Here is a 103652-nt window from a genome sequence, read left to right on the forward strand (position 1 = left end):
TGACGTAACCCAAGAGCTAGGCCCCGCATAGGGGCCTATTTCAGTTCTGAATCACTTTCGCTATCGTCGCTCGCGACACGCCATATCGCTTTGCAAGGGCGCTAATGCTCAGTCCGCTACCTACCCCTAGGGCTACCTGCGAACGTTGCTCCTGGGAGAGTCTGGGAGGTCTGCCGAGCTGCTTTCCCGCTTCCCTAGCCCGGGTTAGCCCTGCCTGTGTCCGCTCTACTAGCAAATCCCTTTCCATTTCCGCGACTGCTGCAAGCATAGAGATCAATAGCTTGCCTGCTGGAGACGTCAGGTCAACAGCACCCAGCTGATGCACCAATACGCGGATTCGTCGTGCCTCTAGCAAGCGAACAGTCTGTAAGACGTCTACGGAGTCGCGGCCAAGGCGGTCCAGCTTTGAAACAATTAATGTCTCGCCATCCCTGATCTTGCTCAGAAGCTCCGCGAAGGCAGGCCGCAGAGCAGCACAGGCTTTTCCACTGACAGTATCCGTAAACCAGAAGTCCAGTGCATAACCGGACTGCTCTAGCTCCAGCCTCTGGTTTTCAGATGTCTGCGCTGTAGTCGAGACCCGTCCATACCCGAAGATCGCCATCGTCCTTTTGCCCTATGTGAACTGCCAAGAAACGGTGCCACGGTAGGACGCCGTGCCAACAAAGCCAAGCCTAAATTCCTGACGGGCCTGGCCGATAGCTGGGATGGATGCCGGAAAACGGTCGATTATCGGCACCGGATTGGCACAGCCCATTGAGATGCGCTGCGTTGATTCATTTCTTAGCAAAGGGAGTTTGGCTAGTGAAAATTAGAAAGCTTGAAATTAAGAATTTTCGAGGCATCGGGGCTGCTTCAATTGAGATCGAGGACTTCACGACGTTTATCGGGCCAAACAACATCGGGAAGTCTACCATTCTGCACGCTCTTCATTTGTTGTTAGACAATAAGAAGCCTACGATCGACGACTGGCCAAATAAAACTCAATCCGATGATGTGATGGAGATTTCTTGCGAATTTCGAGATTTGGAAGAGTGGGAGAAGAAAAAGCCGGCAATCTCTGGGCTGCTGGATGGCGATAGCTTAAAGGTTAGGATGGAAGCCCGTTGGGGTGAGTCCGGTATAACATACGAGTATAGCGTTTACTGCACTACGGAAATCTATCCGTGGACCGATGTGAACTATAGTGAAGCTAAGAAGCATGAGCCGTTGAAGTCATGCTTGGCCTCTTTGGGCGTTGCTAAGGCAGATGAATACAAGCAGAGATTGCCGGAGATTGAGCAATGGTTCAGGGATAACCATCCTGAATGTGTCCAGTCTAAATTAGATTGGACGGTCAAGAGATTCCCGAATTCGCTTCAGCAAGCTGTTCCGCATGTTATGTATGTGCCGGCTTGTTTCAAAATTGAAGATGATTTGAAGGCAAATAGCAGCAGTCCGTTCGCATTTTTGTTCACCAATCGAATATTTCCGATCGTCAAGAATGATGCTGGTTACAAAGAGTATATTGATAAGGCTGCATTTCTACAGAAGAAGCTGAAAGGCCAGTCTGAGGATGGCGCTGTAATGGAAGGTCTTGGCGAGACCTTGGATAAGGTGTCTAACACGCTAAACCAAATTTTAGACTTTGATTCCAAGGTTAGACTCGCTATAGGTGAAATAGAGATAGAGCCACTATTCATGAAGGCTGCGACCTTTTTGATCGATGAGGAGTTTGAATCGAGTCTCGCTTACCAGGGAAGTGGTGTTCAAAGAGCGCTGGCATTTGCAATGTTGGAAAGTAATGCGGCTCATGCGGCGGCTGTTGAAGGGGGAGATAGGGCCGTTATCGTTCTCTATGAAGAGCCGGAGCTATACATACATCCTCATTTGATGCGTCGCCTGAAACATGCCTTGGTTGAGCGAACTAGCTCCGCTAAATGGCAAGTGGTTTGTAGCACGCACTCTCCGTTTTTGATTTCGCTAGCTGACAAGCCTAAATCTCTGAAACTGCTCAGAAAGGACGCTCAGAATAAGCGCCTGGTATATCAGCTGCCGGATGGGGTTTTCGAGAAGAGTGGCGAGTATGATGAGAGGGAGATATTGCGTGCAACGCTGGATTTCCATCCTACCGTTTGCGAGAGTTTATTTGCAAAGCGAGTAGTGCTAGTTGAAGGCGCAACTGAGGTGGCAGTGTTTCAGATGGCTGCTGACCTGTTGGAAAAGCTAGGGCTTGACTCTTCTATGGCAAAGGATACGACAATCATTGCGGCCGGAGGTAAATGGACCATTCCGGCAATCGCGAAGGTCTTGAATAGCTTGGGTATTGAGTATCGAATTATTCATGATATGGATAGAAAAGGGCTTTCAGATGCCGAGCTGGAAGAGCTTAGTCCTATAAACCCCTATAGAGCGAATAAAAAGATCGCTGATGTGGCTGCTGCGAACAAGGTCTTCGTTGTTGAAGATACTTTCGAACACGTAATATGGGACAAAGAGGTCGGCGAGGTCGCTAGCTCTAAGGACAAGCCTTACAATTCTTGGAAAAGGCTTCGCGACTACGTGGATGGCAAGCAGAACCTCACGGAAGCTAGCGTTCAGAAGCTCCGTGAGATCCTCAGTTTCGCATTTTGCGCTTAGTAATTAGTGCGGCGATAGCTATGCTGTCGCCGTCTTTACTTCAGTCGTTCCTTCCAACGTAGAGCATCGGTCACTGCAGATACGCCTAGATCTGACTGGAATCTCGCTATCTTAGGTAAAGAGAACTCCACCATTTTGACGAAGGGCAGCACGCTTTCAATAGACGAATCTTTTGTGTAGCGAGTGTCTGTAATTGTGTCGCCTCGTTCGTGGCCTGCAATTTGAGCCCTTGTGCGGGGCGGCATTCCCGTATCAAGCAAAGCTGTAATAAATGTGTGTCTGAAAGAGTGAAAGGACCGTGTGCCATCTCTCGGGATGTTTAGCTTTTGTCCGAGGAATCTCTCATTAAACCAGCTGCCGACTGGTTTGCCATAGCCCTTGATCGGATCTTTTCTCAGTTCTGGGAAAAGTCTTCTGTATCCGGACTCAGATAAGGCTTTTACATACTCCAGTAATCCCAAGTCGATAAGTGTAGGGTGAATAGGTATGTCGCGGATCGCATTTATCGTTTTAAGTGATTTCTCGGGAATTTCACTGTCGTTTCCATCAATGTCCTTCTTGTCGCTTTCATCCAGGTTAAAGGAAATGTAAGGCGTTCCGGTTGCTGTTTCTCTAAAGTCACTTAGATAGAGCTGTGCAAGCTCATTTCGTCTTCCGCCTGTGAATAAGGCAAGTAGAGGCATCCAGTAGTAGAAGGGTCGAAATTGGTGAAAGCGGTTGTGCTTGTTTTTTTCTCCAGCGCCAATTTTGAACCATGGCGCCGAGAAGATCGTTAACAACTCTTCATGCGAAAACTTTTGTCTTTGGTCCTGCTGTCTGGTATTGGCTTTCGGCTTGCTCGATATCTTGTCGGCAGGGTTTTCAAGAAAAATACGTTCACGCTTCGCCCATTTGAACATCTCTGATAGCTTGCTGATATAGGTGAAAACCGAGGTCGACGATAGAAGTGGCTCTCGGTTGGTTTCAGCGAGATTTTGCAACTCGATTGGGTTGTTTGTGCCGTGTCTTCTCGCTGCGTTATATCTGTTAGCCGGCATCCTTCTTAGCTGAGTCTCGTAGTCCCTAATTAGCTCTCGGTCCACCTCGCTAAGTTTGGGATCGCCCATCAAGTCGACAAAGGTGTTGCACATTCCATGCATCTTCGTTCTTTGCTCAGCGCTCCAGTTGCTATCCTTTGCGGCAAGAAAGCTTTCAACAAGCCAGCTGGATTTTCTCTGCCAAAATCGCGGGTTGATGAAGTCTGATCCAATCTCTTGTTTGGGTTCACCGGTTTGACTAGTCGGCGTGTGGGAGAGCAATCTGTTTTGAGCTTTGATTTCGGTGCTTAAGCCAGTCAGTTTGTCCGCATGGAGCTGCATGATAAGCACAGAGCTGCCGTCCACCTTTATCCCAGGAAGGTCAACAAAAAATGCCATTTTTTTCCGTTGCCTTCCGAAAAGGCGAAACACGGTCTCTTCGGCGTAACCGGTTTCAAGGATGCTGAAGACTGTGTTTCTAGGATGGAAAGGGCTCATATAGCCCGTGTGGTGATGTTCATTTCCAGCGGCGAATGCACTGTCCAAAACGAAGCCGCCGCTGGGTTCTCTTTCGAGATCAGTGAAGTCATTAACCAAGTAGCCAGGTATAGAGTTCGCAGCGATTGCTATCGGTATGTTGTTGTTTACTATCCCGCTTAAGATGAGCTTTTGTGAAACACCTTTTAAATCACTCAGCTCTTGAACGCTGACCAAGCCTGTCCGGCTCAAAGAACTATCTTCAGAAGAATTCACTGTGTTTTCCCACTGCAAAGCGATGACCAACGCTAACCATTCTGTTCTCACGCGGTTAGCGAATTGGAGAGCATCGCGCCGGCATGATGTTTGAGAAGACAGGTGGATTTCACGCTGTCCGGTTGGCAGGACGCAAGCTTTCGGGACTGTCAGTCGAACGACATAGATGCCATTGGGGCGCCGATAGACATTTGAGCGCTGGTGCATCGGGGTTAGCCTTTTGTAGGAGGCTACGCTGCACTTCGCTCTTTAGGCGCGAAAAGTCCTATGTATTCAAGGACTTGCGCAAGAGTTGGAGCGGGCGAAGGGAATCGAACCCTCGTCATGAGCTTGGGAAGCTCAGGTAATGCCATTATACGACGCCCGCGTGGGGTGCCTTTGTACCAGAAGCCTGCCTCCGGGTGAAGAGGCGGGAGTCGTCTGGTCGTTTCGTGGTCCAATCAGCAGGACCGCACGCTGCGGTGATCGGGGACCTTTGTCCCCCAGAGGAGGAGGGCGCGCATGTCTCGTAACCCGGGCACCATCCAGGGGGTGATTCCCCCCTACATTCTTGGCCGCATCATCGATCATGGCGACGAACACCAGCGTTCCTGCGCCCTGACCACCCTGAGTCATGTCCAGAGCCTGCTGCACAATCCCGGTCGCCCCGGGGTGCGCCAGGCCCCGGTCGGGGCCCTGCCGCGCACCGATGACGCCAGTCCGCAGCGCAGCATCTTCGATGCCGGCAATGCCATGCAGCTGCCCGGGCGGCTGGTGCGCCAGGAGGGGCAGCCGCCGCTGAGCGACGTAGCGGTGGACGAGGCCTATGATTACCTGGGCGCCACCTTCAAATTCTTCAACGAGGTCTTCGGCCGCAACTCCATCGATGGCCAGGGCCTGCCGCTCGCCGGCACCGTTCACTATGGCCAGGAATACCAGAACGCCTTCTGGAACGGCGAGCAAATGGTGTTCGGCGACGGTGACGGCGAGATATTCAACCGTTTCACCATCGCCCTCGACGTCATCGCCCACGAACTGGTGCATGGCGTCACCGAGAGCGAGGCGGGGCTGGTGTACTTCAACCAGTCCGGTGCGCTCAACGAGTCGGTGTCCGATGTCTTCGGCATCCTGGTCAAGCAGTATGAGCTCAAGCAGACCGCCGCCGAGGCGGACTGGATCATCGGCGCCGGGCTGCTCACCCAAAAGATCAACGGCAAGGGCCTGAGGTCCATGGCCGAGCCGGGCACCGCCTACGACGATCCGACCCTGGGCAAGGACCCCCAGCCCGGGCATATGCGCGACTACATCGAGACCCGCGAAGACAACGGCGGCGTCCACCTCAACTCGGGCATTCCCAATCGGGCCTTCTACCTGGCGGCGCTGGCCCTGGGTGGTCATGCCTGGGAAAAGGCCGGACCGATCTGGTACGACACCCTCTGCGACAGCCGCCTGGCCAATGATGCGGATTTCGCCGCCTTCGCCCGCTTGACCGTCTCCAACGCCGGTCGCCGCTTCGGTGCCGAGTCGGCCGAGGTCCGCGCCGTCGAGGAAGCCTGGGCCGGCGTAGGCGTCACCCTTAGCTAGAGGAACAGGGCAATGCGCGAACTTCCCCCGCTGGGCAAGGACACCGTGGTACGGCTCTCGCGCCAGGGCGGCTTCGCGCCTCTGCATGCGCTGAGCAAGCCGCGGGAGATCGAATTCGGCCAATACGACAGCGCCCAACGCGGGCGCATCTGCTCGGTGTTGGAACGCTGTCTGCCGGAATCCGGCGAACCGACCCAGGTCGGGCGTGGCGATCAGCGCTACTTTAAGGTGGAGCTGCGCTTTCGCCCGCAACCCGCCGAGCAGGAAGACGAACTGACCCTGCTGATCCCCGAGGACCGGGCGCCCAGCGAACTGGTGCGGCTCTGGGACAAGGGGCTGGTGGAGTAACCAGAATCAACGGGCGGAAGCGGCGAGGCGTTGAGGGTGTCCTCAAAAGCTCTGGCTGCCTTTGTCTCTTGCCTGCTGGTTACTGGTGATAGCTAGCACTAGGCGAGTCATACCATTTTTGGGTAAAAAGCGCTTGTTGACCCTTTTTTAGTTACATCACGAAAATGACCCCAAAGCAGGTAAAAACCGCCAGAACGCTCGCAGTGGTAATGGGCGACTTGGTGCACAGCGAGCACGCCGCCGATATTGCGCAGTTACACAAGGCCTTCAATGAAGCGGTAGTGCAGCACAACAGGCGTTATGCCGACGTCTTGGCGTCACCGCTGACCATCACCCTTGGAGACGAATTTCAGGGTCTGGTGACCTCCTTGAATGCCGGCGCTCGGCTGTTGCGTGACATCAGGCTGGATCTCCTGCAGCGCGATATCGACTGCCGCTTCGTCCTGGGGCTGGCCCGGATAGAAACGGCGGTGAATCCGCAACAGGCCTGGAACATGATGGGGCCGGGCCTTAGCCGCAGTCGGCACAAGCTCAATGAAAAGCGTGCGCTCTGCCGCTATGGTTTCTCGCTGCCACAGGAGCCACTGCTGGAGATCGCCCTCGATGCGCTAGGGGTTGGCTTGACGGTTATCGAGAAGGGTTGGACGCAACGTCAGTTGAGCGATATCACGGCACTCTTGAATGGACAGTCGCCAGCGGAGCTGGCAGAGCAGCGTCAGGTATCGGTCCATAGCATCTACAAGGTACGTACCTCCGGTCACTTTGACGCCTATAGCCAACAGTGGAACGCCGTGCTGGAGGTACTGACAGATCTGGATCGCAGGGAGGCTGAACAGTGAACGGGTTGCTGCAAGGATTGCATGCACTGGCCTATACGCTCTTGGCCTTGGTCCTGTTGACCGAGCTCGGCAATGCCCTGTGTCGCAGGATGCTCATCCGCATGCGACGACCAGGGGTGTCAGACTCATCCGCCGATGGCGCCTTTTCCGCGGGACGCCTCATCGGTTGGCTCGAGCGCCTGGTGTTGGCTGCGGGACTGCTGAGCAACAGCTGGGAAATCCTCGCGGCGGTGATAGCGCTCAAGACCGTTGCTCGCTTCAAGGAGCTGGATCAGCGGGACTTTGCCGAATACTTTCTGGTCGGTTCGCTGTTCAGCATTCTCTGGGCCATTGTGGTCACCGGGGCCTGGATGCTCTATGACCAGCATTGGGGAATCGGTATGAGAGCCACCCTCATGGATTGGCTCAGCGCTTCTTCTCTACCGCCTTTGATCGAAACAGCAAAGGTCGGCGGCTGACCTCAGGGCACCGACCAGACCTCACCCGGTGCCAGCGTCCTGAATGCCTCGTCCGCCAGCCCATGCAGTGTCCGGGCATGGGACAGATCGCGGGGCGGGGCGAACTGACCTTCGTCGCTCAGTGGAAAGGTGCCGAAGTGGATGCCCAGACTGCTGGCAGCGCCCAGCGCCTGATGGGCGCGTACGGCATCGTCGGGGTTGAGGTGGCTGTCCTGCATGAACCAGCGGGGTTCATAGGCGCCAATGGGCAGCGCGGCGAAACGCGGTGCGCCGAGGCGTTCGCGGATCTGCGCGAAGTGCGGGCCCCAGCCGGTATCGCCAGCGAAATAGACCGGCCCGCTCGGCGCTTCCAGCACGAAGCCACCCCACAGCCGGCGATTGGTGTCGAAGCGACTGCGCGCCGACCAGTGCTGGCCCGGCACCAGGTGCAGGCGTATGCCGTCCTTGAGCGGCAGACTCTGCCACCAGTCCAGTTCGCTGACCGTGACGAAGCCGGTCTCGCGGCGGATCAGCTCGGCATTGCCCAGGGGCGTCACCACCGGTGTCAGGGGCGCGCGCTCGGCCAGGCGCCTCAGGGTCGCCAGATCCATATGATCGTAGTGACTGTGGCTGACAAAGATCAGATCCAGCGGCGGCAGGTCGTCCAGGGCCACGCCGGGCGCGTGATGGCGCCGGGGCCCGATGAAGCTGAAGGGACTGACCCGCGCCGACCACACCGGATCGGCGAGGATGTTGAGGCCCTGGTGCTGGATCAACAGGGTGGCGTGGTTGACGAAGGTCACCCGCAACTCACCGCCCTCGACCCGCGTCGCCGGCCGTGTCGGCACGGCTGGGCCGTCCTGCCAGGTCCACTCGGGACGGGTGCGGGTGAACTGCCATTTCAGCAGCGTCCAGAGACTCTTGTCCTCGCGTGGCGCCAGGTTGTGGAAGCGCGCGCCGTCGAAGTGATCGGAGCGCGGACCCTCGTAGGCGGACGAAGCGCAGCCGGCCAGGGTGAGCAGGTGGATCAGCCACAGCGGACGAAAGATGCGCATGGGACCTCGGACGAATAGACTGGGCCATTCAGATTACCCTAACCGCCGTCGATCCCCATGTCGCGAAATACCCGTTCCACCCCCGGTCAGCGTCCCCGTCGCCAGGCAAAGGCGCCGCCGGTCACGCCGCGGCTGCTGCTGCTCAACAAGCCCTTCGATGTGCTCACCCAATTCGCCGACGCTGACGGCCGCGCGACCCTGAAGGCCTTCGTCGCGGTGCCAGGGGTCTATCCCGCCGGTCGTCTGGATCGCGACAGCGAAGGCCTGCTCCTGCTGACCAACGATGGCCAGTTGCAGGCGCGCATCGCCGATCCCCGGCACAAGCTGCCCAAGACCTACTGGGCCCAGGTGGAGGGCACACCTGGAGAAGAGCAGCTGCAGCGCCTGCGCCAGGGCGTCGAACTCAATGACGGCCTCACGCTGCCGGCCGAAGCCCGCCTGTTAGCCGAGCCACCGGTGCTCTGGGAGCGCGATCCGCCGGTGCGCTTTCGCAAGAGCGTGCCAACCGCCTGGATCGAGCTGACTATCCGCGAAGGCCGCAATCGCCAGGTGCGGCGCATGACCGCCGCAGTGGGTCTGCCGACCCTGCGCCTGGTGCGGGTACGCATCGGTCCCTGGGCGCTGGACGACCTGGCACCGGGGCAATGGCGCGAGGTACCGGCGCAGCTCTAGCGCCGCACCTCAGTCCTGCCGCTGGCTGGCGGTCTCCTGCAGATCACCGGCGATGTCGGCGAGGCGGCGGCTGACGTCCTTGAGTACCTGCGGATCGATTTCGCGCGCTGGCTGACCTGGTTCGGTCAGCAACTGACTGGCCAGCAGGGCGCTGAGGGCGCCGACTTCGTTGGCCTGGTGGCGCAGGTCGTGGGTGTGCTGCACGGCGGCCTCGCGCAGGAGATTGGTGCTGAGGGTCAGGCGGCCCAGTTCGTCATCGCGCCCGCCGGGCAGCCGTTCGCCGAAACGTCCGCGGGCCAGCAGACCCAGTTGCCGGGCGCAGGCCACCAGTGGATCCACCAGTCGACGCTCCACCAGCCGTACCCCGAGGAACAGCAGGCCGCCGCCACAGAGCAGCAGGGCCAGGCCGGCGAGCAGGATGTCGCGCTGGGCCTCGGCGCGGATGGCGGCGATCTGCGCGGCGGTGCGGCCATGCAGGTCGTCTACCAGGGCGGCGAAGCCCTCGGCGGTCTCCCGGTCGATACCCCGAACCTCGGCATCGCCGCGGCGCGGATCGCGGTCATGAGCCAGATAGGCGGCATGGCCGGCGCGATAGCGCTCGCCCAGACGCCCGTGCTGGGCGCGCAGCGCCTGGAGCCGCGGTTGCAATTCGGGGTCGACGCGGGTGGCCAGCTGTTGCAGGCGCTGGTCGACCTCCGCCTCGCGGGTCAGAAAGGCCTGCCAATAGCGCTCTGCGGTCGCGGCATCGCCACCGCGCAGGAGAAAGTTCTTCCACTCCTGCACCTGGATCTTGAAGGTCAGGTGGGTGTCGTCGATCTCCACCAGCCGCTCCAGCGGCCCTTCGATCAGGTGCTGGTAGCGGTGCAGCTCGCGGGAGAGCAGGCCGAAGCCGGCCAGGGCGATCAGCAGCATCAGCAGCAGACTGCCGCCAAACAGGAGCAGGCTCTGACTACGGAGCGAGCGGGCGAAGGGCATAGGGACTCTCGACAGAAAACGCAGAGCCGCAGCTTAGGGCGCTCGCCCGGCGAAGACCAGCCTCAGGTCGAGACCAGCAACTGCGCCGCGACGGCGAACATCACCAGCGCCACCAGCAGATCGATCAGCCGCCACACCCCCGGGCGGGCCAGATAGGGCGCGGCCCAGGCAGCGCCCAGGGCGAGACCGAAGAACCACAGCATGGAGGCCGTGGCCGCGCCGAAGACATAGGCCAGGGGCGCGGCCTGTTGGCTGCCCAGGGAGCCTACTAGCAGCACTGTGTCCAGATAGACATGGGGGTTGAGCAGGGAGACGGCGGCGGCGGCGAGCAGCGCCTGGCGCCGGCTGCGCGGACTCGTGGTCTCCAGACTGCCCATTGCCGCCGGCTTCCAGGCCCGCCGCAGCGCCTGGGCGCCATACCAGATGAGAAAGGCCGCGCCGCCCCAGCGCAGGATGACCACCAATAGCGGGCTGTGCTGGATCAGCGCGGCCAGCCCCAGCACGCCAGCGGCCACCAGGATGACATCGCAGGTCAGGCAGAAGGCGGCAATGGCCAGATGGTGCTCGCGGCGCAATCCCTGGGCCAGCAGATAGGTGTTCTGGGCGCCCAGCGCCATGATGAGACTGGCCATGGTCAAGAGGCCGGTGAAGTAGCTGTTCATGGCGGGGGCTTGCCTTGTCATCCTGGAATGGCTGCCACCTTGCCGGGTCTGGGTGTATAAGAAAAACCAATATTCCTTATGCAGCATTAGCCAGATCGATGATCGACTATTAATTGCTGGAAGCCCTGGCGGTGGTGGTGGAAGAGGGCGGCTTCGAGCGGGCGGCGCGGCGGTTGGGCCTGTCGCAATCGGCGGTGTCCCAACGCATCAAGCTGCTCGAAGCCCGGGTCGGCCAGGCGGTGCTGGTCCGGGAAACGCCGCCCCAGCCGACGGCGCCGGGTCTGCGCCTGCTGCGCCATATCCAGCAGGTGCGGCTGCTGGAGGCCGATCTGGGCAGCGCGGTGCCGGGGTTGGCCGAGGAGGCGCCACAGCGACTGCGCATCGCCCTCAATGCCGACAGCCTAGCCAACTGGTGGCCGCTGGCGGTCGGTCCCTGGGTCAGGGCGCAGGGTGTACTGCTGGATCTGGTGGTGGAGGATCAGGATGTGGTGCTCAGGCGCATGCGCGCCGGCGAAGTGGCCGCCTGTCTCTGCGCCAACGGCCAGCCATTGGCCGGGGCGCGGGTCAGCGCCCTGGGTGCCATGCGCTACCGGGCCCTGGCCAGCCCGGAATTCCGCACGCGGCAATTGGCCGGGTTGCCTGATCCCCAGGCCCTGGCGCGGGCGCCCGCCATCGTCTTCGGCCCGGATGACCGCTTACAGCATCGCTATCTGGAGCAGCTCGGCGTCACCCAGCCCTTCGACTACCACCTCTGTCCTTCCGCCGAGGGCTTCCTGCAGATGACCCTGGGCGGTATCGGCTGGGGGCTCCTGCCGGATATCCAAAGCGCGGCCGCCCAGGCGTGCGGCGAGCTGGTGGATCTGGCGCCCGGCCAATGGGTGGACGTCCCCCTGTTCTGGCACCACTGGCGCAACGGTGGCGCCGCCTTGCAGGCCCTGACCCGGCACCTTGAACAGGTTGCCGGTCAGTGGCTGGTGCGCGATTAGCGGCGGCTGTCGAAAGCTTTGGTTACACTGGCCGATGGGTCGCCGCGGGCGACCGCGGATAGCTTCGGGAATCCCAGCGACATGCGTATCTTGATCACGGGCGCCAGCGAGGCGCTCGGTGCGGGCCTGGCCTGCGATCTGCTCGACCGCGGCCAACTGGTGCGGGTGCACGGCCGTCCCGGTGCGACCCTGGATGCCCTGGTCGAGCGTGGCGCCGATTATCATCCCGCCTTGCTCGACCAGGCCGTGCAGGTGCTGGCGCTGTGCGACGACATCGACGCCATCGCCCACTGCACCGACGTGGCCGGCGTGCCGAGCGCGGCCGATCTGGACCACGGCCAGGTGCTGATCGAAGCCGCCCTGCAGCAGCAGGTCGCGCAATTCGTCTATGTGTCGTCCGCCCGTGTCTATGAACGGGGTGGCGAGGCGCTCAAGGAAGACCAGGTGCCGGCCAAGCCCAAGGGCCGTGAGGCCCAGCGCCGTCTGCAACTGGAGCGCCTGGCCCTGGCCGCCGGTGAATTCGGCCCTCAGGTCACGGTGTTGCGGCCGGCCCAGGTGCTCGGCCTGGCCGATCGCGACTGGGCGCGCGGGCTGCTGGAGCAGGCCAAGGCCAAGCAACTGGGGCGCCGCGGCAACGGCCTCAATCGCTGGGACTTCACCAGTGCCGGCAATCTGCGCCAGGCGCTGGTGACGCTGCTGCTGGAGCAGCCGGCGGCGGCTAGTGGCAAGGTGTTCAACCTCAGCGACGGCCAGCCGCTGGTGTGCTGGGATGCGGTCAACTTCCTGCTGCGGCGCTTCGAGCTGCCTGCGGTGACCGAGGCGAAGACCCTGAGTCCACGCGCGCTCTATGCGCGGCTGCGTACCCTGCGCCAGGAAGCTCGCTGGCCCGACTTGCTCGACAGTCCCTTCACCCTCGACATCCGCGCCGCCCAGGAGGCCTTCGGCTTTCGTCCGCAGGCCGCCTCCTGGACAGCATTGGAGGAATATCGTCCAACTCGGCGTCAGCCGCGCAGCGGGCCGGTGTAGCGGCGAGTGGCCGCGAGAAATTCCTGGCTGACATAGGTCGAGCCTGCCATCTCCCCCATGGACGGCAGAGGGGTCACCACCGGCACCAAGCCGCTCAGCCTCGCCAGGCGCTCGCCGAGTTCACGGGTCTCAGGATCGTCCGAGGCCTGGCTGGCCGCCAGCATTCGCGGAACCGCCTCGGCTTCGTCGAAGCGAATCACCATGCCTTGCTCCTGCCGCAGTCGACGACGCAGTGCGCCGAGGCAATCGAAGAACGCCTTGTTGTATTCCATGCTCACCTCCCGTTTGGCTTGAGGTTGGTCGTGACGCAAATCACGTACCAGGAGCGCTGGCGCCAGGAACAGCGGGCTTGGTAGGGCTACCGCGGCTGATTCTGCGTCGTGATGGCGCAGTGATGTCGACGCAGACTGCGTTTCGGTGCACGATCCCGCAACGAAAGCCTCGGCCGACTGCCCCGCGTCGGCCGTGACGACCGTTATACTGGCCGCCATTCCGTCTTTTCGCCTCTGCTCACAGGTCTGCCATGCGCAACGATCTTCTCGATGAAATGGACAACGTCCCGAGCCTGACACCGGAGCGCGATGACCGTCGCCCCGTTGGTCGCCGGCCGGTCGAGGCCGACGAGGTCTATCACGAGCCTGCCGCCGTTCATGCCCGCCCGGTCCGGCGCGGCCCCTCCACGGCGCCGCTGTGGGTGCTGGTCGCCGCCCTGACCCTGGCCCTGGCCGGCGTCGCCTGGTGGAGTCACCAGCAACTGGTGCTGATGCAGGAGCAGGTAGTGGCCACCCAGGAGAACTTCGCGCGCATCAGCGAGGATGCCCAAGGCCGGCTGCGTGACATCTCCGGCAAGCTGGTGGAAAGCGAATCCTCCGGCACCACCAGCCGCGAGGCCTTGCTGCTGCAGGTCAAGACGCTGCAGACCAAGGTCGCCGAACTCACGCGTCAGCAGCAGGGGGTGAGCGACAACCAGCAGGCCCAGGACAATCGCCTGCAGAATCTGTCCACCGCCGTGCAGACGGTACAGACCGGCAGTGGCGAGGTGGACACCCGGCTGAAGGCCCTGGCCGAGGAACAGGCGGCGCTGAAGAATGGCCTGGCGCAGACCGGCAGCCTGGCCGAGCAGGTCGCCAGCCTGACCGCGCAGAACAAGGCGCTGCAGGCGGACATCGCCGCCTTGAAGAAACCCAGTGCCCAGAGTCAGGCCCTGGGCGAGATGCAGCAGGACCTGCTGGTGCTGCGCAGCGAGCTGGACGCCCGCCCGGTCGGACCGGACAGCAAGGAATTCGACGCCTTCCGCCTGCAGACCACCCGCAACATCACCACCCTGCAGACCCAGGTGCAGAATCTGCAGCAGCAGATCAGCGCCGGGGCGCGTTGATCGGATCGATCTCGCTACGCTGCCATTCCTGCGGCCAGAGCTCGCCGTCGAGCTGATCGAGCCGGCGCTGCAGGACCTTCTGCTTGAACACTTCGAGGATCTCCACCAGCACCTCGTCCAGGGCATTGTCCTGGGCGCCGCTGGGCAGACTCTGATCGAAGCCGTGATCGGCCAGGCGACTGGCCAGGGCGCGGAAGTCGCGGGTGCGCAGACTGGCCGCCGCCTCCCGTACCAGGCCGTTGACGATATCGGTGAGCACCCCGTCCAGGGTGTCGGCCAGGCGCTCGCCCATGGGCAACCGCTTGAGGCGGGCCAGGTCGGGGTTCTCGTCCAGGGCACGTTGCACCACGTCGCCTACCAGCCGTTCCAGGGTGGCGCGATTCTGGCTGTAGCCCTGTTCCACCATCGCCTGGATGCGCAGCGCCATGCCGTCGATCAGCCGCTGCTTGCGCGGACGGATGACCCGGTCGATCACGCTCTGGGAGAAGTCGTCGCGGGTATTCAGCTCGTCCTGCAGCTCACCGCAGATCTTGATCATCACCCGATCCGACAGGTCCTCCATGAGCAGCTGGTAGTAGTGGTTGAACAGCCGATAGGGCCGCCAGCCGCGCATGTCGATCAGTCCCAGGCGTTGCAGGCGCAGGAGCAGCGAGACGATGCGCAGCGCCCGCAGCAGCCGGAAGCCACCCAGGGGAATGCAGCCGAGCACGTCGTACCAGTGGATGAAGGGATAGTGGTACCAGCGCGCATGGCGGCGCTCGACCACCGCCACCAGCCAGCCCAGCAGTACGTCGGCGATGAAGAAGGCGACAAACACCAGGTCGATGCGGGTGAAGTGGGCGTGGATGCGTTCGCCGTAGAAGGCGTGGAAACCGGGCAGCACGGCGGCCAGGGCCTGGTTGAGTGGCCCCAGGGCATAGAGGCTGTCGAACAGGATCAGCGCCAGGTTCACGCAGACCAGGATCAGGATGAGGCCGTCCCAGAGAGCCAGCAGCCCCTCGTGGCGACGCGCGGGTGGCGCGGCGGGCGTGGCCGGCGCGCTCATGGCCGCGCGGCCTGCCAGAGCACCTCGCTCACCCCCTGGCGCCGGGCGACGATGCGCGCGGCGACGAACAGCAGATCGGACAGGCGATTGAGATAGGGCAGACCCTGGCCTTCCAGGGGTTCCACCGCATGTAGGCTGCGGCAGCGCCGCTCGGCGCTACGGGCCAGGGCGCGGCAGACATGGGCCTGGGCCACGGCGCGGGAACCGCCGGGCAGGATGAAATTCTCCAGCGGCCCCAGCTCGGCGTTCCAGCGATCGATGGCGCCTTCCAGGCGTTCGATCTCCACCGGCTGCAGGGCGCGATAGCTGGGCATGGCCAGTTCGCCGCCGAGGTCGAACAACCGGTGCTGGCAGGGCGCTAGGGCCTCGCTCACCTCGGCCAGGCGAGGGTCCTCCGCCAGCTCGGCGAGCAACAGGCCCAGGGCGCTGTTGAGTTCGTCCACCGCACCGATGGCCTCGATGCGCGGATGGTCCTTGGGCACCCGGCTGCCGTCGGCGAGCCCGGTATCGCCGGCGTCGCCCTGGCGGGTGTAGATCTCGGTGAGGCGAAAACCCATGGCGTGGCTCCTGGCTGGGTCCTAGACGGATTCGAAATCGGCCTGGACGAGGGGCAGGCGCAGGGTGAAGCAGGTCCCTACGCCGGGCGTGGAGTGCACCTCCATCTGCCCCTTGTGGTTATTGGTGATGATGAAGTACGACACCGACAGGCCCAGGCCGGTGCCCTGGCCCACCTCCTTGGTGGTGAAGAAGGGCTCGAAGATGCGTTTGCAGATGTCTTCGGGGATGCCGATGCCATTGTCTTCCACCTGGATCTCCGCCCAGCCGCCGCGTAGCTTGGTGCGCAAGGTGATGCGACCGTATTCGCCTTCTTCCTCGTCGTCGCGCAGATGGATGGCCTGGGCGGCGTTCTTCAGCAGATTGAGCAGCACCTGTTCCAGCTCGTTGGCGATCACCGGCACCGGTCCCAGGGCCGGGTCGAATTCGCGGAGGATCGACAGCGTGCGGAAGTCGAAGCCCTCGGCCAGGTCGAAGTCGTTGCCGGCGATCTCGATGGCCTGGTCGATCAGCGGCGGCAGCTCGCTGGCTTCCATCTTGCGATTGCTGCGGCGGCTGAAGGCGAGCATGTGGCTGACGATCTTGGCCGCGCGACTGCCGGCCTGGTGGATGCCGTCCAGCAGGCGCGGGATCTGCCGACTCTCCAGGTAGCAATTCACCGCATTGAGCTCGACGCCGGATTCGGCCGCCTGCTCGAGATTCTTCGGCAACTCCGGCGACAGGCGCCGGCGGATGTTCTGCACATTGTGCAGGATGGCGCCCAAGGGATTGTTGATCTCGTGGGCCATGCCGGCCGCCAGGCCACCCACCGAGAGCATCTTTTCCGACTGCACCATCATCTCTTCCATGTTCAGGCGCTGGGTGATGTCGTCGATACGGATCACCACGCCGCGCCCGGCGCCACCCATCAGCGGGTAGAAGGTCAGGGTGTAGTGACGTGGGGTGTCGGTCAGCGCCCAGGTCACTCGCTCCACCTTTTCCACCCGCAGCAATTCGGCGGTGCGACTCAGTTGCGGCAGGAACGGCTTGAGCGAGGGAAAGGCGAGAAACACCGGCTGGTTCAGGGCTTCGTCCAACTGGGTGCCGGAGAGGTGGGTGGCTTCCTGGTTCCACTGGGTGACGTAGAACTGCTCGTCCACCGCGATCAGCGCCGAGGGCATGGAGTCGATGATGCTGTTGAGGTAGTTCTGGAAGCCGGTGAGCTTCTTCTCGATCTTGCCGCGGACCTGCACTTCCAGTTCCAGTTTGCGGTTGGAGCGGCGGGTTTCCTCGGCCAGACTCTGGGCCTGCAGCACCGCGTACTGGGCATCGTCGCGAGCGCGCTTGAGCTGTTGCTCGCGACCCTGGATGCGGCCGAGCATGGTGTTGAGGGACTCCGCCAGACGGCCCAGCTCGTCCTCGCTACCCTTGCTGGCGCGTAGCGAATAGTTTTCCTCGCGGGTCACCTGGCGCGAGAGTTCTTCCAATTCGCGGATCGGCAGGGTGATGAGTCGCTTGATCTGCCGGGCCACCACCAGCCAGAGCAGGATGCTGAAGGTCAGGATCGCCAGGCTGGCAGTCAGGGTGCCGCGATAGAAGGCGCCTGGCAGTTCGCTGCTGGCCACCAGCAGCAGGTGTCCCGGCGCGCCCTCGGGACGCGGCAGCTCCACCAGCAGATTGGTGCGGAATTCCCGCAGACGCCAGGTCTGCAGCTCTTCGAAGCGCGCCGGCACCTGCAGCCGATCGCCGTTGTGCAACTCGGCCAGGCGCTGACCCTGGCTGTCGTAGACCGCGGCCAGGCGCAGCGGCGCATAGCCGTCCAGTTGCCGCAACTGCACCTCGGCCGCCGCTGGCGAGGCCAGCACCTCACGGCTGAGCACCGGACTGGCGAACAGCCGGCCCAGGGTCTGCAGCGCCTGGGGCGCCACGCTTTCTTGGGAGATCCAGTAGGCGGCGCTGATAAAGGTCACATTGGCCACCACCAGCACCGCGACCATCATCACCAGCAGGGCGGCCAGCAACTTGCGGCCGACCGGGAGATTCTTCAGGCGTTTGGCGAGGATCATGGCGCAGCCGTGGCAACAAGGAAGCGGGCAGGGTAGCCCGCAGCTAGTCCTCGGGCAATCCGCGCTCCGCGAGCCGGGTCTGCAGGCGCTGCTGCAGCTCGGTCAGGTGCGGCACCGCGAGGTGCAGCCGTCCGGCGATCGGCAGGGCATGGCCGAGCAGGTAACTCACCTCGGTACGCTGGCCGCGCTCCACGTCCTGCAGCATCGAGGAGCGGTTGTGGGCGGTGGCGGCGATCACCGCCTCGACCTCCTGCTGCAGTCCCTGGGCCGCCGGGGCGAGTCCCATGGCTTCCAGCAGAGCGGTGAGTTCGTCGCAGAGCGCCGCCACCTCCGACAGATGCTGGCGCAGTTCGCCGTTACGGCAGCCATGCAGCACGGTCAACGGATTGATGGCGCAGTTGATCGCCAGCTTGCGCCATAGCCGGGCGTCGATGTCGTCGGTCCAGCGCACCGGAAAGCCCAGCTCGGTGAGGGTATTCAGCCAGGCCGGCGGGTTATGGCTGCCGAGCTGGTCGCCGATCCAGATCTGCCCGGCGCCGGCCGCCACCACATGGAAGTCGGTCTCGCGATAGGCACCCTCGGTGGTGCTGGCTCTCAGGCAGCGCGCTCGCGGTACCCGAGCGGCCACCGCGTCCTGGCTCCCCAGGCCGTTCTGCAGCAGCAGGATCTCGGCTTCCGGCTCCAGGCGCGCGGCGACGCTGGCGATGGCCTCTTCGGCGTCGTAGCTCTTGCAGGCCAGGATCAGTCGGCGGATCGGATTGCCGGCTTCGGGCGTCTCGGCGGGCAGCGGATAGAGGCTGGTGGTGTCGCCTTCGCTGAGGCGCAGTCCGCCACCCGCGCGGTACTGCGCCAGGCGCGTGCGATCGCGCAGGATCAGCCGGACCGGCTCGCCCCCGCGAAACAACCGCGCCGCCCAGAGTCCGCCGAGACTGCCGGCGCCCAGTACGTGCCAGCTCACAGCTGTGACTCCAGTGTCGATTCCTTGCGCATGGTCGGATTCCTGAGGAAGAGGGCCAGTCGTTATAATGGTCGGTCAGGCTGCAGCGTCAAGGCTGCCCCATCGCAACCGAGGAGAAAATCCATGCCTTCCTTCGACGTCGTATCGGAGCTGGACAAGCACGAAGTCACCAACGCCGTGGACAACGCCATGAAGGAGCTCGAGCGCCGGTACGACCTGCGCGGCAAGGGCAGCTTCGAGGCCAAGGACCTTACCGTCACCCTGACCGCCGATGCCGATTTCCAGCTCGAACAGATGCTGGAGATCCTCAAGGTCAACCTGGCCAAGCGCAAGATCGACGTCCAGTGCCTGGAGGTCAAGGATGCCTACGCCTCCGGCAAGACCGTGAAACAGGAAACCACCCTGCGCGAGGGCATCGACAAGGAGCTGGCGAAGAAGATCGTCGCCCTGATCAAGGACAGCAAGATCAAGGTCCAGGCCGCCATCCAGGGCGAGCAGGTGCGCGTCACCGGCAAGAAGCGCGACGAATTGCAGGAGGTCATCGCCCTGCTGCGTGGCCAATCCCTGGGCATGCCGCTGCAGTTCGACAACTTCCGCGACTGAGCCTGTCTTCGGAACCTCTCGGTCTACCGTCCGTCGCACATAGGGCGCCGCCATTCAGGTCGCGCCCGACTTTTTCTTGTGCGTGGAGAGGTAGACGATGGATTTGAGTGCCCAGACCGATCACCTGCTGACGGCCTTCATGGCCTGGCTACCGGTCATTCTGCAGTATTGCGGCAACGTGGTGCTGGCCCTGATCACCCTGTGGATCGGCTGGTGGGTCATCAATCGCCTGACCGGGCGCCTGGCCGCGCTGTTCACCGCGCGGCACATGGACCAGGCCCTGGAAACCTTCGTGGTGACCCTGGTCAACATCGGTCTGAAGGTCATGCTGGTGATCAGCGTCGCCTCCATGATCGGCATCGCCACCACCTCCTTCGTCGCCGCTCTCGGCGCGGCCAGCCTGGCCATTGGCCTGTCGCTGCAGGGCAGCCTGGCCAACTTCGCCGGCGGGGTGCTGATCCTGCTGTTCCGGCCGTTCAAGATCGGCGACTACATCGAGGCCCAGGGCGTGCAGGGCACCGTGGATTCGATCCAGATCTTTCACACCGTGCTGCGTACCGGCGACAACCGCACCATCACCGTGCCCAACGGCAACCTGTCCAACGGCATCATCACCAACCAGTCGCGCCAGCCAACCCGACAGATCGTCTTCGACGTCAAGGTCGGCTACGACGCCGATCTGCAGAAGGCCAAGCAGGTGCTGGCCGATATGGCCAAGGATCCGCGGGTGCTGGAAACGCCGCCGCCCGCCATCGTGGTGGCCGGGCTGGGCGACACCTTCATCACCGTGTCGCTGCGCTGCTGGACCGCCAACAGTGACTTCTGGGGCACCCAGTTCACCTTCAACGAGCAGATCCGTGATCGGCTGCGTGCCGAGGGCATCGACATCGCGCTGCCCAGCCGGGTGGTCAAGGTGCTCGACGACAAGGGTGACGAACGCGCTGCGGCCGCGGCGCGCGGCGAAGCCTGAAGCGGGATGGGGCGGCCGCCGGCTGCCTCAGTGACCGCCGCTGGAGGAACCGCTCGGCACCGCGGTCCGCCGCTGGCGCAGCCAGAGCACCGCGATCAGTAGCAGCGTCGGCACCCCCATCAGGGCGGTCAGCGAGAAGAACGAGCTGTAGCCGACGTGCTCCACCATGGCCCCCGAATAGCCACCCAGCAGGCGTGGCAACAGCAGCATCAGCGAGCTGAGCATGGCGTACTGGGTGGCCGAGAATCTGAGGTTGGTCAGGCTCGACAGATAGGCGACAAAGGCCGAGGTGGCCATGCCGCCACTGACGTTGTCGGCGCAGATGGTGGCGATCAGCAGCGGCACGTTGGCGCCGGTGGAGGCGATCACCACGAACAGCAGGTTGGTCAGCGCCGAGGCGGCGCCGCCGAGGAAGAGGATCGGCAGGATCCCCACCCGGGTGATCAGCACGCCGCCCAGGCCCGCGCCGAACAGGGTCATGAACACCCCGAAGATCTTGCTGACCCCGGCGATGGTTTCCTTGCTGTAGCCCACGTCGATATAGAAGACGCTGGCCATCACCCCCATGACCGTGTCGGACAGCCGATAGGTGGAGATCAGACCGAGCAGCAGCAGCGCCTGCCACTGGTAGCGCTGGATGAATTCGGTGATGGGCGTGAGCACCGGTGCCATCAGCCGACGCCCGGGCGCGGTCAGGCACAGCCAGACGATCAGGCCGTACATCAGGCCGCGCGGCCAGTAGCCGCCGGCCAGGGCCGACAGGCCGCCGGTGGCGGCCACGATCAGCACGATCAGCAGGATCACCGAGACCATCTGGTGGACGAAATCGAAGCGCGGCAGCTCCTCGGCATTGGCCGCGTCGCGCAGTCGCAGAGGTTCGCGCATGCGCCGCATGAGGTCGCTCAGCGGCTTGGAGCAATAGCGACCCCAGGGCGACAGGCAACCGACGATGAACAGGCTGTAAAGCAAGGCGCGCGGCCAGGCCTGGGCGATGGCCGCATTGATGGCGGCGGGGATGGAGATCAGCATCACCAGCAGCAGGGCGACCGCCACCAGCTGGTGATTGAAGCCGAAGCGCGATTCCGCCATGGCCATGGGCGCCACCGGCTCGGGTTCGCGGATCAGCACGCTGGTGACCAGGCCGGGCAGCACCAGCAGAGCGAACAGCATGTAGGTGGTGGCCCAGGCGCTCTGGCTGTAGTCGAGCTTGGACGAGCCCAGTTCCTCGGCGAGAAACAGCGCGCCAGCGCTGGCCAGCAGGGCGGCGATGCGATAGCCGGTCATATAGCAGGCGGCGAGGGCGGCCTGGCGATCATCGTCGGCGATCTCCAGGCGATAGGCGTCCACGGCGATGTCCTGGGTGGCCGAGGCGAAGGCCACCAGCACCGCCAGGGCGATCAACTGCTCCAGGTGCTGCTGTGGATTGCACAGCGCCATGCCGATCAGGCCCAGGCCCACCAGGATCTGCGACAGCACCAGCCAGGAGCGTCGGCGGCCGAGCTTGCCGATCAGGGGCAGCTTCCAGAGGTCCAGCATGGGCGACCAGACCCACTTGAAGGCATAGGCCAGGCCGATCCAGCTGGCGTAGCCAATGGTCTCGCGACTCACGCCCGCTTCGCGCAGCCACACCGACAGGGTGGAAAACACCAGCATGGCCGGCAGCCCCGCGGCGAAACCCAGCAGCAGCAGGGCCAGGCAGGCCTTGGATTTGTAGGTGGTGACGGCTTCTCGCCAGAAACGTGCAAACATGCCCTTGGGCTCGGAAAAAACGCGCACTCTACTCGACACTCTCAGCTGGATTCCACCGGTACCGACGCATGTCTACCCGGTCCTCGTGCAGCGGCACACCCTCGGCCCGCAATCGTTCGCGTTGCTCCCGGCCAGAGGGGCTGTCGGATGGCAGGCTCGGCCGACCATCCGCGGCGATCACCCGATGCCAGGGCAGGGCGCTGCCCTCCGGCAAGCGCCCCAGTACCCAGCCCACCCAGCGCGCCCCGCGGCCCAGGCCGGCGAGTTCCGCCAACTGGCCATAGCTGACCACCCGCCCCGCGGGAATGGCGGCCAGCGCCAGAAACACGGCCTGGCGACGGGGTTCGGGGAGAGGGGATGCGCTCATGACGCCCTGCTGCTCGGGGAGAGAGTGCCAGTGTGCCGAAAAGTTTGGTTACGGTGGTGCTGAAACGTGTCGAGCTGTCACATTCTCCCAAGATGTCCGACCTTTGGGCAGTATTTCCGGAAACTTGCCTAAGTTTTACCCAGTAATGGTTGCGCGGGCCTCTGGCACCCGGATAATCGCGCCCTCTCGTTTCGTTACCTTTCCACCCAAGTCCACCCAAAGGTGTCCTGGTGCCCATGCGTTTTCGATTCCTCTCCTCGCTCGCGCTGTTGTCACTCGCCTCCTTCGCCCATGCCGACACCGTCTGGCTCAAGAACGGCGATCGTCTGACCGGAACCATCAAGTTGCTAGACAGCAAGAAGCTGCTCCTGCAGACCGAATACGGCGGCAACATTCCCCTGTCGTGGGACAAGATCAAGACCTTGCAGCGTGACAAGCCCGTGATCGTCCAGCGCGGCAAGTACGAACCCGATTTCCCGGTGGAAAGCCTCAAGCCGGCCGAGGATGGTCAGGTGGTGGTCAGCACCACCGACGGCCAGCAGACCGTGCCCCTGGCGAGCATCACCCAGATCGTGCCGCCGCGGCCCTTCCTGCGCGACTTCGCCTGGAAAGGCAACATCGATGCCGGCCTGGACTACATCAGCTCGTCCCAGGACAGCGAAAAATACGATATCGATTTCAAGACCCAGGCCCGGCACGGCATGTGGCGGCACAACGCCAATGGCAGCTACGACCGCTACAAGACCGACGACGTGGTCTCGACCAGCAAGTACGGCCTGCAGTACGCCCTGGATCGCTTCTTCGACGAGAAATTCTTCTGGCAGGGCCGCGCCGAATACAAGCGCGACTGGATCCAGGACCTGGCCAAGCAGCGCACCCTGGGTACCGGTCCCGGTTACCAGTTCTGGGACAACGAGCTGGGCTCTTTCTCCCTTACCGGCCTGCTCAACCACAACCGCTACCAGTACGCGGACGGTGGCTCCGACCAGTTCCTCTCGGCGAGCATGAAGTGGGACTACAACCGCTATCTGTATGGACAGACCATCCAGTTCTTCACCACGGGTGAACTGGGCCGGCCGCTGGACAACACCGCTAATCTCACCTTCGATGGCGATGTCGGCCTGAGATACAAGGTGACCAACTGGGCGTCGCTGAACCTCAAGGCGTCCAAGGAGCTGACCAGCGGAGCCGAGGGCAACGTCAACCAGACCGAGTACACCGCCGGTGTCGGCGTTTCCTGGTAACCCGATGTTTCCCTAGGCGCCCGCCAACCCGTCAAGGCCGCGATTTTCGCGGCCTTCGCGTTTCCAGTCGGTGCCGGGCAGCCACCTTGAAATCGGCTCGGCCGCCTCCATCTCCTGTCTTTCAATCGGTTTCCACCGTGAAGGACCTGAGATGCGCGTGACCGCCTTACTCTTCTTGCTGTTCCCCTTTGTGGAACTGGCCGTGCTCATCAAGATCGGCAGCGAAATCGGCGTGCTCGCCACCTTCGCCCTGCTGCTGCTGAGCTTTCTGGTCGGCGTCGCCCTGCTGCGCGTCGCCGGCTTCACCACCCTCTGGCGCATCCGCATGCGCCTGGCTCAGGGGCAGATGCCCGAGCAGGAAGTCATCCAGGGGCTGACCCTGGCGATCGCCGGCGCCCTGCTGATCTTTCCGGGCTTCATCAGTGACGGCCTGGCGCTCATCTGCCTCTTGCCGGTGACCCGCAAGGCCCTGCTGGGCGCGGTGATCGGTCGGGTGACCCGGCGCAATCCCGGTGCCCAGGGCTACCAACCGGGCCCTGGGCAGGGCGCACCTCATCGTCCCGAGGTGATTGAGGGTGAAGTGGTGCACCGCGACGAGCAAAAGCGCTAAAAATTTTGCCCGTCGCCCTTGAAATGCCTGGCGACAACCTCATGTAGCGGACACCGCAAGGTTGTCGCCGCAAGGCGAGCAGGTTTCGCGTCCTGTCATGCACGGGGCGCACCCGGCGCAGCCGGTAAAAACAAACTGCCGATGCAGTCATCGGCGCTGGAAACACTTAGAACTTTGGGAGATACGACAATGGCGCTTCGTCCTCTGCATGATCGCGTTGTGATTCGTCGCAGCGAAGAAGAGACCAAATCCGCTGGCGGCATCGTGCTGCCGGGCTCGGCTGCCGAAAAGCCGAACCGCGGTGAAGTGGTTGCCGTAGGCACTGGACGCGTACTGGACAACGGCGACGTCCGTGCTCCGGCGGTGAAAGTGGGTGACAAGGTGGTTTTCGGTCCCTATTCCGGCAGCAACGCCATCAAGGTCGATGGCGAAGAACTGCTGGTGATGGCTGAGTCCGAAATCCTGGCCGTCATCGAAGGCTGATCCCCGCTCACTTTTCGAATTTCTTAGAGGAAACAGAACATGGCTGCAAAAGACGTCAAATTCGGTGACTCCGCGCGCAAGAAGCTGCTGACCGGTGTCAACACCCTGGCCGACGCCGTCAAGGCCACCCTGGGCCCGAAAGGCCGTAACGTGGTTCTGGAGCGCAGCTTCGGTGCTCCCCTGATCACCAAGGACGGCGTGTCCGTCGCCAAGGAGATCGAGCTCAAGGATCGCATCGAGAACATCGGCGCCCAGCTGGTGAAAGACGTGGCCTCCAAGGCCAACGACGCGGCCGGCGACGGCACCACCACCGCCACCGTGCTGGCCCAGGCCATCGTCACCGAAGGCCTCAAGTCCGTGGCCGCCGGCCTGAACCCGATGGACCTGAAGCGCGGCATCGACAAGGCCACCGCCGCCGTCGTCGCCGAGTTGAAGAACCTGTCCAAGCCCTGCGCCGACAGCAAGGCCATCGCCCAGGTAGGCACCATCTCCGCCAACTCCGACGACAGCATCGGCAACATCATCGCCGAAGCCATGGAGAAGGTTGGTAAAGAAGGCGTCATCACCGTCGAAGAAGGCTCGGGCCTGGAAAACGAACTGTCCGTCGTCGAAGGCATGCAGTTCGACCGTGGCTACCTGTCGCCCTACTTCATCAACAAGCCCGACACCATGTCGGCCGAGCTGGACAGCCCGCTGCTGCTGCTGGTCGACAAGAAGATCTCCAACATCCGCGAACTGCTGCCGGTGCTGGAATCCGTTGCCAAGGCCGGTCGTCCGCTGCTGATCGTTGCCGAAGACGTCGAAGGCGAAGCCCTGGCCACTCTGGTGGTCAACAACATGCGCGGCATCGTCAAGGTCGCAGCCGTCAAGGCGCCGGGCTTCGGTGATCGTCGCAAGGCCATGCTGCAGGACATCGCCATCCTGACCGGCGGTACCGTCATCTCCGAAGAAGTCGGCCTGAGCCTGGAAAGCACCACCCTGGAGCACCTGGGTCAAGCCAAGCGTGTGGTCCTGAACAAGGAAAACACCACCGTCATCGACGGCGCTGGCGTCGAGGTCGACATCCAGGCCCGTATCAAGCAGATCCGTGCCCAGGTCGAAGAAACCTCTTCCGACTACGACAAAGAGAAGCTGCAAGAGCGTCTGGCCAAGCTGGCCGGCGGTGTTGCCGTGATCAAGGTTGGCGCTGCCACCGAAGTCGAGATGAAAGAGAAGAAAGCTCGCGTTGAAGACGCCCTGCACGCCACCCGCGCTGCCGTGGAAGAAGGCGTGGTGCCTGGCGGCGGTGTCGCTCTGGTTCGTGCCCTGGACGCGCTGAAGGATCTGAAAGGCATCAACGAAGAGCAGAACGCCGGTATCAACATCCTGCGTCGCGCTGTTGAAGCTCCCCTGCGCCAGATCGTGACCAACGCCGGTGACGAAGCCTCCGTCGTGCTGGACAAGGTCAAGCAGGGCAGCGGCAACTACGGCTACAACGCCGCCACTGGCGAATACGGCGACATGCTGGAATTCGGCATCATCGACCCGGCCAAGGTGACCCGCAGCGCGCTGCAGGCCGCTTCCTCCATCGCTGGTCTGCTGATCACCACCGAAGCCATCGTGGCTGAGCTGCCGAAAGACGACGCAGCCCCGGCCATGCCCGACATGGGCGGCATGGGTGGCATGGGCGGCATGATGTAAGAACCGCTCCGGCCCCCGGGCCGAGCCCAACCCCGGTGCTCCTCGCGGACACCGGGGTTTTTTTATGGCCGGTCTCCGGCCCGCCTGGTGCTGGTCGCGCCCGGCGGACGCGGTTAGGCTCTGTGCCGAACAGCAAGCGTGCGGGCCCCGGGTGGCTCGCCAACGAGGTCAGCGACATGCGTATCCTGGTGGTGGAAGACAACAAAGACATCCTCAGCAACCTGCTGGACTACCTCAGTCTCAAGGGCTACAGCGTGGATTGCGCCCAGGATGGCCTGTCGGGGCTGCACCTCGCCGCGACCGAGCACTACGATCTGCTCATCCTCGACATCATGCTGCCCGGCATTGACGGCTACACCCTCTGCCAGCGGCTGCGCCAGGATGCCCGCCGCGACACCCCGGTGATCATGCTCACCGCCCGCGATCAGCTCGATGACCGTCTGGAAGGCTTCCGCTCCGGCGCCGACGACTACCTGGTCAAACCCTTCGCCCTGTCGGAATTGGCCGCGCGCGTCGAGGCGGTGATGCGCCGGACCAAAGGGGGCGGGCGTCGCCAGCTGCAGGTCGCCGATCTCAGCTACGACCTGGACACCCTGGAGGTGAGTCGTGCCGGCAAGTCGCTCAAGCTCAATCCCATCGGTCTCAAGATCCTTGCCCTGCTGATGCAGAAGTCGCCCCATGTGGTGCGTCGCGAGGTACTGGAGGAGGCGGTGTGGGGCGAGGACTACCCCGACAGCGACAGCCTGCGCAGCCACGTCCACCAGTTGCGCCAGGTGATCGATAAGCCCTTCGCGCAGCCGCTGCTGCGCACCATCCATGGGGTGGGCTACAAGTTGGTCGAGCAGGATTAGCCATGGAATATCACCTGAGCCTGTCGCGGCGGATCGTCATCGCCTTCGTGCTGATGACCTTTCTGGTGGGTGGCGTCTTTTCCCTGGGTATCGTCGCGGTGGTACACACCGTCGAGGAGCGCTTGATCTCCACCGATCTGCACAACGAACTGGAGCGCATGGTCCAGCGCGACATGAGACGCGGTGGCCAGCCGGTGCTGGATCCCGACATGCGTCTGTATTTCGTGCCCCTCGCCGAGGTGGCGCAGTTGCCCGCGCACCTGCGCGATCTGCCGGCGGGCTTCAGCGAGGTGGAGGAGGACCAGCAGTACTTTTATGCCTACGTCGCCGAGCTGGAGGGCAACCATTTCGTCCTGCTGCAGAACCAGAGCGATTTCGAGGCGCGCGAGCGGCTGCTCTACAAGGTGGTGCTGATCGGGTTCCTGATCAGCGTGGCCCTGGCCTGGCTGCTGGGATGGGCCCTGGCACGGCGGGTGATCGCGCCGGTGGTGCGGCTGGCGCGCCAGGTACGGCGGCGTGACCAGATCCTTGATGTGACCCCGCCCCTGGCGCCGGACTATGCCAAGGACGAGGTCGGTGAACTGGCCGGTGCCTTCGACGATGCCCTGAATCGCCTGCGTGCCGCCCTGGCGCGCGAGCGGCTGTTCACCAGCGATGTCAGTCATGAATTGCGCACGCCGCTGATGGTGATCAATTCGTCCTGCGAATTGCTGGAGGCCACGCCGGATCTGCCACCTCGGGCGAAGGGCCCATTGGAGCGCATGACGCGCGCGGCGCGGGAGATGCAGGAACTGGTGCAGACCTTTCTAGCCCTGGCGCGCAACCAGGGCGACAGCGATACCCAGGCACCCCGTGCCACCCTGGCCGAGGTGGCGCGGCGCCAGACGCAGGAATGGCAGGCGGCGGTGGAGGCCAAGGGGCTGCAATGGCGCCTGAGCGTGGCGCCGGAGGCCGAGCGCTTGCTCTGGCACGAGCCCTTTTTGCGGTCGGTGATGAGCAATCTGTTGCGCAATGCCCTGCACTACACCGAACGCGGCTACATCAGCCTGCAGGTCGGCGCTGCGGGTTTCGTGGTGGAAGACAGTGGCGTTGGCATTCCTGAAGAGCAGCGTGAGGCGATGTTCCAGCCCTTTGTCCGTGGCGCCGAGGGCCGTGGCGAGGGACTGGGGCTGGGCCTGTCGCTGGTCCGGCGGATCTGTCAGCTGCAGGGCTGGAGCGTGACCCTGGGCGACAGCGCGGCAGGGGGGTGCCGCTTCGATATCGCTCTTGGCAGCGAGAGGGTAGCCGACTAGCGTTACAGAATTTTCACAACGACTTGACCGGGGTTTGACAGCGGCCTGGATAGGGTAGCGGCACTTCTCCACTCCCTCAGGAGCCGCCTCCGTGAAAGCGCCCATCGACCTGCCCTTTTCGCAAAAGTACGACGCCGACCACGCCCGCCAGTATTACCTGAAGCACCAGGACGGTCTGGCCCGGCGCCTGTCCAACTGGCGCGACCAGCAACTGGCGCGGCAGGCCCTGAGCATCGCCGGCCAGCCCAATCTGGTGCTGGATCTGCCCAGTGGTGCCGGTCGTTTCTGGCCGCTGCTGGCGGAGAAGCGCAATCGTCTGATCATCGGTGCCGATTATTCGGAAAACATGCTGGCCACTGCCCGTGCGCAGCAGCCCGCCGAGGTCGTGGCCCGGGTAAAAACGCTGCAGACGTCGGCTTTCGCTATCGACTTGTCCGACAATTCTGTAGATTGCATTTTCTGTATGCGTTTGTTTCACCATGTGGGCGAATCAGCGGACCGTCTGGCGCTGCTGCAGGAGTTCCACCGGGTGACCCGTGACAGCGTCATCCTGTCGCTGTGGGTGGATGGCAACTTCAAGGCCTGGCGTCGCCAGGCACTGGAACGTCGGCGCCAGGCCGAAGGCCGCGACCGCGGCGGTTACCAGAACCGATTCATCGTCGAGCGCAGCCAGTTCGAGGCGGAAGTCGCCCAGGCCGGCTTCGTGGTCGACCGAGCCCTGGATTTTTTGCCGGGCTATGCCATGTGGCGGGTCTATGTCCTGCGCAAGGCCAATTGAAGCTATTCAGAATAAGAGAGGCAGCCGATGGGAGCCGTGACGCAGGGCGAAGAGCGTTTCGATCGCTGGTGGAACACCGCAGGCGACTGGGTGGAAGCGCCCAATGTCCGCCGGGGCGGCGAGAGCGGTGTCCAGCGCCTGCAGCTTCCCGACGGGACCCTGGCCTACGTCAAGCGTCAGGTCGGTCATCTCTATCGTAGTTTGCGTCATCCCCTGGGGCGGCCCACCGCCTTGCGTGAGCGGGATGCGCTGATCGCCTTTCGCGACCTGGGTATCCAGGTTCCCGAGTTGCTCTTCTGCGATGCCCAGCAAGCCCAGGGTGGTTGGCGCGCGTTGCTGGTGAGCGCCGCCCTGGAAGGCTATCAGGATCTCGATCACTGGTACGCCGAAGGCGGTGGCCAGGCGCTCAGCGAAGCCGAGCACGAGCGCTTCCTGACCACTCTGGGCGAGGTGCTGGCGCGCATGCACCGTCACCGCTGGCAGCATGGCTGCCTCTATCCCAAACATATCTTCGTCGCCGAGCGCATGGGGCCGGAGGGCAAGCAATTCTCCATCGCCTTGCTCGATCTGGAGAAATGTCGCCAACGAATGGCTATAGACACGGCCGCCCGTCGGGATATGCTGCAATTACGCCGCCATTCGTCGTGGAACGCTGCGCAATGGCGAACTCTGCTCTACGTTTACCAACAGGCGTTGGGACGGAAGATCAGAGGGTTGGAGCCATGACTTCACAAATTACTCGAGGTTTGCTGATCGCGGCTTTTTGCGGGGTCACCACGCTGGCCTATGCGAGCTGGCTAAGACCGGCGGCCGTGGTCGTCGGTAGCGAAGGCCTGGACTACTGCCAGACCCCCGTGGCGCGCACCCTGAACACCTCCAGCACGGGTAGCCAGGACCTGCTGCTATTCCTCTTCGGCATGACCCAGACCCACAATCGTTAGGCCCCGGACGGTCAAGCGCCTTTCGCTTCCCCGGCAAGTTCGGCATCCTGTCGTCTGACTTCTAGCTGCCGAGCCCCGCCGATGATGGCCGATAGTTTTTCCGAGCAGGCCGTGCAAAGCCTGCTGGACACCGACTTCTACAAGCTCACCATGATGCAGGCCGTCCTGCACAACTATCCCAATGCGGAAGTCGAGTGGGCCTTTCGCTGCCGCAACGACGAAGACCTGCGGCCCTATCACGCGGCCATCCAGGCCGAGATCGATGACCTGGCCGATGTCGCCATCAGTGATCGCCAGCTGGACTTTCTCGAACGCATTCCCTTCATCACCCCCGACTTTATCCGCTTTCTGCGGCTGTTTCGTTTCAATCCCTCCTATGTGTTCCTCGGCGAGGAGGAGGGGCGCTTCACCCTGACCCTGAAGGGGCCCTGGCTGCACCTGATCCTGTTCGAGGTACCGATCCTGGCGCTGATCAGCGAGGTGCGCAATCGCCAGCGCCATGCTGACCTGCCCCTGCAGCTGGCACGCGATCAGCTCTATCGCAAGTTCGACTGGCTGGCGCGGGAAGCGGGCACCGACGAGTTGGCCGAATTCAAGATGGCCGACTTCGGTACCCGGCGGCGTTTTTCCTATGGTGTGCAGGAGATGGTGGTGCGCAGCCTGAGGGACGACTTTCCCGGTCGCTTCGTCGGTACCAGCAATGTCCACCTGGCGTGGAAGCTGGGTGTCGCGCCCCTGGGCACCATGGCCCACGAGTGGTTGATGGCGCACCAGCAACTGGGGCCACGATTGATCGACAGTCAGATCGCCGCCCTCGACTGCTGGGTGCGTGAGTATCGCGGTCAGCTCGGCATCGCCCTGACCGATACCATCACCATGGATGCCTTTCTGCGCGATTTCGATCTCTACTTCGCCAAGCTGTTCGACGGCCTGCGCCATGACAGCGGCGATCCCCTGCAGTGGGCGGAGAAGGCCATCGCCCACTACCAGCAGCTGGGCATCGACCCCCTGACCAAGACCCTGGTGTTTTCCGATTCGCTCAATCTGGAAAAGGCGCTCGCGCTGTTTCGTGCCCTGCGCGAGCGGATCAATGTGAGCTTTGGCATCGGCACCCATTTCACCTGTGACATCCCGGGCGTGCAGCCGATGAACATGGTGCTCAAGATGAGTCGCTGCAATGGCCAGCCGGTGGCCAAGATCTCCGACGCCCCGGGCAAGGCCCAGGGCGGCGAACCGGACTTCCTGCACTATCTAAGACACGTCTTCCAGGTCAACGGCGCCTGAAGTCCGGCGCCTGGTTGGGGCCGGACTTCAAGACGAGCAGCTGATCTCCAGATGCTTGCCCCAGTCCGGTGGCCGCTGGGCGAAGCGTTCGCGCCCCGGTTGGGCCTCGAAGGGGCGTGACAGCACCTCGTGCAGCAATCGCACCTCGCTGTAGTCGCCTGCTTCGGCCTGTTCGATGGCCTGCTGGGCCAGGTAATTGCGCAGCACATACAGCGGATTGACCGCGTTCATGCGCGCGGTACGGTCGGCTGCCGCACCGCCTTCGGCGTCCAGGCGGGCGCGATAGGCCTGGCTCCAGTCGTCGAAGCCACGCAGGTCGATGAAGTCTTCGCGCACCCGGGCGAGGGCGGCGGCAGGCTGGTCTTCGCCCAGGTGGCGGAAGAACAGATGATAGTCCACACCGCCCTGCTGCATCAGGGCCAGCAGGCGCTCGACCAGCTCCTGGTCTTCGTCTCGCGCCTCCTGCAGGCCCAGGCGCCGGCGCATCAGGTCGAGGTAGTGCGCCTGATACAGCGGCAGGAAGAGGGCGATGCTCTCCTGCAGCGTCTCCACCGCCACCTTGGGCGTCAGGGCCTGGGCCAGGGCCGCCAGGTTCCAGTGGGCGATGGGCACCTGGTTGCTGTAGGAGTAGCGCCCGGTGTGATCGGAATGGTTGCAGATGAACTGGGCGTCGAAGTCGTCGAGGAAGGCGAAGGGGCCGAAGTCGAAGGTGAGGCCCAGGATCGAGAAGTTGTCGGTGTTCATTACCCCGTGGCAGAAGCCATAGGCCTGCCAATGGGCGATCAGCCGGGCGTTGCGTTCCACTACCTCGCGGAACAGCGCCGCCCAGGGCTCGGGGGTGGCTAGCAGTTCGGGGAAGTGCGCGGCCAGCACATGCTCGCCCAGTTGCTCCAGCAACTGATGCTGGCGGGTGTAGTAGAAGTACTCGAAGTGGCCGAAGCGCACATGGCTGGGGGCCATGCGCAGCAGGGTGGCGCCGGTTTCCAGCCGCTCGCGCACCACCTGGGTGGCGGAGCCGATCACGCACAGCGCCCGGGTGGTCGGGATACCCAGGGCGTGCAAGGCCTCGGAGGCGAGGAATTCACGGATGGAGGAGCGCAGCACGGCGCGGCCGTCGCCCATGCGCGAGAAGGGCGTGAGACCGGCGCCCTTGAGGTGCAGATCCCAGTGCTCACCGCGGTCGTTGACCACCTCGCCCAACAGCAGGCCGCGGCCATCGCCCAGGCGCGGGTTGTAGGAGCCGAACTGGTGGCCGGAATAGATCATGGCCCTGGGCTCGGCGCTATCCCAGAGCTGGGCCCCGGCGAACACCTGGGTGAATTCGGGGGTCTCGGCCACCGCCGGATCCAGGTCCAACAGCGCCAGGGCGGCGGGCGAGGCGACCACCAGCCGTGGATCGTCCAGCGGCCGGGGGTCGATGCGGGTGGAGAAGTCGTCGCCCAGGCGGGCGAATCTGTTGTCGAACGTCAGATCGAGCAGCTGTTTCATGGGTGTCCCGAGATATCCGCGCAGGGGGCCGTCAGGCCTTGGATGGCTTGGGATCCTCGGCTTCCTGCTGGGCATCCCCTTCAGGTAGGAGAGGCTTTTTGCCCAGTTGTTTCTCCGCACCGTGGCGATTCCTCAAGGTGATCTCCATCTGCGGCGTGGACAGCAGGTTGATACCGGCATCGCGCAGCAACTGGTCGACCCGGCGGATCAGCTCATCGGTGGCGGCGCTGCGATCGCCCAGTTCGCGCACATAGATGCGCAATTCGTGGTCCAGGGTGCTGGCGCCATAGTGGGTGATGTGCAGCGACGGCTCGGGGTCATGCAGCACCCGCGGATTCTCCTTGACCGCCTGCATCATCAACCGCTGGGCCTCGGCCAGATCGCTGCCGCGATTGATGCCGAAGGTCAGCACGATACGGGTGACGGTGTCGGTCAGCGTCCAGTTGATCAGCTGGCTGGTGACGAAGGTCTTGTTCGGCACCACCACCGACTTGCGGTCGGCATCGGTGATGTGGGTGGCGCGGATGCGGATCTTGTTCACCGTGCCGGTCACGTTGCCGATGGTGATCAGGTCGCCGACGCGCACCGGGCGCTCGAAGAGGATGATCAGGCCGGAGATGAAGTTACCGAAGATCTCCTGCAAGCCGAAACCCAGACCGACCGAGAGGGCGGTGGCCAGCCACTGCAGCTTGTCCCAGCTCACCCCGAGGGTCGCCAGGGTGGTCACGGTGCCGAAGCCGACGATGACGTAGGAGAGCAGGGTGGTGGTGGCGTAGGCGCTGCCCTGGGCCAGATTCAGGCGCGACAGCACCAGGACTTCCAGCAGGCCGGGCAGGTTGCGCGCCAGGGCGACGGTGAGACCGGCGATCACCAGGGCGATGATGAACACCCGCAGCGTCAGGGGCACCTGGGTGGCGGCGGCGCCGGTGCCGCTGGTGTATTGGTAGAGGGTGACGTTGTCCAGGTAGGAGAACACCGCTACCACGTCGGCCCAGACCAGATAGAGCACACCGAGGAAGGCCAGCAGCAGGGTCAGGCGCAACAGTCGCGAGGACTGCTGATTGACCTGCTCCATGTCCAGGGTCGGCTCCTGCACCACCTCCACGCCCTCGGCGTCTTCCTGCTGCGCCTGGCGCTTCTGGATGGCGCGCTGGTAGGCCAGGCGCCGTGCGGCCACGCTCAGGCCACGGGCCAGGGTGGCTTCGAGGATGATCCAGGCCATCAGCACATAGAGGGTGTCCACCAGGCGATCGGTGAGCTTGAGCGCGGTGTAGTAATAGCCAAAGAGCACGGCGAAGAACAGCACGGCTGGAATGGCGGTGATCATCAGGCCGAGCAACAGGCGGAAGAACGGCAGGCGCTCGCGGGCGGTGGCATTGAGCAGGGAGCGACCCAGCATCCAGGCCAGGCTGGCATAGGCGATCAGGACGATGAGAATGCCCAGGACATCGTCGGCCAGACCGGCCAGCTGACGTTCGGCGATGGCCACCACCGCCATCAGTGCCAGGGCCAGCAGGCCCACGCGTCTGACCAGCCGGCGCAGGGACTGCGCCTGGGGCCGGGCCCAGCGGAAGTGGGTCTCGGCGACGCCACCGGAGGCCAGCAGGCGATACACCGTGTAGAACACCAGCCAGCCGGCGGCCATTTCCAGCAGCGCCGCACCAATGGCGGCGTTGACGCCGCGTTCGTCCCCTTCGAGGGCCACGCCGCCCAGCCAGAGCACCAGACTCGCCGGCAGGCCGAGGAGAATGGTGAGCAGTACGGCCTGCGGCGTGTGCAGCTGACTGTCGCGCTGGTAGTGACCGATATCCTGGTTGAGCTTGCTGACCTGGGCATGGATGCGGGGTCGCTGCCAGATCAGGGTGGCGAAGGCCAGGACCAGCGGCAGCAGCAGCAGCGGGCGCTCGGCCAGGCCGACATAGAGTTCATGCAGGCTGGAGCCCCAGGGCACGTCGCGCAGTTGCTGCATCAGCTTGCGGGGTGCGGTCTTGACCCAGTTCCAGTCCAGCGGCTTGTTGCTGGGAATCCAGAACATCTGCTCGTCGAGGGTGCCGCGCAGGCTGCTGATGGTGGTCTGCAACTGACGCTGGTTGAGTTGCAGGTCGATGGACTCGCTGAGCAGGGCATTGAGCTCGGTGTTGAGACGCTCCTGCAATTCGCTGCGGGTCTTGAGCAGGTCGAGCAACTGCTGGCGTAGCTGCGGCGTGGTCTTTTCCGGCGGCTGCTGGGCCAGCAGATTGCTGACGTAGGCATCCGGATTGGCGATCTGGGCGCGCTGCTGGTTGAGCTCGAACTGATAGAGGCGCAGATCGGCGATGTCGTCGGTGAGATCCTTGTTGACCTTGACCGAAGGTAGCGCGGCACGCTGCTGGTAGAGCAGCTTGGACAGCAGCACGCTGCCCTTGAGCACGCCGATCTGCTGTTCCATGTTCTCGCTGGTCTGCTTGAGCTGATCCAGCTGCTGGCGGGACTCCAGATTGCGGCGATTGAGATCGTTGAGTCGATCGGTGGCGCGCAGCAGGTAGTCGGACAGTTGCAGATTGAGCCCGGTCTCCTGGGACAGCACATCGTCCCCGGCGGTCTTCTCCGACTCCCGCGAGGCTTCGGCCAGGGTCTTTTCCGACTGCTGGCGTCGCTTGCCGCTGATCAGCGTCTGCAGGTCCAGGGTCTCCTGCTCGTAACGCTTCACCTGCTCGGTGAACAGCTCCCGGCGAATGGCGCCGAGATCCTGCAGCACGCTGTTGCCCGCCAGCTCCTGGCGCAACAGCTGGATCTGCGCGCCCGCCGCCGCTTGCTCCGCCAGCAGTTGACCGCGCCGCTCGGCGGTCAACGCCTTGGCGTTCTCGCGTCCACTCTTGAGCAGATCGGCGATCTGCTGCAGGCGCGTCTGCAAATTGGCGATGTCCACCTGGGCACGCTCGGGGCGGGTCTGGGCATTGATCACCAGGCTGTTGGCGGCGTTCAGATCGTCCTGCACGCTGTTGAGCGCCAGACTGGTCTCGCTCAGCCGCTGCTCCAGGGCCTGGGGCGTGGCGCCGGCATAGCGCTGCTCGGCGGGCTTGATCGGCTCGGCGCGCAGGCGGGCCAGTTGTCGCTGGGCATCCTTGGTCTGCTGCGGTGCCTGGGCCAGCTGCTGGCGCAGATCGGCCAGCTGCTTGACGTACTGGTCGCGCTGGTCGAGCAGCTTGAGGGTCTGCTGCAGGCTCTCCTGGGCGGCGCTCTGCTCGGCGGCGGGCAGCTTGCGATCGGCCAGAGCGCTCAGATTCTGCTGGACCTGCTGGGCATCCGGCGGCCCGGAATCCTGAGCCACGGCGGGAAGGGTGAACAGGCAGCCGCAGAGGGCGGCGGCGCGAAGCAGAGCGGACAGGCGGTGCATGCGGCAGGCGTCGGGCAGTGGAAAGGCGCGAGGTTAAAGCCAGGCTGCCTGGGGTGCAAGGCGGCGGCCCTCAAGCCGCGAACCCCGTTCATCCACCGTTAAAGAAAGAGCGCAGGTCCGCTGCTGCTGCCTTCGGGAAACTTCACGCCGACCTTGCGCACGCGCTTGTTCTCGATGGCCGCGACGATCCAGACCAGGCCGTTCCACTCCACCAGGTCGCCGACGATGGGTTCGCCGCCGATCTGGTGGGTGATGAAGCTGCCGAGACGCTGGTTGCCGTCCACTTCGCCCAGTTGCAGGCCGTACAGCGCGGCCACCGCGCTGAGTTCGGCATCGGCTTCCAGGACGAAGTCGCCGAAGAATCTCTGGGTCTGCTGCGGCGCCTGGCTGAACAGGCGGCCCAGGGCCGGCAGATCGTGCTCATGGCCGACCACGCAGAGGATGTCACCGGCTTCCAGGGTGGTACTGCCGGAGGGGTGCAGCAGGGTCTCGCCGCGGAACAGTGCGGCGATGCGGGTGCCCTCGGGCATCTTCAACTCGCGCAGGGCGGCGCCGATGCACCATTTCTCGGCGCCCAGGCGATAGATGAACAACTCCCACTCGCTGGTCGGATGGACCTGCAGGCCGGCGCGGGAGAAGGGCGCCGGCTCCGGTGGCACCGTCACCTTGAGCAACTTGGCGGCCAGCGGCAGGCTGGAGCCCTGCACCAGCAGCGACACCAGCACGATGAAGAAGGCCACGTTGAAGAACAGCTGGGCCTGGGGCAGTCCGGCCATCATCGGGAACACCGCGAGGATGATGGGGACCGCGCCACGCAGCCCGACCCAGGCGATAAAGGCCTTTTCCCGGTCATGGAAGGCGCGGAAGGGCAAGAGGCCGATGGCCACCGACAGCGGGCGGGCGACCAGGATCATCCACAGCGCCAGGCCCAGGGCGGGCAGGGCGATGGGCAGCAGGTTGTGCGGCTCCACCAGCAGGCCCAGCACCAGGAACATGCCGATCTGCGCCAGCCAGGCCATGCCGTCGAGCATGTGCAGCATGCCATGGCGGCTGCGGATCGGCAGATTGCCCATCAGCAGACCGGCGAGGTAGACCGCGAGGATGCCACTGCCATGGGCGGCGTTGGTCAGGGCGAAGATCAGCAGACCACCGCTGATGGCCAGCAGCGGATAGAGGCCGTCGGCGAGGTGGATGCGGTTGATCAGCTGCAGCAGCAGCCAGCCACCGCCCAGGCCGATGATGCCGCCGATGGCGAATTCGCTGACGAAATGACCGAGCAGGCTCCAGCTGAAGCCGCTTTCGCCGCTGGCGAGCATCTCGATCAGGGTCACGGTGAGAAACACCGCCATGGGGTCGTTGCTGCCGGATTCGATCTCCAGGCTGGCGGTGACCCGTTCGTTGAGGCCGCGCCCTCCGAGCAGGGAAAACACCGCCGCGGCATCGGTGGAGCCGACGATGGCGCCGATCAGCAGGCCCTGCAGCAGGCTGAGATCGAACAGCCAGGCCGCAGCCAAGCCGGTCAGGCCAGTGGTGATCATCACCCCCACCGTCGCCAGCGACAGCGCCGGCCAGAGCGCCACGCGGAAGCTCGATACCCGGGTGCGCATGCCGCCGTCGAGCAGGATCACCGCCAGCGCCAGGTTGCCCACCAGGTAGGCCATCGGATAGTTGTCGAAGGCGATGTGACCGGGGCCGTCGACGCCGGCGAACATGCCGACCACCAGGAAGATCACCAGGATCGGGATGCCGACCCGCGAGGAAATCGAACTGACCAGAATCGACAGGCCGATCAGCACCGCACCGATCAAGAACAAGCTGTTGATGGTGACGGCGTCCAAGCGTGACTCCTGGGGCAAAGAAATGAAGAACCTGGGGATTTAACCCGCTGCACGGCCAGGGTGTCAAAGCGCGACGCCGCTGGCGCCCGAGGAAGGCGGTACACTGTAGGGCTGACGCTGGAGTATCCCATGAATTACCGACACGCCTTCCATGCCGGCAATCACGCCGATGTCTTCAAGCACGCCACCCTGTTGCGCCTGGCCGCGCTGCTGGCGCGCAAGGAGGCACCCTTCGCCTATCTGGACAGCCATTCCGGGGTGGGTCGCTATGACCTGGCCGGCGACCAGGCCAGTCGTACCGACGAATGGCGCGAAGGGATCGGTCGGCTGTGGGCGCTGGACGCCGCACCGGCCGCCTTCGTCGGCTATCGCGAAGCGGTGGCGGCGCTCAATCCCGATGGCGCGCTGCGCTACTATCCCGGCTCGCCCGAGTTGATGCGCCAGGCCTTGAGGCCCCAGGATCGGCTGCTGCTGAACGAATTGCACCCCGAGGATGGTCGCCTGCTCAAGGAAAACATGGCCGGTGATCGCCGGGTAGCGGTGCACCAGAAGGACGGCTGGCTGCTGCCGCGGGCGCTGCTGCCGGTGCCCGAGCGCCGAGCACTGCTGCTGATCGATCCGCCCTTTGAGAAGGCCGATGAGCTGGAGCGTTGCGTCAAAGCGGTCACCGAGGCCATCGGCCGGATGCGCCAGACGGTGATCGCCCTCTGGTATCCGATCAAGGATCGCCGCCAGCTCAGGCGTTTCCATGCGGGTCTGCAGGCCAGCGGCGCGCCCAAGCTGCTCAACGTCGAATTGCTGATCCGCGCGGCGGACGACCCCACCCGGCTCAATGGCTCGGGACTGGCCATCGTCAATCCGCCGTGGGGATTGGAGGAAGAACTACGCGAATTGCTGCCCTGGCTGGCCGAGCATCTGGCCCAGGGCGAAGGCAGTTGGCGGCTGGACTGGCTGATCGCGGAATAAGGGAGGGGCAACGTTGGGCTTCGCTGCGCTCAACCCAACCTACGAACAGCTTGGCGTAGGTTGGGCTGAGGCAGCTCTATCGCCGAAGCCCAACGATCCCCAGGTAAGCCGAGCGAAGTGCGATCAGACCGCCAGACTGGGCGGCAAGCACACGCCGGTGCCGGCCAGACCGCAATAGCCGTTGGGATTCTTCGCCAGGTACTGCTGGTGATAGGCCTCGGCGTAGTAGAAGGGCGGCAAAGGAGCGATCTCGGTGGTGATCTCGCCATAACCAGCCTCGGCCAATTGAGCCTGGAAGGCGGCCTGGCTGGCTTCGAAGGCCTCGCGCTGGCTGTCGTCGCTGTAATACAACGCCGAGCGATACTGGGTACCGACATCATTGCCCTGGCGCATGCCCTGGGTCGGGTCGTGGGCTTCCCAGAAGATCTTCAGCAGCGCCTCCAGTGAGGTCTGGGCCGGATCGAACACCACCAGCACCACCTCGGTATGACCGGTCAGGCCGGAGCACACCTCTTCGTAGGTCGGGTTGGGGGTATGGCCGCCCGCGTAACCGGCGGCGGTGGTCCAGACACCCGGTTGTTGCCAGAAACGCCGCTCGACGCCCCAGAAGCAGCCCATGCCCAGCACCAGACTCTGCAGCCCGGTGGGGAAGGGGCCTTGCAACGGATTACCGTTGACGTAGTGGGCGGCGGGTACGGCCATGGCCGTCTCGCGGCCGGGCAGCGCCTGCTCGGCGGCGGGCAGGTGGGTCTTCTTGGTCAGGATTTCGGAACGCAGGACCATGGGATACCTCGTGGGAAAGGGCCAGGCGAAAAGCTCAGTGTACGCAAAATCGCTGCAGCGGGGTCGAGTCCGCTCGGCGGGTCAGCGCGTCGGCAGGTAACGCGCCAGGGCGGCGTCGAGCTGGTCGGCCGGGATGGGCTTGTCGAACAGATAGCCCTGGCCGATATCGCAACGATGATGGCGCAGGAAAGCCAGCTGTTCGGTCGTCTCGATGCCCTCGGCAACCACCTGCAGCCGCAGGTTGTGGGCCATGGCGATCACCGCGGAGGTGATTTCCATGTCGTCCTGGTTGTCCGGGATGTCCTTGATGAAACTCCTGTCGATCTTGATGATGTCGATGGGGAATTTTTTCAAGTAGCTGAGCGACGAATAACCGGTGCCGAAGTCGTCCATCGCCAGGCTCATGCCCAGCCGCTTGAGGGCTTCGAGGGTGTTGCGGGTAGCGTCGGTGGCATCCAGCAGCAGGCTTTCGGTCAGTTCCAGCTCCAGCCTTTTGGGCGCGATGCCTTCCTCGTCGAGGATGGTGACGAAGGACTGCACCAAGTCGGGATCGGTGAACTGCTTGGGCGACAGGTTGATGGCGATCTGCAGGTCGTCGAAGCCGGCGGCGTCGAGACGGTGCAGCTGGCGACAGACCTCGCGGATGATCCACTTGCCGATGGGCACGATGAGCCCGGTTTCCTCGGCGATGCTGATGAACTGGTCCGGGCGGATCATGCCCTTTTCCGGATGCTGCCAGCGGATCAGGGCTTCCAGGCCAAGCAGCTTGGCGCGCTTCAGGCAGACCTTGGGCTGGTAATGCACCAGCAATTCGTTCTGCTCCAGGGCGCGGCGCAGGTTGTTCTGCACGAACAGCTTGTTGCTGGCCTCGGCGATCAGCGCCTCGGTGAACACCTGGACCTGATGGCCGCCGGTGGCCTTGGCCCTGTGCAGGGCGAGGCCGGCGTGCTTGATCAGGGTCTGCGGATCGGTCTCGTGCGGCCTGGCGGTGGTCAGACCGATGGAGCAGCTGATCAGGGTCGGGTGGCCTTCCACGTAGAGCGGCGGATCCAGGGCTACCAGGGTGTCGCGAGCCAGGCTGGTGGCGGACACCGCATCCATGCCGTCGAGCAGCACGGCGAATTCGTTGCTGGCGATGCGCGCGATCAGCGCGCCCTTGCCCAGGGCGCTGCGCAGGCGCCGGGCCAGGCCCACCAGCAGCTGGTCGCCGATGCGATGACCCAGGCTGTCGTTGACCCTCTTGAAGTTGTCGACGTCCACCAGCAGCAGCGAGTGCTCGCTGCTCGGATGGGACTGCTCCAGGCGTTCTTCCAGGCGGGCGATGAAGTGGCTGCGGTTGGCCAGCCCGGTAAGGCTGTCGCGAAACACCATCTCGTCGTTGTGCTGCTGGGCGAAGCGGGTTTTGCTGGTGTCCTGGAAGATACCCAGATAGCCCTGCAGGTCGCCGTTGGGCTGCTGGATCTTGGACAGTGACAGCTGGCCCCAGTAGGTCTCGCCGTCGCGGCGATAGCACCGCAATTCGCCCTGCCAGCTGTCCTGGTGCGCCAGGTGCTGCCAGGCTTCGTAGAGCAGCTCGCTCCAGTTCTCCAGGGCCGGCAGGGATTCGACGTGCAGGCCCTGCAGCTTGGCGATGGGATAGCCGGTGATGCGGGCGAAGCTGTCGGTGGCGTGCTCCAGGCGACCGCCGGCATCCAGCAGCAGGAAGGCATCGTTGCTGGCTTCCATCACCCGGGTGAGGGGGTGGGCGACCTTCGGCAAGCGCTCCGGCTGCTGGAGCAGGGCAGCCAGACATTCCGCCAGGCTGCGGGCGAAGGCGACGTCCTCGGCCTCCCAGGTAGCTGGCCGGTCCCGTCTCAGGCAGAGCAGGCCGATCAGCTGATTCTCGTGCAGCAGCGCCACGTCCAGGGCCGTTCCGCCCCCGGTATGGGAAGGGTGCAGCACCTGGCTGGCGTCTTCGATCACGCCCTGCTCACGCAACCGGCGGCGGTGGTCGCTGCACAGCGTGGGCAGGCGCTCTTCCTTGCACAGGGTGACGAGGCCATTGCCTTCGTAGCGCCACAGGCTGAGCTCATCCACGGCGAAGGCGGCCGGGCCCTGGGCACGCAGCAGCTGCACCAGTTCGTCGTCGACCGGCGTCTGTCTCAGGGCCAGCCGGGACAATTCGAGCAGCAGGGTCTGCCGCGCCTGGGCCATCCCCAGCCGTTGCTGGCTGTGGTCCTGGCTTTCCTGCAGGAGCGCCAGGGTCGACCGCAGGGCCAGGTTGTGGGCTTCCCATTCGCCGGCCAGGGCATCGTCGTTCATCACCCGCAGCAGATAGCCGCGTAGCAGGGGGCGACCATGACGCTGCAGGCTCTCGCCCACCTCGACGACCTGGCAGGGGGCCGTGGTGGAATGGAACAGGTAACGCACCTGATAGCTGCCATGCTCGGCGAGTTGCAGCTGGATGTCCTCGTGCAGGCGATGACGGACGCTGGGCTCCATCAGGCTGGCATAGGGGGCATCGATGAGCGAACACAGCGCCTGGGCGGGCAGGCCGAGGCTGGCCTCACAGCGGGAGTCGAGATAGAGCATCGCCCAGGAGGCTTCATTCAGACGCTCGAAGCGCAGCAAGCCCAATCGGGCAGGAGCGCTGAGCGCGCCCGCCTGATCGGCTACCGCGGCATCGGCAGCATCGGAGTGAATACTCATGCGAGGGTCCGCGTCCTTGTGAAGACGGAAAAATGTCCTAGGGTTATCGGAAAGGACAGACAAATCATTAATCCTTCTTCCTCTCCGTCTCGCCAGCGCTCTGGGATAGCTGTCAAGGTTGCCCGATAGGGCCCAGGGCATGCAAGGGGCGACGCTCAGGGCGCTCATCCTACCTTTTTCCTGGATCTTTCGGTTGATCTGGCAGCAAAAACCCCGCATGAGCGGGGTTCTTGCTACACCAGAAGACGGTAGCGGGAAGCCATTACCGTCCTGTGGCGTTTACAGCAGCAGGCTGCGGATTTCCGCCAGCAGATCGCCCAGGCGCTTGGTGAAGCGCGCGGCAGCTGCCCCGTTGATCACGCGGTGATCGTAGGACAGCGACAGCGGCAGCATCAGGCGCGGCTGGAAGGCCTTACCGTCCCAGACCGGCTGCATGCTGGCCTTGGACACGCCGAGGATCGCCACTTCCGGGGCATTGACGATCGGCGTAAAGCCGGTACCGCCGATGTGACCCAGGCTGGAAATGGTGAAGCAGGCGCCCTGCATGTCGTCACCGCTGAGCTTCTTGGTCCGCGCCTTTTCCGCCAGCTGGGCGGCTTCGGCGGCGAGTTGCAGGAGGCTCTTCTGGTCGACGTTGCGGATGACCGGGACCAGCAGGCCGTCCGGGGTGTCCACGGCGAAGCCGATGTGCACGTACTTCTTGCGGATCACCGCCTTGCCGCTGGGGGCCAGGGAGGCGTTGAAGTCCGGCAGTTCCTTGAGCACATGGGCGCAGGCCTTGAGTAGGAACGGCAGGATGGTCAACTTGACGCCGGCCTTTTCCGCGACGGCTTTCTGGCCGACCCGGAAGGCTTCCAGATCGGTCACGTCGGACTGGTCGAACTGGGTCACGTGGGGCACGTTCAGCCAGCTGCGATGCAGGTTGTTGGCGCCGACCTGCATGAGGCGCGTCATCGGCACCTCTTCGATCTCGCCGAACTTGCTGAAGTCCACGGTGGGGATCGGCGGAATGCCGGCGCCGCCGGTGGCCCCTGCAGCCGCGGCCGGAGCCGCCTTGCTCTTCTGCAGCTGATCCTTGACGTAGGCCTGGACGTCTTCCTTGAGGATGCGGCCCTTGGGACCGGTCGGGGTGACCTCGCCCAGATCGACGCCGAACTCGCGGGCGACCATGCGCACGGCCGGGCCGGCATGGACCTTCTTGCCCTTGCCGGCGGCGGGTGCGCTGGCCGGGGCGGCAGCCTTGGCCGGAGCCTCGGCTTTCTTCTCGGCAGCCGGCGCGCTGGCGGCGGTGTTGCCGGCAGCCGGCTTGGCCGCCTGCTTGGGCGCGGCACCGGCCACCTTCAGGGTCAGGATCAGATCACCGGTCTTGGCCTGGTCATTGACCTTGATGGCGACGCTTTCCACCACGCCCGCCTTGGGCGCCGGGATTTCCATGCTGGCCTTGTCGGACTCCAGCACGATCAGCGACTGCTCGGCCTTGACCTGCTCACCGGCCTTGACCAGCACCTCGATGACGTTGGCACTACCAGTGGAGCCGATGTCGGGGACCTTGATCTCCTCGACCGACTCACCGGCCGGCTCGGCGGCAGCTTCCTCGTGCAGCTCGGGCTCGGCGGCTTCCTTGGCGGGCTTGTCGCCGGCCTTGGATTCGACGCTCTTGCTCGGCTTGGCATTGGCGGCGCCCTTGAGCACCAGGATCAGATCGCCGGTGCCCACTTCGTCGCCGACCTTGACGGAAACGCTCTCCACCACGCCCGCGGCGGGGGAGGGGATTTCCATGCTGGCCTTGTCGGATTCCAGGGTGATCAGCGTCTGCTCGGCGGCGATGGTGTCGCCGGGCTTGACCGCCACCTCGATGATGCTGGCCTTGCCGCTGGAGCCGATGTCCGGAACGTGAATTTCCTGGGACTCGCCTTCGCCGGCGGACGCCGAAGCGTCCTCGTCGCCGGCTGGCGTCGGGGTTTCGCTTTCCTCGACCTGGGTCTGCTTGGACTCGGCCTTGGGTTCGGCGGCGGGTTCGCTGCCGGTGGCGGCGTCCTCGCCTTCCAGGTCGATCAGCAGATCACCGGTCTTGAGGGTGTCGCCGACCTTGATGTGCAGGGCGGCGATCTTGCCGGCCTTGGGAGCCGGAATCTCCATGCTGGCCTTGTCGGACTCCAGCACCACCAGGCTCTGTTCGGCCTCGACGGTATCGCCGACCTTCACCAGCAGCTCGATGACTTCGCCGTCGCCACTGCCGATGTCGGGTACGCGGATGGTCTCGCTCACAGTTGTTTCCTCTTATCCGTGTGCCGCATCAGCAATCCAGGGGATTGCGCTTCTCGGTGTCGATGCCGAACTTGGTGATGGCGTCGGCCACGACCTTGCGTTCCAGCTTGCCTTGGTTGGCCAGCGCCTGCAGAGCGGCGACGGCGACCCAGCGGCGGTCGACCTCGAAGTGATCACGCAGCTTCTTGCGGCTGTCGCTGCGACCGAAGCCGTCGGTACCCAGCACCTGGAATTCGGTGGGGACCCACTGGCGGATCTGGTCGGCGAACAGCTTCATGTAGTCGGTGGAGGCGATGACCGGACCCTGACGCTCGCCCAGGCACTGCTCGACATAGGTCAGGCGGCGCTCTTCCAGCGGGTGCAGGCGGTTCCAGCGATCCACGGCCAGGCCTTCACGGCGCAGTTCGTTGAAGCTGGTGACGCTCCAGATATCGGCGCCGACGCCCATCTCGCGCAGCAGGCCAGCGGCAGCGCGGACCTCGTTGAGGATGGTGCCCGAGCCCAGCAGCTGGACGCGGTGCTTGAAGTCGCCCTGCTCTTCTTCCAGCAGGTACATGCCCTTGATGATGCCTTCTTCGACACCTGCGGGCATGGCCGGCTGCTGGTAGTTCTCGTTCATCACGGTGATGTAGTAGAAGACGCTCTGCTGCAGTTCCATCATCTGATGGATGCCTTCACGCATGATCACTGCCAGCTCGTAGGCATAGGTGGGATCGTAGCTGCGGCAGTTGGGGATGGTGCCGGCCAGGATGTGGCTGTGACCGTCCTCGTGCTGCAGGCCTTCGCCGTTGAGGGTGGTACGGCCGGAGGTGCCGCCCAGCAGGAAGCCGCGGGTCTGGGCATCGCCCGCCGCCCAGGCCAGGTCGCCGATGCGCTGGAAGCCGAACATCGAATAGAAGATGTAGACCGGCAGCATGGGCTGGTTGTAGTTGCTGTAGGCGGTGCCGGCGGCGATGAAGGAGGACATGGCGCCCGCTTCGTTGAGGCCTTCCTGGAGGATCTGGCCGTCCTTCTCTTCGCGGTAGTACATCACCTGGTCGCGATCGACCGGCTCATAGAGCTGGCCATGGGGCGAGTAGATGCCCAACTGGCGGAACATGCCTTCCATGCCGAAGGTACGGGCCTCGTCGGCGAGGATGGGCACGATGCGCTTGCCCAGGTCCTTGTCCTTGACCAGTTGCGACAGGATGCGGCCGAAGGCCATGGTGGTGGAGATCTCGCGATCACCGGAGCCGTCCAGTACCGCCTTCAGGGTGTCCAGCGGCGGGGTGGGGATGCTGATGCTGCGGGCGCGACGCTGGGGCAGGTGACCACCCAGGGACTCGCGGCGGCCCATCAGGTACTTCATCTCGGCGCTGTCGTCGGCCGGACGATAGAAGGGCAGCTCGCTGAGCTGGGAATCGTTCAGCGGGATGTCGAAGCGATCGCGGAATTTCTTCAGCGACTCCACATCGACCTTCTTGGTGTTGTGCGCGGTGTTCTTGGCTTCGCCCGCACCGGTGCCATAGCCCTTGATGGTCTTGGCCAGGATGACGGTGGGCTGGCCCTTGTGGTTGACCGCCTGGTGGTAGGCCGCATAGACCTTGTAGGGGTCGTGACCGCCGCGGTTGAGCTTCCAGATCTCGTCGTCGGACAGGTCCTCGACCATCTTGAGCAGCTCGGGATTGGCGCCGAAGAAGTGCTTGCGCACATAGGCACCGTCTTTGGCCTTGTAGTTCTGGTATTCACCATCGACCACGGCGTCCATGCGTTGCTGCATGCGACCTTCGGTGTCGCGGGCGAACAGCGGATCCCACATGCGGCCCCAGAGGACCTTGGTGACGTTCCAGTCGGCGCCACGGAAGATGCCTTCCAGTTCCTGGACGATCTTGCCGTTACCACGTACCGGGCCGTCGAGGCGCTGCAGGTTGCAGTTGATGACGAAGATCAGGTTGTCGAGGTTCTCGCGGCCGGCCAGGGAGATGGCGCCCAGGGTTTCCGGCTCGTCGCACTCGCCGTCGCCGATGAAGCACCAGACCTTCTGCTTGCCGGCAGGGATGTAGCCGCGGTTCTCCAGGTACTTCATGAAGCGGGCCTGGTAGATGGCGGTGATCGGACCCAGACCCATGGAGACGGTCGGGAACTGCCAGAAGTCGGGCATCAGGTGCGGGTGCGGATAGCTCGACAGCCCCTTGCCGTCCACTTCCTGACGGAAGTTGTTCATCTGGTCTTCGGAGAGGCGGCCTTCCAGGAAGGCACGGGCGTAGACGCCGGGCGAGGCATGGCCCTGGTAGTAGATCAGGTCGCCGCCGTGCTCTTCGTTGGGCGCCTTCCAGAAATAGTTGAAGCCGATGTCATAGAGGGTGGCGCTGGAGGCGAAGGTGGAGATGTGGCCACCCAGATCCGGATCCTTGAGGTTGGCGCGCATGACCATCGCCAGGGCGTTCCAGCGGACCAGCGAGCGGATGCGCCGCTCCATGAACAGGTCGCCCGGCATATGGGCTTCCTTGGTCACTGGAATGGTGTTGCGATAGGGGGTATTGATGGAGTAGGGCAGCTGGGTACCACTGCGGGTAGCCAGTTCGCCCATGCGGGTCATCAGATAATGAACGCGCTCCTCGCCTTCGTGGTCGAGGACGGACTCCAGGGCGTCCAGCCATTCCTGGGTTTCGACGGGATCGAGATCTTGCATGGCTTGCTCCAGGGCGGAAAGGCTTCCAAAATCGGTCGCCTCAGGGTCGCCGCCGGCCTCTTGGGGGCAGCGAAAATTCTTGGATTTATGACCGGACGGTTCCGATCGGCGTGTAGTTTTACTACAAATTCAAATCCGTTTCAGCTCCGAGCTGTAATGCGATAAAAAACAATTCGACGTTTGTCGAACGCGCTGCTCATGGGCTCGCGAACTCCGAACCGCGGACGTGAAAACGGTTCCCGCTCGGACCAGGTGGTCCGTCGGAATGTCCCGGGTAGGGGGGTCGCGGCAGGGTGGTGGGGTTCGACCGTCCCTGCGCAGGACTGCCCATGATACCCCTCCTTCGTCCCGATCTGCCTCCGACTCTCGTCGCCTGTGCCCAGCTCGCCGACCGGCGCCTGGCCGACGCCCTGGCCACGCTGCCCGCGGCCGCCGCCCGCCAGGCAGACTGGTCCGCGGCGCAGCGTGCCGACTGGCGGCGGGTGGCCGCTCTCAGTGACTTCGTCGTCGAGCAGTTCTGCCGTCTGCCCGAGCCCTGCCTGGCATTGGTCGACAGTGGCGATCTGGAGCTGTCACTGGCACCGGGCGAGATGGCGCAGCGGTTGCGCGAGGCGCTCGTCGATTGCCCGGACGAGGCCGAGCTGGGGCGCCGGTTGCGGCGGTTTCGCATGTTGCAGCAGGTGCGCATCGTCTGGCGCGACCTGACCCGCCGCGCCGATCTGGTGGAGACCTGCCGCGACCTCAGTGAGCTGGCCGATGCCTGCATCGACCAGGCCTGCGCCTGGCTCTACGCCCAGCAGTGCGTCCAGTTCGGCGTGCCGACCGGGCGCCACAGTGGCCAGCCACAGCAACTGGTGGTGCTGGGCATGGGCAAGCTGGGCGCGGGGGAATTGAATCTGTCCTCCGATATCGACCTGATCTTCGCCTATGGCGAGGCCGGGGAGACCCGCGGCGCACGGCGCGAGCAGGACAACCAGGAATTCTTCACCCGCCTCGGGCAGCGCCTGATCAAGGCGCTGGATGCCACCACGGTGGAGGGCTTCGTCTTCCGCGTCGACATGCGCCTGCGGCCCTATGGCAGCGCCGGCGCCCTGGTGCTGAGCTTTGCCGCCATGGAACTCTATTACCAGGACCAGGGCCGCGACTGGGAACGCTACGCCATGATCAAGGCACGGGTGGTCGGCGGCGACCAGGTCAGCGGCGCCGAGCTGCTGACCCTGCTGCGACCCTTCGTCTATCGGCGCTATCTGGATTTTTCCGCCATCGAAGCCCTGCGCAGCATGAAGCAGCTGATTCGCCAGGAGGTGCGCCGACGCGGCATGACCGACAACGTCAAGCTGGGTGCGGGCGGTATCCGTGAGGTGGAGTTCATCGCCCAGGCCTACCAGCTGATCCACGGCGGGCGTGATCCGGCGCTGCAACAGCGACCGCTGCTCAGGGTGCTGACCAGTCTGCGCGAGCGCGACTATCTGCCGGCCGCGGCCGAAGCGGAACTCCGCGAGGGCTACTGCTTCCTGCGCTATGTCGAGCATGGGTTGCAGGCCATCGCCGACCAGCAGACCCAGACCCTGCCGGTGGATCCCCAGGGGCGGGCGCGGGTGGCCTTCCTCATGGGCTATGCCGACTGGGATGAATTCAGCGCGGCGCTCGACGCCTGGCGCAGCCGCATCGACTGGCATTTCCAGCAGACCATCGCCGATCCCGAGGAGGAGACCCAGAGCGCCGAGCTGGAAGACAGCTGGCTGCCGCTGTGGGAAGACCTGCTCGACCCCGAGGAGTCCCTGGCGCGACTGCGCGAGGCGGGCTTCCAGGCGCCGGAGCAGGCGCTGGAACTGCTGGCCAGTCTGCGGGCCAGCGGCCAGGTGCGGGCCATGCAGCGCGCCGGTCGCGAGCGCCTGGATGCCTTCATGCCACGGCTGCTGGATGCGGTCAGCGCCGACGAGCAACCCGGTCGGGCGCTGGAGCGGGTGCTGCCGCTGGTGGAAGCCGTGGCACGACGCTCCGCCTACCTGGTCCTGCTCAGCGAGAATCCGCCGGCCCTGGCACGGCTGCTGGAACTCTGCGGGGCCAGTGCCTGGGTGGCCGAGCAGATCGCCCGCTATCCAGCGTTGCTCGACGAATTGCTCAACGAGGGTCGGCTCTACCATCCGCCGCAGAAGCCTGAGTTGGCTGCCGAATTGCGCGAACGTCTGATGCGCCTGCCCGAAGAGGACCTGGAGCAGCAGATGGACGTGCTGCGCCACTTCAAGCGCGCCCACAGCCTGCGGGTGGCGGCGGCGGAGATCGCCGGCAGCCTGCCGCTGATGAAGGTCAGCGACTACCTGACCTGGCTGGCCGAGGTGATCCTCGAAGAGGTCTTCGGCCTGGCCTGGCGCCAGCTGGTGCAGCGCCATGGCACGCCGCAGCGGCGCGACGGCTCGCCCTGCCAGCCGGACTTCATCGTTGTCGGCTACGGCAAGGTCGGCGGCATCGAGCTGGGCCACGGCTCGGACCTCGACCTGGTGTTCATCCACGACGCCGATCCCCTGGCCGAGACCGATGGCGCCAAGCCCATGGATGGCGCCCAGTTCTTCAATCGCCTCGGCCAGCGCATCATCCATCTGCTCACCACCACCACCCCGGTGGGCACCCTCTACGAGGTGGACATGCGCCTGCGGCCGTCCGGCGCGGCGGGGCTGCTGGTGAGTTCGCTGGAGGCCTTCGAGCGCTACCAGCAGAGCGAGGCCTGGACCTGGGAGCACCAGGCGCTGGTGCGGGCGCGGGTGGTGGCGGGTTGTCCACGTCTAGGAGAACGCTTCGACGAGGTGCGGGCGCGCATCCTCGGTCGGCAGCGGGAGCTGGCGACCCTGCAGGCCGACGTGGCCGGCATGCGCGACAAGATGCTCGACAACCTCGGCACCGCGGTGACCGCCGGCGGACTGGGGCCGAACGCGCGCCGGCCGGAGCAGCTGTTCGACCTCAAGCAGGATGCCGGCGGTATCGTCGATATCGAATTTATGGTCCAATATGCCGTTCTGGCCTGGTCGTGGCAGCATCCCGAATTGCTGCGTTTTCCCGACAACATCCGCATCCTGGAATCCCTCGAAGCGGCTGGTCTGGTACCGGCCACGGACGCCATTGCCCTGCGCGAAGCCTATAAGGCCTACCGCGCCGCGCTGCACCGCCTGGTCCTGCAGAAGCAGCCGGGCAAGGTACCGGCCGACGGCTTTCTCGCCGAGCGCGACGAAGTGCGCCGTATCTGGCACGGCCTGGGGCTGGACACGCCGTCCGGCAATCCGGCCACCTTTTAGGCCGCCATCAGTAAGGAGAGGCAAGATGTCGATGTCCGTGCGCGAGCTTTCGATCAGGCCGGGCCTGAGGGAGTGGGAGTCGGCCACCCGCTAGGTGCCGATCGCCTTCCAGCATGAATATTCTGATCATCGGACCCAGTTGGGTCGGCGACATGGTGATGGCGCAGACCCTCTTCGTCTGTCTCAAGCGCCAGCACCCCGACTGCCAGATCGACGTCCTCGCCCCCGAGTGGAGTCGCCCGCTGCTCGAGCGCATGCCCGAGGTGCGCGAAGCCCTGAGCTTTCCCCTCGGCCACGGCGCCTTCGAACTGGCCACCCGCCGGCGCATCGGCCAGCAGCTGCGCGGTCGCTATGACCAGGCGATCCTCTTGCCCAACTCGCTGAAGTCGGCGCTGGTGCCCTATTTCGCCGGCATCCCCAAGCGTACCGGCTGGCGCGGCGAGATGAGATTCGGCCTGCTCAACGACATCCGCACCCTGGACAAGGCCCGCTATCCGCTGATGATCGAGCGCTTCATGGCGCTGGCTTACCCACCAGGCGCCGAGTTGCCCAAGCCCTATCCCGAACCGCGCCTGGTCATCGATCCGGCCAGCCGCGACACGGCCCTGGAGCGCTTCGGGCTGAGTCTGGACCGGCCGGTGCTGGCGCTCTGCCCGGGCGCCGAGTTCGGCGAGGCCAAGCGCTGGCCGGCCGAGCACTATGCCGCCGTGGCCGATGCCCGGCTGCGCCAGGGCTGGCAGGTCTGGCTGTTCGGTTCGCAGAAGGATGCTCCGGGTGGCGAGGAAATCCGCGAATGGGTCACCCCCGGCTTCGAAGAGGATGTCTACAACCTCGCCGGGCGTACCTCCCTGGCCGAGGCCATCGACCTGCTCTCCTGCGCCAGTGCAGTGATCAGCAACGATTCCGGCCTGATGCATGTGGCCGCTGCCCTGGATCGCCCGCTGGTGGCGGTCTATGGCTCCACCTCGCCGGGCTTCACGCCGCCGCTGGCCAACCAGGTCGAGGTGGTGCGCCTGGGGCTGGAGTGCAGTCCCTGCTTCGACCGAACCTGCCGCTTCGGCCATTACGATTGCCTGCGCCTCTTGCAGCCGAGCCTGGTGCAGGAGGCGCTCGGCCGCCTGGTCGCCGATCCGATCGAGGTGGGCTAGATGCGCGTGCTGCTTATCAAGACCTCCTCCCTCGGCGATGTCATCCATACCCTGCCGGCGCTGACCGATGCGGCCCGGGCCATCCCCGGCATCTGCTTCGACTGGGTGGTGGAGGAGGGCTTCGCCGAGATTCCCGCCTGGCACCCGGCCGTGAGTCAGGTGATTCCGGTGGCCCTGCGCCGCTGGCGCAAGCAGCCCTTTTCCGCCTGGGCCAGTGGCGAGTGGGGCGAATTCAAGAGTCGCGTGCGCGAGCAGCGCTATGACCGGGTGATCGATGCCCAGGGCCTGCTCAAGAGCGCCTGGCTGACCCGTTACGCCGAGGCGCCGGTCGCCGGTCTCGACCGCAATTCCGCGCGCGAGCCCCTGGCCAGCCGCTTCTATGACGAGCGCTATCACGTCGCCAAGGGGCAGCACGCCCTGGAGCGGATCCGCCAGCTGTTCGCCCAGGCCCTGGACTATCCGCTGCCGGCGGGCGTGGGTGATTACGGCCTGGATCGGCAACGTCTGGCCGGCCCCAACGAGACGCCCTATGTGGTGTTCCTGCACGGCACCACCTGGGTCAGCAAGCACTGGCCCGAAGCGCACTGGCGCGAATTGGCCGAGCGCATGAGCCAACTGGACTGGCCGGTGCGACTGCTGTGGGGCAACGAGGCGGAACATGCCCGTGCCGAGCGCATCGCCGACGGCCTCGACGGCGTCCAGGTGCTGCCGCGCCTGAATCTCGCCGGGGTGGCCAAGGTGCTGGCCGGCGCCCGGGCCTGCGTGGCGGTGGATACCGGGCTGGGTCACTTGGCGGCCGCCCTGGATGTACCCACCGTCTCGCTCTATGGCCCGACCAGTCCGAAAAAGGTCGGTGCCTATGGCCGCGCCCAGGTGCACCTGAGTGCCGTGGGCCTGGATGGCACCGACGAGCCGCGCGATCAGCCCGCGGCCAGTCTGGCCGCCCTGACCCCGGAGCGGGTCGAACTGGAACTGGAAACCCTGCTGTTGGAAGACCTCCCCGCATGACCCTGGCTTTCGTGCTCTACAAGTACTTTCCCTTTGGCGGCCTGCAGCGGGACTTCCTGCGCATCGCCCAGGAGTGCCAGCGCCGCGGCCATGCCATTCGCGTCTACACCCTGATCTGGGAAGGCCCGGTGCCGGAGGGCTTCGACGTGCGGGTGGCCAGGATCAGCGCCCTGTTCAATCACCGCCGCAACGAGAAATTCCACGCCTGGCTGCAGGCCGATCTCGCCCGCGATCCGGTGGACCGGGTGATCGGCTTCAACAAGATGCCGGGGCTGGACGTCTATTACGCCGCCGATCCCTGCTTCGAGGACAAGGCCCAGACCCTGCGCAATCCGCTCTATCGCCAGTGGGGCCGCTATCGCCATTTCGCCGAATACGAACGCGCGGTGTTCGCCCCCGAGTCGTCGACCGAGATCCTGATGATCTCCGAGGTGCAGCAGCCGTTGTTCGTCAAGCACTATGGGACGCCTGCACCGCGCTTCCACCTCTTGCCGCCGGGCATCGCCGCCGATCGCCGTGCGCCGGCCAATGCCGCCGAGATCCGCGCCGACTTCCGTCGCGAATTCGGGCTGGAGGAGGGCGAGCTGCTGCTGGTGCAGATCGGCTCCGGCTTCAAGACCAAGGGCCTGGATCGCAGCCTGCGGGCCTTGGCGTCCTTGCCCAAGGAACTGCGCCGCCGCACTCGACTCTTCGCCATCGGCCAGGACGATCCCAAGCCCTTCCTGCTGCAGGCCAAGGCCCTGGGCGTGAGCGATCGCGTCCAGATCCTCAAGGGCCGCAGCGACATCCCGCGCTTCCTGCTCGGCGCCGATCTCTTGATCCATCCGGCCTATAACGAGAACACCGGTACCGTGCTGCTGGAGGCGCTGGTCGCCGGGCTGCCGGTGCTGGTCACCGACGTCTGCGGCTATGCCCACTACATCGACGAGGCCCGCGCCGGCGCGGTGGTGCCGTCGCCATTCGCCCAGGAGACCCTGGACCGGATGCTGGCCGAGCTGCTGGCTGATCCCGAGCGCCGCGCGGTGCAGGGCCGCAACGGCCTGGCCTTCGCCGATAGCGCCGATCTCTATTCGCTGCCCGAGCGCGCCGCCGATGTCATCCTGGGGGTGGCATGACCCTGGAATTGCGTGAGCCCTTCGCCAGCCTCTGGGCCGGCCAGGATCCCTTCGTCGCCGTGGAGGCCCTGCAGGGCCAGGTCTATCGCGAACTGGACGGGCGCCGTACCCTGCGCACCGAGGTGGCCGGGCGGGGTTATTTCGTCAAGATCCACCGCGGCATCGGCTGGGGCGAGATCGCCAAGAATCTGCTGCAGGCCAAGCAGCCGGTGCTGGGTGCGCGCCAGGAATGGCAGGCCATCGAGCGCCTGCACCAGGTCGGCGTGCCGACCATGACCGCGGTGGCCTTTGGCGAGCGCGGCGCCAATCCGGCGACCCAGCATTCCTTCATCATTACCGAGGAGCTGGCGCCCACCGTCAGCCTCGAAGACTTCAGTCTCGAGTGGATCCGCCAGCCCCCCGAGCCCCTGCTCAAGCGGGCGCTGATCGCCGAGGTGGCGCGCATGACCGGGGCCATGCACCGGGCCGGTGTCAACCATCGCGACTGCTACATCTGCCATTTCCTGCTCGACACCGCCCAGCCGGTCACCGTGGCCAATCTGCAGCTCTGGCTGATCGACCTGCACCGCGCCCAGTGCCGCGCCCAGGTGCCCCGGCGCTGGCGCGACAAGGACCTGGCCGGGCTGTATTTCTCCGCCCTGGGCATCGGCCTGACGCGACGTGACTTCCTGCGCTTCCTGCAGGGCTACTTCCAGCGGCCGCTGCGCGAGATCCTGCGCGACGAGGCGCCGCTGCTGGCGCGGCTGGAACGCAAGGCCGCCGCCTTGCTGGAGCGCAAGGAACGCTACGGGGACCGGCTCTGATGGCTGACTGGCGCATCGATTCCAGCGTCGCCCACCTGCCCGAATTCGCGACGCTGGACGCGGTGTTCGCCCTGACCGGCGAACGCCTGACCAGCGATCCGCTGTCGGAAGTGGTACGCATCGAGCGCGACGGCATCCGCTACTACGTCAAGCGCTACCACGGCGCCGGCAAGGGACTGCGGCGCTATGTCGGGCGGCCGCGGGTCAAGGCCGAATGGCAGAATCTCAAGCGTTTCGCCAAGTGGGGCATAGCTACCGCGCCGGTGGTGGCCTGGGGGATGGAGCGCTCTCCCCGGGGGTTCACCCGCGGCGCCATGATCACCCGCGAGATTCCCGATACCCTGGATCTCGCCGAACTGGCCCGGCGCGAGGATCCGCGGCTGCGCGACCGGGTCTGGGTGGACAAGGTCAGTCGTCAGCTGGCCGCGGCGACCCGTACCCTGCACGATCACCATTTCGTCCACAACGATCTCAAGTGGCGCAACCTGCTGGTGGATGGCCAGGGCGTGCTCTATCTCATCGACTGCCCGGCTGGCGCCTTCTGGGTCGGCCACTGGCTGCGCTGGCGCATCGTCAAGGACCTGGCCTGCCTGGACAAGGTGGCCAAGTACCAGCTGTCACGCACCCAGCGCCTCAGGTTCTATCTGCAATACCGAGGTCGCGCGCGCCTCAGCGACAACGACAAGGGGCGCATCCGCGAGGTGCTGGACTATTTCAAGGGGCGGGAATGAACGAGGTATGGGCGGCCGAGGATCGGGCCGTGCTGGCCGGCCAGGGCCTGGACAGCTTCGCGGCGCTGTGGGCGCTGGAGCTGACCGCGGTGGACGAACCCAACCAGGGACGCGGCGGTTTCAGTCAGGTGTTTCGCCTTGACGTTAACGGTCATGGCTACTACCTCAAGCGCCAGCGCGACTACCTGACCCGCACCCTGGCCCGCCCGCTGGGCGAGCCGACCTTCGCCCGCGAGAGTCGCAATATCCGCCGCTACGCCGAGCGCGGCATCCCAGCGCTGGAGCTGGCCTATTACGGCGAGCGCCGCGATGACCAGGGCTGGCGTGCCATCTTGCTGACCCGAGCGCTGGATGACTGGCGCGACCTCGACAGCTGGCTGCGCGTCTGGGCGCACCTGGCCCCCGAGGAGCGCCAGGCGGTGCTGGTCGCCGTCGGCGAACTGGCGCGCCAGCTGCATGGCGCCGGCCAGGTGCACGGCTGCTTCTATCCCAAGCATCTGTTCCTGCAGCGTCAGGGCGAAGGCCTGGCCGCGCGGCTGATCGATCTGGAAAAGACCCGGCCGCTGCTGTTCGGCCGGCGCGATCGTCTGCGCGATCTCGAACCCCTGCTGCGCCGCGCGCCGCAATGGAGCGAGCAGGACATCGCCCGCCTGCTGGCGAGTTATCTGGACCAGCCGCTGGACAGCGTCGCCGTGCGCGACTGGAGTCGGCGTCTGGCCGGGCGTCGCCGCCACAAGGAGCGCAAGGCATGACCCTGGAGCAACTGACCAAGGCCGGTCGTGCGCTGACCCTGCCGTTGCGTATCGAACTGCCCAGTGGCGAGTTGGAACTGCTGTCGCTGCTCAGGGTGCTGCCCGGTCAGCGCTATGTCGGCGAGGCCCGCTGGCAGGGCCGGCGAGTGCTGGCCAAGCTACTGGTCGGCGAGCGCGCGAGTCGGCAATTCGCCCGCGAGCGTGAGGGCTGTCGCCTGCTGGCGGCAGCCGCGGCGGCGACCCCCGCGCTGCTGGACAGCGGCGAGGCGAGCGGGCAGGGCGCCTGGTTGCTGTTCGACTTCATCGAGGCGGCGCCCAGCGTCGAGCACCTCTGGCAGCGGATCGCTGGCGAGCCGCCCCTGTCTCCCGCGCAGAACGACCTGCTCGGCGCGGCCCTCGCCACCCTGGCGCGGTTGCACGCCCAGGGCCTCTGGCAGGCCGATCTGCACCTGGACAACCTGCTGGTCAAGGACGGCGCCGCCCTGGTCATAGACGCGGCGGACATCCAGGCCGAAACGGTCGGCCAGCCGCTGTCCCAGGCCCAGGTGCAGGAGAATCTGGCGGTGTTCTTCGCCCAGCTGCCTGCAACCCTGGATGCCCAGCTGGAAGAGCTGCTGATCCACTACCTGCTGGTCAATGCCGAACACGCCCTGCGCCTGGAGGCCCTGCTGGCGCGCACCGCCGAGATTCGTCGCTGGCGCCTGGCCGACTACCTCAAGAAGAGCGGCCGGGAGTGCACCCTGTTCGCCGTCACCCGCAGCGCCTTTGGCCTGATCGCCGTGCGGCGCACCTGGCTGAATCGCCTGGAAGGCCTGCTGGCCGATCCCGATGCGGCCCTGGCCGGTCTGCCGACCTTCAAGGACGGCGGCGCCGCCACCGTGGCCCGGCTGCAGTGGCAGGGTCAGGACCTGGTGCTCAAGCGATACAACATCAAGGGCTTCGGCCACTGGCTGACGCGTTTCTGGCGGCCGAGCCGGGCCTGGCACAGCTGGCGCGAAGGGCACCGGCTGCGCTTCCTTGGTATTCCCACCCCCGAGCCCCTGGCCGTGCGTGAGCGCCGCTTTCTCGGCCTGCGCGGGCGGGCCTATCTGGTGACGCCCTTCGTCGACGGGCCCAATCTGCTGGAGCGCTTCGCGCCCTATGTGCAGTCGGCGCCGCCTGCGGTCGAGCTGGAGGCCCTGCTGGCGCTGGTCGAGGCCCTGCGTCGCGAGCGCCTTGGCCATGGCGATTTCAAGGGCACCAACCTGATCTGGCATGAAGGTCGCTGGCTGGTGATCGACCTCGACGCCCTCCAGGCCCATGGCAGCGACCGTGCCTACGCCGCCGCCTATGCCCGCGACCGCGCCCGGCTGCTGCGCAACTGGCCGGCCGACAGCGCCCTGCATCGCCTGCTCGACGAGCGCCTGCCGCCGGCCTGAGCGCCGACCCGCCATCTGTACCGGGGCTGAATCGCCGTGCGCTAGGCCCCGCTCCGGCGTGCGGCCATTACCCGTGGCCTGCCTGAACGGCTATAATTCGCCGTTTTTGAGGCGAGGCGGGCCTGCAGCGGCCTCGCGAAACCCCGGCGAACTCCTCTTGGCTTCGCCCTGTACAGAGGCTTTACCTGTGTCCCTGACCGTCCTTGGCCTGTCCGGCGCCCTCAGCCACGATCCCTCCGCCGCGCTCTATATCGACGGCAAGCTGATCGCCGCGGTGGAAGAAGAACGCTTCGTACGCGACAAGCATGCCAAGAATCGCATGCCCTACGAGTCGGCCAAGTTCTGCCTGGAACAGGCCGGGATCACCCCCGCCGACGTCGACGTGGTGGCCATCCCCTATGCGCCCATCAGTCTCTTCGGCGAAGCCCGCTGGCACTACGCCAAACGCTATGCCTACGCACCGGATCGCGCCCTGGACGCCATCCTGTTCGGCAATCGCCGCTATCACCGCTACCAGAAGCGCATCGAGTGGTGCCTGGTGCAGCTCGGCTTCGACCTCAAGAAGGTCAAGCTGGAGGCCGTCGAGCACCATCTGGCCCACGCCTCCAGTGCCTATCACTGCTCGGGCTTCAGCGAAAAGACCGCGATCCTCGGCATCGACGGCAAGGGCGAGTACGCCACCACCTTCTTCGGCTACGGCGAGAACGGCAAGATCCACAAGATCAAGGAGTTCTACGACCCGGACTCCCTGGGTGGCCTCTATGGCGCCCTCACCGAATTCCTCGGCTTCGAGATGCTCGACGGCGAATTCAAGGTCATGGGCATGGCGCCCTATGGCGATGCCAGCAAGTACGATTTCTCGCGCCTGGCGAAATTCGAGAACGGCGAGCTGATCATCAACACCGACTACGCCAACGTCATCGGCTTCCGCCGCTACAAGGAAAAGGGCAAGGGCTACTACTTCTCGCCCAAGCTGATCGAGTGGCTGGGGCCCAAGCGGGAAGGCGACATCGCCGACGATCCCTACATCCACTATGCCGCCAGCATGCAGGCACTGTTCGAGAAGCTGGCGCTGGAGATGATGGACTACTACCTGGGCGACATCATCCGCCAGACCGGGAAAATCGCCTTTGCCGGCGGCTGTGCGCTCAACGTCAAGCTCAACCAGAAGATCATCGCCCGTCCCGAGGTCAAGGAGCTGTTCGTCCAGCCGGCTTCGGGCGATGCCGGTACCGCCGTCGGCGCCGCCGCCTACGTCTCCCATGCCCGCGGCGTACCGGTGGAGAAGATGGAGCACGTCTATCTCGGCCCCGGCTACAGCAACGAAGACGTCATCGCCGCCTGCGCCCGCCATCCCAACGCACCCAAGTGGGAGCGGATCGACGACATGCCCCAGCGCATCGCCGAGATCATGGTGGCCGGCAATCCGGTGGCCTGGTTCCAGGGTCGCCTGGAATTCGGTCCGCGCGCCCTGGGCGGTCGCTCCATTATCGGCTGCCCCAGCGTGCCGGGCGTGGCCGATCGCATCAACGCCCAGATCAAGTTCCGCGAGCGCTGGCGGCCGTTCTGCCCGTCCATGCTCGACACCGTGGCGCCGCAGATGCTCAAGGTCGACCATCCCTCGCCCTTCATGACCTTTACCTTCGAGGTCAACGAGGAATGGAAGAGCCGGGTACCCGAGGTGGTCCACGAAGACGGCACCTCCCGCGCCCAGGTGCTGGAGCGCCGGCACAATCCGCGCTGGTACGACCTCATGGTCGAGCTGGAAAAGCTCACCGGCAACGGCGTGTCCCTCAACACCTCGCTCAACCGCCGCGGTGAACCCATGGTCTGCTCGCCCACCGATGCCCTGAACATGTTCTTCGGCTCGGATCTGCAGTACCTGATCATGGAAGACATCCTGGTGGTCAAGGAGGGGGCAGGCCTATGACGCGTTCCGCCGAACCGCGGGTGCTGCAGTTCTGTCACGGCTACGACGGTCCCTTCCTCGACTGCGCCCGCCAGACCGCCAGCCTCTTCGCGGGCAGCGGCTATCGCGTCACCACGGTCTTTCTCACCGGCACCGCCGATGCCGAGGTAGCGACCGGCTGCGGCAGCGACGAGGTGCTGTTCCTGGAGTATTCCTCGCGCGACGTGCGCGGCCTCAAGCTCGGCGCCATCCAGGCGCTGCGCGAGATCGTCCGCTCGCGGGGCATCCGCTTCGTCATCGCCCATAGATTCAAGCCGATCTGGATCGCCTGCCTGGCCACCAATTTGCCGGTGATCGGCGTACACCACGCCTTTGGCGACTACGACCGGCTCGGTCGGCGGCTGTTCGCCAAGCTGATGAGCAAGCGCCTGACGCTCCTGGCAGTCTCCGACGCGGTACGCGACGAATTGCGCCAGCGCCTCAAGGACTGGCCGGCTGAGCGTATCGAGACCCTCTACAACCGCCTGGATGTCGAGGCGGTGGAACGTGAGCTGCTGCCGGCCGATCAGGCCCGCGCCGAGCTCAAGCTGCCCCAGGAGGCCTGGATCGTCGGCAACGTCGGCCGCCTGCATCCGGACAAGGACCAGGCCACTCTGTTGCGCGGCTTCGCCGCCGCCTTGCCGAATCTACCGGCCAATGCCCTGCTGGCGATTCTCGGCAAGGGCCGCCTGGAAGACGACCTCAAGGACCTGGCCCGCGAACTGGCCATCGCCGACCGGGTACTGTTCCTCGGCCAGGTGGAAGGCGCCCGGCGCTACTTCAAGGCCTTCGACGTCTTTGCCCTGAGTTCCGATCACGAGCCCTTCGGCATGGTCCTGCTGGAAGCCATGGCCGCCGGCGTGCCGCTGATCGCCACCTCCTGCGGCGGCGCCCGGGAGATCGTCGAAGGCGTCGGCTTCCTCTTTCCCCTGGGCGATGCCGAAGCCCTCGGCCAGGGGCTGCAGCACCTGGGTCGGCTGGCACCGAGCCAGCGACGCGCCTGCGTGCAGCACATGCGCGAGCGCCTGGCCGAACGCTTCTCCGACGCGGCCGTGCGCCGTGACTTCTGGCGCCTGCCGATGGTCGCCGCCTTTAAGGCCCCGGCGCCGTGAAAGTCCTGTTCCTGGTCCAGAAGGAGCAACGCATCCTGCTGGACCACTTCTATGCCAGCATCGCCGCCCACTGCGACTGCGACCTGCGCTGGCTGAGCGACGAGGAACAGGCCGATCTGCGCGCCTATTTCCGCCGCGCCGTGCCCCAGCCCGAGCAATACGACCGCATCCTGCTGTTCCTGAGATTCAAGAAGCAGCTCAGGCAGGTCTCGTTCATCCGCAGCCTGCCCAATCTGGTGGAGCTGGAACACGACGCCTACCAGAATTTCATCCCCTGCAAGTACACCGGCAAGTTCAGTCGCTACTACCAGGCCATGCCCCACGTCCGGGTGCTGGTCTCCGGCGCCGGCGTGGCGCGGCGGCTGCAGGAGGAGGGGGTGGACGCCCACTTCGTGCCCAAGGGCTATGACGACAGCCGCCTGCGCGACCTGGGTGTCGAGCGCGACATCGAACTGGGCTTCGTCGGCAGCCTCGGCAGCGTGGCCTACAGCGGGCGCAAGCAATTGCTGGAAGACCTGGCCAAGGTCGAGCCGCTGCTGATCACCAAGACCCGCTCGGGCGACGAATACCTGCAGACCCTCAACCGCATCCGCTTCTTCGTCGGCGCCGATGTCGGCATGGGCGAATACATGATCAAGAACTTCGAGGCCATGGCCTGCGGCTGCGTGCTCTTCACCTTCGATCAGGGCGAAGAAGAGAACCGGGCGCTAGGTTTCGAGGATGGCGTCAACGTGGTGCTCTATCGCTCGCTGGACGAATTGCGCGAGAAACTCGCCCGGCTGCGCGGGGACCCGGCGCACGCCGCGGCCATCGCCAGGGCTGGAGAGGCCCTGGCGCGTCACTCTTTCGCCTTCGGCCACTTGGGTGAGCGCATCGTTTCGGCTATAACCCCAGCGCTGCGACCGGCAGTGGCTCCCGGGTTCCTGCTCCGCCTGCTGGGCAGGCTGGGACGCTGATGCGCCGCGCTAGGTCCGGCTTTCGACTCCACTGGCAGAAAGGGTAGAACGTGCAGTTTTCCGCCGACAGCGACATCTCTGTGGTCGTCACCAGCTGCGGGCGCTTCGACCTGCTCCGGCAGACGCTGGCGACCTTCGACGAATTCAACACCGCGCCCATCCGCCGGGTCTTCATCACCGAGGACTCCGGCGACGAAGCGGTACGGGACTGCATCCCCGTCCATTGGCGCGAACACACCGAGTTCATCGTCAACAATCGCAAGCTTGGCCAGATGCGCAGTGTCGACGCCGCCTATGGTCGGGTCGAGACCAATTGGATCTTCCACTGCGAAGACGACTGGGCCTTCTATCGCCCCGGCTTCATCGAGGATTCCCAGGCGTTGCTGGAGGCCGATCCCCAGGCGCTGCAGGTCTGGCTGCGCAGCCATGCCCATGACCTGGCGATCCACAGCCCCTATGTCTATCTCAAGCCGCGGCAGGTGCATGCCGGCATCGCCTTCCATGAAGTCGGCTCGCACAAGCCCGAATGGCAGGGTTTTTCCTTCAATCCCGGTCTGCGCCGGCGTGCCGACTATCTGTTACACGCCCCCTATGGCGACCTGAGCGGCGAGAAGGAGCTGTCCCGGCGCTATGCCGACGCCCAGCGCCACGCGCTGATCCTGGAAAACGATGCCGTGCTGCATACCGGCTTCGGCCAGCACGTGGTCAGCGACAAGGACCGCAACGACAAGCAGAAGCGCCGGCGGATGGAACGCATCAAACTGGCACTGGCCTTCCTGGTCGGCGCACTCCTGGGAGCCCTGTTGTGGTGACACCCTTGCTCGATCGCGTGCAGCAGAGTCGTTATTTCACCCTGGCGGTGCTGGTGTTCATGGCCGCCTACCTGTGCATCCCCACGGCCAAGTGGATCAACAGCTACTTCTATGCGGCGATCGCCCTGCCGGCGCTGATCCTCTTCGTGCTGCGGCCGCGGCTGATCGACTGGCGCTCGCCGCTGCTGCTGCTCTGGCTGGTGTTTCTCGCCTGGTTCATCGTGCCGGGGGCACGGGCCGAAGAGGGGCAGTTCTTCAAGCACATCCTCTATGTGCTGCTGTTCGTGCTGACCGTGGCCTGCCTGGTGGATGGCGACTTCTTTCGTCGCCCCGGCCTCGTACGCCTGGCCTTCTGGGTGGTCTGCGCCTATGCCGTCGGCTCCAGCCTGGTGTTCTGGCTCACCGGCCACTATGCCGTCGGCCAGCGGGTCATCCACCTGCCGGGACGCATCTCCAATCCCATCTATGTGAGCATCTGGATGGTCTGCCTGGGCGGTCTGGCCGCGCCCACCTGGATCCGCGAACGGCGCTGGATCGAGTTGCTGGCGGCGGTGGTGGTCAGCATCGTCGGCATCTCCTTCGCCCTGCAGACCCGTACCGGCCTGGTGGGCATCGGCTTCCTGGCCGCCCTCGGCGTGCTCTTCGCCTTTCCGCGCTTTCCGCTGCGCACCCTGGCGCTGGTCGTTCTGGTCAGTGCCCTGATCGCCGGAGTGGTCCAGGTGGTGCACACCGAAGCCTGGTTCGTCGCCTTCTGGGGCCGCGCGGACTCCGGGCGCATCGAGCTGTTCCACTTCATGATCAAGGACTGGGAGTCCTGCGGCTGGTGGCTGGGCTGCGGTCTGGGCTATCAGAGTCACGACCTGCTGCACGGCACCGAGGCCATCCAGCACCCGCACAACATCTTCGTGTCCTTCGGCATCTACACCGGCCTGGTGTCGCTGCTGATCTTTGGCGTGCTGATGCTGGCCAGCCTGGGCGCGGCCCTGCGCCAGCGCGATCCCTGGGGACTCTATCTGGCCGTGGCCCTGCTGATGCTCAATTTCGACGGCGCCAAGCTGATCGGCAATCCGGACGAGTTGTGGCCGCTGGTGCTGTTGCCTGCGGCGATGATCGCCGGGGCCGAGGTGCAGCGCCGGCGCAAGCTGGCGCTGGGACAGGCGGTGCCGGTCCAGTCCTGATCTAGTCCTGCAGCTGCCGGTCGAGTTCGCGCCAGTCCAGGGGCTGGCGGCAGGCTTCGGCATAGGCCCTGAGGAAGGGTTCGCGACCGGGTTCGAACAGCCAGTCGCGGTCCTCGCTGTAGCGCAGCAGGTGATGGAAGTTGCGCACCCGCAGGCGCAGCGGCAGGCGCCGCGCATGGCAGCGCAGATCGGCGATGTCGATCAGACCCAGCTCGCCTTCTGGCGTCAGCACCACGTTGCCCAGGTGCAGCGAGCGGAAGTAGACGCCACTGTCGTGCAATTCGGCGATGAAGCGACCCAGGGCGGGGCGCAGCGCCGCGGCCTCGCTCGAGGTCCGTAGCTGGCGCAGGGTGGCGCCCGGCAGCGGGCTGTAGTGCACCAGATCGCGCTGCAGCGAGGCGGCGCGATAGACCTCCAGCACCTGCGGACAGGGAATGCCGCGCTCGGCCAGTTGGCGGGCGTTGTCGGCGAAGCGCTGGGCATAGGGAAACAGAGCGGCCGAGGTCAGCAGCCGTTTGCGGCGGAACAGCTTGAGGTAGCTGCCATCGGTGAGGCGCAGGACCTTGTCGCCGTGGTGGTCGGCTTCCACTACCTGGGCGGCGTCGCGCAGTTCGAGATAGCGCGAATGTTCGAGAGGCTTCATGCAGGACCCGTCAACGTCAGGGCGAGCATGTTACCCGAAGGTGGCAGGCTGTGAAGTGACCCTTACGCCCTATCCTGCCGCTTGTTGTTAGAATCGACTTTTTGCCGGCACTCTTACATGCGCCCAACACGTCAACTCCTGTACTTCGTCTATGGCGGTGCTCAGGCCTATCGGCAGGAGCTGAAGTTCAGCCTGCTGAGCGTGCTGCATTGGCGGCAGCAGCAGGACATCGCCATCCGTATCCTGACCGACCGGCCACAGGACTATCGCGGCTGGCCGGTGGAAGTGCTGGCCATCGAGGGGGCGACACTCAAGGCCTGGCAGGGGCAGCACGGCTATCTGCACCGCAGCAAGGCCTGCGCCATCGCCTGGGCGCTGCCGCGGGCCGGCAAGACCCTGTTTTTGGACAGCGACACCGTGGTCCAGGCGCCCCTGGCTCCCCTGTTCGACGGAATCAATGACCAGCGCGGAGTCATGGATGTCGAGGAGTGGCCGTGGCGCAAGGCCCGCAGCCGCCCGGAGTTCGCCCGTTTCGCCGCTGCCCTGGCCGCGCGCGGACATGAGCCAGCGGAGGACACGCGACTCTACAACAGCGGGGTCTGCGGTCTGGCATGGACGCATCTGCCGCGAGTCGAGCGGGCCATTGCCCTGATCGATGACTGGCATGGCCACGACGAGGAGGTCCATACCCTGGAGCAGATCGCCCTGTCGTTCAGCCTGGCGGATCTGGCCATCAGCGAGGCCCGGGGATCCATTCGCCACTACTATGCGGAAAAGCGCTTTCTGCACTTCATGCTGGCGCACTTCTTCGAACGCTATGGCGAAGACTATTCCCCAACGCTGCAGAGCAGCTGGCAAGAGGTGCCCTTGACCAAGCCGCTGCCCGATGTCTGGACGCGGCTGCGGGTGAAGTGGCAACTGGCCGGACTGGACAAACAGCGCGCGAGCCTGGGACGCAAGCTGCTCTATGGCTGCCTGGCGACCCAGGACAGCTACGCCCGCGCCTGTCGCCACGTCTGGTGGGAGCGGGCCCTGAGCGAACGTCTGGGCGGCGGCGACCGCCAGGCCTTCGCCGAAGGCATCTGGCCCAACGACCTGCCGCGTCCGCACCTGGCCGACGAAGCCAGCGCGGCCCTCGACTACCTGCGCAAGCGGGTGCGCGGCTAGGCCGCCATCCTCAGGAAAGCCCATGCGAACGCTCTTTCTCGTCGTCCTCTATGGCTTGCGTCCCGGGGAGTCGGCCACCCTCGCCAGCCTGCTGGCCCAGCCCGCGGGCAGCCTGCCGGCCGACAGCGTCCTGCTGGTCTGGAACAACGGGCCTCAGCCCCTGGATCAGGCGGATCGCCAGGCGCTGCTCGCCGCGCCGGGCTGGACGGAGGTGCTCATCAGCGAGGACCTCGGCAATCCGCCGCTGAGCCGGGTCTACAACCAGGCCTTGCGACTGGGCGCGGAGCGCCTGGTGATCTTCGACCAGGACACCGTGGTGGACGGGCGCTATCTGCAGGCGCTCGGCCAGGAGGCCGAGTTGCTGGTCCCCCTGGTGCTGGGGGCCGGCGCCATCCGCTATCCCCACCAGTACAAGGCGGTGGTGACCACCGAAGGACCTCTGGATCCCCAGGCCACCGTGACCATCAGTTCGGGCCTGTGCCTGACGCAGGGCCTGGCCGCGCGTATCGCGGCCCGCCACGGCGATGTCTTCGACGAGCGCTTCGCCCTCTATGGCGTCGATGTCTCCTTTTTCCTGCGCGTCCAGGCGCTGGCCCGGGAAGAGTCAGTCGAGCTGCTCTGCTCGGGCATCCTCGACCATTCGCTGTCCGAACTGGAAGCCGAGACCCCGGCCCAGCGGCGCTTTCGCGACATCGAGAAATTCTATGTCGCCCTGCTGCTGCGTCTGCACTACAAGGGCGCTTCCCGCGGCAAGGTGCTGCGCTACCTGGGGCGGCAGCTGCTAGGCAATCGTCTCTATCTGTATGGCGTGCTGCCGCGGATGCTGCGGACCATCCTCAGCGGGCGGCATCCCCGGGCGTAGCGCCCGGCAGCGGCCGGATCACCGCCTCGTGGCGGCTGTAGTAGAGGCTGTCGGCGGGGATGTCGCGCATCACCAGGGCGCCGGCCCCGATCACCACGTTGTCGCCGATGGTCAGGTGGTCGCCGACGATGCAGACGTGGGCGCCGAAGCTGACGTTGTCGCCGATGAAGATGCCGACGAGTTGCGCCGGATCGTCGCTCTTGATGCCGATGGTGGTGTGCTGACGGATCATCACGTTGCGCCCGATCACCGCCAGATTCGACACGCAGATACCCATGCGATGGGGCAGGCGCAGCCCGGGCCCGATACGGGCGCCCAGCAGGATCTCGATGTTGTGCCGGCGGATCAGCCGGCGATTGATCCGCTCGGCCAGCTTGCGATAGTTGAGCAGGCCACGCGGGCGGCAGTAGAGGAATTGCGCCAGGCGATACCAGAACAGAAAGCTCGGACTCTCTCCCGCAGTGACGCGCCGGAGCAGACGCTTGAGTCGCAAGGGCTTGCCGGGTGCGTCCAGCACCTCCAGGCGCCAGTAATCCTTGAGTTCGGCGAAGGTGGCGATCAGCGGCGGCATGCTAGGTGTTCCGTGGCGGGGGAGGGCCAGCCTAGCGGAAAATCCCCTGGCTGGGTCAGCGGCGGGTGCGTGTTAACATGGCGCTTTTGCGTCACGACGAGACCATGAGCCAAGACTCCCCTGCGCAGACCTCCAGTCTGAAGATCTATTTCCGCCTGCTCGGCTACGTGCGGCCCTACATCGGCATGTTCGCCCTGAGTATCGTCGGCTTTCTGATCTTCGCCTCCACCCAGCCGATGCTGGCGGGCATCCTCAAGTACTTCGTCGATGGCCTGAACAACCCCAACGCCTCCATGTTCCCGGGCTGGCCCATCGTCGGTGGTCTGCACCTGGTGCAGGCGGTGCCGCTGATGATCATCCTCATCGCCGCCTGGCAGGGCGTCGGTTCCTTTCTCGGCAACTACTTCCTGGCGCGGGTCTCCCTCGGCCTGGTGCACGACCTGCGCGTGGCGCTGTTCAACCACATGCTGCGCCTGCCCAATCGCTATTTCGACGCCAACAATTCGGGCCACCTGATCTCGCGTATCACCTTCAACGTCACCATGGTGACCGGCGCCGCCACCGAGGCGATCAAGGTGGTGATCCGCGAGGGCATGACCGTGATCTTCCTGTTCGCCTCGCTGCTGTGGATGAACTGGAAGCTGACCCTGGTGATGGTGGCCATCCTGCCGCTGATCGCCCTGATGGTGACCAGCGCCAGTCGCAAGTTCCGCAAGCAGAGCAGCAAGATCCAGTCGGCCATGGGCGACGTCACCCACATCACCTCCGAGGCCATCCAGGGCTATCGGGTGGTGCGCAGCTTTGGCGGCGAAACCTACGAGCAGCAGCGCTTCCTCGATTCCAGCACCGCCAACACCGACAAGCAGCTGACCATGACCAAGACCGGCGCGGTCTATACGCCCATGCTGCAGCTGGTCATCTATTCGGCCATGGCGGTGCTGATGTTCCTGGTGCTCTGGCTGCGCGGCGAAGCCTCCGCCGGCGACCTGGTGGCCTACATCACCATGGCCGGCCTCTTGCCCAAGCCGATCCGCCAGCTTTCCGAAGTCAGCTCCACCATCCAGCGCGGCGTGGCCGGTGCGGAAAGCATCTTCGAACAACTCGACGAGCCCGCCGAGCGCGACGACGGCCGTGAAGAACGCGAGCGCGTCCAGGGTCGGCTGGAGGTACGCAACCTGACCTTCCGTTACCCGGGCACCGACAAGCCCGTACTGGAAGGCATCGACTTCGTCGCCGAGCCCGGCCAGATGGTGGCCCTGGTGGGTCGCTCGGGCAGCGGCAAGTCGACCCTGGCCAATCTCATTCCGCGCTTCTACCAGCACGAAGAGGGCGAGATCCTCCTCGACGGCCTGGAGATCCAGGACTATCGCCTGAACAACCTGCGCCGGCACATCGCCCTGGTGACCCAGCACGTCACCCTGTTCAACGACAGCGTCACCAACAACATCGCCTATGGCGATCTGGCCGGGGCGCCCATGGAACAGGTCAGGGCGGCGGCCGAGGCAGCCTATGCCGACGAATTCATCCAGCGCCTACCGCAGCAGTACGACACCCAGGTCGGCGAGAACGGCGTGCTGCTCTCCGGCGGTCAACGCCAGCGCCTGGCCATCGCCCGGGCGCTGCTGAAGAACGCACCGCTGCTGATCCTCGACGAGGCCACCTCGGCGCTGGATACCGAATCCGAGCGCCATATCCAGGCGGCACTGGACCGGGTCATGCAGGGGCGCACCACCCTGGTGATCGCCCATCGCCTCTCCACCATCGAGAAGGCCGACCTGATCCTGGTGATGGACCATGGCCGCATCGTCGAGCGTGGCAGCCATGGCGAGCTGCTGGCGCTGAACGGCTACTATGCGCGCCTGCACGCCAAGCAATTCGAGGAAGTCGCTCCCGCGACGCCCACGTCCCATGCTGAATAGCTTCCGTTTCTGGCGCGAACGCGGCTGGACGACGATCTCCGCGGCCGACTACGCCGCCACCTGGCAGCGCCATGGCGGCAGCGTCGCGACTCACCCCGAGATCGTCGCGCGTCTGGCCGAACTGGCCGGCATCCCGGTGCGCTACCTGGGCTGGCCCGGCGTGGATGGCCTGCAGGCCGCGGTGCCCTGCTGGGGGCGCGAACTGGCGCTCTCGCGCAGCGTGCTGAAGAAGCGCCGCCAGCGCGCCCTGTTCGACCTGGGCAATGCCGAGATCATCCTGCCCGCTGCGCCGGGTAGCGCGGCGCCCCTGCGGCAGCGCGCCCGCTATCTGTCGCCACTGTGCGACGAGCGTTTCGCTGGTCTGCGTCGGCAGAGCGAAGAACTGGCTATGCTCCGCGAGCCGGAAGCCTGGTCGAAGAAATTCCGCTACAACCAGCGTCGCGAGCAGCGGCTCTTCGAAGATGCTGGCGGTCGTGCTGTACCCATGGCCGAGCTGGACAGCACCGAGCAGGCGCGGATCTATGCCGAGCTGTTCGAGGCGCGCTGGGGCTTCGAGGTCCCGGGTAAGGAGCGCCTGGCCGAGGTGTTCGCCCTGCTGCGGGAGTTCATGACCGGGTCGCTGCTCATGCTCGGCGAGCGCCCGGTGGCCATCCAGGTGCTCTATCGGGTGGAAGCGCCCGAATGGATCAGCGTCGAATACGTCAACGGCGGTGTCGACCCTGCTTCCAGCGACCTGAGTCCCGGCAGCGTCCTCACCTATTTGAATACCCAGGCCGCCTGGCAGGATGCCCGCGCCCTGGGCAAGGCCTTGCGCTATTCCTTCGGCCGCGCCGATCGCGACTACAAGGACCGCTGGTGCCATCGCGTCACCGTCTTCGAGAGCTGAGATGACCGCCCGCAAACAAGCCCTGCTCAAACGTCACCGCCGGCACAAGCGGTTGGCCCTGGCGGTCATCGCCGTCGTGCTGCTCGGCTGCCTGGCGCTGGGGCCCTGGTGGAGCGCGCCGCTGCTGGCGCTGCTGGTCTGGCTCGGCCACGAGGCCTGGTTCGCCGACCATCTCTTCTATTCGCCGCGTGACAACTACAGCTACCAGTTCCCCACCGACACCCTGGTGCTGGGCCTGCATCTGCAGCACGGTCGCCTGGCCGCGGTGGAATTACCGCCGGGCGAGCTGACGCTGTTCCTGGAATGCCGCCTGCGTGCCGGCTGGCTCGGCCGACTGTTGGATCCCCAGGTGCGGCTGCGGGCGGGCGACGACAGTGATCGCCAGGACTTCGAGCGCGGCGTCGCCGGGCGGCGCTATGTCAATCTCAGCGGCTATGCCGAGGCCCTGCGCCGTGGCGAGCTGCACCTCTGGACACGCTTCTGTCGGCTGCAGGGCGAGTTGCGCCTGCACGTCTTCGCCCAGCCGGACTTCCGGGAAAAAAGGGTCATGGTCATCGCGCCCCATGCCGACGATGCCGAGCTGGCCGCCTTCGGGCTCTACAGCCAGGCACGGGAAGCCAGCATCGTCACCCTGACCCAGGGCGAGATCGAGGCCGAGCACTACCAGCGCCTGGGCCTCGACCGCCAGGCCGCGGCCCGGCTCAAGGGCCGACTGCGTACCTGGGACAGTCTGGTCACGCCGCTGTGGGGCGGGGTACCGCCGGCGCGTTGCGTGCAGCTGGGCTACTACTGCCTGCAGCTGCCGGCCATGCGCCAGGCGCCGGCGGAGGCCTTCGGCTCACGCGAGTCCGGCGACAGCGATGTGCGCAGTGCCCGCCGTCACAATCCCCTGCAGCTGCCCGGCGATGTCGACGGCGCCCCCACCTGGCGTAATCTGGTCGCCGACCTGGTGGCGCTGCTGGAGCACTTTCGCCCCGAGGTGGTGGTGCTGCCGCATCCGCAGATCGATCCCCATGCCGATCACGTGGCCAGCACCCAGGCCCTGCGCGAGGCCCTGACCCTCAGTCAGTGGCAGCCCGAGCTCGAGTTGCTCTACGCCAACCACCTGCACGACAACGACCGCTGGCCCATGGGCCCGGCCGAGGGCGGCATCGCCCTGCCGCCGGCCATCGAAACGCCCACGCCCCTGGTACCCTGGAGTCCGTTGCTGACGCCCGAGCGGCGGCTGGACAAGGCCATGGCCCTGGGTATGCAGCACGACCTGCTGGTGCCGCTGCCGGCCAAGAAGCGCCTGCGTCGGGCCATCCAGTGGCTGCTGGCTGGACGCCGCTGGCCGCGCACCGGCGAAGACGAGTTCTTCCGCAAGGCCGTGCGCCGTCACGAGCTGTTCTGGATAAGCCGCCGCGACGAGCCCTGACCCCGGCGTCTCCCGCCGGCAGGCGCTTCCGGGGCGCCTTGGCCCCTATGCTATGATCGCCGCCATTTTCGCGCTTTGGAGCCTGTCCCTATGAAGCTGACCATGCCTCGCTTCGATCTCGCGCCGGTCCTGGTGGTCGGCGACGTGATGCTCGACCGCTACTGGCACGGCACCACCTCGCGGATATCCCCCGAGGCGCCGGTGCCCGTGGTGCGGGTCGACCAGCACGAGGATCGTCCCGGTGGCGCGGCCAACGTCGCCCTCAATATCGCCGCCCTGGGCGCACCGGCCTATCTGGTCGGCGTCACCGGCCAGGACGAAGCCGCCGATGCCCTCACCGACAGCCTGAGAGCCGCCCATGTGCAGGTGCGCTTCCAGCGCATCGCCCAGCAGCCGACCATCGTCAAGCTGCGCATCATGAGTCGCCATCAGCAGCTGATCCGCGTCGACTTCGAAGAGCCCTTCGACACCGATGCCCAGGCGCTGGCCTCGGACACCGCCGCCATGCTGGCCGGGGTCAAGGTGCTGGTGCTGTCCGACTACGGCAAGGGCGCGCTGAAGAACCACCAGGCCCTCATCCAGTTGGCCAAGGCGCGCAACATCCCGGTGCTGGCCGATCCCAAGGGCAAGGACTTCTCCATCTATCGCGGCGCCAGTCTGATCACGCCGAATCTGTCCGAATTCGAAGCCATCGTCGGCGTCTGCGCCGACGATGCCGAACTGGTGGCCAAGGGCAGCGAACTGATGTCGCGCCTGGACCTGGGCGCCCTGCTGGTGACCCGCGGCGAGCATGGCATGACCCTGCTGCGTCCCGCTCAACCGGCCCTGCACCTGCCGGCGCGCGCACGCGAGGTGTTCGATGTCACCGGCGCAGGCGACACCGTGATCTCCACCCTGGCCGCTGCCCTGGCCGCCGGTGAAGACCTGCCCCAGGCCGTGGGGCTGGCCAACCTGGCCGCCGGCATCGTCGTCGGCAAGCTGGGTACCGCCGCCATCAGCGCCCCCGAGCTGCGGCGCGCGGTGCAGCGTTCGGAAGGCTCCGAGCGCGGCGTCCTGACCCTGGAGCAGTTGCAGCTGGCCATCGAGGACGCCCGCGCCCACGGCGAGAAGATCGTCTTCACCAACGGCTGCTTCGACATCCTCCACGCCGGTCACGTGACCTACCTGGAACAGGCGCGGGCCCAGGGCGATCGCCTGATCGTGGCGGTCAATGACGACGCCTCCGTGACCCGCCTCAAGGGCCCGGGGCGACCGATCAACAGCGTCGACCGGCGCATGGCGGTGCTGGCCGGACTCGGCGCGGTGGACTGGGTCATTCCCTTCAGCGAGAACACCCCGGAGCGCCTGCTGGAACAGGTGCGCCCGGATGTGCTGGTCAAGGGCGGCGACTACAAGAGCGTGGAAGAGGTGGTCGGCGCCCAGATCGTGCAGGGCTATGGCGGCGAGGTGCGCATCCTCGGCCTGGTGGAGAACAGCTCCACCACCGCCATCGTCGAGCGCATTCGCAACCGTACCTGAGCGCGGACGCTCGGGTTAAGCTGGCGTAGAACCGCTACGGAGCTGCGCCATGTCCTCGACGCCCCTGCTGATCCTGGGTACCGCCGTTTCAGCTGACCAGAACGCTGGCCACCCCCTTGGCCACCCCCTCAAGCTGGCCAACCGCCACGGCCTGATCGCCGGCGCCACGGGCACCGGCAAGACCGTGACCCTGCAGCGTCTCGCCGAGGCCTTCAGCGACGCCGGCGTCGCCGTCTTCGCCACCGACATCAAGGGCGATCTCTGCGGCCTCGGCGCGGCCGGCGCGCCCCAAGGCAAGCTGGCCGAGCGCATCGCCACCCAGGGCCTGGCGCATCTGTCCCGCGCCTATCCGGTCACCCTCTGGGACGTCGACGGCCAGCGCGGTCATCCGCTGCGCACCACCCTGAGCGAGATGGGGCCGCTGCTGCTGGGCAATCTGCTGGAGCTGACCGACAGCCAGCAGGCCGCCTTGCACGCTGCCTTCACCGTAGCCGATCGCGAAGGCCTGCTGCTGCTCGACCTCAAGGACCTCAAGGCGGTCCTCAATCACCTGCGCGAACAGCCCGAGATCCTTGGCGAAGACCGTGCTCTGTTCACCGGCGCCTCGGCCCAGGCGCTGCTGCGCCGGCTGGCGACCCTGGAGCAGCAGGGCGCCGAGGCCTTCTTCGGCGAGCCGGCGTTGCAGCTGGAAGAGGTGCTGCGCCCCGAGCCCGATGGCAGTGGCCGCATCCACCTGCTCGACGCCAGCCGCCTGGTGCACGAGGCGCCCAAGGTCTATGCCACCTTCCTGATCTGGCTGTTGGCCGAATTGTTCGAGCAACTGCCCGAGCGTGGCGATGCCGACCAGCCGGTGCTGGCGCTGTTCTTCGACGAGGCCCATCTGCTGTTTGGCGATACCCCCAAGGCCCTGCGCGAGCGCCTGGAGCAGGTGGTACGGCTGATCCGCTCCAAGGGCGTCGGCGTCTATTTCGTCACCCAGTCGCCCAGCGACCTGCCGGATGCCGTTCTCGCCCAGCTGGGCTTGCGCATCCAGCATGGCCTGCGCGCCTTCACGGCGCGGGAGCAGAAGGCCTTGCGCGCGGTGGCCGACGGCTTCCGACCCAATCCGGCGTTCGACAGCCTGGAGGTGCTGACCGAACTGGGCATCGGTGAGGCCCTGGTGGGCAGCCTGGAAGACAAGGGCACGCCGGCGATGGTCCAGCGCGTGGCCATCGCCCCGCCGCAATCCCGGGTCGGCCCGCTGAGCGAAGCCGAGCGCCAGACGCTGATCCGCCAGTCGCCCCAGGCGGGTCGCTATGACCGGGCCGTGGATCGCGAATCGGCCTACGAGATCCTGCGCGAGCGTCAGGCCGAGCGGGTACCGGCGGAGGCGCCGGCAGCGGCACAGACCAAGGCCGGGCAGGGCGGTGCCCTTAGCGATCTGGTGGGGGAGCTCGCGGGGAGCGCGCTCAGGAGCGCGGCGCGCCAGGCGGCCAATCAGCTCGGGCGGCAGCTGGTGCGTGGGCTGCTCGGCTCCTTGCTGGGCGGCAAGCGCCGCTAGCCGATTCGCAGGCAAAAAAAGACCCCGCCTGGCGGGGTCTTTTGCTTTCACACCGCCATTACATGCGCGGGGCGACGGGGTTGGCGTCGTTGGAGATGGTCACTTCCACGCGACGGTTCAGGGCTCGGTCGGAAGCGTTGCTGTTGCTGGCCACCGGGAAGGCCTTGCCATAGCCACGGGTCTGGATGCGGCTCGGCTCGACGCCGGCGCTGACCAGGGCGGTCTGGATGGCCTGGGCGCGACGCTCGGACAGCTGCTGGTTGTAGGAGTCACTGCCGACGCTGTCGGTGTAACCCTCGACGATCACCTTGCGCTCGGGATTCTGCTTCAGGTAATCGGCCAGCTTCTGGGCATTGGCGTAGCCCTGAGGCTTGAGTTCGGCCTTGTTGAAGTCGAACAGCACATTGCCGAAGGTCACCACGGTGCCGCGCTCGGTCTGCTTGGCCTGCAGGGCGTCCTGCAGCTGCTTGAGCTGGGCGGTACGAGCGTCCAGGCGGGCCTGGGTGCGCTCGGCATCGACATTCTGCATCTGGGCTTCGGTCATGCGCAGCTTGATGGTCTGCATGGCCGTCTGGATGCGCTGGTTGGTCAGGTAGGCCAGCTGGTCGACGGTCTTCTCGTTTTCACCGTCCTTGTAGGCCTTCTCGGCCTTCTGCAGCCAGGCACCGGCGTCCTTGGTTTCCAGGGCGGCCAGCTGGGCGGCCTGAGGCTGGGATTCCAGCGCCGAATAGTCGGACTTGGCCTGTTCCAAGTTCGGGTTGGGCGGCGTGGAGCAGGCGGCCAGGGCCAGGCTGAGCAGCGACACGGCAGGGATCAGAATGTGTTTACGCATGATGGTCGTCCTTTGAATTCGTGAAGGGAGGAAAGGGGCGGTCGCTTACTGCTGGACCTTCTTCTGCAGGTTCTGCTGGAGCTGCAGGTTGATCTGACCTTCCTCACGGATCTGCTGGATGCTGTTCTGGGCATCCTTGAGCGCGGCGTCGGCCTTGGCGGCCTGGGTCTTGCGGGTGGCCAGGCGGGCATCCCACTCGGCCTGTTCGGCCAGTTGCTTGGCTTCGTCGTACTTCTCGTTGGAGAGGGCGGTCTGGGCCTGGGTCCACTTGTCCTGGGCCGACTTGGTCTCGATGGGCGCGAACTGGTTGCCACCGGAGCTCACGGCCTCGTTGACGGCGGACTGGGTCACGGCCATCTGCGCGGTCGGCGGATTGCCGGCGCAACCGGCCAGCAACAGCGAGCTGCCCAGGGCAAGGGCTGCCAGTTTCAGGGTGCAGGCTTTGGAAAGGGACTTTTGGGCAGTGGCACTCTTCATGGATTCAAGCTCCGTTGTTGATCCGAAAAGCGCGCCGCCGGCACGGGCAGGGCGGGCGCCTGGTCATGGAAAGCCGCATGTGGAAACAAGCCCGGCGCGACCCCGAGAGGTCCGTGGCGGGTGCTGACAACCAGCCCTCGTCCAGCGCTGCGGTCTGACTCTGTGACCGCTCATCCGACAAAAATGTTCACTGGCTATCGAATTTTGCCGTGGCGTGGAGGTGCTTGGCAGAGCGGTAGCGGCGTAGGTAAAGCTGCAGGTCGGCGGCTAATCCGCCGTGTCGGACTGCAGTCGATGCAGGTGCTTGCGCGCCAGTTCCAGGAAGCGCGGCGTCGTGCCTGCATCGGCGTAGAGGGGGTCGCCGAGTTCATCGGTGGCCACCACTTCCTCGCCCTGCACATAGGGAAAGCTGGCTTCCAGTTCTTCGAAGGCGGCCGCCAGCAACTCGCTGAGCAAGGCTTCGGGCGTACGCTGGGGATAGAGTTCGCAAAGGGCCTCGAGACGGGCCGCGGTCTCGACTTCCAAGTCGAGGCGGTAGCTGCGGGTGGTGCCGGAGGTGGTGGCCTGCTGCTCCCATTGGTGAGCGAGTTCGCGAATCTTCATGGGTATCTCCCGTGGCTTAGGCAAAGGTCGGATATTCAGGTCGGACGCGGCTGGGCACCCTGCAACGACCGGAGCTTGCAACCGCGTCACTAGGGTGCTGTCCTCTGCGCTAGACCGCAGCGGTTGCCGTGAGGTCCGAACCGGTACTTTCGAGGAGCACGAGATGGTGGAAATCGATATTCGCCTGCGCGAGCAGGTGCGGTTGCTGGGTGAGCTCCTGGGGCAGACCATTGCCGACCAGCATGGCGCGGCCTTTCTCAACAAGATCGAGCGGATCCGCAAGGGCGCCAAGGCCGCCCGTGGCGGCTCCGCGGAGGGTGCCCGCCAGCTGGGCGACACCCTGGATACCCTGGCCGAAGACGAACTGCTGCCGGTGGCGCGAGCCTTCAGCCATTTCCTCAACCTGGCCAATATCGCCGAGGAATATCACCGGGTCAGACGGCGCACCGAAGACGAGCCGCCACCCTTCGAGCAGCAGGTGCTGCCGGAGTTGCTGGAGCGCCTGGCCGCGGCCGGTCACTCCGGCCAGGAGCTGGCCGAGCGGGTCGCGGCGCTGGACATCGATCTGGTGCTGACCGCCCACCCCACCGAGGTTTCGCGGCGCACCCTGATCCAGAAATACGACGAGATCAGCGCGCAATTGGCGGCCCTCGATCATCGCGACCTGACTTCCGCCGAGGTGGCTGCCATCGAGGCCCGGCTGCGCCGGCTGATCGCCGAGGCCTGGCATACCGAGGAGATCCGCCGCCAGCGCCCGACGCCGGTGGACGAAGCCAAGTGGGGCTTCGCGGTGATCGAGAATTCGCTCTGGCAGGCGATCCCCAGCCTGCTGCGCAAGCTGGACGACTGCCTGCAGGAGCGTACCGGCCAGCGCTTGCCGTTGACGGCAGCGCCGGTACGCTTCTCGTCCTGGATGGGCGGCGACCGCGACGGCAACCCCAATGTCACCGCCGCCATCAGCCGCGAGGTGCTGCTGCTGGCCCGCTGGATGGCCGCCGATCTCTACCTGCGCGATGTCGATCGGCTGGCCGCCGAGCTGTCCATGCAGGCGGCGAGTCCGGCCCTGCGCGAGCAGGCCGGCGATCATCCCGAACCCTATCGCAAGGTGCTCAAGGTGCTGCGCGAGCGGCTGCAGATCACCCGCAGCTGGGCGGCCCATGCCATCACCGATCCCCACGCCGGCGCCCGGCATATTCTCAGCGACAACGCCGAGCTGATCGCCCCGCTGCAGCTGTGCTACGACTCCCTGCAGCACTGCGGCCTGGGCGTCATCGCCGACGGCTCCCTGCTCGACACCCTGCGCCGGGCCCGTACCTTCGGCCTCTATCTGGTCCGTCTGGACATCCGCCAGGACGCCGCGCGCCATGCCGCGGCCCTGGCCGACATCTGCCGCTACCTGGACCTGGGCGACTATGCCGCCTGGAGCGAGGCGCAGCGTCTGGAATTCCTGCGTGGCGAACTCGGCAGCCGGCGTCCCTTGCTGCCGCTGGACGCCGAGCTGGAGGCCGACACCCAGGAGGTGCTCGCCACTTGCCGCGTCATCGCCGCCTCGCCGCCCGATGCCCTGGGCTCCTACGTCATCTCCATGGCCGGTGCCGCATCTGACGTCCTCGCCGTGCAGCTGCTGCTGCGCGAATGCGGGGTGCGCCAGCCGATGCGCGTGGTGCCGCTGTTCGAGACCCTCGACGACCTGGATCAGGCTGGTAGCGCCATCGCCAGTCTGCTCGATCTGCCCGACTACCGGGCGCGTCTGGCCGGTCCCCAGGAGGTCATGATCGGCTATTCCGATTCGGCCAAGGATGCCGGCACCCTGACGGCGGCCTGGGCCCAGTACCGCGCCCAGGAAGCCCTGGTGGACATCTGCGCCAGCCGTGGCGTGGAGTTGCTGCTGTTCCATGGCCGCGGTGGCACCGTGGGGCGTGGCGGCGGTCCGGCCCATGCGGCCATCCTCTCGCAACCGCCGGGCTCGGTGGCCGGGCGCTTCCGTACCACCGAACAGGGCGAGATGATCCGCTTCAAGTTCGGCCAGCCGGCCATCGCCGAGCAGAATCTGGCGCTGTACCTGGGCGCCGTGCTGGAGGCCACCCTGTTGCCGCCGCCGGCGCCGGAACCGGCCTGGCGCGAGCAGATGGATCGCCTGGCCCGCGACAGCCTGCAGGCCTATCGCGGCGTGGTGCGCGAGGATCCGCATTTCGTCAGCTATTTCCGCCAGGCCACTCCGGAGCAGGAGCTGGGCCGGCTGCCCTTGGGCAGTCGCCCGGCCAAGCGCCGCGAAGGCGGCGTGGAAAGCCTCAGGGCCATCCCCTGGATCTTCGCCTGGACTCAGACCCGGCTGATGCTGCCCGCCTGGCTCGGCTGGGAGAAGGCGCTGGACGAGGCCGAACGCCGTGGCGAATCGCCGTTGCTGCGCGAGATGCGCGAAGGCTGGCCGTTCTTCCAGACCCGCATCGACATGCTGGAGATGGTGCTGGCCAAGGCCGAAGCCGAACTGGCGCGGCTCTATGACCAGCGCCTGGTGGAGGCCGACCTGCAGGTGCTGGGCAGCCAGCTGCGCGAGCGGCTGCGCCAGGCCGGCGTGGCGGTATTGCGGCTGACCGGGCAGGGGGAATTGCTCGAACACCATCCGGAAACCCTGGTGTTCATCGCCGTGCGCAACACCTATCTCGATCCGCTGCACCTCTTGCAGATCGAGTTGCTGGCCCGGGCGCGGGCGGCGGGCGAAAGCCAGCCGGCGGCGCTCGATCAGGCCCTGCTGGTGAGCGTGGCCGGGATCGCCGCGGGACTGCGCAATACCGGTTGAGCAGACTGTCGCTTTTGCCGGTGCCCGGGGTCGTCTGGACGGGCCCGGCACCTGCGACGCTTGGTAACTTGTGCGGCCAGGGGGCGCTGTGTATGGTTGGTCCCTTTGGCCGTCTCGTGTCGTCGACAACAATCATCGCGACAGCGCCCTGCGTGGGCTGCCAGTCCGAGACCATTCTAAGGAGCAACAGATGCGCGTAATCCTGCTGGGAGCGCCCGGTGCCGGCAAAGGTACTCAGGCCCGGTTCATCACTGAGAAATTCGGCATTCCGCAGGTTTCCACCGGCGACATGCTGCGGGCCGCGGTCAAGGCCGGCACGCCCCTGGGTCTGCAGGTCAAGGACATCATGGACAATGGCGGTCTGGTCTCCGACGAGATCATCATCGCCCTGATCAGCGAACGCATCCTCGACGCCGATTGCGCCAAGGGTTTCCTGTTCGACGGCTTCCCGCGCACCATTCCCCAGGCCGAAGCCCTCGAAGCCGCGGGCGTCAAGATCGACCACGTGCTGGAAATCGCCGTCGATGACGAAGAAATCGTCCAGCGCCTGTCAGGTCGCCGCGTGCATCCGGGTTCGGGGCGCGTCTATCACATCGAGCACAATCCGCCGAAGGTCGCCGACACCGACGACCTGACCGGCGAGCCGCTGGTACAGCGCGAAGACGACCGCGAAGCCACCATTCGCAAGCGTCTGGACCTCTATCATTCCCAGACCAAGCCGCTGGTGGACTTCTACCAGAAGCTGGGCGCCGCCCAGGGCACGCCGAAGTGCAGCCGCATCGAGGGCGTGGGTTCGGTGGACGCCATCACCGCCAAGGTGCTGCAGGCCCTGAGCTAAAAGCCGGTAACGACCGCCTGTGCCTGCAGGCGGTCCGGTCGCGGCGCCGTCCTGGCGTCACGATCGATGGGCGGGTCCCCTCGCGACCCGTCTTCCTCTAGAATGCGCAGCCCTTTTCCCCAGTTGCGGATCTACCCCATGTCCATCCTGCTCGCCCTCGACACCGCCACCGAAGCCTGCTCGGTCGCCTTGCATCTGGGCGACGAGATCATCCATCGCTACGAGATCGCGCCGCGCCTGCATGCCCAGCGGGTGCTGCCCATGGTGCAGGAGCTGCTGGCCGAGACCGGTCTGAGTCTGGCGCAGGTGGACGCCATCGCCTTCGGTCGTGGCCCTGGCGCCTTTACCGGCGTGCGCATCGCCATCGGCGTGGTGCAGGGCCTGGCCTTCGGGCTGGACCGGCCGGTGCTGCCGGTATCGAATCTGGCCATCATCGCCCAGCGCGCCTGGCGCGAGCGGGGTGTGACCCAGGTGGCCGCCGCCATCGATGCGCGCATGGATGAGGTCTACTGGGGCTGCTATCGCCTGGACGGCGCAGCCATGGTGCTGGCGGGGGCGGAAGCCGTGCTGGCACCCGAGGCCATCGCCCTGCCGGAGGCTGCCACCGGTGACTGGTTCGGAGCCGGCACCGGCTGGGGCTATGCCGGCCGCATGGCCGTGCCGCTGGTCGAGAGCGATGCCAGCCTGTTGCCCCATGCGCAGGATCTGGCGGTGCTGGCGGCCTCGGCCTGGCAGCGCGGCGAAGCCGTGTCGGCCGAATCCGAAGCGGCGCAACCCGTCTATCTGCGTGATCGGGTCGCCACTCCCAAGCAGTCGGTCTGACGTCAGGAAACCCGGCGTAATAGTCTGACGTCCAAGCCGTATATGCCGCTCGTCCGCCGGTCGCGACGGGCGTCCGGCCCTTGATTGTCATAGCTTTCGACCCTACTTAGAGTAGTGCCATCCGTTCGGGACCTGCCATGCGCATTGACAGCGGCTATTCCTCCTCTGCTTACCCCCTGAATCGTTCCTCGCGCGCGGTCACGCCCGTACGCGAGGTGGCGCAGGACGAGGCCGCCCGTCAAAACGCCATCGCCCGCGAAGCGGCCAACAACGCTCAGCCCAAGCTCGAGCCGGTGCGCCGCGTCGAGGCGGCCGCGGCGACCGATACCGGCAACGGCGGTGGCAATGGCTTGGTGCTCAGCGAGCGCGAAGGGCGCTTCGCCAGTCAGCTCACCGCACGTGCGCAACAGGCGCTGGCCAGCTACGGCAGCACCGCCGCCCTCGGCGCCGAGCCGGATGGCTCCTCCAGCGTCGTGGGCCTCGATCTCTACGCCTGATGCTGCCGTACTTTCTCGGCTGTCCCTCCTGGAACGACAACGCCTGGCGCGAAAGCCTCTACCACGGCCTGCGCCCGGGTGACTTCCTGTCGCGTTATGCCCAGGTGTTCAACGCCGTGGAGGGCAACACCACCTTCTATGCCTGGCCCTCGGCGGACACCATTCGCCGTTGGGCCGAGCTGATGCCGGCCGGCTTTCGCTTCTGCGCCAAGTTTCCCCGGGACATCAGCCATGCCGAGGATCTGCGGGTGCAACTCTCCAGCGCCCGCACCTTTCTGGAATTGCTGGCGCCCCTGGGCGAACGGGCCAGTCCGCTGTGGCTGCAACTGCCTGCGGGCTTCGGTCCGGATCGGCTCAATGAGCTGAAGGTCTTTCTTTCGGCCATGGCACCGCGTTGCGCCCTGGCCGTGGAGGTCAGGCACCTGGCCTTTTTCGACAAGGGCGAAACCGAGCGCGCGCTCAATCGCCTGCTCATGGAGCTGGGTGTGGAACGCGTCGGCCTGGATTCCGCGGCCCTGTTCAGCGCCGATCCGAGTGAGCCGGCCGTGCGCCTGGCCCAGGCCAAGAAGCCGCGGGTACCGGCCCGTGCCCTGGCTTTCAGCGAGCATCCCCAGGTGCGCTTCATCGGTCGCCTGGAGCTGGCGGCGAACGACTACTACCTGGCCAAGTGGGTGACCCGGGTGGCCGATTGGATCGAAGGGGGCAAGGTGCCCTATGTCTTCCTGCACACCCCGGACAATCGCCAGGCGCCCGAACTGGCCCTGAGATTCCATGCCCAGCTGCGCGAACGCCTGCCCGGCCTGCCGGCGTTGCCCGAGTTGAGCACCGCCGACACCGAGCAACTCGGCCTGCTCTAGCCCCTGGCGTCCGCCGCGATACGTTTGGCGACGTTTTCGCCGGCATTCCCGCTGGCCGCTCCGGTCTGATGAAGACTTCGCCTTGCGAATCCTCTTCGGCGCGCCGCATGAAAGCCAGACACCTGCTCGGTCTCGTCATCCTGCTCTACAGCGGTCTGCACACCGCCTTCGACCAGGGCTGGCTGCGCATCCCGCCGGCCTATAACCCCTGGGCGCCACTGGATATCCAGGCACCCGCCAATGCCGTCACCCGGCTCAAGCTCTGGCGTCTGCAGGCCGATGCCGACTATTGCGCGGCGTCCCTGGCCACCTCGGCGCTCAGCTTTCGCGAATTGCGCGGCAATCCCGGTTCGGCCGACTGCCCGCTGGAGCGGGCGGTACGCATCCAGCGGGGGGAAGGGGTGCGCCTCAACGGCAGCTTCGTCGCCAGCTGTCCGCTGGCGGTGAGTTTCGCGCTGTTCGAACGCCAGGCCCTGCAACCGGCCGCCGAAGCCGTCTATGGCCAGCGGGTCGCCGAGGTTGAGCACTATGGCAGCTTCGCCTGCCGCAACATCTACGGTCGCGCCAGCGGCCGGCGCAGTCAGCACGCCACCGCCAATGCGCTGGACATCGCCGGGCTGCGCCTGGCCGACGGTCGGCGCATCAGCGTGGCGCGGGACTGGAAGGGCGATCCCCAGGCCCATCGCTTTCTGCGGCTGGTACGCGACGGGGCCTGCCGCTCCTTCAATACCACCCTGGGACCGGACTACAACGCGGCGCACCGCGATCATTTCCATGTCGACATGGGTGGCTTTCGCGTCTGCCGGTAGAATGCACGGTCTTTTCGCCAGCGAGTCGCCCATGTCCACCGCCCGCCCCGCGCTTATCGTCGAAGCCCTGGAACCCGCTTACACGGAGGCTGCCGCTGCCTGGGCCGCGCGCCTGGGCCTGCCCCTGGGTACCGCCACCACCGAAGAGTTCGCCCTGCAGTTCGGCGCTCAAGGCCTGCAACTGGTCCAGCGCGGCCCGGAGGCGCCGGGTCCGGTGCGGGTGGATTTCGTCGAGGGCGCAGCGGCCCATAGACGCAAGTTCGGCGGCGGCGCCGGCCAGATGATCGCCAAGGCGGTCGGGGTCGGGCCGGGTGTGCGCCCGCGTATCCTCGATGCCACCGCGGGTCTGGGCCGCGACGCCTTCGTGCTGGCCACCCTGGGTTGCCCGGTGACGCTGCTGGAGCGCCAGCCGCTGATCGCCGCCCTGCTCGAAGACGGCCTGGCCCGCGCGGCGCGGGATCCTGAAGCGGCCGGCATTGCCGCCCTGATGACCCTGGTGCCGGCCGACTCCACCGCCTACCTGCAGGGCGAGCAGGGCGAGACGCCCGAGGTGATCTATCTGGATCCCATGTTCCCGCACCGCGACAAGAGCGCCTTGGTGAAGAAGGAGATGCGTCTGTTCCGGCCGCTGGTGGGCGACGACCTGGACGCCCCGGCCTTGCTCGCCGCCGCCCTGGCCCGCGCCAGTCACCGGGTGGTGGTCAAGCGCCCGCGCAAGGCGCCGGCCATCGAAGGGGTGAAACCGGGCTATGTGCTGGAGGGCAAGTCCAGCCGCTACGACATCTATCCGAAGAAGAGCTTCAAATCTTCCTGAATGAAAAAGCCCGCGGGCGGAAGGACTCCGGCCGCGGGCGCGGGTGTCGCCGACCTCAGACGGTCGCGGCCTTGGGCGCGCGACGCTTGCGCCAGGCACGGTAGAAGGGCAGGGCCACCATCAGGATGCAGACGATCCAGATGGCCTGGCTGATGCCGCTCTGCCAGAGGATGCCCACTTCGCCGTTGGAGATCGACAGTGCGCGTCTCAGACTCGTCTCCATCAGCTCGCCGAGGATGAAGCCCAGCAGCAGCGGTGAGAGCGGGAAGTCCAGCTTGCGCATGATGTAGCCGAAGATGCCCACGCAGACCATCAACACCAGGTCGAAGGTGGTGGCGTGCACCGCGTAGACGCCGATGCCGGTGATGATGGCGATGGCTGGGGCCAGCGACCAGTTCGGCACCTCGAGGATCTTGGTGAACATCTTCACCATGGGCACGTTGAGGATCAGCAGCATTACGTTGGCGATGAACAGCGAGGCGATCAGACCCCACACCAGATTCGGCTCGTTCTGGAACAGCAGCGGGCCGGGGGTGATGTTGTACAGGGTCAGGGCGCCGATCATCACCGCGGTGGTGCCCGAACCGGGGATGCCCAGGGTCAGCATGGGAATCATGTTGCCGCACACCGCCGCACCGATGGCGGTTTCCGGTGCGGCCAGGCCACGCAGGTCACCCTTGCCGAACTTGCCATCGGCACCGGCCATGCGCTTCTCGGTGGTGTAGGCCAGGGCACTGGCCAGGGTCGCGCCGGCGCCCGGCAACACGCCGATGATGAAGCCGCTCACCGAGCTGCGCAGGTTGACCATGAACACGCTGCGCGCTTCGCGCACGTTGAACAGCATGCGCCCGGTAGCCTTGACCGCCACCTGACCGTGGTGGGTCTGCTCCAGCAGCAGGAGCAGTTCGCTCACCGAGAACAGGCCCAGTACCAGGATCACGAAGTCGATGCCGTCGGCCAGGTGCACGTTGTCGAAGGTGAAACGATAGACGCCGCTGTTGGCGTCGATGCCCACAGAGGCGATGGCCAGGCCGAACAGTGCGGCGACCAGGGTCTTGACCGGCTTTTCGGCGGCCATGCCGGAGAGGCTGAGGATGGCCAGGGCCATCAGCGCGAAGTATTCCGCCGGACCGAAGGCGATCGCCCACTTGGCCAGCAGCGGCGAGAACAGCACCATGCCGCAGGTGGCGATGAAGGCGCCAATGAAGGAGCTCCAGGCCGACAGCGACAGGGCTACGCCCGCCATGCCCTGGCGTGCCAGCGGATAGCCGTCCAGACAGGTCATCATGGTCGCGGCTTCACCGGGGATGTTCAGCAGGATCGAGGAGATCCGGCCGCCGTATTCGCAGCCCAGATAGACCGCCGCCAGCAGGATCAGCGAGGTTTCCGGCGGCAGGCCCAGGGCGAAGGCCACCGGGATCAAGAGGGCGATGCCGTTGATCGGCCCAAGACCCGGCAACAGACCCACCACGGTGCCGATCAGGGTGCCGATCAGCGCCACGATCAGGTTGGTCGGCGTCATGGCGACGCCGAAGCCCTGCATCAGAAAATTCAAGGTTTCCATGTCAGCCTTCCAGGAATTCCAGCACGCCAAGGGGGAGGGGGACTTCCATCACCCGGTCGAACAGCACATAGAGACTTACCGAGAGCAGCAGGCTGACCAGGGCGCAGGGCACCAGGCGGCCACCATAGAGCAGGCCGCACAGGGTGGCGGTCAGGAAGGCGCTCAAGGGGAAGCCCAGCGGCTGGAAGGTCAGGGCATAGCCCAGCAGGATGACGCAGCAGGCCACCACCTTGCGCAGCGAGGAAGCGTCCAGCGGCTTCTGGTCTTCACCGTCGCCGATCGGCGTGGGACGAATGATCAGATAGGCCAGGCCCAGGCTCATCAGCCCGAACATCAGCATCGGATAGGCCCGCGGACCGACCGGCTCGTAGGAGAAGGGCGCCTGGTAATCCCGGGCGATGAACAGCATGACGAGTCCGGCCACCAGCCAGACCGCCATGAAGGCGCGTTGGAAGATCATGTCGACATCCTCGAAGGCGCCCGGAGGGGCGCCAGGGGCGGGGGCTCTGTTACTGGATCAGGCCGAATTCCTTGGCCATGCCGCGGTAGCGCGCGACTTCCTTCTGCACATAGGCATCCAGTTCGGCACCGGTCATGGCGAAGGGGAAGAGTTCGCGCTGATCACGCAGCTTGGCGAAGTCGTCGGACGCCAGCAGCTTGTCGAAGCTGGCTTTCCACCAGTTGTACTGCTCGTCGGTGACCTTCGGGCCGACATAGAAGCCGCGGACCACGGGCCAGACGATGTCGTAGCCCTGCTCACGCGCGGTGGGGATGTCCTTCATCGCCGGCTCGTCGAAACGCTGCTCGGCGAAGACCGCCAGGAGGCGCATGTTGCCGGCCTCGACATGGGGCATGGAGTCGGAGATGTCGGTGCTGCCGACCTGGATGTGGCCGCCCAGCAGCGCGGTGGCGATCTCGCCGCCGCCTTCCAGGGCCACGTAGCGCAGTTCCTTGGGATTGATACCGGCGGCTTTGGCGATCAGGGCCGTCTGCATCCAGTCCTGGCTGCCCACGGTACCGCCGGAGCCGATCACCACCTTGCTCGGGTCCTTCTTCAGCGCCTCGACCAGATCACCTAGGGTCTTGTAGGGCGAATCGGCCTTGACCGCGATGGCGCCATAGCTGGCCCCCACCGCCGCCAGCCAGCGTACGGCCTTCTCGTCGAAACGACCGAACTTGCCCTGGGCCAGGTTCAGCAGCGAACCGCTGGAGAAGGCGACGATGGTGTCGCCATCGGCCGGACGCTGAGCCACCACGGTGTTGTAGGCCACCGCGCCTACCCCGCCGGGCATGTAGGTCACGCGCATGGGCTTGTCCAGCAACTTGGCTTCCACTAGGCCACTCTGGGCCAGCTTGCAGGTCAGGTCGAAGCCACCACCCGGGGAGGCCGGGGCGATGCATTCAGGACGCTTGGGTTCGGCCACGGCCTGGGCGGACAGCAGCACGGAGGCGGCCAGGGTCAGGGTGAGGTTGCGCAAGGTGGTGCTCATCGACGTCTTCCTTTTGTTGTTATTTCAGAAGCTGACAGGCGGACACGGCTCAGGCTCGCCAGGGCGGCGATCGTTCACAGAAGAGAAGGGTGAGCACGTGGAGCTGCGCGAGGGCGAGCATGGATGTCGTTCCGCTTGTTATTGTTGTTGGCCAACCAGGGGTGGCGCTTGGGCAAGCATCATGCGGTTCTGGGACCGCTACCTTTCACTCTAGACCGCCAAGCTTTCAACAGCCTTTCAATCGTGAAAGGCGGCAATAGTGCGGTTCCGGCTACAGGCCAGCTGGCCGGTATCCGGTAAACTCGAATTTTTTGAGCGGGAGCTGTCAGCGTGCGCATCCTATTGGTCGAAGATCATCCGCCACTGGCCGAAAGCGTCGCCCAGGCGCTCAAGAATGCCGGGCTCAACGTCGATCTGCTCAACGATGGCGTGGCCGCGGATCTGGCCCTGCAGAGTGAGAGCTATGCCCTGGCTATCCTCGATATCGGCCTGCCGCGCATGGACGGCTTCGAGGTCCTGGCGCGCCTGCGCGAGCGCGGTGATCGCCTGCCGGTGCTGATGCTGACCGCCCGCGGCGAGGTCAAGGATCGGGTGCAGGGCCTCAATCTCGGTGCCGACGACTACCTGGCCAAGCCCTTCGAGCTCACCGAACTGGAAGCCCGGGTCAAGGCCCTGCTGCGCCGCAGCGTGCTGGGCGGGGATCGCCAGCAACGCTGCGGTCCACTGATCTATGACCTCAATACCTCGCGCTTCACCTTGGCGGAGGAAGCACTGTCGCTCACCTCCCGCGAGCACGCCGTACTGGCTGCGCTCATCGCCCGCCCCGGCCGGGTCATGAGCAAGGAGCAGCTCGCCTCGCAAGTCTTCGGCCTGGACGAGGAAGCCAGTCCCGAAGCCATCGAGATCTATGTGCATCGCCTGCGCAAGAAGCTGGAAGCCGGCGCGGTACGCATCGTCACCTTCCGCGGCCTGGGCTATCTGCTGGAAGAGCAGCATGGCTGACGTGGCGAAGGCCGCTGGCAGCCTGCGTGGCCGCCTGTTGCTGCGCATGGTCATCCTGCTCGCGGTGATCCTGGCGGTCAGCAGCCTGGCCGCCTATCTCAATGGCCGGCGCCTGGCCGACGTGGCCTATGATCGGACGTTGCTGGCCTCGGCCCGTACCATCGCCGCGGGCCTGTCCGCCAGCAACGGCACCCTGCGTGCCGATGTGCCCTACATCGCCCTGGACAACTTCGCCTACGACAACGTCGGACGCATCTTCTACCAGGTGCTGGACACCCGTGGCCGACTGATTTCCGGCTACGAGGAGATCCCGCCACCTCCACCGGACGCAGCCCTGACCCGCGACTATCCGGCCCTGGCGCGCTTCTACAACAGCACCTATCGCGGCAAGGACGTGCGGGTGGTCAGCCTGGCCCAGCCGGTCAGCCAGCCGGATCTCACCGGCATGGCCGAGATTCGTGTCGCCGAGACCGCAGAAGCCCGCGAAGAGGTGGCCCGCAGCCTGCTCACCGACACCCTGATCCGCCTGGGGCTGATGGGGCTGGGTGCCATCCTGCTGGTATGGATGGCGGTGGGCGCCGCTCTGCGTCCCCTGGAGCGCCTGCGCCAGGCCGTGGAAGAACGCGGGGTGGACGATCTGCGGCCCTTGCCCGAGGTGCGCGCGCCCCAGGAACTGCTGCCGCTGGTGCATGCCCTGGAAGGCTTCACCCTGCGTCTGCGCCGACTGTTCGAGCGCCAGGCCGACTTCATCGCCAACGCCGCCCATGAGTTGCGCACCCCGCTGGCAGCGATCAAGGCGCGGGTCGAACTGGGCTTGCGCGAACGCGAGCCCCAGGCCTGGTGCGCCACCCTGGAAGAAACCCGCACCAGCACCGATCGCCTGGCGCGCCTGGCCAATCAGCTGCTGTCGCTGGCACGGATCGAGAGTGGTGCCCAAGCCATCGCCGAAGGGGGTGCCGAGCGCCTGGAACTCAGCGAGCTGGCCAGGGAGCTGGCCATGGCGCTGGCCCCGCTGGCCCATGCCAAGGGCGTCGCCCTGGCCTTCGAGCCCTTCGCCAAGGCGCCGGTGATCGGCGAGCCGACGCTGCTCAACGAGCTGCTCTGCAATCTGGTGGAAAACGCCCTGGCCCACAGCCAGTCAGGTGGCAACATCGTGGTGCGGGTGTTGGCCCCGGCGGTGCTGGAGGTCGAGGATGACGGTCCCGGCATTCCTGCCAGTGCGCGGGCCAAGGTCTTCGAGCGCTTTCAGCGCCTGGATCCCCAGTCCGGTGGTGCCGGTCTGGGGCTGGCCATCGTCGGTGAGATCTGCGCCGCCCACCGCGCCCGTATCCAGTTGCTGGACGGCGCGCTCGGCGGGCTACGGGTAAGGGTTGAATTTCCCGCCGAGGAAGCCTAGGCCTTGTCTAAAAGTGCCTGTGCTTGGCCATGCTGCGTTAAAGATTCGCTGGATCGCCAGCCCGGCCGGAATGCTCATTTACCACTCGTAAACTCGTTCGCGAGCCCGGTCCGCTTCCTCACGGATTTTTGCCTTGCCTGACCTCCGCTCGGCGACTTTTCAGACAGGCCTAGGCTCAGCCGAGCAGGGTGCGCGACTGTTCCACCGCGTCCCAGAAGGCCGGATCCTGAGCGGGGTCCGGCTGATTGTTCAGCCCCATGCGGATGCCGGCGGGCAGCGTCTGGACCGAGCTCTCCTGCTGACCCTGACGCTGCGCGTGCAGCTGCGAGGCGACCTGCACGATATCGGCATAGTCGGCCGCGGCGGGCTGACGCTCCAGCGCCAGGTATTCGCGGGGCACGCAGGCGATGTCGGCCGGGAAATCCCAGACCTTGAGGATGCGTTCGCCGATCTGCGGATGGATGCGCGCGGTCACCTGATCGAGGGTGATGGCGTTGGCCAGCAGTTCTTCCTGCTCTTCGGCATAGGTCAGGATCGGCAGCACGCCGATCTGGTGCACTAGGCCGGCGAGCAGGGCGCGGTCGGCCATCAGGCGGGTGTACCTCTTGCACAGCGCATGGCTGATGGCGGCGATCTCGGTGCCCTGGCTCCAGACCTCGCGCATCTTGCGATCCACGGCGTCGCTGGTGGCCTGGAACATCTGCTGCATGGCCAGACCCGTGGCCAGATTCGCCGTGTAGTTGATGCCCAGGCGTCCGACCGCCATCTGCAGGTCGGTGATCTCCTTGCTGGTGCGCAGCAGCGGGCTGTTGACCACCTTGATCAAGCGCGCCGTCAGGGCTGCGTCCATGGCGATCACCCGACTCAGCTCGGCGACGCCCACGTTGGGGTCTTCGGCCGCTTCTCTGACCTTCAGGGCCACCTCGGGAAGGGTGGGCAGCACTACGCGGTCCGTGTCTATCGCGTGGAGAAGATCCTGAACAACTTTTTCAGCAAGAGGAGTCATGACATACCTGTGTGAGGAGCGGAAAAGGCGATCCCAACCTTCAGCGCTTTATTTCACGATCGCTGTCGAGAGAGTAGGGCAAATCGAGTAAACGGCAGTTTGGCCCGTCCGAGCTGCCCAGGGCGATGCGCCCATCCGCCACGGCATCGCCCTGCAGCACGGCCAGGAACTCGCAACCCTCGGCGCTTGGCGCGGCCAGTACCACCTCGCCCACGCTGCTGCCATGGACTGGCGAGAACAGCTCGGTGCCCACGGCAGGGGGCTGGTCGCTGCCGGCCAGGCGATAGAGACGCCGCTTGAGCTTGCCCAGGTACTGCATGCGCGCGACGATCTCCTGGCCGGTATAGCAACCCTTGCGAAAGCTCACGCCATCCAGGGCCTGCAGGTTGATCATCTGCGGGACGAACAGCTCGCGGGTCGCGCCGAACAGCTGGCCCACGCCGGCCCGCACCTGCGCCAGCAGCCAGACCTCCAGCCCGACTTCCGGCAGCGCGGGCACGCCTGCGTCCGCCGCCCGCCAGACTTCGACGCGGCCGTCCTCCAGGCGCACGGCGAAGCCGCCCTCGAGAGTAACCACGGCATTGGCCTGGTCACCCAGCGCGATGTCGGGATAGGCACTGGCGAAGCCCGCAGCCGAGAGCCCGAGGCGTTGCCATTGGGCGCTTTCATCCGCGAGCGTCGACTTGGAGAAGACCGCATATTTCTTCAGATCGGTCAGCAGTGGCTCGACCAGTTCCGCGGCCATCGCCAACAGATAGCCGTCGGCCTGCTTGACGATGCGGAAGCTGGAGACCAGACGGCCCTTGGGCGTGCAGCGACCGCCCAGACCGGCCTGGTCGTCAGCGAGATAATTGAGGTTGCAGGTCAGCTGCCCCTGGAGAAACTTGGTCGCATCGACCCCGCGGATGGCCAGGACGCCTTCGTGGGTCAAGCGGCAGAAATACGGCGAGTTGGCCATTGCGGCTGCAGCTCCGTGTCGAGTGAAGCCGCTCATCATAGGCGCGCCCAGGGTGAATGTCAGGCGCACTGCGCGATGGGGCGCTTCAGGCTTATACTGCGCCGATTGTCGCAGGAGTCCCCATGAGTACCGAAGCTACCGAACTCAATAGATTGTACTGGCACAGCCGCCGCGGCATGCTGGAGCTGGATGTGTTGTTGGTGCCCTTCGTCAAGGAGGTCTATTCCTCCCTGACTGGCGAAGACCAGGCGCGCTATCGCAAGCTGCTCGAGTGCGAGGATCAGGACATGTTCCACTGGTTCATGCAGCGCGGCGAACCGGAAGACGCCGACCTGCAGATCATCGTGCGCATGATCCTGGACCGTGTCCAGCCGGCTTGAGCCCTTCGAATGCCGCTGGAGCGCCTCGGCGGGCCTCCTGCGGCTGCATGCCGTAGCAGCGTTCGCTGCAGGGATCAGCCCCTGGCTGACGGCCATTCCCTGGACGCTCAAAGCTCTCCTGACGCTGCTGGTGCTCTGGTCCTGGCAGCGTGTGCGCCAGCGGCAGCTCCAGCAGCGCTATCCCGAGGTTCCGCGGCGGCTGCGGCATGGCGCCGAGGGGTGGCAGCTCTGGTCGCCGGCCAGTGGCTGGCAGGCTGTGCAATTATGCCCGGACAGCCTGGCATTGCCGCTGCTGGTGGTCCTACGCTATCGCCTGCCTGGCGAAAGACTCACTCGCAGTCTCTGCATCGCCCGTGACAGCCTGACCGCGGACGCCCATCGCCGCCTGCGGGTCAGGCTTCGCTTCGCCCCGCGCCGGTTCGCGGCACCAGAATAGTGTCCCGGGCGGCGTCGCTGGCGAGCTGCGGATAGTCCAGGGTGAAATGCAGGCCGCGACTTTCCTGGCGGGCAAGGGCGCTCTCGATGATCAGCTCCGCCACCTGCGCCAGGTTGCGCAACTCGATCAGGTCGCGACTGACTCTATAGTTGCTATAGAACTCGTCGATCTCGTCCATCAGCAGCCGGATGCGATGGCGGGCGCGCACCAGGCGCTTGGTGGTACGCACGATGCCGACGTAGTCCCACATGAAGCGCCGCAGTTCGTCCCAGTTGTGGGCGATCACCACGTCCTCGTCGGAGTCCGTCACCTGGCTGGCATCCCAGTCGGGCAGGTCGCGCGGCATGACGATCTCGGCCTCCTGCGCCTGGATGTCCAGCGCCGCCGAGCGGGCATAGACGAAGCACTCCAGCAACGAATTGCTGGCCATGCGATTGGCCCCATGCAGACCGGTGCAGCTGGTCTCGCCGATGGCGTAGAGGCCGGCGAGATCCGTGCGCCCATGCGCATCGACCCGCACGCCGCCACAGGTGTAGTGCGCCGCCGGTACCACCGGGATCGGATCGCGGGTAATGTCGATGCCCAGCTCCAGGCAGCGCCGATGGACCGTGGGAAAGTGCTCCTGCACGAAGTCCGCCGGCTTGTGGCTGATATCGAGGAAGACGCAGTCGACGCCCAGGCGCTTCATCTCATGGTCGATGGCGCGGGCCACCACGTCCCGCGGTGCCAGATCGGCGCGGGGGTCGAAGCGCGGCATGAAGCGTTCGCCATCGGGCAGGCGCAACACCGCGCCCTCGCCACGCAGGGCTTCGGTGATCAGAAAGCTCCGCGCATGGGGGTGATAGAGGCAGGTGGGATGGAACTGGTTGAATTCCAGGTTGGCCACCGAGCAGCCGGCGCGCCAGGCCATGGCGATACCGTCGCCGCTGGCGCTGTCCTGGTTGGTGCTATAGAGGTAGGCCTTGCTGGCCCCGCCGGTAGCCAGCACCGTGAAGCGTGCGTGCAGGGTGTCCACCTGATCGCTGGTCCGGTCGAGCACATAGGCGCCCAGGCAACGGGCGCCCGGCCGGCCGAGCTTTTCCGTGGTGATCAGATCCACCGCCACGCGCTGGCTGAGCAGCTGGATGTTGGGGCGGCCTTCGGCGATGCGCAGCAGGGTGTCGAAGATGGCCATGCCGGTGGCATCGGCGGCGTGAATGATGCGTCGGTGGCTGTGGCCGCCTTCACGGGTCAGGTGAAAGCCCAGGCCGCCCTTGCCGGTGTCCTGTTCGCGAGTGAAGGGCACGCCCTGGTCGATCAGCCACTGCATGGCCTCGCGACTGTGCTCGACGGTGAAGCGCACGGCCCCTTCGTCACACAGTCCGGCGCCCGCGATTAGGGTATCCTGCACGTGCGCCTCGACGGTATCGCCCTCGTCCAGCACGGCGGCGACGCCACCCTGGGCCCAATAGGTCGAGCCTTGCGCCAATTCGCCTTTGCTCAAGACCGCGATCGACAGCGTCGCCGGCAGATTGAGCGCGAGCGTCAGGCCCGCGGCGCCGCTGCCGATTACCAGGACATCGAATTCCAGATGACGCGCCATGACGTTTCCTTCTCACCGAGACGGCGAGTATAGGAACAAGGCGGCTGACGGCATAGCCATCGCGCGGCATCGAGCAGGGAACTCGCGGGCGTGGAGCAGGGTCTATGTACAGATAATTGCTCATCCGTGCGGCGGGAATGCCCAGACGAGAATGAGCCATCTGCCAAAGCTAAATCAGTGACACCCAGGAGCGATCAGCAGCCATATTAGTGCTCGCTCATCAACTGCTGTGGAGGGGAGAACTTTCGTGCAACAGCCCAGTCTAGCAGCGCGCGTCGATAGTGAAAGCAAGGACGATAAAGAGCTGCAAGCCAAGGACAGCAAGCAAGCCCTGCCCACCCAGGAGCAGGATCAACAACTTGTCGAGCGCGTCCAGCGTGGTGACAAGCGTGCCTTCGACCTGCTGGTGCTCAAGTATCAGCACAAGATCCTCGGTCTGATCGTGCGTTTCGTCCACGATACCCAGGAAGCCCAGGACGTCGCTCAGGAGGCTTTTATCAAGGCCTATCGCGCGCTCGGGAACTTCCGCGGTGATAGCGCTTTCTACACCTGGCTTTATCGCATCGCCATCAACACGGCGAAAAACCATCTGGTTGCCCGGGGTCGTCGTCCACCGGACAGCGACGTCAGTGCCGAAGATGCGGAATTTTATGAAGGCGACCATGCTCTAAAGGATATCGAGTCCCCAGAGCGGTCCCTCTTGCGGGATGAGATCGAGGCCACCGTGCACCGTACCATCCAGCAACTCCCGGAAGATCTGCGTACCGCGCTGACCCTTCGTGAGTTCGAAGGCCTCAGCTACGAAGACATTGCTAATGTCATGCAGTGTCCGGTTGGAACGGTCCGGTCTCGGATTTTCCGAGCTCGGGAAGCGATAGACAAAGCATTGCAGCCCCTGCTGCGTGATGCATAGACAGCGGCGACAGCTTTTAGAGAGGTAATACGTATGAGTCGTGAAGCCCTGCTGGAATCCCTGTCCGCTGTTATGGATAACGAAGCGGACGAATTCGAAACCCGGCGTGTCATCGCCGAGGTCAGCAAGGACCCGGAATTGCGCGCCACCTGGTCGCGCTACGCCATGGTCAGCGCCGTGATTCGCGGCGAGCCCATGATGCCGAATCTGGACATCGCCAAGGGCGTTACCACCACGCTGGAGCGTGATGAGGTCGCCGCAGCCCTGGCAGCGCCCGTTGCTGCTCAGGTCAGCAAGGGTCGCTGGTCGAGCCTGGGTCGTGTCGCGGTTGCCGCGTCGGTGACCTTCGCCGTACTAGCGGGTGTGCGGATGTACAATCAGTCTGACGTCTCTACCCAGGGTCTGGCCCAGCAGGCGCCGAGCCAGCTGACCGTGCCGCAACCTGCGCGTAGCCCGGCCGTACTGGCCAGCTTCAGCGAAGAAAGCACCAAGGCCAACGCCGAAGCCAAGGCTGATCAGCCGGCGGTTGGTGAAAAGCAGGATGTTCCTGCCCAGCGTTGATTCGCTGGTCTCACCGCAGAAAGGGCGCCTGGAGTTAAGCTTCAGGTGCCCTTTTTTTGCCTGAAGGATTTTCGACCAGGTCGCAAAAAAGCTTCGAAAGCTATCGTTCAGCAAGGGCGTGCTATTTCTGCTGCCAGTCGTCACTGACTATGCCTCCCATCCGGGAAGGGCTGGTCGCCAGCGATGTGTTCAAGTCATTGGATAGAGTGGAGCTGCATGCGCATGCGCAATCTAAAGCATTACACGGCGGCCCTGATGGGGCTCTGGCTGATGGGACTGACGGCCATGGCTCGGGCCGATCTGCCGGATTTCACCGGCCTGGTCGAGGCAGCGTCTCCCGCGGTCGTCAATATCAGCACCCGACAGAAAATTCCCGAAGGTCGCGGCGCTGGCGCCATGACCATGCCGGACCTGGAAGGTCTGCCGCCGGGCATCCGTGAATTCTTCGAGCGCAGCATTCCGCAAATGCCGCGCAGTCCCCGTGGCAAGCAGGAGCAGGCCCAGTCGCTGGGTTCCGGCTTCATCATCTCTGCCGATGGCTACATCCTGACCAATAACCACGTGGTCGCCGATGCCGACGAGATCCTGGTGCGTCTCTCCGATCGCAGCGATCACACGGCCAAGCTGATCGGCGCGGATCCCCGTACCGACGTGGCCCTGCTGAAGATCGATGCCAAAGATCTGCCCACCCTCAAGCTGGGCAGCTCCGATCAATTGAAGGTCGGCGAATGGGTATTGGCCATCGGCTCGCCCTTCGGCTTCGATCATTCGGTCACCGCCGGTATCGTCAGCGCCAAGGGCCGTAGCCTACCCAACGAAAGCTACGTGCCCTTCATCCAGACCGACGTTGCCATCAATCCGGGCAACTCCGGTGGCCCGCTGTTCAACCTCAAGGGTGAGGTGGTCGGGATCAACTCGCAGATCTTCACCCGCTCCGGTGGCTTCATGGGGCTGTCCTTCGCCATCCCGATCGACGTGGCCATGAACGTGGCCAATCAGCTGAAGACCGAAGGCAAGGTCAGCCGTGGCTGGCTCGGTGTGGTCATCCAGGAAGTGGACAAGGATCTCGCCGAGTCCTTCGGCCTGGATCGTCCGGCCGGTGCCCTGGTCGCCCAGATTCTGGACGACGGCCCGGCAGCCAAGAGCGGCATCAAGGTCGGCGACGTCATCCTCTCGGTCAACGGCCAGAAGATCGAGGAATCCGCCGACCTGCCGCACCTGATCGGCAACCTCAAGCCGGGCGCCAAGGCCGACATGGAGGTCATCCGCGAAGGCAAGCGGCAGAACCTCAGCGTCACCGTGGGCGACATGCCCAAGGACGACCAGGCCACGTCCGGTGGCGAACGCGGTTCCGATCGGGCCAGCAATCGCCTGGGGATCGCCGTGGCCAACCTGACCGCCGAGCAGAAGAAGACCATGGATATCCAGAGCGGTGTGGTCATTAACAAGCTCAGTGGCGACGGTCCCGCCGCGGCCATCGGTCTGCGTCCGGGCGATGTCATCACCCATCTGAACAACCAGCCCATCGAATCCGCCACGGCCTTCGAGAAGATCACCTCGGCACTGCCGGCGGGTCGCTCCATCTCGATGCGCGTGGTGCGCGAGGGCCGCGCCAGCTTCATCACCTTCAAGCTGCCAGGCAAGTAAGGACCGGGTAGGGGAGTGGGGGCAGGTGACTGCCCCTTCTTTTTGTCCGCTCGAACGGCGCGAGTCCCCTTGTTTGCCGCATTCAGGTAAACTCCCCCGCTATTTTCCCGGCGGATGTTCCGCTGCTGGCTATTCGAGTGCTGATTCGTGAGTGATCTGAGCCATATCCGCAATTTCTCCATCATCGCCCACATCGATCACGGCAAGTCGACGCTTGCGGATCGGTTCATCCAGATCTGTGGTGGTTTGAGCGACCGAGAAATGGAGGCCCAGGTCCTGGATTCCATGGATCTCGAGCGCGAGCGCGGCATCACCATCAAGGCCCACAGCGTCACGCTGTACTACAAGGCTCAGGACGGCAAGACCTACCAGCTCAACTTCATCGATACCCCCGGCCACGTCGACTTCACCTACGAAGTCAGCCGTTCGCTGGCCGCCTGCGAAGGCGCGCTGCTGGTGGTGGATGCGGGCCAGGGCGTGGAAGCCCAGTCGGTCGCCAACTGCTACACCGCCATTGAGCAGGGCCTCGAGGTCATGCCGGTGCTGAACAAGATGGACCTGCCCCAGGCCGAGCCGGACAAGGTCAAGGCCGAGATCGAGCACATCATCGGCATCGACGCCACCGACGCCGTGCCCTGCAGCGCCAAGAGCGGCATGGGCGTACCCGAGGTGCTGGAGCAACTGGTCAAGGTCATCCCGCCGCCCGAAGGGGAAATCGACGCGCCCCTGCAGGCGCTGATCATCGATTCCTGGTTCGACAACTACCTGGGCGTCGTCTCGCTGGTGCGCGTCAAGCACGGGCGGGTCAAGAAGGGCGACAAGATCCTGGTCAAGTCCACCGGCAAGGTGCACCAGGTCGACAGCGTCGGCGTCTTCTCGCCCAAGCACACCGAAATGCCCGATCTGAAGGCCGGTGAAGTGGGCTTCATCATCGCCGGCATCAAGGAAATTCTCGGTGCCCCGGTCGGCGATACCCTGACCCTCAGTGCCACCCCCGACGTGGCCATGCTGCCGGGCTTCCAGCGGGTCAAGCCGCAGGTCTACGCCGGTCTGTTCCCGGTCAGCTCCGATGACTTCGAGGACTTCCGCGAAGCGCTGCAGAAGCTCACCCTCAACGACGCGGCCCTGCAATACGAGCCGGAAAGCTCCGAGGCCCTCGGCTTCGGCTTCCGCATCGGCTTCCTCGGCATGCTGCACATGGAGATCATCCAGGAGCGCCTGGAACGCGAATACGATCTCGACCTCATCACCACCGCGCCGACCGTGGTCTTCGAGGTGGTGCTCAAGGATGGCAGCACCATCTATGTCGACAACCCGTCGAAGCTGCCGGACCTGGCCTCCGTCGCCGAGATGCGCGAGCCCATCGTCCGCGCCAATATCCTGGTGCCCCAGGAGCACCTGGGCAACGTCATCACCCTGTGCATCGAGAAGCGTGGCGTCCAGCGCGACATGCAGTTCCTCAGCAGCCAGGTGCAGGTCAGCTACGACCTGCCGATGAACGAGGTGGTGCTGGACTTCTTCGACCGCCTCAAGTCGGTGAGCCGTGGCTATGCCTCGCTGGACTACAGCTTCGATCGCTTCGAAGCCGCCAGCCTGGTCAAGCTCGATGTCCTCATCAACGGCGAGAAGGTCGACGCCCTGGCCCTGATCGTCCATCGTGACAAGGCGCACTACAAGGGTCGCGCCCTGACCGAGAAGATGAAGGAATTGATTCCCAGGCAGATGTTCGACGTGGCGATCCAGGCGGCGATTGGCGGTCAGATCGTCGCCCGTACCACCGTCAAGGCGCTGCGCAAGAACGTTCTGGCCAAGTGCTACGGCGGTGACGTCTCCCGTAAGCGCAAGCTGCTGGAAAAGCAGAAGGCGGGCAAGAAGCGCATGAAGCAAGTCGGTAGCGTGGAGATTCCTCAGGAGGCCTTCCTGGCCGTGCTCAAGGTGGATAGCTGAAGCCCATGTCTTTGAACTTCCCTCTGTTGCTGGTTCTCGCGGTCGCCGTCTGCGGCGCCCTGGCCCTCATCGACCTGCTGGTGCTCGCACCGCGTCGTCGCAAGGCGATCCAGACCTACGGGCAGCAGGTCAGCGAGCCCGATCCGGCGGTACTGGAGCAGTTGAACAAGGAGCCGGCGCTGGTCGAGTACGGAAAGTCCTTCTTTCCCGTCCTCGCCATCGTGCTGATCCTGAGGTCGTTCCTGGTTGAGCCCTTCCAGATTCCGTCGGGCTCCATGAAGCCGACCCTGGAAGTGGGCGATTTCATCCTGGTGAACAAATTCGCCTATGGCATTCGCCTGCCGGTGATCGATCTCAAGGTCATCCCGATCGGCGATCCCCAGCGTGGTGACGTCATGGTGTTCCGCTATCCTAGCGATCCCAGCGTCAACTACATCAAGCGCGTCATCGGTGTGCCGGGGGATACCATCCGCTACACCAGCGACAAGCAGCTGTACGTCAACGGCCAGCGCGTCAGCGAGGAGCTGGTGGGCGACGAGCCGGGTTCGCTGGGCAGCGTCAAGCTGTTCAAGGAACAACTGGGCAAGGCCGAGCACCTGATTCGCGAAGAGATGACCCGCTACCGCGTGGAACCCGACCATGAGTGGAAGGTGCCTGCCGGTCACTACTTCATGATGGGTGACAACCGCGACAACTCCAACGATAGTCGCTACTGGGACGATCCCAGTATTCCCCGTGACCTGCTCGGCATGGTTCCCGACCGCAACATCGTCGGCAAGGCCTTCGCCGTCTGGCTGAGCTGGCCGGAGCCCAAGCTGCAGAGCATGCCCACCCTGTCTCGCATAGGTATCATCAGATGAATGAACGCAGAGTGCCTGGTCGTCCGTCGCGTCAGCAGGGGCTGTCGTTTCTCGGTGGTCTGCTCGCACTCTGCATCATCGCTTTCCTGGCCAGTACGGCCATGAAACTCGCGCCCCATTACCTGGACTACAATGCTCTGACCAAGGTCATCGAATCCATCGGCGACAATCCCGATAACCAGATTCGCAGCGTGTCCGACGTCTACAGCTATGTGGGGAAGGGGATGCAGGTAAACGACATCCGTGATCTCGATCTGCAAAAGGCCATGCGCGTCGAAGCCGAAGGCAATCACCTGCAGATCCACCTCGACTATGAAAAACGTGAACACCTGATCCGCAACATCGATCTGGTCGTTCGTTTCAATCGTGATTTCCGTATAAATCTCCCGTGACTTTATCTCTAGATCGCCTCGAGCGTCGGCTGGGTTATACCTTCAAGGACCCGGACCTGATGCTGCTCGCCCTCACGCACCGCAGCTTTGCCGGTCGCAACAACGAACGCCTGGAATTTCTCGGCGACGCCATCCTCAACTTCATCATCGGCGAAGCCCTCTACGATCACTTCCCTCAGGCCCGCGAAGGTCAGCTGTCCCGTCTGCGGGCCAAGTTGGTGAAGGGCGAGACCCTGGCGCTGCTGGCTCGCAGTTTCGAACTGGGTGATTACCTGCGCCTGGGCTCCGGTGAACTCAAGAGCGGTGGCTTTCGCCGCGAATCCATCCTCGCCGATGCCATGGAAGCTCTGATTGGCGGCATCTATCTGGATGCCGGCATGGACGCCGCCAAGGATCGGGTCATGGCCTGGCTCGGGCCGCAACTACGCGAGTTGACGCCGGTGGATACCAACAAGGATCCCAAGACCCGGCTGCAGGAGTTCCTCCAGGCACGCGCCTGCGACCTGCCGCGCTACGAGGTGGTCGCCATCGAAGGAGAGCCCCATTGCCGGGTCTTCTTCGTCGAATGCGAGATCGCCATGCTCAATGAGAAAACGACGGGGCAGGGCGTCAGTCGCCGCATCGCCGAACAGATAGCTGCCTCGGCGGCCTTGATCGCCCTGGGCGTGGAGAATGGTCATGAATGATGAGCTGAAGGCATCGCGCTGCGGCTACGTAGCCATCGTGGGTCGCCCCAACGTCGGCAAGTCCACGCTGCTCAACCATATCCTCGGACAGAAGCTGGCCATCACCTCGCGCAAGCCGCAGACGACCCGGCACAACATGCTCGGCATCAAGACCGAGGGTGAGGTGCAGACCATCTATGTGGATACCCCTGGTCTGCACAAGGAAAACCAGAAGGCGCTCAACCGCTTCATGAACAAGACGGCCGTCACCGCCCTGCGCGATGTGGATGTCGTGGTGTTCGTGGTCGACCGTACCCGCTGGACCGACGAAGACCAGATGGTGCTGGAGCGGGTCCGCTTCGTGAAGTGCCCGGTGCTGCTCGCCGTCAACAAGATGGATCGCCTGGAAGACAAGGCCGACATGCTGCCGCACCTGCAATGGCTGCAGGAGCAGCTGCCGGAAGCGACGCTCATTCCGGTTTCCGCCCAGCACGGCCACAATCTCGATGCCCTTGAAGAGCTGGTGGCCGAGCGCCTACCGGAAGGCGACCACTTCTTCCCCGAAGACCAGATCACCGACAGATCCAGTCGCTTCCTGGCGGCCGAGTTGATTCGCGAAAAGATCATGCGTCAGTTGGGGGCGGAATTGCCCTATCAGGTCGCCGTCGAGATCGAGGAATTCAAGTACGAGAACGGAGTGTTGCACATCCATGGCCTGATCCTGGTCGAGCGCGATGGTCAGAAGAAGATCCTCATCGGTCAGGCTGGCGAGCGCATCAAGCGCATCGGCCAGGAAGCCCGCCAGGACATGGAAACCCTGTTCGACGCCAAGGTCATGCTCAATCTCTGGGTCAAGGTCAAAGGCGGCTGGTCCGATGACGAGCGCGCCCTGCGCTCTCTGGGTTACTCCGACCTCTAGCGATGCAGGCGTCTGAGCCGCTGTTCGTCCTGCATGCGCGCCCCTATCGGGAAAGCAGTGCGCTGGTGGATGTGTTCGGCGCCTTCGGCCGGGTCCGCACGGTGTTGCGCGCGGCCCGCTCCCGTTCCGGAAGTCTGGCCAGGCCCTTCATTCCCCTCGAAGCCCAGCTCAGCGGGCGCGGGGAGCTGAAGAATCTGCAGAAGGTGGCGGCCCTGGCGCCGCCTTTTCTACTCCAGGGGCAGGCGCTATTCAGTGGCTTCTATCTCAATGAGCTGCTGGTCAGGCTGCTACCCGCCGAAGATCCCTATCCCGCCCTCTTCGAGCTCTATGGTCTGACCCTCGCTGCCCTAGCCCAGGGTCGTCCTGTCGAACCCCTGCTGCGCACCTTCGAATGGCGTCTGCTTGATCTGCTGGGCTATGGCTTCTCGCTGTCCCTGGCCCTGGATGGCCAGGCCATTGACGCCCAGCGCCTCTATCGCTTCATTCCGGACCAGGGCTTCGAGCCCGTCGACGAGGTGCGCCCGGGTTGTCTGGCCGGTGCGGAAATCCTGGCACTGGAGCGTGGCGAGTGGGACGATCCTACGGTAGTCCGCGCTGCCAAGCGCCTGATGCGCCAGGCCCTGGCGCCGCACCTGGGCAGCAAACCCCTCATGAGTCGCGAATTGTTCGCCAAGCCAAGTGAATAAGCCATGAAAGAGTTCAGTCGAGTTCTGTTGGGCGTCAACATCGATCATGTCGCCACCCTGCGTCAGGCCCGGGGTACCCGCTATCCCGATCCGGTCAAGGCGGCGCTGGACGCCGAAGAGGCGGGGGCGGATGGCATCACCCTGCATCTGCGCGAGGACCGTCGCCATATCCAGGAGCGGGATGTCCGCCTGCTGCGTGACCTCCTGCAGACCCGCATGAATCTCGAAGTGGCCCTGACGGCTGAAATGCTGGCATTCGCTCGCGAGATCCGTCCCGAGCACGTCTGCCTGGTGCCCGAACGCCGGGAAGAACTGACCACCGAAGGTGGCCTGGATGTAGTGGGGCAGGTCCAGCGTATCCGCGACGCCATCGCTGCACTGCCCGCTTCGGAAGTATCTCTCTTTATAGATCCCGATCTGCAGCAGATCCAGGCGGCCAAGGACAGTGGTGCTCCGGTGATCGAACTCCACACCGGTCGCTACGCCGAAGCGGAGACCCAGGAAGAGCAAGCCCATGAGCTGCAGCGGCTGGCCAAGGCGGTGGAATTCGCCACTGGCCTCGGGCTGGTGGTCAATGCCGGCCATGGCCTGCACTACCACAATGTCCAACCCATCGCGGCGCTGCCGGGCATCAACGAACTGAACATCGGCCATGCCATCGTCGCCCAGGCCGTCTTCGTCGGCTTCAAGCAGGCGGTCAGGGACATGGCCGAATTGATCCGCTGCAACTCGATCGTAAAATAACTGTTGACCTGCTCTGAAACTCCCCTATAATGCGCCCCACTTCCGGCGCAGACGCTGAAGCGGCTTGAAAATCAAGCACTTAGGTCTGAACCGGGCGAGGGGTCCACGGATTCTTCGCCATTTGGCTCTCACCTCAGGGTGATGACGAAATGAAGCGGAGGGGGTTGACAGCGTCTCAGGATGCTGTAGGATTCGCCTCCCGCTGCCGAGATTGGTTAGACCGGTCAGGCAAGCGCAAGTGGTTGAGTTGAAACGAAAAAGTTCAAATCAACGCTTGACAGGATGTGAGGACAGCGTAGAATGCGCGCCTCGGTTAGCGACACGGTCGCAACCACTGCTCTTTAACAAGTTGAATCAAGCAATTCGTGTGGGTGCTTGTGAGATAAGTCTGATGTCGCAAGATTATCAGCAACACAAGTAACTCGTGAATTCATGAGTTTTTTGCGATTGCTGAGCCGAGTGTAGGGTTTTTCGCAAACCCGATCAGTCCACTGAACTG

Annotated in this window: 93 protein-coding genes and 1 tRNA gene; 63 read left to right on the plus strand and 31 right to left on the minus strand. The window is 65.0% G+C overall.

Going from position 1 to position 103652, the window contains the following annotated elements; genetic code table 11:
* Positions 1 to 40: 40 nt before the first annotated feature.
* Positions 41 to 604 (minus strand): recombinase family protein, encoded by a 564-nt coding sequence (locus FEZ61_RS19360; RefSeq protein WP_093253944.1) that lies wholly within the window; start codon positions 602 to 604, stop codon positions 41 to 43.
* A 200-nt stretch (positions 605 to 804) separates the two neighbouring features.
* Here FEZ61_RS19360 and FEZ61_RS19365 point away from each other — a divergent pair, with 200 nt between their 5' ends.
* Positions 805 to 2619 carry an AAA family ATPase gene (locus FEZ61_RS19365; protein WP_093253941.1) on the plus strand — a complete coding sequence of 605 codons (1815 nt, stop codon included), beginning with the start codon at positions 805 to 807 and terminating at the stop codon, positions 2617 to 2619.
* 35 nt (positions 2620 to 2654) lie between these two features.
* Here FEZ61_RS19365 and FEZ61_RS19370 read toward each other — a convergent pair whose 3' ends face one another.
* Complete coding sequence (locus FEZ61_RS19370; RefSeq protein ID WP_173150074.1) at positions 2655 to 4595, minus strand: site-specific integrase; 1941 nt, start codon at positions 4593 to 4595, stop codon at positions 2655 to 2657.
* Between the two features lie 86 nt (positions 4596 to 4681).
* Positions 4682 to 4755: transfer RNA gene (locus tag FEZ61_RS19375), tRNA-Gly, on the minus strand.
* Between the two features lie 134 nt (positions 4756 to 4889).
* On the opposite strand from FEZ61_RS19375, the gene FEZ61_RS19380 reads away from it, so the two are divergent.
* The 4 genes from FEZ61_RS19380 to FEZ61_RS19395 all read left to right on the plus strand — a co-directional run bounded on the left by FEZ61_RS19380 (position 4890) and on the right by FEZ61_RS19395 (position 7596).
* Positions 4890 to 5951, plus strand: a complete 1062-nt coding sequence (locus FEZ61_RS19380) for a M4 family metallopeptidase (RefSeq protein WP_064307390.1) — start codon at positions 4890 to 4892, stop codon at positions 5949 to 5951.
* A gap of 12 nt (positions 5952 to 5963) precedes the next feature.
* Positions 5964 to 6299, plus strand: coding sequence for a protealysin inhibitor emfourin (locus tag FEZ61_RS19385; RefSeq protein WP_017640065.1), 336 nt, complete (start codon positions 5964 to 5966; stop codon positions 6297 to 6299).
* 209 nt (positions 6300 to 6508) lie between these two features.
* Positions 6509 to 7138: a SatD family protein gene (locus FEZ61_RS19390; RefSeq protein WP_173150076.1), complete on the plus strand. Its 630-nt coding sequence runs from the start codon at positions 6509 to 6511 to the stop codon at positions 7136 to 7138.
* Positions 7135 to 7596 (plus strand): hypothetical protein, encoded by a 462-nt coding sequence (locus tag FEZ61_RS19395; RefSeq protein ID WP_173150078.1) that lies wholly within the window; start codon positions 7135 to 7137, stop codon positions 7594 to 7596. The genes FEZ61_RS19390 and FEZ61_RS19395 overlap by 4 nt, the downstream gene beginning before the upstream one ends.
* A 2-nt stretch (positions 7597 to 7598) precedes the next feature.
* Here FEZ61_RS19395 and FEZ61_RS19400 read toward each other — a convergent pair whose 3' ends face one another.
* Positions 7599 to 8630: an MBL fold metallo-hydrolase gene (locus tag FEZ61_RS19400; RefSeq protein ID WP_173150080.1), complete on the minus strand. Its 1032-nt coding sequence runs from the start codon at positions 8628 to 8630 to the stop codon at positions 7599 to 7601.
* Between the two features lie 57 nt (positions 8631 to 8687).
* Between FEZ61_RS19400 and FEZ61_RS19405 the strand changes: the two genes are divergently transcribed.
* On the plus strand, positions 8688 to 9302 hold the full coding sequence (locus tag FEZ61_RS19405) for a pseudouridine synthase (protein ID WP_017640069.1): 615 nt from the start codon (positions 8688 to 8690) through the stop codon (positions 9300 to 9302).
* 9 nt (positions 9303 to 9311) lie between these two features.
* Here the strand turns inward: FEZ61_RS19405 and FEZ61_RS19410 are convergent, their stop codons facing one another.
* Together FEZ61_RS19410 and FEZ61_RS19415 are read right to left on the minus strand one after the other, a co-directional pair.
* The gene (locus FEZ61_RS19410; RefSeq protein ID WP_173150082.1) at positions 9312 to 10277 is read right to left on the minus strand and encodes a hypothetical protein; all 966 of its coding nucleotides are present in this window, start codon (positions 10275 to 10277) and stop codon (positions 9312 to 9314) included.
* Between the two features lie 62 nt (positions 10278 to 10339).
* Positions 10340 to 10939, minus strand: a complete 600-nt coding sequence (locus FEZ61_RS19415; RefSeq protein WP_068383027.1) for a LysE/ArgO family amino acid transporter — start codon at positions 10937 to 10939, stop codon at positions 10340 to 10342.
* Positions 10940 to 11052: 113 nt separating this feature from the next.
* Here FEZ61_RS19415 and FEZ61_RS19420 point away from each other — a divergent pair, with 113 nt between their 5' ends.
* On the plus strand, positions 11053 to 11925 hold the full coding sequence (locus FEZ61_RS19420; RefSeq protein ID WP_242455203.1) for a LysR family transcriptional regulator ArgP: 873 nt from the start codon (positions 11053 to 11055) through the stop codon (positions 11923 to 11925).
* Positions 11926 to 12006: 81 nt separating this feature from the next.
* Positions 12007 to 12951: an NAD(P)-dependent oxidoreductase gene (locus FEZ61_RS19425; protein WP_173150084.1), complete on the plus strand. Its 945-nt coding sequence runs from the start codon at positions 12007 to 12009 to the stop codon at positions 12949 to 12951.
* On the opposite strand, the gene FEZ61_RS19430 is transcribed toward FEZ61_RS19425, so the two are convergent.
* The gene (locus FEZ61_RS19430; protein ID WP_173150086.1) at positions 12927 to 13223 is read right to left on the minus strand and encodes a hypothetical protein; all 297 of its coding nucleotides are present in this window, start codon (positions 13221 to 13223) and stop codon (positions 12927 to 12929) included. The two genes, FEZ61_RS19425 and FEZ61_RS19430, sit on opposite strands and share 25 nt — an antisense overlap.
* Before the next feature lie 251 nt (positions 13224 to 13474).
* On the opposite strand from FEZ61_RS19430, the gene FEZ61_RS19435 reads away from it, so the two are divergent.
* Positions 13475 to 14329, plus strand: coding sequence for an ATPase (locus FEZ61_RS19435; RefSeq protein WP_173150088.1), 855 nt, complete (start codon positions 13475 to 13477; stop codon positions 14327 to 14329).
* Here the strand turns inward: FEZ61_RS19435 and FEZ61_RS19440 are convergent.
* Genes FEZ61_RS19440 through FEZ61_RS19455 form a run of 4 tightly spaced genes read right to left on the minus strand, consistent with a single transcriptional unit; the run spans position 14310 to position 18932 of the window.
* Complete coding sequence (locus FEZ61_RS19440; protein WP_017640076.1) at positions 14310 to 15374, minus strand: hypothetical protein; 1065 nt, start codon at positions 15372 to 15374, stop codon at positions 14310 to 14312. The two genes, FEZ61_RS19435 and FEZ61_RS19440, sit on opposite strands and share 20 nt — an antisense overlap.
* Positions 15371 to 15931 (minus strand): cob(I)yrinic acid a,c-diamide adenosyltransferase, encoded by a 561-nt coding sequence (locus FEZ61_RS19445; RefSeq protein ID WP_173150090.1) that lies wholly within the window; start codon positions 15929 to 15931, stop codon positions 15371 to 15373. The genes FEZ61_RS19440 and FEZ61_RS19445 overlap by 4 nt, the downstream gene beginning before the upstream one ends.
* A 21-nt stretch (positions 15932 to 15952) precedes the next feature.
* Entirely contained in the window at positions 15953 to 17974 is a 2022-nt protein-coding gene (locus FEZ61_RS19450) for a HAMP domain-containing sensor histidine kinase (protein WP_064307382.1), read from the minus strand.
* A gap of 43 nt (positions 17975 to 18017) precedes the next feature.
* A complete protein-coding gene (locus tag FEZ61_RS19455) occupies positions 18018 to 18932 on the minus strand; it encodes a putative 2-dehydropantoate 2-reductase (RefSeq protein ID WP_173150092.1) in 915 nt (304 codons plus the stop codon).
* Between the two features lie 123 nt (positions 18933 to 19055).
* On the opposite strand from FEZ61_RS19455, the gene FEZ61_RS19460 reads away from it, so the two are divergent.
* The gene (locus tag FEZ61_RS19460) at positions 19056 to 19535 is read left to right on the plus strand and encodes a YajQ family cyclic di-GMP-binding protein (protein WP_017640080.1); all 480 of its coding nucleotides are present in this window, start codon (positions 19056 to 19058) and stop codon (positions 19533 to 19535) included.
* A gap of 97 nt (positions 19536 to 19632) precedes the next feature.
* Positions 19633 to 20505 carry a mechanosensitive ion channel family protein gene (locus tag FEZ61_RS19465; RefSeq protein ID WP_017640081.1) on the plus strand — a complete coding sequence of 291 codons (873 nt, stop codon included), beginning with the start codon at positions 19633 to 19635 and terminating at the stop codon, positions 20503 to 20505.
* Between the two features lie 27 nt (positions 20506 to 20532).
* On the opposite strand, the gene FEZ61_RS19470 is transcribed toward FEZ61_RS19465, so the two are convergent.
* Both FEZ61_RS19470 and FEZ61_RS19475 read right to left on the minus strand, forming a co-directional pair.
* Entirely contained in the window at positions 20533 to 22254 is a 1722-nt protein-coding gene (locus FEZ61_RS19470; RefSeq protein ID WP_017640082.1) for an AmpG family muropeptide MFS transporter, read from the minus strand.
* Positions 22255 to 22282: 28 nt separating this feature from the next.
* Entirely contained in the window at positions 22283 to 22621 is a 339-nt protein-coding gene (locus FEZ61_RS19475; protein ID WP_064307380.1) for an MGMT family protein, read from the minus strand.
* 236 nt (positions 22622 to 22857) lie between these two features.
* Here FEZ61_RS19475 and FEZ61_RS19480 point away from each other — a divergent pair, with 236 nt between their 5' ends.
* The 10 genes from FEZ61_RS19480 (at position 22858) to pncB (ending at position 31784) form a co-directional block, all read left to right on the plus strand.
* Positions 22858 to 23865, plus strand: a complete 1008-nt coding sequence (locus FEZ61_RS19480) for a DUF481 domain-containing protein (RefSeq protein WP_017640084.1) — start codon at positions 22858 to 22860, stop codon at positions 23863 to 23865.
* Between the two features lie 151 nt (positions 23866 to 24016).
* Positions 24017 to 24475, plus strand: coding sequence for an FxsA family protein (locus FEZ61_RS19485; RefSeq protein ID WP_017640085.1), 459 nt, complete (start codon positions 24017 to 24019; stop codon positions 24473 to 24475).
* Positions 24476 to 24664: 189 nt separating this feature from the next.
* Positions 24665 to 24958 carry a co-chaperone GroES gene (locus tag FEZ61_RS19490; RefSeq protein ID WP_007161933.1) on the plus strand — a complete coding sequence of 98 codons (294 nt, stop codon included), beginning with the start codon at positions 24665 to 24667 and terminating at the stop codon, positions 24956 to 24958.
* Between the two features lie 39 nt (positions 24959 to 24997).
* Entirely contained in the window at positions 24998 to 26638 is a 1641-nt protein-coding gene (groL, locus tag FEZ61_RS19495) for a chaperonin GroEL (protein ID WP_017640087.1), read from the plus strand.
* Positions 26639 to 26814: 176 nt separating this feature from the next.
* Complete coding sequence (locus FEZ61_RS19500; RefSeq protein ID WP_017640088.1) at positions 26815 to 27489, plus strand: response regulator transcription factor; 675 nt, start codon at positions 26815 to 26817, stop codon at positions 27487 to 27489.
* Positions 27490 to 27491: 2 nt separating this feature from the next.
* Positions 27492 to 28781, plus strand: a complete 1290-nt coding sequence (locus FEZ61_RS19505; RefSeq protein WP_068383039.1) for a HAMP domain-containing sensor histidine kinase — start codon at positions 27492 to 27494, stop codon at positions 28779 to 28781.
* Between the two features lie 91 nt (positions 28782 to 28872).
* Entirely contained in the window at positions 28873 to 29559 is a 687-nt protein-coding gene (locus tag FEZ61_RS19510) for a class I SAM-dependent methyltransferase (protein WP_173150094.1), read from the plus strand.
* 27 nt (positions 29560 to 29586) lie between these two features.
* On the plus strand, positions 29587 to 30285 hold the full coding sequence (locus FEZ61_RS19515) for a lipopolysaccharide kinase InaA family protein (RefSeq protein ID WP_017640091.1): 699 nt from the start codon (positions 29587 to 29589) through the stop codon (positions 30283 to 30285).
* Complete coding sequence (locus FEZ61_RS19520; RefSeq protein ID WP_173150096.1) at positions 30282 to 30500, plus strand: hypothetical protein; 219 nt, start codon at positions 30282 to 30284, stop codon at positions 30498 to 30500. The genes FEZ61_RS19515 and FEZ61_RS19520 overlap by 4 nt, the downstream gene beginning before the upstream one ends.
* An 81-nt stretch (positions 30501 to 30581) precedes the next feature.
* The gene (pncB, locus tag FEZ61_RS19525; protein WP_017640093.1) at positions 30582 to 31784 is read left to right on the plus strand and encodes a nicotinate phosphoribosyltransferase; all 1203 of its coding nucleotides are present in this window, start codon (positions 30582 to 30584) and stop codon (positions 31782 to 31784) included.
* 27 nt (positions 31785 to 31811) lie between these two features.
* Here the strand turns inward: pncB and FEZ61_RS19530 are convergent, their stop codons facing one another.
* From FEZ61_RS19530 to FEZ61_RS19540, 3 genes are all read right to left on the minus strand, one after another.
* On the minus strand, positions 31812 to 33272 hold the full coding sequence (locus tag FEZ61_RS19530) for a protein adenylyltransferase SelO (RefSeq protein ID WP_017640094.1): 1461 nt from the start codon (positions 33270 to 33272) through the stop codon (positions 31812 to 31814).
* A 31-nt stretch (positions 33273 to 33303) separates the two neighbouring features.
* Positions 33304 to 36648, minus strand: coding sequence for a mechanosensitive channel MscK (gene mscK / locus FEZ61_RS19535; protein WP_173150098.1), 3345 nt, complete (start codon positions 36646 to 36648; stop codon positions 33304 to 33306).
* Between the two features lie 98 nt (positions 36649 to 36746).
* A complete protein-coding gene (locus FEZ61_RS19540; protein WP_173150100.1) occupies positions 36747 to 38486 on the minus strand; it encodes a potassium/proton antiporter in 1740 nt (579 codons plus the stop codon).
* A gap of 129 nt (positions 38487 to 38615) precedes the next feature.
* On the opposite strand from FEZ61_RS19540, the gene rlmJ reads away from it, so the two are divergent.
* The gene (gene rlmJ / locus FEZ61_RS19545; protein WP_173150102.1) at positions 38616 to 39452 is read left to right on the plus strand and encodes a 23S rRNA (adenine(2030)-N(6))-methyltransferase RlmJ; all 837 of its coding nucleotides are present in this window, start codon (positions 38616 to 38618) and stop codon (positions 39450 to 39452) included.
* A gap of 123 nt (positions 39453 to 39575) precedes the next feature.
* On the opposite strand, the gene msrA is transcribed toward rlmJ, so the two are convergent.
* The 4 genes from msrA to aceE all read right to left on the minus strand — a co-directional run bounded on the left by msrA (position 39576) and on the right by aceE (position 47862).
* A complete protein-coding gene (gene msrA / locus FEZ61_RS19550; RefSeq protein ID WP_017640098.1) occupies positions 39576 to 40235 on the minus strand; it encodes a peptide-methionine (S)-S-oxide reductase MsrA in 660 nt (219 codons plus the stop codon).
* 81 nt (positions 40236 to 40316) lie between these two features.
* Positions 40317 to 42923 carry a GGDEF and EAL domain-containing protein gene (locus tag FEZ61_RS19555; protein ID WP_173150104.1) on the minus strand — a complete coding sequence of 869 codons (2607 nt, stop codon included), beginning with the start codon at positions 42921 to 42923 and terminating at the stop codon, positions 40317 to 40319.
* A gap of 279 nt (positions 42924 to 43202) precedes the next feature.
* Positions 43203 to 45191 carry a dihydrolipoyllysine-residue acetyltransferase gene (aceF, locus tag FEZ61_RS19560; RefSeq protein ID WP_173150106.1) on the minus strand — a complete coding sequence of 663 codons (1989 nt, stop codon included), beginning with the start codon at positions 45189 to 45191 and terminating at the stop codon, positions 43203 to 43205.
* Between the two features lie 28 nt (positions 45192 to 45219).
* Positions 45220 to 47862: a pyruvate dehydrogenase (acetyl-transferring), homodimeric type gene (gene aceE, locus FEZ61_RS19565; RefSeq protein ID WP_160924545.1), complete on the minus strand. Its 2643-nt coding sequence runs from the start codon at positions 47860 to 47862 to the stop codon at positions 45220 to 45222.
* A 329-nt stretch (positions 47863 to 48191) separates the two neighbouring features.
* On the opposite strand from aceE, the gene glnE reads away from it, so the two are divergent.
* The 13 genes from glnE to FEZ61_RS19630 all read left to right on the plus strand — a co-directional run bounded on the left by glnE (position 48192) and on the right by FEZ61_RS19630 (position 64133).
* Positions 48192 to 51152 carry a bifunctional [glutamate--ammonia ligase]-adenylyl-L-tyrosine phosphorylase/[glutamate--ammonia-ligase] adenylyltransferase gene (glnE, locus tag FEZ61_RS19570; protein ID WP_173150108.1) on the plus strand — a complete coding sequence of 987 codons (2961 nt, stop codon included), beginning with the start codon at positions 48192 to 48194 and terminating at the stop codon, positions 51150 to 51152.
* Between the two features lie 113 nt (positions 51153 to 51265).
* Complete coding sequence (gene waaF, locus FEZ61_RS19575) at positions 51266 to 52300, plus strand: lipopolysaccharide heptosyltransferase II (RefSeq protein ID WP_173150110.1); 1035 nt, start codon at positions 51266 to 51268, stop codon at positions 52298 to 52300.
* Positions 52301 to 53308, plus strand: coding sequence for a lipopolysaccharide heptosyltransferase I (waaC, locus tag FEZ61_RS19580; RefSeq protein ID WP_017640104.1), 1008 nt, complete (start codon positions 52301 to 52303; stop codon positions 53306 to 53308).
* A complete protein-coding gene (locus tag FEZ61_RS19585) occupies positions 53305 to 54423 on the plus strand; it encodes a glycosyltransferase family 4 protein (RefSeq protein ID WP_017640105.1) in 1119 nt (372 codons plus the stop codon). Before waaC ends, FEZ61_RS19585 begins: the two co-directional genes overlap by 4 nt.
* Positions 54420 to 55226: a lipopolysaccharide core heptose(I) kinase RfaP gene (rfaP, locus tag FEZ61_RS19590; RefSeq protein ID WP_017640106.1), complete on the plus strand. Its 807-nt coding sequence runs from the start codon at positions 54420 to 54422 to the stop codon at positions 55224 to 55226. The genes FEZ61_RS19585 and rfaP overlap by 4 nt, the downstream gene beginning before the upstream one ends.
* Entirely contained in the window at positions 55226 to 55957 is a 732-nt protein-coding gene (locus FEZ61_RS19595) for a lipopolysaccharide kinase InaA family protein (RefSeq protein ID WP_017640107.1), read from the plus strand. The genes rfaP and FEZ61_RS19595 overlap by 1 nt, the downstream gene beginning before the upstream one ends.
* Positions 55954 to 56709 (plus strand): lipopolysaccharide kinase InaA family protein, encoded by a 756-nt coding sequence (locus FEZ61_RS19600; protein ID WP_064307365.1) that lies wholly within the window; start codon positions 55954 to 55956, stop codon positions 56707 to 56709. Before FEZ61_RS19595 ends, FEZ61_RS19600 begins: the two co-directional genes overlap by 4 nt.
* On the plus strand, positions 56706 to 58127 hold the full coding sequence (locus FEZ61_RS19605; RefSeq protein ID WP_068383061.1) for a lipopolysaccharide kinase InaA family protein: 1422 nt from the start codon (positions 56706 to 56708) through the stop codon (positions 58125 to 58127). The genes FEZ61_RS19600 and FEZ61_RS19605 overlap by 4 nt, the downstream gene beginning before the upstream one ends.
* 187 nt (positions 58128 to 58314) lie before the next feature.
* Positions 58315 to 60057, plus strand: a complete 1743-nt coding sequence (locus tag FEZ61_RS19610) for a carbamoyltransferase (RefSeq protein ID WP_173150112.1) — start codon at positions 58315 to 58317, stop codon at positions 60055 to 60057.
* Positions 60054 to 61187, plus strand: coding sequence for a glycosyltransferase (locus tag FEZ61_RS19615; RefSeq protein ID WP_173150114.1), 1134 nt, complete (start codon positions 60054 to 60056; stop codon positions 61185 to 61187). The genes FEZ61_RS19610 and FEZ61_RS19615 overlap by 4 nt, the downstream gene beginning before the upstream one ends.
* The gene (locus FEZ61_RS19620) at positions 61184 to 62143 is read left to right on the plus strand and encodes a glycosyltransferase (protein ID WP_173150116.1); all 960 of its coding nucleotides are present in this window, start codon (positions 61184 to 61186) and stop codon (positions 62141 to 62143) included. The genes FEZ61_RS19615 and FEZ61_RS19620 overlap by 4 nt, the downstream gene beginning before the upstream one ends.
* Before the next feature lie 50 nt (positions 62144 to 62193).
* Positions 62194 to 62955 (plus strand): glycosyltransferase family 2 protein, encoded by a 762-nt coding sequence (locus FEZ61_RS19625; protein ID WP_173150118.1) that lies wholly within the window; start codon positions 62194 to 62196, stop codon positions 62953 to 62955.
* Positions 62949 to 64133, plus strand: a complete 1185-nt coding sequence (locus FEZ61_RS19630) for an O-antigen ligase domain-containing protein (RefSeq protein WP_207105569.1) — start codon at positions 62949 to 62951, stop codon at positions 64131 to 64133. Before FEZ61_RS19625 ends, FEZ61_RS19630 begins: the two co-directional genes overlap by 7 nt.
* Before the next feature lies 1 nt (position 64134).
* Here the strand turns inward: FEZ61_RS19630 and FEZ61_RS19635 are convergent, their stop codons facing one another.
* Entirely contained in the window at positions 64135 to 64776 is a 642-nt protein-coding gene (locus tag FEZ61_RS19635; RefSeq protein ID WP_173150120.1) for a lipopolysaccharide kinase InaA family protein, read from the minus strand.
* Positions 64777 to 64893: 117 nt separating this feature from the next.
* On the opposite strand from FEZ61_RS19635, the gene FEZ61_RS19640 reads away from it, so the two are divergent.
* Together FEZ61_RS19640 and FEZ61_RS19645 are read left to right on the plus strand one after the other, a co-directional pair.
* Positions 64894 to 65943: a hypothetical protein gene (locus FEZ61_RS19640; RefSeq protein WP_173150122.1), complete on the plus strand. Its 1050-nt coding sequence runs from the start codon at positions 64894 to 64896 to the stop codon at positions 65941 to 65943.
* Between the two features lie 22 nt (positions 65944 to 65965).
* On the plus strand, positions 65966 to 66805 hold the full coding sequence (locus FEZ61_RS19645; protein ID WP_173150124.1) for a hypothetical protein: 840 nt from the start codon (positions 65966 to 65968) through the stop codon (positions 66803 to 66805).
* On the opposite strand, the gene FEZ61_RS19650 is transcribed toward FEZ61_RS19645, so the two are convergent.
* Positions 66780 to 67376 carry a serine acetyltransferase gene (locus tag FEZ61_RS19650; RefSeq protein WP_017640118.1) on the minus strand — a complete coding sequence of 199 codons (597 nt, stop codon included), beginning with the start codon at positions 67374 to 67376 and terminating at the stop codon, positions 66780 to 66782. The two genes, FEZ61_RS19645 and FEZ61_RS19650, sit on opposite strands and share 26 nt — an antisense overlap.
* A gap of 104 nt (positions 67377 to 67480) precedes the next feature.
* On the opposite strand from FEZ61_RS19650, the gene msbA reads away from it, so the two are divergent.
* The 5 genes from msbA to FEZ61_RS19675 all read left to right on the plus strand — a co-directional run bounded on the left by msbA (position 67481) and on the right by FEZ61_RS19675 (position 74656).
* Positions 67481 to 69295, plus strand: a complete 1815-nt coding sequence (gene msbA / locus FEZ61_RS19655; protein WP_017640119.1) for a lipid A export permease/ATP-binding protein MsbA — start codon at positions 67481 to 67483, stop codon at positions 69293 to 69295.
* Positions 69285 to 70181, plus strand: a complete 897-nt coding sequence (locus FEZ61_RS19660; protein WP_017640120.1) for a GNAT family N-acetyltransferase — start codon at positions 69285 to 69287, stop codon at positions 70179 to 70181. Before msbA ends, FEZ61_RS19660 begins: the two co-directional genes overlap by 11 nt.
* Before the next feature lies 1 nt (position 70182).
* The gene (locus tag FEZ61_RS19665) at positions 70183 to 71598 is read left to right on the plus strand and encodes a PIG-L family deacetylase (RefSeq protein WP_173150126.1); all 1416 of its coding nucleotides are present in this window, start codon (positions 70183 to 70185) and stop codon (positions 71596 to 71598) included.
* Positions 71599 to 71688: 90 nt separating this feature from the next.
* On the plus strand, positions 71689 to 73116 hold the full coding sequence (gene hldE / locus FEZ61_RS19670) for a bifunctional D-glycero-beta-D-manno-heptose-7-phosphate kinase/D-glycero-beta-D-manno-heptose 1-phosphate adenylyltransferase HldE (protein ID WP_017640122.1): 1428 nt from the start codon (positions 71689 to 71691) through the stop codon (positions 73114 to 73116).
* A 49-nt stretch (positions 73117 to 73165) separates the two neighbouring features.
* Positions 73166 to 74656 carry a helicase HerA-like domain-containing protein gene (locus FEZ61_RS19675; RefSeq protein WP_242455204.1) on the plus strand — a complete coding sequence of 497 codons (1491 nt, stop codon included), beginning with the start codon at positions 73166 to 73168 and terminating at the stop codon, positions 74654 to 74656.
* Between the two features lie 58 nt (positions 74657 to 74714).
* Here the strand turns inward: FEZ61_RS19675 and FEZ61_RS19680 are convergent, their stop codons facing one another.
* From FEZ61_RS19680 to FEZ61_RS19690, 3 genes are all read right to left on the minus strand, one after another.
* Complete coding sequence (locus FEZ61_RS19680) at positions 74715 to 75488, minus strand: OmpA family protein (protein WP_017640124.1); 774 nt, start codon at positions 75486 to 75488, stop codon at positions 74715 to 74717.
* Positions 75489 to 75533: 45 nt separating this feature from the next.
* A complete protein-coding gene (locus FEZ61_RS19685) occupies positions 75534 to 75965 on the minus strand; it encodes a DUF4398 domain-containing protein (protein WP_007161972.1) in 432 nt (143 codons plus the stop codon).
* Between the two features lie 267 nt (positions 75966 to 76232).
* Positions 76233 to 76568 (minus strand): hypothetical protein, encoded by a 336-nt coding sequence (locus FEZ61_RS19690; RefSeq protein WP_017640126.1) that lies wholly within the window; start codon positions 76566 to 76568, stop codon positions 76233 to 76235.
* A gap of 163 nt (positions 76569 to 76731) precedes the next feature.
* Here FEZ61_RS19690 and ppc point away from each other — a divergent pair, with 163 nt between their 5' ends.
* The 7 genes from ppc to FEZ61_RS19725 all read left to right on the plus strand — a co-directional run bounded on the left by ppc (position 76732) and on the right by FEZ61_RS19725 (position 84005).
* The gene (gene ppc / locus FEZ61_RS19695; RefSeq protein ID WP_173150128.1) at positions 76732 to 79368 is read left to right on the plus strand and encodes a phosphoenolpyruvate carboxylase; all 2637 of its coding nucleotides are present in this window, start codon (positions 76732 to 76734) and stop codon (positions 79366 to 79368) included.
* 190 nt (positions 79369 to 79558) lie between these two features.
* Positions 79559 to 80206 (plus strand): adenylate kinase, encoded by a 648-nt coding sequence (gene adk / locus FEZ61_RS19700; protein ID WP_017640128.1) that lies wholly within the window; start codon positions 79559 to 79561, stop codon positions 80204 to 80206.
* Positions 80207 to 80344: 138 nt separating this feature from the next.
* Positions 80345 to 81028, plus strand: a complete 684-nt coding sequence (gene tsaB / locus FEZ61_RS19705) for a tRNA (adenosine(37)-N6)-threonylcarbamoyltransferase complex dimerization subunit type 1 TsaB (RefSeq protein WP_068383074.1) — start codon at positions 80345 to 80347, stop codon at positions 81026 to 81028.
* A 137-nt stretch (positions 81029 to 81165) separates the two neighbouring features.
* Entirely contained in the window at positions 81166 to 81525 is a 360-nt protein-coding gene (locus FEZ61_RS19710; RefSeq protein ID WP_064307350.1) for a hypothetical protein, read from the plus strand.
* Positions 81525 to 82382 carry a DUF72 domain-containing protein gene (locus FEZ61_RS19715; RefSeq protein WP_173150130.1) on the plus strand — a complete coding sequence of 286 codons (858 nt, stop codon included), beginning with the start codon at positions 81525 to 81527 and terminating at the stop codon, positions 82380 to 82382. Before FEZ61_RS19710 ends, FEZ61_RS19715 begins: the two co-directional genes overlap by 1 nt.
* A gap of 107 nt (positions 82383 to 82489) precedes the next feature.
* Positions 82490 to 83191 (plus strand): extensin family protein, encoded by a 702-nt coding sequence (locus FEZ61_RS19720; RefSeq protein WP_173150132.1) that lies wholly within the window; start codon positions 82490 to 82492, stop codon positions 83189 to 83191.
* A gap of 31 nt (positions 83192 to 83222) precedes the next feature.
* Positions 83223 to 84005: a class I SAM-dependent methyltransferase gene (locus tag FEZ61_RS19725; protein WP_173150134.1), complete on the plus strand. Its 783-nt coding sequence runs from the start codon at positions 83223 to 83225 to the stop codon at positions 84003 to 84005.
* 55 nt (positions 84006 to 84060) lie between these two features.
* Here the strand turns inward: FEZ61_RS19725 and FEZ61_RS19730 are convergent, their stop codons facing one another.
* From FEZ61_RS19730 to FEZ61_RS19740, 3 genes are read right to left on the minus strand one after another with little or no spacing between them, the layout of a single operon-like run.
* Entirely contained in the window at positions 84061 to 85569 is a 1509-nt protein-coding gene (locus tag FEZ61_RS19730) for a tripartite tricarboxylate transporter permease (protein ID WP_017640134.1), read from the minus strand.
* Between the two features lies 1 nt (position 85570).
* Positions 85571 to 86029, minus strand: coding sequence for a tripartite tricarboxylate transporter TctB family protein (locus tag FEZ61_RS19735; protein WP_173150136.1), 459 nt, complete (start codon positions 86027 to 86029; stop codon positions 85571 to 85573).
* Positions 86030 to 86078: 49 nt separating this feature from the next.
* On the minus strand, positions 86079 to 87059 hold the full coding sequence (locus FEZ61_RS19740) for a tripartite tricarboxylate transporter substrate binding protein (protein WP_017640136.1): 981 nt from the start codon (positions 87057 to 87059) through the stop codon (positions 86079 to 86081).
* 330 nt (positions 87060 to 87389) lie between these two features.
* Here FEZ61_RS19740 and FEZ61_RS19745 point away from each other — a divergent pair, with 330 nt between their 5' ends.
* Complete coding sequence (locus FEZ61_RS19745; RefSeq protein ID WP_093253821.1) at positions 87390 to 88061, plus strand: response regulator; 672 nt, start codon at positions 87390 to 87392, stop codon at positions 88059 to 88061.
* Entirely contained in the window at positions 88054 to 89457 is a 1404-nt protein-coding gene (locus tag FEZ61_RS19750; RefSeq protein WP_173150138.1) for a sensor histidine kinase, read from the plus strand. The genes FEZ61_RS19745 and FEZ61_RS19750 overlap by 8 nt, the downstream gene beginning before the upstream one ends.
* Before the next feature lie 175 nt (positions 89458 to 89632).
* Here the strand turns inward: FEZ61_RS19750 and FEZ61_RS19755 are convergent, their stop codons facing one another.
* On the minus strand, positions 89633 to 90463 hold the full coding sequence (locus FEZ61_RS19755; protein ID WP_173150140.1) for an HDOD domain-containing protein: 831 nt from the start codon (positions 90461 to 90463) through the stop codon (positions 89633 to 89635).
* A gap of 40 nt (positions 90464 to 90503) precedes the next feature.
* On the minus strand, positions 90504 to 91421 hold the full coding sequence (locus tag FEZ61_RS19760) for a folate-binding protein YgfZ (RefSeq protein WP_173150142.1): 918 nt from the start codon (positions 91419 to 91421) through the stop codon (positions 90504 to 90506).
* A 122-nt stretch (positions 91422 to 91543) separates the two neighbouring features.
* Here FEZ61_RS19760 and FEZ61_RS19765 point away from each other — a divergent pair, with 122 nt between their 5' ends.
* Positions 91544 to 91801 carry a succinate dehydrogenase assembly factor 2 gene (locus tag FEZ61_RS19765; protein ID WP_017640141.1) on the plus strand — a complete coding sequence of 86 codons (258 nt, stop codon included), beginning with the start codon at positions 91544 to 91546 and terminating at the stop codon, positions 91799 to 91801.
* Positions 91785 to 92237, plus strand: a complete 453-nt coding sequence (locus FEZ61_RS19770; protein WP_017640142.1) for a protein YgfX — start codon at positions 91785 to 91787, stop codon at positions 92235 to 92237. The genes FEZ61_RS19765 and FEZ61_RS19770 overlap by 17 nt, the downstream gene beginning before the upstream one ends.
* On the opposite strand, the gene nadB is transcribed toward FEZ61_RS19770, so the two are convergent.
* The gene (nadB, locus tag FEZ61_RS19775) at positions 92194 to 93819 is read right to left on the minus strand and encodes an L-aspartate oxidase (protein ID WP_017640143.1); all 1626 of its coding nucleotides are present in this window, start codon (positions 93817 to 93819) and stop codon (positions 92194 to 92196) included. The genes FEZ61_RS19770 and nadB overlap by 44 nt on opposite strands.
* A 331-nt stretch (positions 93820 to 94150) precedes the next feature.
* Between nadB and rpoE the strand changes: the two genes are divergently transcribed.
* From rpoE to pdxJ, 10 genes are all read left to right on the plus strand, one after another.
* A complete protein-coding gene (gene rpoE / locus FEZ61_RS19780) occupies positions 94151 to 94732 on the plus strand; it encodes an RNA polymerase sigma factor RpoE (RefSeq protein WP_026083736.1) in 582 nt (193 codons plus the stop codon).
* Between the two features lie 33 nt (positions 94733 to 94765).
* Positions 94766 to 95293 (plus strand): RseA family anti-sigma factor, encoded by a 528-nt coding sequence (locus tag FEZ61_RS19785; protein ID WP_173150144.1) that lies wholly within the window; start codon positions 94766 to 94768, stop codon positions 95291 to 95293.
* A gap of 222 nt (positions 95294 to 95515) precedes the next feature.
* Positions 95516 to 96940: a DegQ family serine endoprotease gene (locus FEZ61_RS19790; RefSeq protein ID WP_026083737.1), complete on the plus strand. Its 1425-nt coding sequence runs from the start codon at positions 95516 to 95518 to the stop codon at positions 96938 to 96940.
* A 147-nt stretch (positions 96941 to 97087) separates the two neighbouring features.
* Positions 97088 to 98887: a translation elongation factor 4 gene (gene lepA, locus FEZ61_RS19795; protein WP_017640148.1), complete on the plus strand. Its 1800-nt coding sequence runs from the start codon at positions 97088 to 97090 to the stop codon at positions 98885 to 98887.
* Positions 98888 to 98892: 5 nt separating this feature from the next.
* Positions 98893 to 99747: a signal peptidase I gene (gene lepB / locus FEZ61_RS19800; RefSeq protein WP_173150146.1), complete on the plus strand. Its 855-nt coding sequence runs from the start codon at positions 98893 to 98895 to the stop codon at positions 99745 to 99747.
* Complete coding sequence (locus FEZ61_RS19805) at positions 99744 to 100139, plus strand: DUF4845 domain-containing protein (RefSeq protein WP_017640150.1); 396 nt, start codon at positions 99744 to 99746, stop codon at positions 100137 to 100139. Before lepB ends, FEZ61_RS19805 begins: the two co-directional genes overlap by 4 nt.
* On the plus strand, positions 100136 to 100825 hold the full coding sequence (gene rnc / locus FEZ61_RS19810) for a ribonuclease III (RefSeq protein WP_064307342.1): 690 nt from the start codon (positions 100136 to 100138) through the stop codon (positions 100823 to 100825). The genes FEZ61_RS19805 and rnc overlap by 4 nt, the downstream gene beginning before the upstream one ends.
* Positions 100818 to 101723 (plus strand): GTPase Era, encoded by a 906-nt coding sequence (era, locus tag FEZ61_RS19815; protein WP_017640152.1) that lies wholly within the window; start codon positions 100818 to 100820, stop codon positions 101721 to 101723. The genes rnc and era overlap by 8 nt, the downstream gene beginning before the upstream one ends.
* Before the next feature lie 2 nt (positions 101724 to 101725).
* Positions 101726 to 102409 (plus strand): DNA repair protein RecO, encoded by a 684-nt coding sequence (gene recO / locus FEZ61_RS19820; protein WP_093253803.1) that lies wholly within the window; start codon positions 101726 to 101728, stop codon positions 102407 to 102409.
* A 3-nt stretch (positions 102410 to 102412) separates the two neighbouring features.
* Positions 102413 to 103153, plus strand: a complete 741-nt coding sequence (gene pdxJ / locus FEZ61_RS19825) for a pyridoxine 5'-phosphate synthase (protein WP_173150148.1) — start codon at positions 102413 to 102415, stop codon at positions 103151 to 103153.
* The last annotated feature ends 499 nt before the right edge of the window (positions 103154 to 103652 follow it).

It is taken from the genome of Pseudomonas sp. MS15a(2019), assembly GCF_013277805.1.
GTDB classification, from domain to species: domain Bacteria; phylum Pseudomonadota; class Gammaproteobacteria; order Pseudomonadales; family Pseudomonadaceae; genus Chryseomonas; species Chryseomonas benzopyrenica.

What these genes read in the sequence shown, in the direction of transcription:
- waaF (WP_173150110.1), top strand. Translation starts at nt 51,266, where the DNA reads ATGAATATTCTGATCATCGGACCCAGTTGGGTCGGCGACATGGTGATG.
- FEZ61_RS19715 (WP_173150130.1), top strand. Translation starts at nt 81,525, where the DNA reads ATGCTGCCGTACTTTCTCGGCTGTCCCTCCTGGAACGACAACGCCTGG.
- FEZ61_RS19760 (WP_173150142.1), bottom strand. Translation starts at nt 91,421, where the DNA reads ATGGCCAACTCGCCGTATTTCTGCCGCTTGACCCACGAAGGCGTCCTG.
- FEZ61_RS19390 (WP_173150076.1), top strand. Translation starts at nt 6,509, where the DNA reads ATGGGCGACTTGGTGCACAGCGAGCACGCCGCCGATATTGCGCAGTTA.
- FEZ61_RS19615 (WP_173150114.1), top strand. Translation starts at nt 60,054, where the DNA reads ATGACGCGTTCCGCCGAACCGCGGGTGCTGCAGTTCTGTCACGGCTAC.
- FEZ61_RS19440 (WP_017640076.1), bottom strand. Translation starts at nt 15,374, where the DNA reads ATGAGCGCGCCGGCCACGCCCGCCGCGCCACCCGCGCGTCGCCACGAG.
- FEZ61_RS19605 (WP_068383061.1), top strand. Translation starts at nt 56,706, where the DNA reads ATGACCCTGGAGCAACTGACCAAGGCCGGTCGTGCGCTGACCCTGCCG.
- adk (WP_017640128.1), top strand. Translation starts at nt 79,559, where the DNA reads ATGCGCGTAATCCTGCTGGGAGCGCCCGGTGCCGGCAAAGGTACTCAG.
- rlmJ (WP_173150102.1), top strand. Translation starts at nt 38,616, where the DNA reads ATGAATTACCGACACGCCTTCCATGCCGGCAATCACGCCGATGTCTTC.
- FEZ61_RS19600 (WP_064307365.1), top strand. Translation starts at nt 55,954, where the DNA reads ATGAACGAGGTATGGGCGGCCGAGGATCGGGCCGTGCTGGCCGGCCAG.
- FEZ61_RS19640 (WP_173150122.1), top strand. Translation starts at nt 64,894, where the DNA reads ATGCGCCCAACACGTCAACTCCTGTACTTCGTCTATGGCGGTGCTCAG.
- FEZ61_RS19645 (WP_173150124.1), top strand. Translation starts at nt 65,966, where the DNA reads ATGCGAACGCTCTTTCTCGTCGTCCTCTATGGCTTGCGTCCCGGGGAG.
- FEZ61_RS19410 (WP_173150082.1), bottom strand. Translation starts at nt 10,277, where the DNA reads ATGCCCTTCGCCCGCTCGCTCCGTAGTCAGAGCCTGCTCCTGTTTGGC.
- FEZ61_RS19710 (WP_064307350.1), top strand. Translation starts at nt 81,166, where the DNA reads ATGCGCATTGACAGCGGCTATTCCTCCTCTGCTTACCCCCTGAATCGT.
- waaC (WP_017640104.1), top strand. Translation starts at nt 52,301, where the DNA reads ATGCGCGTGCTGCTTATCAAGACCTCCTCCCTCGGCGATGTCATCCAT.
- nadB (WP_017640143.1), bottom strand. Translation starts at nt 93,819, where the DNA reads ATGGCGCGTCATCTGGAATTCGATGTCCTGGTAATCGGCAGCGGCGCC.
- FEZ61_RS19665 (WP_173150126.1), top strand. Translation starts at nt 70,183, where the DNA reads ATGACCGCCCGCAAACAAGCCCTGCTCAAACGTCACCGCCGGCACAAG.
- FEZ61_RS19585 (WP_017640105.1), top strand. Translation starts at nt 53,305, where the DNA reads ATGACCCTGGCTTTCGTGCTCTACAAGTACTTTCCCTTTGGCGGCCTG.
- FEZ61_RS19805 (WP_017640150.1), top strand. Translation starts at nt 99,744, where the DNA reads ATGAATGAACGCAGAGTGCCTGGTCGTCCGTCGCGTCAGCAGGGGCTG.
- lepB (WP_173150146.1), top strand. Translation starts at nt 98,893, where the DNA reads ATGTCTTTGAACTTCCCTCTGTTGCTGGTTCTCGCGGTCGCCGTCTGC.
- FEZ61_RS19725 (WP_173150134.1), top strand. Translation starts at nt 83,223, where the DNA reads ATGTCCACCGCCCGCCCCGCGCTTATCGTCGAAGCCCTGGAACCCGCT.
- hldE (WP_017640122.1), top strand. Translation starts at nt 71,689, where the DNA reads ATGAAGCTGACCATGCCTCGCTTCGATCTCGCGCCGGTCCTGGTGGTC.
- aceE (WP_160924545.1), bottom strand. Translation starts at nt 47,862, where the DNA reads ATGCAAGATCTCGATCCCGTCGAAACCCAGGAATGGCTGGACGCCCTG.
- FEZ61_RS19675 (WP_242455204.1), top strand. Translation starts at nt 73,166, where the DNA reads ATGTCCTCGACGCCCCTGCTGATCCTGGGTACCGCCGTTTCAGCTGAC.
- msrA (WP_017640098.1), bottom strand. Translation starts at nt 40,235, where the DNA reads ATGGTCCTGCGTTCCGAAATCCTGACCAAGAAGACCCACCTGCCCGCC.
- msbA (WP_017640119.1), top strand. Translation starts at nt 67,481, where the DNA reads ATGAGCCAAGACTCCCCTGCGCAGACCTCCAGTCTGAAGATCTATTTC.
- FEZ61_RS19685 (WP_007161972.1), bottom strand. Translation starts at nt 75,965, where the DNA reads ATGAAGAGTGCCACTGCCCAAAAGTCCCTTTCCAAAGCCTGCACCCTG.
- FEZ61_RS19530 (WP_017640094.1), bottom strand. Translation starts at nt 33,272, where the DNA reads ATGAAACAGCTGCTCGATCTGACGTTCGACAACAGATTCGCCCGCCTG.
- groL (WP_017640087.1), top strand. Translation starts at nt 24,998, where the DNA reads ATGGCTGCAAAAGACGTCAAATTCGGTGACTCCGCGCGCAAGAAGCTG.
- FEZ61_RS19515 (WP_017640091.1), top strand. Translation starts at nt 29,587, where the DNA reads ATGGGAGCCGTGACGCAGGGCGAAGAGCGTTTCGATCGCTGGTGGAAC.
- FEZ61_RS19790 (WP_026083737.1), top strand. Translation starts at nt 95,516, where the DNA reads ATGCGCAATCTAAAGCATTACACGGCGGCCCTGATGGGGCTCTGGCTG.
- FEZ61_RS19755 (WP_173150140.1), bottom strand. Translation starts at nt 90,463, where the DNA reads ATGACTCCTCTTGCTGAAAAAGTTGTTCAGGATCTTCTCCACGCGATA.
- FEZ61_RS19425 (WP_173150084.1), top strand. Translation starts at nt 12,007, where the DNA reads ATGCGTATCTTGATCACGGGCGCCAGCGAGGCGCTCGGTGCGGGCCTG.
- FEZ61_RS19485 (WP_017640085.1), top strand. Translation starts at nt 24,017, where the DNA reads ATGCGCGTGACCGCCTTACTCTTCTTGCTGTTCCCCTTTGTGGAACTG.
- rfaP (WP_017640106.1), top strand. Translation starts at nt 54,420, where the DNA reads ATGACCCTGGAATTGCGTGAGCCCTTCGCCAGCCTCTGGGCCGGCCAG.
- FEZ61_RS19480 (WP_017640084.1), top strand. Translation starts at nt 22,858, where the DNA reads ATGCGTTTTCGATTCCTCTCCTCGCTCGCGCTGTTGTCACTCGCCTCC.
- pncB (WP_017640093.1), top strand. Translation starts at nt 30,582, where the DNA reads ATGATGGCCGATAGTTTTTCCGAGCAGGCCGTGCAAAGCCTGCTGGAC.
- glnE (WP_173150108.1), top strand. Translation starts at nt 48,192, where the DNA reads ATGATACCCCTCCTTCGTCCCGATCTGCCTCCGACTCTCGTCGCCTGT.
- FEZ61_RS19490 (WP_007161933.1), top strand. Translation starts at nt 24,665, where the DNA reads ATGGCGCTTCGTCCTCTGCATGATCGCGTTGTGATTCGTCGCAGCGAA.
- era (WP_017640152.1), top strand. Translation starts at nt 100,818, where the DNA reads ATGAATGATGAGCTGAAGGCATCGCGCTGCGGCTACGTAGCCATCGTG.
- FEZ61_RS19400 (WP_173150080.1), bottom strand. Translation starts at nt 8,630, where the DNA reads ATGCGCATCTTTCGTCCGCTGTGGCTGATCCACCTGCTCACCCTGGCC.
- FEZ61_RS19370 (WP_173150074.1), bottom strand. Translation starts at nt 4,595, where the DNA reads ATGCACCAGCGCTCAAATGTCTATCGGCGCCCCAATGGCATCTATGTC.
- FEZ61_RS19650 (WP_017640118.1), bottom strand. Translation starts at nt 67,376, where the DNA reads ATGCCGCCGCTGATCGCCACCTTCGCCGAACTCAAGGATTACTGGCGC.
- FEZ61_RS19690 (WP_017640126.1), bottom strand. Translation starts at nt 76,568, where the DNA reads ATGAAGATTCGCGAACTCGCTCACCAATGGGAGCAGCAGGCCACCACC.
- FEZ61_RS19765 (WP_017640141.1), top strand. Translation starts at nt 91,544, where the DNA reads ATGAGTACCGAAGCTACCGAACTCAATAGATTGTACTGGCACAGCCGC.
- FEZ61_RS19430 (WP_173150086.1), bottom strand. Translation starts at nt 13,223, where the DNA reads ATGGAATACAACAAGGCGTTCTTCGATTGCCTCGGCGCACTGCGTCGT.
- FEZ61_RS19415 (WP_068383027.1), bottom strand. Translation starts at nt 10,939, where the DNA reads ATGAACAGCTACTTCACCGGCCTCTTGACCATGGCCAGTCTCATCATG.
- FEZ61_RS19500 (WP_017640088.1), top strand. Translation starts at nt 26,815, where the DNA reads ATGCGTATCCTGGTGGTGGAAGACAACAAAGACATCCTCAGCAACCTG.
- FEZ61_RS19785 (WP_173150144.1), top strand. Translation starts at nt 94,766, where the DNA reads ATGAGTCGTGAAGCCCTGCTGGAATCCCTGTCCGCTGTTATGGATAAC.
- FEZ61_RS19750 (WP_173150138.1), top strand. Translation starts at nt 88,054, where the DNA reads ATGGCTGACGTGGCGAAGGCCGCTGGCAGCCTGCGTGGCCGCCTGTTG.
- FEZ61_RS19740 (WP_017640136.1), bottom strand. Translation starts at nt 87,059, where the DNA reads ATGAGCACCACCTTGCGCAACCTCACCCTGACCCTGGCCGCCTCCGTG.
- FEZ61_RS19475 (WP_064307380.1), bottom strand. Translation starts at nt 22,621, where the DNA reads ATGAGCGCATCCCCTCTCCCCGAACCCCGTCGCCAGGCCGTGTTTCTG.
- FEZ61_RS19680 (WP_017640124.1), bottom strand. Translation starts at nt 75,488, where the DNA reads ATGCGTAAACACATTCTGATCCCTGCCGTGTCGCTGCTCAGCCTGGCC.
- FEZ61_RS19635 (WP_173150120.1), bottom strand. Translation starts at nt 64,776, where the DNA reads ATGAAGCCTCTCGAACATTCGCGCTATCTCGAACTGCGCGACGCCGCC.
- FEZ61_RS19360 (WP_093253944.1), bottom strand. Translation starts at nt 604, where the DNA reads ATGGCGATCTTCGGGTATGGACGGGTCTCGACTACAGCGCAGACATCT.
- FEZ61_RS19520 (WP_173150096.1), top strand. Translation starts at nt 30,282, where the DNA reads ATGACTTCACAAATTACTCGAGGTTTGCTGATCGCGGCTTTTTGCGGG.
- mscK (WP_173150098.1), bottom strand. Translation starts at nt 36,648, where the DNA reads ATGCACCGCCTGTCCGCTCTGCTTCGCGCCGCCGCCCTCTGCGGCTGC.
- FEZ61_RS19380 (WP_064307390.1), top strand. Translation starts at nt 4,890, where the DNA reads ATGTCTCGTAACCCGGGCACCATCCAGGGGGTGATTCCCCCCTACATT.
- pdxJ (WP_173150148.1), top strand. Translation starts at nt 102,413, where the DNA reads ATGAAAGAGTTCAGTCGAGTTCTGTTGGGCGTCAACATCGATCATGTC.
- FEZ61_RS19435 (WP_173150088.1), top strand. Translation starts at nt 13,475, where the DNA reads ATGCGCAACGATCTTCTCGATGAAATGGACAACGTCCCGAGCCTGACA.
- FEZ61_RS19405 (WP_017640069.1), top strand. Translation starts at nt 8,688, where the DNA reads ATGTCGCGAAATACCCGTTCCACCCCCGGTCAGCGTCCCCGTCGCCAG.
- FEZ61_RS19730 (WP_017640134.1), bottom strand. Translation starts at nt 85,569, where the DNA reads ATGGAAACCTTGAATTTTCTGATGCAGGGCTTCGGCGTCGCCATGACG.
- FEZ61_RS19465 (WP_017640081.1), top strand. Translation starts at nt 19,633, where the DNA reads ATGGATTTGAGTGCCCAGACCGATCACCTGCTGACGGCCTTCATGGCC.
- FEZ61_RS19470 (WP_017640082.1), bottom strand. Translation starts at nt 22,254, where the DNA reads ATGTTTGCACGTTTCTGGCGAGAAGCCGTCACCACCTACAAATCCAAG.
- FEZ61_RS19660 (WP_017640120.1), top strand. Translation starts at nt 69,285, where the DNA reads ATGCTGAATAGCTTCCGTTTCTGGCGCGAACGCGGCTGGACGACGATC.
- ppc (WP_173150128.1), top strand. Translation starts at nt 76,732, where the DNA reads ATGGTGGAAATCGATATTCGCCTGCGCGAGCAGGTGCGGTTGCTGGGT.
- tsaB (WP_068383074.1), top strand. Translation starts at nt 80,345, where the DNA reads ATGTCCATCCTGCTCGCCCTCGACACCGCCACCGAAGCCTGCTCGGTC.
- FEZ61_RS19445 (WP_173150090.1), bottom strand. Translation starts at nt 15,931, where the DNA reads ATGGGTTTTCGCCTCACCGAGATCTACACCCGCCAGGGCGACGCCGGC.
- FEZ61_RS19505 (WP_068383039.1), top strand. Translation starts at nt 27,492, where the DNA reads ATGGAATATCACCTGAGCCTGTCGCGGCGGATCGTCATCGCCTTCGTG.
- FEZ61_RS19595 (WP_017640107.1), top strand. Translation starts at nt 55,226, where the DNA reads ATGGCTGACTGGCGCATCGATTCCAGCGTCGCCCACCTGCCCGAATTC.
- FEZ61_RS19555 (WP_173150104.1), bottom strand. Translation starts at nt 42,923, where the DNA reads ATGAGTATTCACTCCGATGCTGCCGATGCCGCGGTAGCCGATCAGGCG.
- FEZ61_RS19735 (WP_173150136.1), bottom strand. Translation starts at nt 86,029, where the DNA reads ATGATCTTCCAACGCGCCTTCATGGCGGTCTGGCTGGTGGCCGGACTC.
- recO (WP_093253803.1), top strand. Translation starts at nt 101,726, where the DNA reads ATGCAGGCGTCTGAGCCGCTGTTCGTCCTGCATGCGCGCCCCTATCGG.
- FEZ61_RS19385 (WP_017640065.1), top strand. Translation starts at nt 5,964, where the DNA reads ATGCGCGAACTTCCCCCGCTGGGCAAGGACACCGTGGTACGGCTCTCG.
- FEZ61_RS19720 (WP_173150132.1), top strand. Translation starts at nt 82,490, where the DNA reads ATGAAAGCCAGACACCTGCTCGGTCTCGTCATCCTGCTCTACAGCGGT.
- FEZ61_RS19460 (WP_017640080.1), top strand. Translation starts at nt 19,056, where the DNA reads ATGCCTTCCTTCGACGTCGTATCGGAGCTGGACAAGCACGAAGTCACC.
- FEZ61_RS19450 (WP_064307382.1), bottom strand. Translation starts at nt 17,974, where the DNA reads ATGATCCTCGCCAAACGCCTGAAGAATCTCCCGGTCGGCCGCAAGTTG.